Raw genomic sequence first — 113,603 nt, 5'->3', positions numbered from 1 at the left:
CGCTCGTGATGGGCGAGATGCTCGCCGCGCTCACGGTGATGGGGGCGTTCCTCGTCACGCTGCGGCTCCGCGCGTCGCACCGGCCGCTCGTCGCGATCGGCGGCGGCGCGATCGTGCTCGGGCTCGGCGCGCTCGTACGGCCGCAGGCGCTCCTCTGCGCGCCGTTCCTCGCGCTCGCGATCGAGGACCGCTCGTGGCGATCGCGCGCCGTCGCCGCGGCGGTGGGGTCCGCGATGTCGCTCGCGCCGGTGCTCCCGTGGTCGGCGCGGAACTGCGCGGTGATGGACGGCTGCGCGCTCGTGAGCACCAACGCGGGATGGAACCTCGCGATCGGATCGTTCCCGCGCGCGACGGGGCGCTTCGAGACGCTGCGCTCGTCGGACGGATGCCGCGAGGTGACGGGGCAGGTGCAGCAGGACCGCTGCTGGCTCCACTACGGCATCGCGAACGTCACCGCGGCGCCGGGGCGATGGCTCGCGCTCGTGCCGGCGAAGCTGTCGTTCACGTTCGACCACGAGTCGTTCCAGGTCGAGTACCTCCGCGAGGCGCGGCCGAGCGCGTGGCCGGAGGAGCGCCGCGTGCGCTGGCGCCAGGTCACGAGCACGATGCATCGCCTGCTCGTCGTCGCGATGCCGCTCGCGTTCGTCGCGCTCGTGCGGAGGCGCGGGCTCGGCCTCTACGTGCAGGCTGGTCTCGCGCTCGCCGCCGTCGCCGCCGGCTGGCTCGGGATGTCGGCCGGGACGCCGATCGTGTGGCCGCTCGTCGTCGCCGGCTGCGCGCTGCCGCTCGTCCCCCTCCCCGGCCGCCCCCGCGCCGAGCCCGCGCTCCTCTTCTGTGTGGTGCTCGTCGCGTCGACCGCCCTGACGCACGCGGTGTTCTTCGGCGAAGACCGCTACCACGTCGTCACGAGCCCGGCGCTCTGCCTCCTCGCCGCCGCGATGTTGCGCCCCGCAAACACGCGCGGCGCGGACACCAGGGGTGTGCGCGCCGCGGGAGAAAGCTCAAGCTAGAAAGTGCGGCGGTTCTACCCCGGGCCGTCGGCGGCGGGCAAGAAAACTCATCCGCGCCCTCGCATGCTATGGATCACCTCCTTCGGAGGGCTCCATGCGCCTGCGTCTCCTCGCTCCTTGCGCCGCCGTCGCCGTGTCCATGCTCGCGTACACGCCGCCCGCCGAAGCCTGCGGCGGCTGCTTCCCTCCGCAGGGCGAGCAAGCGTCGATCGTCACCGACCATCGCATGGTGATGACGGTCTCCGCGCAGCAGTCGACCCTCTACGACCAGATCCGCTATCAGGGCTCGCCGAGCGAGTTCGCGTGGATCCTCCCCATCACGCAGGGCGGCGCGGCCGTGGTCGGCATCAGCGCGGACTCGCTCTTCAACGGGCTCGACACGCTCACGTCGCTCGTCATCCAGGAGCCGCCGCGAAACTGCCCGCGGCCCCCCGCCGAGTGCACGCGCGACCTGGACAGCGCGGGCTCGGGCTCGAGCAGCGGGGGCCTCTCCGGCGGCAGCCTCGACGGCGGCGTCTCCGTCATCAAGGAGGAGGTCGTCGGTCCCTACCAGACCGTGCAGCTCCAGCCGACGACGGAGAACGACACCGCCGCGGTGCTCGATTGGCTCGCCGCGAACAAGTACGTCGTCCCCGACGACATCAAGCCGATCATTGCACAGTACACGAAAGAGCATTTCAACTTCCTCGCGCTGCGGCTCCGGCCCGGCGAGGGCGTGCAGTCGATGCGCCCGGTCCGCGTCACGACGCCGGGCTCGAACGTCGCGCTCCCGCTCCGCATGGTCGCGGCGGGCACCGGCGCGAACGTCGGCATCACGCTCTGGGTCGTGAGCAACGGCCGCTTCCAGACGACCAACTTCGAGTCCTTCGTCATCCGCGACGAGGAGATCACCTGGGACTGGACCACCGGCACGAGCAACTACCGCGACCTCCGCGCAGAGAGGACGACGGCAGGTGAAGGCAAGGTCTGGGAGGTCGAGAGCTCGATCGCGACGTTCCGCGCCCAGATCGCGAGCGCGGCGCGCTCCGCGGCGATCGGCGGCGGCGCGTTCGGCGCCGGCGGCGACTACCTCGAGGTCAAGGACGAGCAGACCGGCGCGATCGAGAAGACGGCGGCCCAGGTCGAGGACGAGGACTACGACGTGCTCGAGGCCGGCCTCACGGGAGGGACGCTCCACGTCACGCGCCTCCGCGCCGACCTCACCCGCGCCGCGCTCGCGAACGACCTCACCGTCGGCGCGTCGTCCGATCAGACCGAGGTGCCGCGCACGCGCCAGCCGAAGCTCGAGAACGGTCAGCCGCTCTGCCCCGTCTTCCGCGGCTGCGACGCGACCGGCGAGCAGCTCCCGCGCGACGAGGCGATCGCGAAGTCGAGCGGCAACGAGACCGACGGTACGTTCACCTGCCGCGCGGCGACGTCGCGCGTGAACGCGAGCGTGAGCGTCGCGCTCGGCTTCCTCGCCGTCGTGATGGGCCGCGCCGTGCGGAGGCGCCGCCGCTCGTAGTCGCATGCGTCTCTGGTCTTCGCTCGCGTCCTTCCTTCTCCTCTCCACGACGCTCGCCGCCGCGCCCGGCTGTCCGGGCGAGGAGCAGTGCAGGGACTACACGCCTCCCGCGTCGTTCGATCCGAACGTCCCCGTCAGCCTGAAGAACGACGTGAAGCCGATCTTCGCGAACAGCTGCGCGTTCAGCACGTGCCACGGATCGACGGCGGGCGATCCGAACGGCGTGTTCCTCGGCGGTGAGAACGCGTCGACGATCCGCGCCGGGCTCGTCGACGTGGCCTCGGGCCAGCTCCCGTCGATGCCGTTCGTGAAGCCGGGCGACCCGCGGAGCAGCTACCTGATGCGGAAGATGGATGGGAGCCATTGCGTCCTCGACGCACAGTGCAAGGATGGAACGTGCGGAGACTCGATGCCGCGCGGAGAAGAGCCGCTCGACGTCGCCGCGCGGGACACCGTTCGACGCTGGATCGCGCAAGGCGCGAAGGACGACTGAAAGGGAGGGTTCATGAAACACGTCGTGCTCGTCGCAGGTCTCGCCGCCGCCATCCTGCTCGCCGGCGAGCGCCCCGCGGAGGCGTGCGGCGGCTGCTTCGCTCCGCCGGAGACGCCCACGGTGGTGACGGATCACCGCATGGTGTTCGCCGTGTCGCGCGACCAGTCCACGCTCTACGATCAGATCCGCTACCAGGGCGCGCCGGAGAGCTTCGCGTGGGTGCTGCCGTTCGCGGGCCAGATCGAGGTCGGCGTCTCGTCGGACGCGCTGTTCGCGACGCTCGACAGCAACACGCAGACCGTCATCCTGCCGCCGCCGACGAACTGCCCGCCGCGCCCTTCGGGCTGCTCGCGAGCCGCGCGCGCATCCGCGTCTCCGGACCAGGCCGGGAACGGCGGCGTCGAGGTGTTGAAGCGCGAGGTCGTGGGTCCCTACGACACCGTGCAGCTGAAGGCGACGGATCCGAACGCGCTCATCGACTGGCTCGCGCAGAACAGGTACGCGCTGCCGGACGACGTGAAGCCCGTCGTCGCGGCGTACCAGGGCGAGCACTTCAACTTCCTCGCGCTCAAGCTCGTGCCCGGGAAGGGCGTCCAGGACATGCGTCCGGTGCGCGTGACGACGAAGGGCGCGAACGTCGCGCTGCCGCTCCGCATGGTCGCGGCCGGCGCCGGCGCGAACGTCGGCATCACGCTCTGGGTCGTCGCCGAGGGCCGCTACGAGCCGCAGAACTTCGGCTCGTTCGTCATCGAGGCGAACGAGCTCGTGTGGAGCTGGGCGGAGAGCAAGAGCAACTACACCGACCTCCGCGCGAAGAAGACGGCGGACGGCGGGGGCCGGGTCTGGGAGGTCGAGAGCTCCACCCAGCTGCCGCGCACGCTCATCGACGACCAGATGCGGTACGAGCGGAGCTACCTCCCCGTCAGCGACGCCGGCGCGCTCGATCCGGAGGCGCAGGAGGCGGAGGCGCGGAGCGCCGATCTCGAGGTCCTCTTCGCCGGCATCGTGCCCGGCGCCGAGCGCGTGACGCGCATGCGCGCGGACCTCTCCCGCGCCGCGCTCGATCACGACCTCCTCCTCCGCGCGACGGCCGATCAGTCGCCGCTCACGCGCCAGCGCCAGGTCACCGCCGAGATCGGGGAGCCGCAGTGCCCGATCTTCGACGGGTGCGACGGGGCGGGGACCGCGCCGCGCTCGGAGGCGATCCGGCGCGCGAACGGCGACGACGGCGGCTGCACGACGACGACGGGGCGCGCCTCGCCGGCGTGGCTCGCGGTCGCGCTCGGCTTCCTCGGCGTGTCGCTCCGCCGTCGCCGTCGCCGAAACTAGAGTATGGTCGCGCCGGCATGATCGGCCGCCTGACCGGCAAGGTGATCGAGGAGGACGACGGCACGACCGTCATCGACGTGAACGGCGTCGGCTACGAGCTCGTGACGCCGCTCGGCACGATCGGGCGCGCGGCGGCCGACGCGGACGGGCGCGTGACGCTCTTCGTCCACACCCACGTGCGCGAGGACGTCTTCTCGCTCTTCGGGTTCGCCTCGGAGGGCGACCGCGTCGCGTTCCGCACCCTCATCGGCGTGAGCAGCGTCGGGCCGAAGACGGCGATCTCGGTCCTCTCCGCGCTCCCCGCGCACGAGCTCGGACAGGCGATCGCGCAGAAGCAGCTCGGCAAGCTCACCTCCATCAGCGGCATCGGGAAGAAGACGGCGGAGCGCCTCCTCCTCGAGCTGAAGGACAAGCTCTCGATCCTCCACGCCGCGCCGCCGGCGAAGGCCGGAGCGAAGGGCCAGGCCGCCGCAGCGGCGCCGCCGGCGTCGAGCCACGGCGACGTCCTCGCGCGGGCGCTCGTGAACATGGGCTACAAGCAGAGCGAGGCCGATCGCGCGGTGGAGCAGCTCGCGCCGCGGATCGCGGAGGGCGCCGCGCTCACCGACCTCGTGAAGGAGGCTCTCGCGCTCCTGTCGAAGTAGCGGCGGAGGACGAGGCCGGCTAAGACGCATCGAGCGACGAGAATGGCGACCAAGAAGAAGACCGGGAAGACCTCGAAGAAGGACAAGCGCGGCGGGACGAAGCGGCAAGAGCGTCGCTTCGTCTCGCAGTCGTCGACGAGCCCCGCGCTCGTGAAGGGCCTCGGCGCGATCGCGGCGCTCGCGCTCGGCGCCGGCCTCTATGCCTACTTCTACGGTCAGAGCTTCAACGACGACGCGACGAAGGCGATCCCGTCGTACGTCATCGCGGCCGGCGCCGTGCTGATGGGCGCGACGATCTGGCTCGGCACGAGCGCGGAGAACCCCGTCCGCGTCGGCGCGCCCGGCATCTCGGTCGAGAAGGGCGATCTCCGCCGCATGCCGTGGTGGGGGATCGACAAGATCACGTTCGAGGCCGGCTCGCTCTCGCTCGTCGTCGCGGGTCGCGACGAGTCCAACGTCGACTGGACCTTCAAGGTCTCGGTGAAGGCGCACCCCGAGGCGGTGGGCTGGATCATCCGCGAGGCGCAGGATCGGGTCCCGCGTCGCGTCGACGTCCCGGAGGAGACGCTCGAGAAGCTCCCCTCCGCGCCGGAGCACGCGGGGCAGAAGCTCGATCTCGAGCCGCTCCAGGTCGTCGGCAAGCGCTGCGCGCAGACGGGCAAGACGATCAGCTACGAGCCCGACGCGCGCGTGTGCCCGCGCTGCGAGCGCGTCTACGCGAAGCGCCACGTCCCGAAGAAGTGCAAGTGCGGCAACTCGCTGGTCCACCTCCAGCCGACCGACGTCCAGGAGGAAGAAGACGACGACGACGACGACGAGGACCGGACGTCGTCGAAGAAGCTGGAAGCAGCGGAAGAGGCGGAGAGCTGACATGCCGAAGGAGCTGGTAGCGCGCGGCATGGGCGCGAGCCCGGGCACGGCGACGGGGCAGATCGTCTTCCACTCGCAAGACGCGGTCGCGCTCGCGAGCGAGGGCAAGCCGGTCATCTTCGTGCGCATCGAGACGACGCCGGAGGACGTCCCCGGCATGAAGGCCGCCGCCGGCATCCTGACCACGCGCGGCGGCATCACCGGAGACGCCGCCATCGTCGCGCGGAGCCTCGGCAAGCCCTGCATCGCGAGCTGCTCCCAGCTCCGCGTCGACTACACGAGCGGCGGCAGCCTCACGATCCTCCGCGACTCGATGGGCGGCTCCGAAGACCTCGTCCTCGCGAAGGGCTCCCTCGTCACCATCGACGGCGCCAAGGGCGAAATCTGGACGGAGTGACGCGTCACGCGGCCGATCACGCCGTCTCCACGCGATTCCGGCCGCGGTGCTTTGCGGCGTACATGGCCTTGTCGGCGCGGCCGAGGAGGTCGTCGAGCTGCCAGTCGCCGCTCTCGGCGCTCGCGAGGCCGACCGAGGCGGTCGCGCGGTGCTCGGTGCCGTTCGGGAGGACGTACTTCGCGTCCGCGATCGCGCGGCGGACGCGCTCCGCCGCGACGCGCGCGCCCGCCTCCGCCGTCTGCGAGAGCGCGAGGACGAACTCCTCGCCGCCCCACCGCGCGACGAAGTCGCTCTTGCGCGCGATCGCGGAGAGCACGCGCGCGACGCCCTGGAGCACCGCGTCGCCGGCGTCGTGGCCGAGCGTGTCGTTCACCTTCTTGAAGTGGTCGACGTCGAGCAAGAGCATGCTCATCGGGAAGAGCTGCGTCGCGCTCGCCTCGCGCGCCTTCTCGATCCGCTCCACGAACGCGCGGCGGTTGAGGAGCCCGGTGAGCGTGTCGGTCGACGCGAGGCGGTTCGCCTCCGCGACGAGGGCGGCCATGCGGAGCGGGCCGCCGAGGTCGTTCGCGAGGAGCGCGACGAAGCGGCGATCGTCGTGCGAAGCGCCGCGCCGCGAGGGCGACATCGCGATCTTGCCGATCTGCTGCGCGCCGAAGCGCACCGGCAGGAGGATCGGCGGCGTCGACCACTCCGCCTCGACCGGACGCTTGTCGGCGATCACGAACGCGTCCCCCTCCGCCGGCTTGCGCCGTTCGGTCGGGAGCTGCACGTCGAGCGCGTCGCGCGCCTCGCGCTCCGCGACGTCGCGGAGGTCCGGGTGGGTGTGGATCATCAGGCGCGTCGGGTACTTCACCTGGATCGGCGCGGTGCGATCGGTCGCGAGCGCGAGCCAGCGGTACCCCGACACGTCGGACGCGAGCGCGGCGAGCCCCTCGAAGAGCGCCTCGAGCTCCTCTGCCTTCTGCGCGAGCGCGCGGACCTCGCCCGCGATCGTCGACTCGAAGAGCGACTGATCGAGGAGCTGCGAGAGGCGCTCCTGCACGTTGCCGCGCGTGACGAGCGGCGGCGCGACCGCGGGCGGCGGCCGCGTCTTCGGCGACGACGTGAGATCGGAGAGGACGTCGATGAGCCGATCGATCTCCGTCTTCGTGACGTACGCGGCCGCCCCGGCGTGACGCGCCCAGAAGCGTGAGCGGCGATCGTCCGACGCGGTGAGGAGCACGACCGGCACGTGCTGCGTCGCGGGCTCCGCGCGGAGGAGGCGGCAGAGGAGCAGACCCGAGATGCCGGGCATCCAGAGATCGGTGATGACCGCGTCCGGCGGCCGCTCGAGCGCGAGCTCCGCCGCCTCGGAGGCCTGCCCGACGTCGACGACCTCGTGGCCCTTGTCGCGCAGGCGTACCCCGAGGAGGGCTCGCGCGCTCGCGCTGTCGTCGACCAAGAGGACTCGCGCCACGGGGTTAGGCTATGGTCGCGCGGCCGCTGGAAGAAAGAAAGTAATGTCATGAGCACGATCAGCCTCACGGTCACCGTCCTCGGGACGGGCACGATGGGACAAGGAATCGCCCAGGTCACCGCCCAGAGCGGCCACACCACACGGGTATTCGACGCCGCGGAGGGCCGCGCGAAAGCGGCGGTCGGCGCGATCGCGGCGCAATTCGAGAAGCTCGTCGGGAAGGGCAAGATCACGAACGACGTGCGGGCTGGCGCCCTCAACCGCCTCTCCGCCGCCACGACCGCGGCCGACGCTTGCGCCGGCGCGGACGTCGTGATCGAGGCGATCCCGGAGGACATGGCGCTGAAGATCGCGGTCCTCTCGGAGGTGCTCCCGCACGCGGACAAGAACGCGCTCGTCGCGTCGAACACGTCCTCGCTCAGCATCACCGAGCTCGGCGCGAAGCTCGCGGTCGCCCCGCGCACGATCGGCCTCCACTTCTTCAACCCGCCGCCGGTGATGGAGCTCGTCGAGGTCGTGCGCGGCCTCGCGACGAGCGAGGACACGCTCGCGCGCTCGCTCGGCTTCGTGAAGAGCCTCGGCAAGACGCCGATCGTCGTCCGCGACGTGCCCGGGTTCGCGACCTCGCGCCTCGGCGTCATCCTCGGCTGCGAGGCGATGCGGATGCTCGAGGCCGGCGTCGCGAGCGCGGCCGACATCGATCGCGGAATGGAGCTCGGCTACCGCCACCCGATGGGCCCGCTCAAGCTCACCGACCTCGTCGGCCTCGACGTGCGCCTCGCGATCCTCGATCACCTCACGAAGGAGATCGGCGAGCAGTTCCGTCCTCCGCCGCTCCTACGCACGATGGTCCGCGCCGGCAAGCTCGGGAAGAAGACCGGCGAAGGCTTCTACAAGTGGGTCGACGGCCAGGCGGTGATCCCGTGATGCGCCCCGTCTACCTCGTCGCCGGCCTCCGCACCCCGATCGGCAAGCACCGCGGCGCGCTCGCGAGCGTCCGCGCGGACGACCTCGCCGCGCACGTGATCGTCTCGCTCCTCGAGCACCGCGACGTCGAGGTGCTGAAGCGCGTCGACCACGTCGTCTTCGGCGCGACGAACCAGGCCGGCGAGGACAACCGCAACGTCGCGCGCATGGCGGCGCTCCTCGCCGGCCTCCCCTACGCCGTGCCCGCGGTGACGGTGAACCGCCTCTGCGGGAGCGGCCTCGAAGCCGTCGCCGACGCCGCGCGCCGCGTCGCGACCGGCGACGCCGAGTGCGTGATCGCGGGCGGGGTGGAGAGCATGACGCGCGCGCCCTTCGTCTTCGGCAAGAGCGACGAGGCGTTCCCGCGCACGCCGCCGCGGGTCTTCGACACCTCGCTCGGCTGGCGCTTCGAGAACCCGAAGATGGCGGAGCGCTTCCGCCTCGACTCGATGGGCGAGACGGCGGAGAACGTCGCCGACAAATGGAAGATCGGGCGCGAGGAGCAGGACGCGTTCGCGCTCGCCTCGCACGAAAAAGCGATCGCGGCGCAGAAGGCCGGCGCGTTCGAGGCGGAGATCGCGCCCGTGAAGATCCCGCAGAGGAAGGGCGATCCCGTCGTCGTCGCGACCGACGAGTCGCCGCGCGCGGACGCGTCCGCGGCCGCGCTCGCGAAGCTCCAGCCGGTCTTCAAGAAGGGCGGGAGCGTCACGGCGGGGAACAGCTCGCCGCTGAACGATGGCGCGTCCGGCGTGCTCGTGATGAGCGAAGAGGCGATGAAGGCCTCGGGCCAGGAGCCGCTCGCGCGCGTCGTCGCGTCCGCGACCGCGGGCGTGGAGCCGGGCTTCATGGGCGAGGGGCCGATCCCGGCCGGCAAGAAGGCGCTCGCGCGCGCGGGATGGAGCGCGGGCGAGCTCGATCTCGTGGAGCTCAACGAGGCCTTCGCCGCGCAGGCGATCGCGTGCGTGCGCGGCCTCGAGCTCGATCCGGCGAAGGTCAACGTCCGCGGCGGCGCGATCGCGCTCGGCCACCCGATCGGCTCGAGCGGCTGCCGCATCCTCGTCACGCTCCTCCACGCGATGAAGGCAGGGGGCGCGAAGCGCGGGATGGCCGCGCTCTGCATCGGCGTCGGACAGGGCATCGCGATGTGCGTCGAGCGCGTGTGAGCGCGAAGAACGCGCCGCCGCCGGGTCCGCCGTGGGACCTGCCGCTCGCGGAGGCGCCGCTCGCGTTCGTCGACCTCGAGATGACGGGGCTCGACCCGAAGCGCGATCGCGTGCTCGAGGTCTGCATCGAGCGCGTCGTCGGGGAGGCGGTCGTGGACCGAATGCACGAGATCGTCCGCCCCGACGGCGGGGAGTCCGGCAACGTCCACATCCACGGCATCGCGGCGGAGGAGATCGCGCGCGCGCCCACGTGGCGCGAGCTCGCGGACCGCGTCGCCGCGCTGCTCGGCGGCGCCGTCCTCGTCGCCCACGGCGCCTGGTGGGACGTCGCGTTCCTCCGCGCCGAGATGGAGCGCGCCGCGCATCGGTTCACGATCGAGCACTACCTCGACACGCTGAACCTCTCCCGCCGCGCGTTCGGGCTCGACAAACACTCGCTCGACGCGCTGCGCGCCCACTTCGGGATCGACGCCGGCCGCGCGCACCGCGCCGACGCCGACGTCCGCGCGCTGCGGGAGGTCTTCGCCCGGTGCTGCGCCGCGCTCGACCCGTCGACGCCGCGGGACCTGTGGCAGGTGCGCATCGCGGAGAAGCAGGTCCGCGAGCACGTCCTTGCACAATGCAAAGAAGCCCTCGACGCGAAGCGGGAGTGTACGGTGGTCTACCGCGCCCGGGCCCGCCCCGCCGAGCCGCTCCGCATGATGATCACGGCGATCGACCTGGGGCTCGACCCCCCACGGGTGATCGGCTATCAGCTCCCCGGTCGTGGCCGGCGCGAGCTCCGCGCCGACCGCATCCTGCGGATCGAGTGAGAGATTCCCATGCGACGCTTCCTCTTGAGCCTGGTCCCTTCCGTCCTCTTCGTGTGCGCCGCCTGCGGTGACGGTCCGGACGCCGCGTCCCCCGGTCGCTCGCAGCTCGCCGACAAGTGGCTCACCCGCGCGAAGCTGAGCTTCAAGGCGGGCGACCTCGAGGACGCGACGCAGGCGATCGACGGCGCGCTGAAGGCCGCGCCGAAGGACCGCGAGACGCGCCTCACCGCCGCGCGCATCGCGCTCTCGAAGCTCGAGTTCGAAGAGGCGATCAAGCAGAGCGAGGGCCTCGAGGGCGCCGACGCGAAGGGCGTGCGCGGCCGCGCCTTCTGGTACGCGGGCGACATCGAGCGCGCCGCCGACGAGCTCGACGACATGCTGCGCGACCCGCTCGTGAAGGACCCGTGGGCGCGCGACGTCGCGAAGCTCGCGCGCCGCGGTCACGGCCGGCACCCCTTCGCGCTCGAGGGCGGGGTCGTCTCCGCGATCGAGATGCCGCAAGGCGGTCCCGCGCTCGTGGTCCCGTGCGAGCTCGAGGGCGAGCGCATCCTCGCGCTCGTCGCGACGAACTTCGGCGAGGTCATGATCGACTCGTCGAGCCGCAAGGAGCCCGCCTGGGTCAACCTCCGCTTCGGCGAGAACTTCGAGGTGAAGGACGTCCCCGCCCTCACCTACGACCTCTCCGCGATCTCGCGCCAGCTCGGCGGGACGATCAAGGCGCTCCTCGGCGTGAACCTCCTCCGCCGCATGCACACGACGATCGATCGCCACGGCTCGCAGTTCGTCGTGCGCAAGAACGAGCCGCCGGCGCCGCCGACCGCGGTCCGCATGCCCGTCGTCTACGCGAAGGGCGGCGCGATGATGCTGCGCGCGCAGGTGTCGAACAAGCCGGAGGGGCAGACGCTCCTCTTCGTCGACTCGTCGGCGTTCTATCCGATGGCGCTCGACGAGGCGACGCTCAAGCGCTCGGGCGCCGACATCTCGACGTGGCACTCGGAGCCGGGCGCGCCGCCGTCGTGGAAGATGGGCCCGCTCCCGTTCTTCAAGCTGGGCGAGCTCGACCTCTCGCAGTTCCCGGGCGTGACGGGCCCGTCGACGAGCGACTACAAGGCGAGCTTCGACGTCGACTTCGGCGGCATCGCGGGCGCGGGTCTCCTCTCCATCTTCCGGATGACCTTCGCCGACGAGGGCAAGTGGCTCTGGATGGAGCTCGATCCCACGGTGATGGGCGGCGCGCCGGAGCCGCCGCCCCCGCCGGCCGGCGCGGTCCCGCCGCAGCCGCCGCCCGACAACGCCGCCCCGCCGACGAGGATCGAGACGCCGCGGCTCGCGCCGCCGACCGCCACGCCGCCGAGCCCGGAGCCGGCGCCGGCTCCAGCCCCGGCGCCGAAGCCTCCGCCGAACGCGTCGAAGCCGCCGCCGAACGAGAGCAAGGGCGCCGCGAAGTGAGCGCGCGCATCGCCGTCTACGCGGGCAGCTTCGATCCCGCGACGCTGGGTCACCTCGATCTCATCGAGCGCGCGGCGACGCTCTTCGAGAACGTCATCGTCGCGATCGGCGTCCACCCGACGAAGCACCCGCTCTTCACGCACGCCGAGCGCGTCGATCTCCTGAAGCAGATCACGTCGCACCTCCCGAACGTGGCGATCGACAGCTTCGACGGCCTCCTCATCCAGTACTGCGCGAAGAAGGGCGCCGGCGTCATCGTCCGCGGCCTCCGCGTCACGACCGACTTCGAATACGAGCTCCAGATCGCGCACGCGAACGCGGACCTCGAGCCGAGGATCGACACGGTGTTCCTCCCCACGCGGACGCGCCACGGCTTCGTGAGCGCCTCGCTCGTGCGCGAGATCGCGAGCCACGGCGGCGACGTGAGCCGCTACGCGCCGGCCGTCGTCTGCGACGCGCTCGCGCGCAAATACAGTCGTCCGTGATAGGTTCGCTCCCCATGGAGCAGAACATCGTCGCGCGCCTCGACGAGACCCTCGCCGCCGTTCGCGCGCGCACCAACGTCGCCCCGAAGGTCGGCGTGGTGCTGGGGAGCGGCCTCGGCAGCTTCGCCGACTCGCTGACGGAGCTCGAGAAGATCCCGTACGCGGAGATCCCGAACATCCCGCCGCCGAAGGTCATCGGCCACGCCGGCAACCTCTGCTTCGGCCGCGTCGACGACGTCCCGGTCGTCTGCATGCAGGGCCGCGTGCACCTCTACGAGGGCCACCCGGTCTGGCAGGTCGTGCACGGGGTGCGCGTGATGGCCCGCCTCGGCGTGAAGTGCGTGCTGATCACCAACGCCGCGGGCGGCATCGCCGACGGCTGGGCGCCGGGCGACCTCATGGTCATCACCGACCACATCAACATGATGTACCCGCATCCGCTCCTCGGCCCGAACGAGGAGTCGCTCGGCACGCGCTTCCCCGACATGACGAACGCGTACGACAAGGACCTGCGCGCGAAGCTCGCGGCCGTCGCGGCGAAGGAGAACATCCAGCTCCGCGAGGGCGTCTACGCGGGCGGCATCGGCCCCGCCTACGAGACACCTGCAGAAATTCGCATGTTTCGCGTCCTCGGCGCGCAGGCGGTGGGGATGAGCACGGTGCCGGAGGTGATCGCGCTCCGCCACATGCGCGTGCCGTGCGCGGCGCTCTCCTGCATCACGAACCTCGCCGCGGGCATCTCGCCGGTGGAGCTGAACCACGCCGAGGTCGAGGAGACGGCGAAGGCGCGACGCGAGGACCTGAAGCGCCTCCTCCGCGGCTGGATCCTCGCGAGCGCCGCATGAAGAAGAAGCAGCCTTCGAAGAAGGACGCGGCGATCCTCGACGAGCTGGTGCAGCGCGCGAAGAAGGTCCGCAAGAACGCGCACGCGCCGTACTCGAAATACAAGGTCGGCGCCGCGCTGCGGACGAAGAGCGGCAAGGTCTTCGAGGGCTGCAACGTCGAGAACGCCTCCTTCGGCGCGACGATCTGCGCCGAGCGCGGCGCGGTCATGCAGATGATCGCCGCGGGCGAGTCGAAGCCGGTCGCGCTCGCGGTCGTCACGCAGGGCAAGCAGCCCGCCGCTCCGTGCGGCATCTGCCGCCAGGTCCTCGCCGAGTTCACGAAGGACCTCCCGATCGCCCTCGTCGGCCTCGGCGCGAAGGACGGCGAGGTCGGCAAGGTGGTCCACCTCGCGGAGCTCTTGCCGCTGCAGTTCAAGCTCGGGTAACGCCCTCGGTCACGGCTCGGATCCGGCACAGCAGGTCCGGGAGGCTCGACGCGGCGGCGTGGCTCTGCGTGCGCTCCATCGCGACGCCGCCGGGCGTGAGCGTCACCGTCGTCACGACGGAGACCGGAGCCGCGACCACGAGGTCTCGCGGCTCGGCGCTCTTCGGCGCGACGGAGCGCAGCGCGCACGCCGTCGTGTCGAGCGTGTAGTCGGCGGCGCCGGCCTCGGGCTCGCCGACGTCGGCGCTCGACCAGGTCCCGTCGGCGTTGCGCCAGAACGAGAGGCTGCGCGGTCGCTCGGTCTCGTTCCACCCATCCGCGACGGCCTCGCAGTACGGCGTGTCGCCGCGATGCACGGCGGCGGGGAAGTCGAACGTGCCGGCGAACCGCGCCTCGTCGCACGTGTCCGCGGGCGTCGAGGGCGCGAGGGTGGAGGTCGGCTCTTCCGACGGCGAGGTGTTGCAAGCGATGAGGAGAAGGAAAGCGGCTGCGCGTTTCATGAGGGCGCGCCACATCAATGCCCGTGCCTCCGCGCTCGCGCCGCCTCTCGCGCGACGCCTCGCGCGCGGCAGCACGCATGTCGGCGATACCTGGTGGGCCGGGAGCGCCGGCGGCGGTCCGCCACCCGGCCTGATCCCTCAGGAGGGATCGCGCCGCGTCGTGGATGCTACGATGCTCGAACGCGTGCTCGATGCGCCATCTCGACTTCAGCTCGTGGCAGACGTTGCTCTCGACGCTCTTCGGGCTGGCGCTCTTCGCGCTGGTCGGGGTGGGGATCCGCCTCGTCCTTCTGCAGACGGTGCAGCAACGTCGCGAGCGCGAGAACCGGCAGATCAACGAGCGACTCCGCACGCTCATCGCCGCGTACAAGACGCTGGGCGGCTCCTTCACCGGGAACCTCAGCGTCGATCCGACGCACCTCAAGGACCTGCGCGTGCAGGGCGGAGCCCCTGACGTCGACGACGAGAGGAAGAGCAGCGATCGCTCCCGCCGCATTCGCGACGCGGTGGAGGGCGCGCTCTCCGACGTCATCCTGCTCGGCACCGAAGAGCAGGTCCGCCTCGCGACGCACGCCGCGCGCGAGCTCGTCTCCGGCCGCCCGGTGCACACCGCCGAGCTCGTCGTCTCTCTCCGCGACTTCATCCGCGGCGTGCTCGATCTCGCCCCCGTCGCGCCGGACCTCGCGATCCCCCCGCAAGGCCCCACCCGCCCCGGCTCGGGCGCAAACGCCCGCGGCGACCGCAAAGACGAAGCCCGCGGCGGCGGCAAAGGAGGCGGCGGCGGCGCCATGGGAGCCGGCGGCGGCATGGGCGGCAGCATCGGCCTCGTGACCGACGACCCCCTCGCCCACGACGAGGACCACCACAGCTGACGGGCGGCGACGGCGAACGGGGGCGACGGCTCGAAGACGAGATCGGCGAGATCGTCGCGAGCGCGAGCGCGTCGGAGCGCGAGGCGGTCAGTGCGACGACGGCAACAACCTGAGCGGCGACGGCTGCTCGGCGAGCTGCCTCGACGAGAACGGTCCCGAAGTAGCAGCGGCGCGAGCGCTCGAGCTCGACCACGGACGGGCTCGAGCTGCGACGGTTCGTCACCGTGCGACATTAAGCGTCGAAATAGGTGCTCGTTCGTGGCATGTTCGGGGTGTGATGACTCATCGACACTCTGCAAATCGGCTCCACCCCGAGTGGTTGGACCGCGTTCGTTTGCCCTCGGGCGCAAGAGCTCTCGAGCAAGACGAGGAGTGGTGCGAGCTCGAGGAAGAAGGCTCGTGGCACCGCCTGCGGTTCCACAACTACGCCGCGATCTTCCGCAAGCCGGGCCTCTACGAGCACGTCTTCTACGGCCTGCTCAAATGTTGCTCTCCCGAGCGCGTCGCCTCGATGCTCGAGACGACCGTCCTCGAGCAAAGCGGCACGCCGTCCGAGCACCGCGTGCTCGATCTCGGCGCCGGCAACGGGATGCTGGGAGAGGTGCTGCGCGCGCGCGGCTTCAAGCACATCCTCGGCGTCGACCTCCTGCCGGAGGCAAAGACGGCGGCGGAGCGCGATCGGCCGAACGTCTACGACGACTACCTCGTCGCGGATCTCGTGGAGTTCGACGCAGCGACGCGCGCCGCCATCGCCAAGTTCGCGCCGACGTGCATCACGTGCGTGGCCGCGCTCGGCTTCGGCGACATCCCGCCCCGCGCGTACTTCAACGCCGTGTCGATGATCCCCGCCGGCGGCTTCGTCGCCTTCAACATCCGCGCGGACTTCCTCGACACCCGGTACGCGTACGGCTTCTCGGAGCTCGTCCGGCGGATGACGGCGCGGAACGTCATGCGCATCGAGTCGATGCAGCGCTACCAGCATCGCTTGTCCGTTCGCGGCGAGCCGCTCTGGTACACCGCGATCATCGCGACCAAGCTCGACGAGATCACGCCGGACATGCTCGTGGAGCCTTGATCCGGTTCGAAGCGATCGCCAAGTCGTACGGCGACGCCGCGATCCTTCGCGACTTCGACCTCGTCGTTCGCGAGGGCGAGCTGCTCGTCATGCTCGGCGAGAGCGGAAGCGGAAAGACGACCGCGCTCAAGATGGTCAACCGCCTCGTCGAGCCTTCGGCGGGGCGCGTGCTCGTCGCGGGCGAGCCGGTCGCGTCGCGCCCGCTCGCGGCGCTCCGGCGATCGATTGGCTACGTGTTCCAGCGGTTCGGGCTCTTCCCGCACATGACGATCGCCGAGAACGTCGGCGTCGCGCCGCGCCTCTCGGGCTGGCAAGCGGACGCGATCGAACGGCGCGTCGACGAGCTCCTGGAGCTCGTCGCGCTCGCGCCGGCGGATCATCGCGCGCGGTACCCGCACATGCTCTCCGGCGGACAGCAGCAGCGCGTGGGCCTCGCGCGCGCTCTCGCGCTCGAGCCGCACATCATGCTGCTCGACGAGCCGTTCGGGGCGCTCGATCCGCTGAGCCGCGACGCGCTCCAGGTCGAGTACCGGCGGCTCCACGATCGACTCCGCCTCACGACCGTCATGGTCACGCACGACATGAGCGAGGCGCTCTCGATGGCCGATCGAGTCGCCGTCCTCTCGAAGGGCCGCATCGTCCGGCTCGGGACGCCGGCGGAGCTCATCGCGTCGCCGGAGCACCCCGTCGTCGAGGCGCTCCTCGCGACCCCGATGCGGCAGCTCTCGCGCCTCGAGTCGCTGCGCGCGACGGACACGAGCGCGACGGACACGAGCGCGGCGGGCTCGAGCGCGCGATGACGTCGCCGCTCCGGGAGGCGATCGCCGAGCTCCCAGCCCTCCTCGCCGCGCACGTCACGGTGGCGGGGCTCGCGCTCGGCGCCGGCACGCTCGCGGGGCTCGCGCTCGCGATCGGCGTCCGCAAGTCGCCGCGCTGGCGCGCCGCCGTGCTCGGCCTCGCGAGCGTGGTGCAGACCATCCCGAGCCTCGCGCTGCTCGCGCTGATGGTGCCGCTCCTCGGGACGTTCGGCTTCTGGCCCGCGCTGTCGGCGTTGATCCTCTACAGCCTGCTGCCGGTGCTCCGGAACACGGTCGCGGGGCTCGACGGCGTGCCGGCCGAGGTCCTCGAGGCGGCCGACGCGGTGGGCATGTCCTCGCGCGAGCGCCTCCGCCTCGTGGAGCTCCCGATCGCGCTGCCGGTGATCCTCGCCGGCGTCCGGACCGGCACGGCGTGGGTCATCGGCACCGCGACGCTCACGACGCCGGTCGGACAGCCCAGCCTCGGGAACCTGATCTTCGCGGGCCTCCAGACGCGCAACTGGGGAGCGGTCCTCGCCGGGTGCCTCGCCGCGGCGGCGCTCGCGCTCGTGCTCGACGCGCTCCTCGCCTCGCTCGAGACGGCCGCGCGCGCGCGATCGAGGCCCCGCGCGGCGGCGACCTTCGCCGCGCTCCTCGCCGTGTTCGTCGTCGGCGTGCTCGGCGCCCGCAGCAGCGCGAGCGCGCCGATCGCGACGTCCGGCGCGGTGGCTCCGGGCACATCACGAGCGGCGCCCCGCGTGAAGCGACCGGTCGTGGTGGGCGCGAAGACGTTCACGGAGCAGTACATCCTGGCAGAGCTGATCGCAGAGAGGCTGCGCGCGCGTGGGATCGAGGTGGAGCAGAAAGCGAGCCTGGGATCGTCGGTCGTGTTCGACGCGCTCACGGCCGATCGGATCGGCGTCTACGTCGACTACTCGGGCACGCTCTGGGCGAACGTGCTCGGACGCACCGACGTGGCGCCGCGCTGGCGCGTGAACGCCGCGATCGCGGAGTGGCTGTCGTCGAAGCACGGCGCGCGCATGCTGGGCCCGCTCGGCTTCGAGAACGCGTACGCGATCGCGATGCGCCGCGAGCGTGCGAGCGCGCTCGGCGTCCGGACGATCGCCGATCTGAGGCCGCACGCGCCGGGCCTCGCGCTGGGCGGCGACTACGAGTTCTTCCAGCGCCCGGAGTGGCGGCGCGTCCGCGACGCGTACGGCCTCGCGTTCCCGCGCCTCGTCAACTTCGACGCGAGCTTCCTCTACGACGCGATCGCGAAGGGCGACGTCGACGCGATCGCCGCGTTCTCCAGCGACGGACGCATCGCGCTCTACGACCTCGTCGTCCTCGAGGACACCGTCCCCGCGCTCCCTCCCTACGACGCGGTGCTGCTCCTGTCCCCCGCGCTCGCGGACGACGCGGAGGTCGTCGCCGCGCTCTCGCCGCTCGTGTCGGCCATTCGCGTCGAGGCGATGCGCGAGGCGACGCTCATGGTCGATCGCGATCGCGACAAACGCACCGTCCGCGAAGCCGCCGAGTGGCTCTCCCAGACCGCCGGCGCCCCGAAGCCGTAGCCTGGCCCGGGCCATGGCCTGGCCCCCGGATGCGTTTCCGAAGCTGAAATCGGCGCTCCGGACGCGACGCGTCGTCGATCCAGCGACGACGCAGACTTACGGCCCCGGCATTACGACTGCGTCTCAAGTGGCTGGATCCCTGTCGACTCACGGGGCAAAAGCGCCGAGAATTTCAGGGTCTGCCTCACGAGGAGCGCGTGTGCAGAAGCGTTTGAAGTTGCCGATTCGGAAACGCGGAGTACGCCGTCAGCTCGGTCCCAAGCCCGTCATGTTGCATCGTCTGTTCCTCCTCCTCTCCCTGATCGCCGCCGTCGGCGTCGGCGCGTGCGCGCCCGAAGGTGAGATCGCGGACGACGCCGACGATCCCGTCATCGTCGCGGACGAGCAAGACGTCGTCGGCGCCGGGCGCCGCGTGTGCACGTGGAACGTCCGGCGGCTCGGCAACAACTTCAACAACGAGCCGAAGAACATCGACGCCACCGCGAAGGTGATCCGCGAGAACTGCGACCTCGTCGCGCTCACCGAGGTCATGGTCACGATCGCGGCGGCGGGCAGCGACCACCGCGGCTTCGACGAGCTCCTCGCGAAGCTCGGCAGCCGCTACTGGGCCGGCAGCATCTCCGCCCATCCGGTCCCCAATCCGCCGACGTCGAGCTCCGAGTTCTACGCGTTCATCTGGCGCAAATCGGCGGTGTCCGAGTGCGAGGGATGGACCGGCGTGCAGACGCTGAGCGATCCGGAGGACGTGTTCATCCGCGAGCCGGCGTGGGGCTGCTTCAAGCTCCGGGCGCACGCGCACGAGCTCGTCCTCGGCGCGTACCACGCCCTCTTCGGCTCGCTCCCCGAGCGAAAGCGCGAGGTCGGTTTCCTCGACGACGACCTCGATCGCGACGGCACCGCCGACGAGCTCTTCGAGGCGATGAAGGCGTCGCGGCCGGGCGACCCCGACGTCCTCCTCCTCGGCGACTTCAACCTGAAGCCGAACGAGCTCGCCGAGGTGCTGCCGCGCTACGTCGACCTCACGACGAACACCGGCTCGACGATCAACCAGTCGAACGAGATCACGAACAACCAGTACGACCACGCGCTCGTGCCGCCCGGCGCGCGCCTCCTCGCCGCGACGAAGCCCGCGGAGACGCTCGACGTCCGCGGCGTCGTCGCCGGGAACAAGTTCTACACGAGCGTCAGCGATCACCTCCCGATCCGCGTGATCCTGAAGTAAATCCGCCGCGTCTTGCGACAGCGGGAGGGCGCCCACACGTGGATCGTGGGTGGCTCGAAGTGCGAGATCCTCGGGGAAAACGCGATCTCGGCGTTCGCTCGATTCGCGCAATCGTACGCAGTGTAACTATTGGAAGTTGCAGGGAGTTCGATCTCCCGTCACTCCATAGGAACATGCCCCGCCTCACCTTTCTCTTCATCCTCGCCAGCCTGCTCTTCGTCGCGTGCGCGGCCGAAGGCGACGACGTGGACGACGACCTCGAGTCCGAGGACATCGGTGAGGCGACCTCCGACGTCATCGCCGGGGGCGGGCGCCGGGTGTGCGGCTGGAACGTCCGCCGCCTCGGCAACAACTTCGAGAACCAGCCGAAGGACATCGACGCGGTCGCGACCGTGATCCGTGACAACTGCGACATCGTCGCGCTCACCGAGGTCATGGTCACGATCAGCCAGAGCGGCACCAACACCGGCGGCTTCGACGCGCTGATGGCCAAGCTCGGGACCCGGTACTGGGGTGGCACGATCACGAGCCAGCCGGTGCCGAACCCGCCGACCTCGAACTCGGAGTACTACGCCTTCATCTACCGCAAGTCCGCGGCCGCGCCCTGCAACGGGTTCGCGACCCCGCGCTACATGAAGGACCCGCAGGACGTCTTCATCCGCGAGCCGGCCTACGCGTGCTTCAAGGTGAACGCGAGCTCGAAGGAGCTCGTCCTCGGCGCTTACCACGCCCTCTTCGGCTCGCCGATCGAGCGCCGGCGCGAGGTCAGCTTCCTCGACGACGACCTCGATCGGAACGGCAAGCCCGACGACCTCTTCGCCGCGATGAAGGCGTCGCGCTCCGGGTCGCCCGACGTCCTCCTCCTCGGCGACTTCAACCTCACCCCGAGCGAGCTCAAGGACGCGCTCCCGCGCTACGTCGACCTCACCGTCGGCACCGGCTCGACGATCAACTCGAAGAACGAGATCACGTCGAACCTCTACGACCACGCGGTCGTCCCCGCCGACTCGCGCCTCCTCAAGGCCGGCACGAAGCCGGCGCGGACGCTCGACGTCCGCCGCGTCGCGAAGAAGAACACGACGTTCTATACGTCGGTGAGCGACCATCTCCCCATCCGCATCATCATCGAGTAACTCGCCCTTCACCATCGCACACGCGACTTGGGGGCGAACGCCCCGAGGCAAAGGGGCCGCTACGCCCCTTGCAGCATGCACGTGATCGTGCGGAGGCAGCGGAACCGCGAGCATTCGTGGGAATGAAAGCGATGGCTCGACTCGTGCTGATGAGTCGCTCGCCATGCGATACCTGACCCGCGTTGCCGCCATCGCTCTCGTCGTCGGCGCCGTCCCCGCTAGCCCGACGCTCACAGCAGGCTGTAGCTCCGACGGGACCGCGGACGCCGGAGCCGGCGTCTCCGCGATCGTCTTCGTCAAGCGCCAGCACACCACCGTCGGACCGAACGGGCCGCAGGTCGACGTCGCCGGCGGCAACGGGCAGGTGCTCGACTACGACCGCTACGTCCCCGGCGGTCAGCTCGTCGTCCTCTCGCCCCCGCGCCCCGACGGCACGCTGAAGGTCATCACCTCGGACTTCCCGCAGGCCGACTTCAACGGCGTCGACGTGTCGTTCGACGCGAAGCAGGTCGTCTTCTCGATGAAGCGCGACCCCGACGATCACTACCACATCTACACCGCGCAGCTCGCGGACGCGAACGGCCGCTTCGAGATCCATCAGCGCACCGGCGGCGCGCACGACGACATCAACCCGATCTACCTCGCGGGCGGGCGCATCGCGTTCGTCACGAACGAGATGTACACCGCGATGGGCACGCGCGCGGACGAGTACAACCACGGCCGCCGCGTCACGCAGCTCGCGACGATCTCCGCCGACGGCGGCGACGCCGATCGCCGCCTCGCCTCGCAGAACCTCTCCCACACCGTCTCGCCGTGGACGCGCTTCGACGGCAAGATCGGCTACTCGCGCTGGGAGCACCTCGGCGGCGTGAACGACGTGAAGCTCTTCGCGTCGAACCCGGACGGCACGCAGATGGTCGGCCTCGCGGGCCAGCACGCGAAGCCCTCCAACTCGCTCTTCAACGTCCGCGAGGTCGAGCCGAACGTGATGGTCGGCATCGCGACGACGCGCGAGCGCACCATCCACGCCGGCGCGCTCGTGAAGATCGACGCGCGGAACCGCGCCGACTCCGTCTGCATGGACGTGAAGGTCCTCGACAAGGGCGCGCGCCCCTGCGTCGACGAGGAGAACGTCCAGTACACGATCCTCACGCCCGACGTTCCGACCTCGATGGCGCCGTCGCCCGCGGGCCGCTACCGCGAGCCGTCGCCGCTCCCGGACGGACGCATCCTCGTCTCGTGGGCGGAGGGCGCGGTGAACGACCTCGCCGAGCAGTCGGTCACGCCGCCGGACTTCGGCATCTACGTCTTCGACGAGCGGTCGCCGACGAGGAACAAGCTCATTTACAACGACCGCACGACCTGGGACCTCAACGCGGTCGCGGTGTACGTGCGGACCGAGCCGCCGCTCATCCGCGACCTCATCGGGCCGAACGTCGATCCGACGACGCCGGTGCGCATCGGCTCCGTCGACGTGAAGCAGACGAGCCTCACCAACGAGACGGTGGCGGGCGCCCAGTTCGGCGAAGGCGTGCCGCTGAGCGAGGCGCTCAAGGCCGCGACGAAGGTGCGCATCATCGAGGGCTTCTCGAGCGAAGGCGCGAAGGGCGTCACGATGTTCGGGCTCACGATGGACGAAGGCGCCGCGATCCTCGGCGAGGCCGACGTGAACCCCGACGGCAGCTGGCTCGCGGAGATCCCGCCGTACATCCCGGTCCACCTCCAGCCGATCGACAAGTTCGGGATGTCGATCCGAAACCAGCGCCTGTGGATCCAGGGCATGCCGGGCGAGGACCGCCGCTGCATCGGCTGCCACGAGCAGCGCTCCGGCGTCGGCCTCCCCACCGTCGGCGCGAACCCGACCGTCGCCGAGCAGCGCCAGGCGCAGCGCTTCGTCTTCGACGTCAAGGACCGCACCGAGATCTCGTGGGCGCTCCTGCCGAACGATCGCTACCCGGCGCTGCCGAACGCGCCGAAGGAGACGATCCAGGGCATCCTCGACGCGAAGTGCGTCCAGTGCCACGACGGCGGCGCGCAGGATCCCTTCGCCGGTCGCGAGTACGTCATGACGACGACGCTGCCGAACGATCCGACCCCGCGCGTGGAGCGCATCCCCTACCTCGATCTCTCGAGCGCGGAGATCACCGTCGTCTACGACCGCATGCCGGGCACGTACACGCGCTCGTACGTCTCGCTCTTCTATCCCTCCACGATGGAGATGGGGATGGGCAACACCACCCGCACCGGCGACGTCCCGCCGATGTGGGCGATCCCCAACAACGCGCGCGAGTCCGCGCTCATCAAGAAGCTGAACGTCAAGGCCGCGGACGGCAGCTTCGCGTACGGCAACCCCACGCTGCACCCGGAGGACAAGGGCATCACGCTGACCGACGACGAAAGGCTCGCGATCATCCGCGCGATCGACGTCGGCGGGCAGTACTACACGCGCCAAAACACGGGGTTCACCCCCTTCGACGCGGACCCGGTCGGACCGGGGCGGAAGTACTGAGGAGGCCGGCGATGCGTATCCAGAAGAACGCCAAGGTCACCGTCCACCCCGTCAGCGCCGCCGGCGTCCTCGCCGTCATCGCGCTCGCCTGCTGCTCGCTCGTCCGCAACCCGAACGCGGTCGCCGCAGACGGGCAGGAGATCGGCGGCACGAAGGCCATCTACGGCAACATCCCGCCCGATCAGATCGAGAGCCTCTCCACCGCCGACCGCATCAAGTCGGTCACCGCGCGCGCCGACTCCAACATGGCGATCTGGGAGGCGCTCGAGCACGGCGAGAAGGTCGAGTGCACCGACTGCATCCCGTCCGTCGCGGAGCTCCTCTACAACTCGAACCCGCGCACGCGCGAGATCGCGGCCTGGTGGCTCCGCCGCCGCATCTTCGGCGTGTTCGGACCGGGCCAGGTCTACGAGACCACGCTGAAGACGCTGGGCGATCAATCGAAGGACGCCATCACGCGCGCGTACGCGGCGGAGGCGCTCGGCGAGTTCCTCGCGCAGCCGGGCATCGAGGCCTGCGCGAACGCGGTGAAGAGCGATCCCGACGGCCTCGTCCGCGCGTCGGCGGCGGCCGCGCTCGGACGCCTCAACGACTCCGGCGGCGGCGCGCTCGCGCAGGCGCTCGGCGACGCGGATCCGCGCGTGAAGCTCGCCGCGATCCGCTCGGCGGGGAAGATCAACTCGTTCCCGGAGGCGGCGGCGATGGCGCGGCTCGCGAACGATCCCGACGGCAAGGTCCGCCGCAACGCCGCCGAGATGCTCGGCACGCTGCGGGTGAAGGACGGCTTCGACGCGCTCGCGACGATGGCGCGCGACGCCGACCCCGACGTCCGCAACGCCGCCGCGCACTCGCTCGGCGCGCTCCACGATCCGCGCGCGCGCGACGTCCTCGACGACCTATCCCGAAACGATCCGAACAACCTCGTCCGCGACCAAGCCACGATCGCTCTTCGCCGACTCTGATACCGTGCTCCCGTGACTCGCTGGAGATTGCCCGTGGCAGCGGCGTTGCTCGCCGCCGCCGTCGCTGCGTGCACGACGAAAGAGCCGCAACCGTCGACGTATTTCGATCGCTCGATCAGCCCGATCCTCACGACGTCGTGCGTTCGCACGAACACGGGCGCGGGCTGCCACGTCGCCGACGCGAAGGGCAACGCGTTCGGCAACCTCGACGTCTCGAGCTACGAGAACGTCGCCAAGCGGCGTGACCTCCTCGTCGACTACGGCGCGTACGGACAGCCCGCGTTCCTCCTCAAGAACGTCGATCCCTTCGAGGTCGAGGTCCGCACCTACGACGGCATCCCGGCGAAGATCACGACCGACATCAAGCACGCCGGCGGCTCGATCCTCGATCCGACCGCGACCGGGTACCAGACGCTGCGCCGCTGGATCCAGAACGGGGCGACGGAGAACAACACCGGCGTGCCGCCGTCCAGCATCAAGCGCCAGCCGTGCACGAACGTCGTCCCCGCGCGCGGCGACTTCGATCTCTCGCAGGACCCCGCCGAGCCGGACTTCGCCGTCTTCCGCGACCTCGTGAACCCGATCATCGCCGGCACGAACGTCGCGAGCGCGACGACGTGCGCGGCGGGGAACTGCCACGGCACCTCGTCGAACGCCCTCTACTTCACGTGCGGGACGACGCCGGAGGGCCTCCGCTGGAACTACTTCGCGGCGCAGGAGTACCTCGCGCAGAGCGCGGAGGAGAGCGAGCTCCTCCGCCGGCCGCTCGCGCCGGAGCAGGGCGGCGCGTACCACGAGGGCGGGCCGATCTTCGGCTCGCCGAGCGATCCCAACTACCAGGCGCTCGCGCAGTGGGCGGGCGCGCACGGTCCACCGCGCGGCGCGCCGACCGATCCGCCGTTCGTGTTCTTCGCGCACAAGGTGCAGCCGATCCTCGTGAAGAAGGGCTGCATGATGGTGCAGTGCCACTCCGCGTCGATGTTCCACGACTTCCGTCTCCACGGCGGCTCGGGCGGCAGCTTCTCGCTCTCCGCGACGCGGCAGAACTACGAGCTGTCCCTCGTGCAGATGGCGGTCGAGAGCGAGGACCCCGCCGCGAGCCGCATGGTGCGGAAGAACCTCTATCGCCCCGAGGTCTGCGGCGTGGCGGGCTGCGGAGAGCCGCAGGGCATCACCCACCGCGGCGGCCCGCTCCTCGAGGACTTCGGCGACGAGCGCGCGAGCCCGAAGCTCTGCGACGACGCGAACCACGACTACGACAACGGCGACATCGACCAGATCCCCGCCTACTGCGTGATGCTCGAGTGGCTCCGGCGCGAGCGCGCGGCGCGGAACCTCGCGCCGCTCAGCGCGATCGTCTACGTGCGCCGCCCGCTCGGGAGCGTGAAGCGCGCGCAGGACTTCGACGTCTACGCGCCGGGGGCCGACCTCCGCCGGATCGGGGCGCGGCTCGAGAACGGCGCGCTCGTCGCGGACGGCGCGGACACGTCGCTCACCGCGGGCTGCGGCCTCGACCCCGCCACCGCCGACATCCGCCGGCCGCAGGTCTCCTGGGACGCGACCCGCATCGCGTTCGCGGCGCGCGCCTCCGCCGCGGAGCCGCTCGCGGTCTACGAGATGAACGCCGACGGCTCGGGCTGCGCGAAGCACAGCGGGATCAACACGACGCCGCCGACGGCGAACGGGCTCCTCGTCCACAACTTCGATCCGACCTACGCGCCGCCCGACGGAGGCTTCACGCGGATCGTGTTCGCGTCGACGCGCGGCAACGTGCTCGTCGCGGGCGCAGCGCCGTACGACTACGAGGGCCCGCAGCGCACGCCGGCCGATCCGACGAAGCCGAACGCGAACCTCTACGTGCTCGAGCCCGATCCCGCCGCGCCCGCGCAGGCGCACGTGAAGCAGCTCACGTTCCTGCTCGACCTCGAGCGCCAGCCGTCCTTCATGGCCGACGGCCGCTTGATCTTCACCGCCGAGAAGCGGGCGCCGAATTTCTACCAGCTCGCGCTCCGCCGCATCAACCTGGACACCGGCGACTACCACCCGCTCTTCGCGCAGCGCGGCTCGATCGGCTTCCCCGAGGCGACGCAGGTGGTGGAGCTCGCGGACCGCGACTTCGCGACCATCTTCTCGCCGCAGAACGGGTCCGCCGCGGGGCGCCTCGGCGTCTTCAACCGCTCGATCGGGATCGACTTCACGAGCGCGAACCCAGCCGACTACCCGATCGATCCGTCCGCGATCGATCCCGCCGCGCCGACGTCGCCGAGCCCCAACTTCTTCCTCCGCTCGCTGCGGTTCCCCGATCCGGACGTCAACGCGCGCTACGCATCGCCCGCGCCGCTCCCGAGCACCTCGCTCCTCGTGAGCTACGGCGCCGGCGACGACCTCGACGTGTACGTGATGGCGACGACGACGGGCGTGAAGACGAAGCTGTTCGGCGAGCCCGGCAGCGCCGAGGTCGACGCGGTCGCGGTCTACCCGCGCATGCCGCGGCCGACCTTCGAGTCGTCGCTCGACGAGCCGAACGGCAGCACCGAGATCCAGCCCGGCTTCGCGTACGCGGACGTGCACGTCCTCGACTTCCCGCTCCTCGCCTCGCTCCTCTTCCAGAACACCCCGACCGGCCGCCTCGTCGATCGGGACGTCACGTCGTTCACCGTCTACGAGGACCTCCCTCCCCCGCTCGAGGTCGACGCGATCGAGAAAGCGGGGGCGTTCGCGTTCACGGACGCCTTCGGCACCGCGTACGCCCGCCGCCGCGAGCTCGGCTCGGTCCCGGTCTACGGCGACGGATCGGCGCGCTTCCGCGTGCCGGGCGGGCTCCCGCTCGTGCTCGGGCTCCCCGAGACGAAGCTCTCCCGCGAGCGGAACCTCCCCCGGACGCAGCGCGAGGCGATCGTGTTTTCTCCCGGCGAGGTCGTCCGGCAGGGCTTCCGCGCCGGCCTGTTCGACGCGATCTGCGCGCAGTGTCACGGCTCCGTCAGCGGACGGCCGATCGACACCGGGCTCCTCCCCGACTTCGTGACGCAGGCCTCGAGCACGGTCGCGCGCGAGTCCGATCCGACCAACCTCGACAAGGCCCCCGGCGCGCGCGGACCAGAATCGCCCGCGCCGGCGAATTGAGGTTCGCGACCCCGAACCGCCAAAATCGTAGCGGTTCCCTGGGCACGATCCCCTTCCATACACGCTTTCGACCGGTTGCGCATTACCCCTAGGGGTAAAGACGTGCGCCTTTGGGCCGTGAGATGAGTTGAGCGTATGGGCACGGACCGCGACGGCGACTCGCTCGCCTTCCTCGTCGTCGAAGACGTCGTCGTGGTGAGGGACGCGCTCGTCCGTGCGCTCGCGAGCCACGGCCACGTCGAGGCGGTCGGCAACCTCGCGACCGCGCGCACGGCGCTCGCCACGCGGCGCTTCGACTCACTCATCGTCGACGTCGGCCTCCCGGACGGCTCGGGTCTCGACCTGATCCCGCTCGCGCGCCAGAAGTGGCCGGCGATCTGGGTGCTCGTGCTCACGGGCCTCTCCGACCACGCCGTCGTCTCGAAGGCGCACGAGCTCGGCGTTCGCTACCTCCTCAAGCCGTTCGAGACGGAGCAGCTCCGGGTGCACGTCGAGGAGACGCGCGCCCGCCGCCACGCCGGCGACCGCCGCATCGCGGTCACGCTCGACCGGTGGACGCGGGCCCACAACCTCACGAGCAGCGAGGTCGAGCTCCTCATGCTCGGGGTCCGCGGCGTCCCGCGGGAGGACATCCCGGTCCTCCGCGGGGTCAAGGCCGACACGATCCGGAAGCAGATCCAGGTCCTCATCCAGAAGACCGGCGACGAGAGCTTCGAGGAGGTGTTGAACAGCTTCCTGCGCGAGGCGCTTTCCGAACCGACGTGACCTGCTAAGAGCACGGCGTGCGCCGGCTCGTCGTGGTCCTGATCGTCCTCCTGCTCGGCGGCTGCAAGATCGCCGGCGCGATCGCGAACATGCTCGGCGACGTGGTGGGTCAGACCGACGACGTCGCGTGCGATCGCCGCACGGGCAAGGAGCCGGCCCCGTTCTGCCAGGAGGTCATCGACACCGTCGCGGTGAGCCAGGTGAAGGACGACTGCATCGAGAAGTTCGCCGCGAACGGCACCGAGGGCCGCTGCCCGCGCGACCGGATCATCGCGGGATGCAAGCTCCACAAGGACAACGACGACGGCTCCGAGGTCTTCGACTGGTACTACGACGTCTCCGACGCCGGCCCCGACGCCGGCTTCAGGGACGAGCCCAAGACGAAGGACGACGTGAAGGCGCTGTGCGAGGACCGAGAGCGCTACAACGAGGGAGCGACGTACCTAGACGGCCCCTGACGCCGCGAGCCAGCCCTCACGTCGGAGCAGCTCGAACACCTGCGCCGAGAAGCTGTCGGCGTCAGCGACCAGCCCCCGCGCCTCGTCGAGTCGCGCGCGATCTCGGCCGCGATCGCGCGCTCGCGGGCGTGGAGATGTGCCATGTGTGCACGGCTCACGACGTAGGGCGAGAGCACGACGTCGTGGTCGTCGATGACGTCCCCGGCGATGCCGTAGACCTCGTGCTTCTCGCGCCAGTCGAGCCCGTCGATGACGACGCAGACGTCGATGTCGGAGTCGGCGTGGGCGTCGCCGCGCGCGCGGGAGCCGAAGAGCGTGATCGACACGACGCGCGCGCCGAACGCCGCTCGCACGCGCGCGCAGAACGCGTCGAGCGCGGCCTTCTGCTCCTCGTTCAGGTCCACGTCCCCATCGTAGCGCTACCAGACGACGAGGTCGTCGCGATGCACGAGGACGGTCTCGGTCTTCTTTCCCGCGACGAGGACGGCGTCGGTCGCGGAGACGCCCGCGAGGCCGCGGCCGATCTCGGCGCCGTCGGGGGCGAGGACGCGGACGGAGTCGCCGGCGCGGAAGTCGCCGCGGACGCCGGCGACGCCGACGGCGAGGATGCTCGTGCCCTTGTCGCGCACGGCGCGGGCGGCGCCGTCGTCGAGCCAGACGTCGCCGCGCGCGCGGAGCGTGAACGCGATCCAGTGCTTCTTCGCCGGCAGGCGGCGCGTCGCGGCGACGAAGAGCGTGCCCTCGTCCTCCCCCGCGAGGATGCGCTCGAGCACGTCGCGCTTCCCCGCGTCCGCGATGACGACGTGCGCGCCCGCGAGCGTCGCGCGCCGCGCGGCTTCGATCTTGCTCGCCATCCCCCCCGTCCCGGCGCTGCTCTTCTTCGCGCGCACGAGCGGCAGCGCCTCCGCCGCGACGTCGTGCACGACACGCACGCGCTCGCCGTGCGCGTCGAGGAGACCGGGCACGTCGGAGAGGAGGACGAGCACGTCGGCGGCGACGAGCGGCGTCACCATCGCGGAGAGCTCGTCGTTGTCGCCGAACTTGATCTCCTCGATCGCGACCGCGTCGTTCTCGTTCAAGATCGGGACGCAGCGCGCGTCGAGCAGCGCGGAGAGCGCGGCCCGCGCGTTGTTCGCGCGCGCGCGATCGGCGAGGTCGGCGTGGGTGAGGAGCACCTGCGCCGCCGCGAGCCCCTCCCTCGCGAAGGCCTCCTCGTAGGCGCGCATGAGCAGGCTCTGCCCCGCCGACGCAGCCGCCTGCAGCTTCGCCATCTCCTTCGGGCGCCCGCGGTAGCCGAGCTTCTTCGCGCCGAGCGCGATCGCGCCGCTCGACACGAGGACGACGCTCTTCTTCTCGTCCATGAGCCCGCGGATCGCGCGCGCGAGGCGGGCGTGCGCGTCCTCGTCGCGCGCGAGCGTGCTCGAGCCGATCTTGACGACGATCCGCTTCGCCTTGCGGATCGCCGCGCGCTCAGCGGCGGACATGGTGCGGCAGCACCTCGTCGAACGCGGCGTCGAGGCGGCGGAGGAGCCAGCCCGGCGCGCTCGCGATCGAGATGAGGACGCCGTCGATGACCTGGGTCGTGCCGTCGCGGAGGTCCTCCGGCGCGAACGCGGGGCGGTCCTTGCCCTGGCCGTCGGTCGTGAGCGCGAGGACGAGCGCGGCGTCGATCGCCTCCCGCAGCGCGCGGGCCTCCTCGAACTCGATCCGCACCGCGCGCTCGCGACGCGCGCCGTCGAGGTAGCGCTGGAGGAGGTGCCCGAGGACGAAGGTCTGGAGCGCGCCGCGGACGGGGCTGATCGCGCCGAACGGACCGATCCGCGCGAGCACCTGCGCCGCCGCGAACTTGATCCCCTGATCGAGGTACCGCCGCGCGCCCTCCTGCTTCTCCCCTTCGACGAGCACCTTGCGCGCCTCGGGCGTGATCGAGAGACCGTGGCGCGCGGTGAGGTCGTGGACCAGCGCGCCGCGGATCCGGCGGCCGATCGCGTCGGGGACCCACGGCAGCGGGACGATCCCCGTCGCGGCGCCGAGGACCGTGTACGTGCCGAGCCGCCCGCCGCCGAGCTGCGGCCGCCCCAGCTGTTCGCTCGAACGCGAGAAGACCTCCGCGTCGTCTTTGTTCATCGCGCGCGATGCTACAGGAAAGCGCGCGCGATCGGACGAGAGACGGGCATGAGCTCGAGGATCGCGACGTCGGCCGCGGCGCAGATCGCGGCGAGCTCGCTCGTCGTCGTCCCCGCCGCGAGATCGAGCAGCACGTGCGCGCCCTGCTCCTCGAGCGACGACCCGCGCGCCGCGAGCGCTTCGCGGACGGGCTCGAGCGCGCCGTCGAGCCGCGCGATCCAGCGAAGCGCTTGGTGCTCCGTCTTGCCTGGAGCCGGCGTGCTCGCGAGCTCCGCGGGTGGGCCTTGCCCGTCGACGCGCGTCGCCGAGAGCACGAGCGCGTCCTCGGCCGCGCGCGCGAACGGCGACGTGAGCGCGATGCGCGGCGCGAAGACGAGCCACGCGCGATCGGCCAGCGCCTCGAGCAGCACCGCGCCGTACGACGCGGCGACCTCCTCCGGCAGCCCGCCGAGCGGGTCTTCGAGCGCGACGATCTCCGTGCTCGCCGCGAGCGCGGCGGCGACGACGGTCGCGCGCCGCGCGTGGGGGACGAGCATGGAGAGCCGCGTCTTCGCCATCGGCTCGAGCTTGAGCCGCGCGATCGCGCCGGCGGCGACGCTCTTCGCCTCCGCCGGCGGCGCGCCGGAGAGCCGCGCGCTCCACTCGACGTATTCGTGCACCGTCCAGCGCGGCGGCAGCGGCGGATCGAGCGCGGCGCCGGCGATGAGCCCGTAGCCCACCGCCTCGTCCGCCGCGACGCCGCGCACCGTGAGCGCGCCGCGGACGACGGGACGGAGCCCCACCGCGGCGAGGAACAGCGCGCGCGGCGCTCCGAGGACGAGGACGTGCTCGCCTTTGGTCCGGAACGAGAGCCCCTCGCACCCGGGGACGCCGTCCTCGTCGACGCGCACGTCGCTCGCGAGCAGCACCGGGTCGAGGATGCGGCGATCGTTCACGGAACCCGGACGATAGACCCGGGGCGCGCTTCTTGGCCAGGGCACGGAGCGGGCCTATGGTCGAAGGATGGTTCGGAGGATCCTCGTCGTCGCCGCGCTTGGCGTGTCGCTCTTTGCGTGCAAGGAGGAGCGGGTGTTGCCGCCGCCGGCGGGAGATCCTGGGACGGACCAGCCGCTCCCGCCCAGCGGAAGCGGCGTCGGGCAAGGCGACGGCTCCTCGGGCGGCAGCGGCGACGACGACGACGCGGGCACGTGCACGGACCTCGAGCTCACGGGCGTCCTCGTCGACGAGAACGCCGTCGCCGACGATCCGCTCCCCGGCAACGGCGGCACGATCGCGGACGGCATCTACAACCTCGAGGGCGCGCAGGTCCTCGTCGGCGGCTCCGGCCTGCCGGGCCCGACCGGCACGACGTACCGCGGGACGATCCGCGTCAGCGCCGGCGGGACCACCTTCGAGCGCGTGCTCCAGATCGGCGCGCAGTCGGGGACGCCGCAGGAGACGCGCGCACGCGGCAGCCTCGCGACCATCGCGCCGAACACGACCATCACGCTCACCTGCCCGACCACGACCGCGGAGCAATACTCGTTCTCCGCGACCGGCCCGACGCTGATCCTCACCGACCTCGCCGCCAAGCGCCGCTGGAGCTACGTGCTAGGGCTCTGATGCGGGACCTCACGAGGGGCCCCAGAAGCGGCCGCGCAAGCGGTCGCGCAGCGACCCGAGCGCGCAGCGCGAGGGCCGTGTCTGGGGTGGGGTGTCGGGGCGAAGCCCCGACGTTGAGAGCTGAGTTTTGATAAGGTGGGGGCTCGATGAGCCTCTTCTCCCTTCGCTCGATCTGCCTCGCTGTTTGTTTTACGTCCCTCGCCGTGGGCGCCGCTGGATGTGGTGACGGCTCGGAAGCCAAGACCGCGAAGGTGGCGGCGGGTCCGATGCCCGAAGGCGAGACGTGGACCGGCGTCTACTACCATCCGGTCTTCGGGTACCTCCACATGCGGGAAGAGGGCTCGAACGTCGTCGCGCGCTGGAAGCGCACCGACCACAGCTACTGGGGCGAGCTCTCCGGCACCATCACCGGCAACGTCCTCCACTACACGTGGAAGGAGCACAAGATCGGGATGGTCGGCGCGAGCGCGACGACGCACGGCAAGGGCTACTTCGTCTACAAGGTCAACAAGGAGAACATCGGCGAGCTCGACGGCGAGTTCGGGCTCAACGACAACGAGACCGGCTCGAGCTGGAAGAACGTGAAGCAGCTCCGCATGCCCCCCGACCTCAAGTCGATCGGCGGCGACGCAGAAGGCGTCACCCCGGGCCAGCTCAGCAACTGAGGTGCCGCCATGACGATGCCTCTCGAGCATCCGGATACGTTCGTTCGCCGCCACATCGGCCCCTCCTCCGAGGACCAGGCGAAGATGCTCAAAGCGATGGGCGTGACGTCGCTCGACGCCCTCGTCGGCGAGACGGTGCCGAAGTCGATCCGCCTCGCGCGCGCGCTCGACCTCGGGCCCGGCATGACGGAGGCGACGCTGCTCGAGCGCGCGCGCACGCTCGGTCAGAAGAACGAGGTCCGCCGCTCGTACATCGGCATGGGGTACCACGACTGCATCACGCCACCGGTCATCCTCCGGAACGTGCTGCAGAACCCCGGCTGGTACACGCAGTACACGCCGTACCAGGCCGAGATCGCGCAGGGCCGCCTCGAGGCGCTCCTCAACTTCCAGACGATGGTGATCGACCTCACCGGTCTCCCCGTCACGAACGCGTCGCTCCTCGACGAGGCGACCGCGGCGGCGGAGGCGATGCACCTCGCCCACGAGCAGAAGGGCGGCGACGGCAAGAAGGTCTTCTTCGTCTCGAACCGCTGCCACCCGCAGACGATCGACGTCGTCACCACGCGCGCGACCGCGCTCGGCATCGAGGTGCGCGTCGGCGATCACGCGAGCGCCGACCTCTCCGGCGTCTTCGGCGCGCTCGTGCAGTACCCCGACACCGAAGGCGCGATCGTCGATTACCGTCCCTTCGGCGAGAAGGTCCACGCCGCGGACGCGCTCTTCGTGATGGCGGCCGACATCCTCGCGCTCGCGGTGCTCACGCCGCCGGGCGAGCTCGGCGCCGACGTCGCGATCGGCACGACGCAGCGCTTCGGCGTGCCGCTCGGCTACGGCGGCCCGCACGCCGCGTACTTCGCGTGCAAGAACGAGTTCGTGCGCAAGCTCCCCGGCCGCATCATCGGCGTGAGCGAGGACGCGCGCGGCAAGCAGGCGTTCCGGATGGCGCTCCAGACGCGCGAGCAGCACATCCGCCGCGAGCGCGCGACGTCGAACATCTGCACCGCGCAGGCGCTGCTCGCCGTCGTCGCGAGCATGTACGCGGTCTACCACGGGCCGAAGGGCATCCGCGCGATCGCGGAGCGCGTCCACGCCCTCGCCGCGACGCTGCGCGAGGCGGTCGGCAAGCTCGACGCGAAGATCGTGCACGACGCCTTCTTCGACACGATCCGCGTCGACGGCACCGAGGCCGCGGTCGCGGCGTGGCTCAAAACGGCGGACGAGAAGAAGCTGAACCTGCGCCGGCTCTCGCCGACGAGCGTGTGCGTCGCGCTCGACGAGACGACGTCGCTCCGCGACATCGGCGAGCTCACCGACGTGTTCTCGCAAGGCAAGGTCGCGGAGGAGTTCGAGACCGTCGCGGAGATGTTCCACCGCGCGATCCCGAAGGCGCTCGAGCGCAAGAGCGAGTACCTCACCCACCCGATCTTCCACGCGCACCACTCCGAGACCGAGATGCTCCGCTACATGCGGAAGCTCGAGAGCCGCGACCTCTCCCTCACCCACTCGATGATCCCGCTCGGCTCGTGCACGATGAAGCTGAACGCGACCGCGGAGATGATGCCGATCACCGATCGCTGGTGGAACGGCCTCCACCCGTTCGCGCCAGTGGCGCAGGCGCAGGGCTACGCCCAGATCTTCAAGGAGATGGAAGGCGCGCTCGCCGAGATCACCGGCCTCCCGGCGGTGTCGCTCCAGCCGAACGCCGGCGCGCAGGGCGAGTACTCCGGCCTCCTCGTCATCAAGAAGCACCACCAGAAGAAGGGGCAGGGCCACCGCGACGTGTGCCTCATCCCCGCCTCCGCGCACGGCACGAACCCCGCCTCCGCGGTGATGGCCGGCTTCCAGGTCGTCGTCGTGAAGACCGACGCGAACGGCAACATCGACGTCGCCGACCTCGAGGCGCGCGCGAAGGAGCACGCCGCGAACCTCGCCGCGATCCAGGTCACCTACCCGTCGACGCACGGCGTGTTCGAGGAGGAGATCAAGAAGATCTGCTCCATCGTCCACGAGCACGGCGGCCAGGTGTACATGGACGGCGCGAACATGAACGCGCAGGTCGGCCTCTGCCGCCCGGGCGACATCGGCGCGGACGTCGTGCACCTCAACCTGCACAAGACGTTCTGCATCCCGCACGGCGGCGGCGGCCCGGGCATGGGCCCGATCGCGGTCGCGAAGCACCTCGCGAGCTACCTCCCGGCGAAGCCCGTCATCGAGCCGCCGGGCCCCGACGCGGTCGGGCCGATCGCGGCCGCGCCGTGGTCGTCGGCGAGCATCCTCCTCATCTCGTGGGCGTACATCCAGATGATGGGCGGCTGGGGCCTCACCCAGGCGACGCGCGTAGCGATCCTCAACGCGAACTACGTCGCGCATCGCCTCGGGCCGCACTTCCCGATCGTGTACGTCGGCACGAAGGGGCGCGTCGCGCACGAGTGCATCCTCGACGTGCGGCCGTTCAAGCGCACGGCGGGGATCGAGGTCGACGACGTCGCGAAGCGGCTCGCCGACTACGGCTTCCACGCGCCGACGATGAGCTTCCCGATCCCGGGCACGCTCATGGTCGAGCCCACCGAGAGCGAGTCGCTCGAGGAGCTCGATCGCTTCTGCGACGCGATGATCGCGATCCGCGAGGAGATCCGCGAGATCGAGGACGGCAAGGCCTCGCGCGACGACAACCCGCTCAAGCACGCGCCGCACACGATCGAGGCGTGCGTCGCCGACGAGTGGAGCCACCCGTACTCGCGCGAGAAGGCCGCCTACCCCGCCCCGTGGACGCGCGACCGCAAGTTCTGGCCCGCGGTCTCGCGCCTGAACAACGCGCTCGGCGACCGCAAGCTGATCTGCTCCTGCCCGCCGATCGAGGACTACGCCGCGGAGTAGCTACACCGGATCGATGTCCACGTCGCAATTCAGCGAGTCGCCGAGCTCCTCGAGCTCGTGACGGAGCTTCTTCACGCTCACGCTCTTCGGGACGAGCATCACGATCTCCATCGTGAACACCGGCGTCCCCATGAACGGCGCGGACTCGAGGCGCGTCTCGAGCTCCTCCACGTTGATGTGGTGCTCGCGGAGGTACGACGTGACGCGATGGACGATGCCGGGTTGGTCCATCGAGTAGGTCTTGAGCCGGAACGGGACGCCCTCCTTGGGCCCGGCCGCGTCGCCGCCCTCTTTCGGCGCCGGATCGTGGAAGTCGACCGTGAGGCCGCTCTTCGGGCCGGCCTCGGCGAGGCGCTTCTTCACGTCGGCGAGGACCTCGGCGGTCCCCTGGACGAGCGCCAACATCGCGAACTGACCGCGAAGATTGACCATCCGCGTGTCGGCCAGGTTCGCGCCGGCGGCGTGGACCTGCCCCGTGAACTCGGAGGCGAGGCCGGGACGATCGGGACCGACGGCCGTAACGACTAGCTCGAGTGACATTTCGCCATGGTACACTCGGCGCGATTCCGGAGGTGGGGCGCATGACCGATCGATCCGACCGCCGCTTCGTGCGGCGCCTTCCTTATGCCGCGACCCTGGCGCTCGCGCCCGTCGCGGCGCTCGCGTACATCGGGTGCGGCGACGATGACGCCCCGAGCGGCGCACGCGTGAACCTGGACCCGGGTGGCACCTGGGGCGCGGAGGTGACCGTCACCGTCGTCGGCCGCGGCCGCGTCCACAGCGGGACGCGCGGCATCGACTGCCCGACCGGCGCCTGCTTCGCGAAGTACGTCTTCCCCGACAACGCGGCGGACGGCGCGACGGGCGGCATCCAGCTCAACGCCACGCCGACCGCGGGCGTGAAGTTCCTCGGTTGGTCGTTCGAGCCCACGAACCTCGGCGCGCGCGGGCGCGGACCGGAGGGCTGCAACCCGGTCACGCGGCTGGCGACGGTGCCGGCGGTGAGCACGAGCGATCCCCAGATCACGCTCCCGTTCGGCGAGACCGACGGCACGTCACCGCCCGGGCAGGAGGCCAACTGCGGGGCGTTCCGGCGCGTGCCGCTCGCGTACAAGGTGACGGCGACGTTCGAAGCGGAGCTCCCGACCTTCGACGCGGGGTTCGACGCGGGCGCGGACGAGGTCTTCTACGAGGCGCCGGACCTGACCGCGACGAACGCGCGCGGCCTCGGCATCACGTCGAACAACGGCCTCTACTGGGCGTACAGCCTCGGCGCGAGCAGCGTCATCGCGTACGGCGCGAGCCCCAACAGCGCGATCGGCCCGGCGACGGCGCTGAAGGTCGCGACCGTCACGACGCTGGGGAGCTTCCGCGTGCATCCTCGCGGCGTCGTCTACACGGACGGCAACAACGTCTACGCGATCCGCGCGACGACCCCGACGCAGCCCGTCCTCGTCGGCGACCTCGGCACGATCGGCCAGTGCCGCGGCTTCGCGATCGACACGTCGAGCAACGTCTACTGCCGCACGGCGACGAGCATCGTGCGCTGGCTCTCCGTCGGCACGGTCTACGCGGCGCCCACCGTCCTTTACGGCTCGAACCTCCCGGGCGGCAACGAGATCATGGTCGAGAGCGCGCTCGGCCCGATCTGGATCGACACCGGGGCGGGCGCGTCGAGCACGGGGATCGCGTCGCTCCCGCTCACCGACCCGGACGGCGGCGCCGCCAGCCCGACGCCGATCATCACCGGCCGCACGTCGATGACGAACGTGCGATCGAGCTCCCTCGGCTTCGCGTGGAGCGAGCTCGGCGACGGCGTCTTCACGACGACGAGCAAGACCGCGGGCGCGACCGTCACCGAGTCGACGGTGACCACCGGCACGCTCTCTTCTCTCGCGCAGGACCAGAACAGCAGCACCTCGTGGATCGCCGCCGGCCTGAACGGCATCTTCCTCGTGTCCCTCGGCACGGGCACGACCTTCCGCAGCGGCAACCAGTTCAACGGCGCCGCGTCGACCTCGAGCTACGTGTTCTGGACCACCACGACGGACGCAGCGATCCATCGGGCCAGTCGTTTCTAGTCTTTCTTGTTCGAGAGGGCTCTGCCCTCTCGAGCTCTCCCGCCGGGGCCCTTTCTTGTTCGAGAGGGCTCTGCCCTCTCGAGCTCTCCCGCCGGGGCCCTCCGCGCGCGGGGCGCGCTCCGGCGCCCCGGACCCCGAGAGGGGGCGCGCCCGTCCGGCGGCTTAGCGCTGGGGGCCGGGCGGGCGGCTTAGCGCTGGGGGTTGCCTACGGTGGCGCCGGGGGTGTCTTTTTCGCGGCAGTAGACGTGCTCGTTGAGGCCGCGGCCGGGTAGGGCGCCCGACGACGTCGTGCCGCCGCCGGTGCTCGTGAGGCCGAAGAAGAACGCGCAGTCCTTGTCCGAGCTGCAGCCGGTGTGGACGCACTGGTTGCCGATGCACGAGAAGAAATTGTAGCCCCGCGGGTTGCCGCACTCGAGGTCGGTCTGGCACGGGATCGTGCACTTGGCGTCGGTCCCGCACTTCGCCTCGACGTTGCGGGTCGAGTAGATGCACTCGCGATCGTTCTGGCAGCCGCCGGCGATGCACTTCCCCGCGACGCAGCGCTCGAACCCGGGGCAGTCGCCGTCGGTCTGGCAGGGCGGCTCGCAGACCGAGTTCACGCACGCGTACTTGTCGTTGATCGCCTTGCACTCGGTGTCGCTCGTGCACTGGCCGCACTTGCCGCCGACGCACTTGGGGCGCGACGGGTTCGTGCGCTGGCAGAAGTCGTCGTCGGTGCACTTCGTCACGCAGCGATCGTTCTCGCACGCGCGCGTGGTCTCGTCGCACTGGCAGGTCTCGATGAACTGCGTGCAGCTGCTGGACTCCGGGAATCCCGCGTCGATCGCGGAGTCGCAGGAGCGCTTGAACGCCTCGCACGTCGGCGAGAGCTGCGCGCAGCAATCGGCCGCCGTCGCGCACTCGGTGATGACGCACTCCTTGCCGGTGGGCGCCACGTTGAAGACGCCGACGACGCAGATGCCGCCGAGCGAGAGGCTGCCGCCGCCGCCGCTCGTCGTCGTCGCGTTGGGCACGCAGGCCAGGCCCGGCGCGCAGTCGCGCGTCGACTCGCAGGCCTCCCCCTTGCTCGCGACGCGCGACGAGATGTCGTCGTCGTCGTCGTCGCCGCAGCCGTTGACGACCGCCACGAGCAGGCCCGTGACCGCGAATGCCGATACCAGCCAAGATGCTTTGATCTTCATGCTCCCCTCACCGCGGGCCGAGCGTACCATCGTCCGCGATGCCCGTCTCGGCTGCACATGCGAAAGACCCGGTCGTCGCCGGGCCGCTCGGGGGGCTGGCTCTTTCGGCCGTCCGCGCGGCGACGCCGATGATGATCGTCCGGGCAGTCCGCTGGTATCGCGACCTTGCGCGCCTGGGCCTGAACCTCCCGTTCTTCCTCGTCCACGATTTCGGGCTCCTCTACGCCGCCCCGAAGGAGCAGCTCGAGATCGGGGCGCGGCCGGGGCTCGACGCGGTGACGAGCCGGGTCCCCCGCGCCGCGGAGCTCCTCTCCACCTACCGCGGCGTCCTCGGCGAGATCGCCCAGAGCGAGGCGAGCGCCCGCGCGCGCACGATGCGGCTGTCCGACGACCTCGTCGTCGTCGTGCTCGCGCGCGTCCTCGGCTCGCTCGTCCAGCGCGCGAACGTGAAGGCGCCCTACCCCGCGTCGCTCCCCCTCGACCCGGAGCTCGTGCGCGACCTCGACGGCCAGCTCGCCGCCCTCTTCGCCGCGGTGCCGCGCAACTTCGAGCTCGCGATGCTCGACGCGCTCGCGCGCTCGCGGCTCCACATCCTCACCCTCGCCGACGCGCTCGACCTCGACACGCTCCGCCTCCTCGGCATGCTCGGCCCGGAGTCGACCGCCGCCGGCGCGCTCGCGCACGTCGACCTGCTCGCCGCGATCTCGAGCCCGGCCGCGAACGACATCGTGAACTTCTCGCTCGAGCTCTTGCCGAGCGTGCTCGAGACGCACCGCTCGCAGGCCACCGGCACGCACGCGATCCACGGCTACGCCGGCATCGGCAACAAGGGCTCCCTCGACTCGCTCGTCCTCACCGAGCTCGCCTGGGACGAGCACGAGTTCGCGCGCCGGATGATCGAGAACGAAATATTGTACTATACACGCGAGCAGGCGCCGGACGAGGCGCGGCGCCTGCACTACCTCCTCATCGACGCGTCGGCGTCGATGCGCGGCGACCGCCAGGTCTTCGCGCGCGGCCTCTCGATCGCGCTCGGGAAGAAGCTGCAGCTCGCGGGCGAGGAGGTGTGGCTCCGCTTCTTCGATTCTCGCCTCTACGACGTGCAGCGCTCGCGCCCGGGGCAGCTCCCCGCCGCCTACCTCCTCGGCTTCAAGGGCGAGCGCGGTCGCAACCCGGCGCGCGTGTTCGCGCAGCTCGCGACCGAGCTCGCGCTCCTCCGCGCGCGCGACCAGCGCGACCCGGTCGTGCACCTCATCACGCACGCGGCCCTCCACGTCCCGCGCCAGCTGGTGCAGGAGGTCCGCCGCCAGGCCCACCTCTTCGGCGTGTTCATCCTGCCGAGCGGCGGCGAGCTCGATCTCGAGTACCTCGATCTCCTCGAAGGCCACGCCGTCGTCGACCACGCCACGCTGTCGGAGAAGAACGCCCGCGCCGCCGCGGCGACGAAGATCGTCGACGCGGCCGCGGAGCTGAACGAGCGCGTCCCGCCGTCGCTGCAATCACGCAACCTCCGCCCCACCAACGACGACGTCCCGCCGTCGTTGCGGCCGGGCCGTTCGGTTCCGCCCCCGAGCATCCCGCGAACGTAGAGGCGTAAGGACGGCGACCGTGGCGCGTTGTTACGGGCGCATGACGGTTCGACGGTCGCTCTTCGGGTCCTTCTTCCTCCTCCTCACGCTCGCGCAGAATGCCTGCGGAGCCGACGCTCGGCCGCCGCCGGCCGCGCCCTCGCAGGTCGCCGCCGCGGCTCCAAGCCCGGCGACCCCGGCCCCGGCCGGGGCCCCGATCGCCGCGGCCGCCCCGACGCCCGCGGCGGCCGCGGCCGCCAAGGCCAAGGGGCCGCCGAAGGACCGCGCGCCTTCGATCATCTTCACCGGGGACATGAAGATGCTCGCGGACGAGGACGCGATCGCGAAGACGATCGACCGCATCATCGACCTCGCCGAAGCCGCGGGCGGGCACGTCGCGGCGCGCAAGGACACGAGCGTGCAGATCAAGGTGCCGTCCGCGTCGTTCCGCCAGACGATGAAGGACGTCGACGCGATCGGCGGCGTGACGAGCCAGTCGATCGGCGCCGAGGACGTCTCCGAGGAGCTCCACGACCTCGACGTCCGCCTCGCGAACCTCCGCGCCACCCGCGCGCGGCTGCAGGAGCTGCTCGGCCGCGCCGGCGGGATCCCCGACGTCCTCACCGTCGAGAAGGAGCTCGAGCGCGTCGCGAAGGAGATCGACGTGACCCAAGGCCGGCTCGAGTTCCTGCGCACCCGCACGTCGCTGTCGCTCATCACCGTGACCCTCACCGCCAAGCCGAAGCCGGCCGTCGCCGTCGTCGCGCCGCCGCCGCCCAAGGCGAAGGCGCGTGTCCTCGACGTGCCCGTGCCGTGGGTCGGCGACGTCGGCATCGATCCCCTCCTCACGCTGAAGAAGTGAAGACCAGTAAAATGCATTCTACACTCAAAATCGCCGCCGCCTTCGCCTTCACCCTCCTCGCCGCCTGCCACGGCGGACGCCTCGAGACGCCGAACGGCTTCGCCACCCTCGGCTCGAACGACGCGTACAGCTACCGCGCGACCGACGCGAAGGGCGTCGTCCTCGCGGTGCGCACCGAGTCGAACGACGTGAAGGGCAACGTCGACTTCTGGGCCGACCTCGTCGACGTGCGCCTCCGCGAGAAGGGCTACGCCTTCGAGTCGTCCGAGCCCGCCCACACCAAGGCCGGCCTCGGCGGCCGCCAGCTCCGCTACCTCGTCGAGCGCGACGGCCGCACCCAGCGCTACTGGGTCACCGTCTTCGCGACGAAGAAGAAGGTCGTCCTCGTCGAAGCCGGCGGCGACAAGGAGGCCTTCGACGGCGCGACCGCGATGGTGACGAGCGCGATCGAGACGCTGGAGCTCTGACCCAGCTACGGTCCCGCGATCTTGAGCTTGGCCTGCATCGGCCACTCGAGATCGAGCTCGTCGCCTTGCTCGTTCCACCACGGGCGCGAGCGCATGCGCGCCTGGCGCCACAGGTTCTCCCAGGCCTGCTCGGAGCCGTCGAAGAGCACGTCGGCCTGCGCGAGCACGATGCGCTCGCCGCTGAAGGTGACGCGGAGCGACTTGAGATCGACCGGGGTCGTGCGGACGACGACGCGGCCCGACGTCTCGACGTTGATGTCGCCCGAGGCCACGAGGCGGAGGCGCTCGCCGCTGATCGGCGTGATGACGAGGTCGCGGTCGCGGCCGCTCCCCTCGATGCGGACCTCACGGATCGGTGAGCCGGTCGCCGGCAACGCGCGCCACATCGCCCTCCGATTAGAGCATGTCTTTCAGCGGCGAGAAGGGGGCGGCGGCCCCGGGACGACACGGTTTCGCCCGAAGCCCTTCGCCTCGTAGAGGCACTCGTCGGCGCGCGCGATCCAGTCGGCCGGGGTGCGGTCGCTCGCCGGCTCGACCTGAGCCACGCCGATGCTGAGCGTGAGCGCGCCTCCCGTCTTCGGGGAGGGGATCGCGAGCCGCTCGATCGCGACGCGCATGCGCTCCATCGCGCGCACCGCGTCGCCGACCGACTGCTCGACGAGCAGGACCACGAACTCCTCGCCCCCGTAACGGTAGAGCGTGTCGGACGCGCGGAGGTTGTTGCGCATCGCTTCGGTGACGCGCCGGAGCGCCTCGTCGCCCGCGACGTGGCCGAGCGTGTCGTTGAACGACTTGAAGTAGTCGAGATCGCAGAGCGCGAGCGAGCAGGGGTGGCCGTAGCGCTGCGCGCGCGAGAGCATCGTCTCGACGTCCTCGTCGAAGCGGAGCCGGTTGCCCGCGCCGGTGAGCGCGTCCGTGCGCGACGCGGCGAAGAGGCGCGTCGTGTCGTCGAGGAGCGCGGCCGTGCGCGTCTCGAGGCGGCGATGCAGGTCGACGACGCGCGCGGCGGAGAGGAGCCGCGCCTCGAGCTCGTCGTGGCTCACCGGCTTGCGCTGGTAGTCGTCGGCGCCCGCGGCCATCCCGGCGAGGAGGTGCTCGCGCGAGTCGAACGCGGTCATGATGATGAAGTACGTGTACGGCTCGTCGTCGCCCTGGTTGCGGAGGCACGCGCAGAGCTCCGCCCCCGTCATCCCCGGCATCTCCCAGTCGCTGATGACGACGTCGGCCGGCTTCTCGGCGAGGAGCTCGAGCGCGCGCCCGCCGTCGTGCGCGGTCCGGCAGCGATGACCGAAGCGCACGACCACGTTGCGGAGGACGCTGCACGTCTCGGGATCGTCGTCGACGACGAGGACCTCGAGCCTCGTCGCGACGTTCCGGATCCCCGACTCGTGCTTGGGCTTGGGCGGCGCCGACGAGGGCGAGTTGATCGACGTGAACCGCGGAGCCTGCACAGCCACCCCGATCTCGCACGGCTCGTGCCGCCGGAAGTGCGCGAGATCCGGACCTTGGCTTGTAGAGAACGACCCCGACCGCGGCATCGGCGCCACGCTCGCGCTAGCATCCTCCTCGCGAAGCGGGGGTGATAGCCTCGAGGCGTGCGGCGTCTGGTCTTCGCAGCGGCGGTGCTCTCGGCGTGCACCGGCCTCAAGAGCGCGGTCGAGACCACGCCGCCGCCCGTCCCCGACGGCGGCGCCACGTCCGACGACGACGACGACGACGACACGATCGACGGCGACGCCGGCGACGTCACGCCGCCGGACGCGGGCGAGCCGCCGGCCGACTTCGAGTGCGACAAGGACGAGTGGACCAAGCCGACGAAGACGCGGAGCGAGTGCAACCCGCGCGAGGTGCGCCTCGTCGAGGAGACGTCGACGATCCTGACGACCGGCATCGCGATCGCGGTGACGCCGGCGGGGCGCGTCGGCATCTCGTACAACACGGAGGAGTCGCAGGAGCAGGGCCGGTTCCACCTCGCGCACTTCACCCCGAAGACGAGCGGCTTCACGAAGCCGGAGGTGATCGAGCGCCCGGCGCTGCCTTACTTCCACGACGGCATGCGCTCGCGCCTCGCCGCGACTGCGCCCGACACGCTCCACGTCCTCACCTACGACGTCGACGACGTCGACCTGGTCGGCAAGCTCCGCTCCACGACGCTGGTGGACGGAAAGAAGCCGCTCACGGAGCCGGAGGTCGTGGGCGACTCGATCTCGGGCGACAGCCGCATCTCCTTCGCGGTCGCGCCCGACGGCACCGCGTACGCGATGGCGCGCGTCGCGATCGACGCGACGAAGGCGAAGCTCACCGCCGCGAAGCGCGAGCCCGGCGGCGCGTGGACACCGCTCGCCGACGTCCCCGAGATGGGCCTCGGCCTCCTCCCGCGCGAAGCCCCCGGCATCGGCGCGAGCGCGCTCCACGTCGATCCGGCGGGGAAGCTCCACCTCCTCTTCCACTACAACGACGGGATCCAGGTCTCGACCCCGCGCTACCACACGTACGCGGCGACGAAGTGGACCTTCCGCAAGACGGTCGACAACCCCGCGACCGACGGCGTCACCGGCTACGACCCGCACCTCGCGACGTTCGGCAACCGCCGCTACGCGCTCTATTTCTATCGCAAGGCGATCCAGGACCCGCCGCAGAAGGCGGACCTCCGTCTCGCGACGTGGACGGGCGAGGACCGCGCGCAGATCGAGATCGTCGATCAGGGCATCGCCGCGCCGGAGCAGGACCACCCGCGCTACGCGGCCGCGATGGCGATCGACAAGTACGGCCTCGTCCACCTCGCCATCGTCCGCCCCACCGCCGCGAACCGCGCCTACCTCGAGTACCGCCGCCAGCAACGCATCCCCGGCGGCGGCACGAAGTGGCTGAGCGACGTCGTCGCCCCGGAGGTCCTCGGCGAGTCCGCCGACGCCCACGTCGCCCTCACCGTCGACGACGACGCACGCCCCCACATCGCCTACCGCTCCGGCGCCGACAGCCGCGTCTATTACGCCACGCGCTTCGATCGTTAGACGCGTGAGCCAACGCACGAACTCCTTCGAGCGCCGTGGCTTCCACTCGGCGGCCTTCGGTTTTTCAGGGTGCCGCTTTCTTGCTCGTGTTGGGCGCCCCTCGGTACCGTGCACCGCATGGCGGCGACCCTGGACGACCTGTTGAAGGTGATGACGGCGATGCGGGGCGAGATGACGGCAATGCGGGGCGAGATGACGGCAATGCGGGGCGAGATGGCAACGCGGGGCGAGATCGGCAAGTTCCGCGCGGAGATGCAGGGCCAGATCGCGAAGGTGAGGGAGGAGGTCGACGCCCGCTTCGACGCGCTCGAAGAAAAGGGCGAGCTGATTCGCGGCATCCTCGAGCGCACCCGGCGCGATGTGATGGGCGGGCTTCGAGACGACGTCGACGCGATCCACAAGGGGCTCATGAAGACGAAGCCTCACGAGGTACCGAAGGATCTCCCTTCGCAGGTCCGCGCCAAGGGCGACCGCCCGAGCAAGCCAGCGAAGAAGCGCAAGAGGCAGTAGCGGCGTTCGGCCTTCGCCACGTCGAGCGGAATCACATTTCCCGCCGAGGCGTGAGCGAGCGAACGTCACCCTTCAGACTCGACGTGCCGTTCGAGTCGAGCCTCGTGCGCTCGAGGTTTAGGCCGTCACCGGCCGCCGTTGGAGCAGCCAGAGCCTCGCGCCGGCGAAGGCGAAGTCCACGTCGTGCTCGCCGACGAACACGTCATCGAGACGCCGCACTCGTCCGCTTGCCATTGCCCACTATCGTGGCCCATGTTCGTCTACGCGCCGATCGTGGAAGCTCGTGGGGTTCGTTCCATCAGCTCCTTGTACCCCACGATCCCCGCGCGGATGATCTTCGCGGCCTCGAAGGGGCCCATCAGCTCGTCGACCTCGACCTTCTTGTTCTCGAGCGTCTTGTAGTCGACGAAGAAGCGCTTCAGCTCGTGGAGGGTGTGCTGCGGCACCTCGCGGATGTGCGTGTAAGGTGCAAACGCCGGGTCGTCGAGGTGGACGGCGATGACCTTGTCGTCGAGGCCCTTCTCGTCGCGCATCTGCATCACGCCGATCGCGCGGGCGCGCATGATGCTCATCGGCGCGACCGGCTCCTGACACAGGACGAGCACGTCGAGCGGGTCGCCGTCGTCGCAGTAGGTCCGCGGGATGAAGCCGTAGTTCGCCGGGTAGTGGACCGCGCTGAAGAGGATGCGGTCGACCCGGAGGAGGCCCGTCTCCTTGTCGAGCTCGTACTTCACCTTGGACCCCTTCGGGATCTCGATGAAGGCGACGAAGCTCTCGTCGATCGGCTCCTCGCACGGGATGTCATGCCACGGATGCGTCATCGGCTCGAAACCGTATCAGGCCGGCGCGAGGTCGAGTAAACAGGAGGTCGGTGGTCTCTCGGATCTTCGCCGGTGGGTTCGCTGTCCTCGTCGTCGCCGCGTGCGGTGGGCCTGCCCCGCCGCCGAAGCCGGCGCCGCCGCCGCCCGCGCCGAGCGATCCCGCCCTCGTCGCGAAGGCCTCCGCCGCGTGCGCGCGCGCCTCGGCCTGCACGCGCGAGACGCGCTTCAAGGACCCCGGCGCCTGCGTCGAGTGGTGGATCGCGTCGGACAACGAGGTCCTCCGCAAGTGCCTCGACGCCGCGACCGGCTGCGATGCGGTGACGACGTGCCTCCACGGCGGCGGCGACGCGCGCGCGGCCGCGTTCTGCGCGCAGCGCCCGGGCGTGGTCTCGGGCTGCGACGGCGATCGGCTCGTCAGCTGCGGCGAAGACGAAGGCCACGAGGCGAGCGTCCTCGACTGCGCGGCGATGGGCGCGACGTGCAAGGAGGTGAAGTCCGCCGGCGGCCTCGTCCTCCGCGCCTGCTCCGCCCCCTCGAAGTGCCCCGCCGGCGCGCCGGACATCCGCTGCGACGGTCCCTCCGCCGTCGTCTCCTGCCGCGACGGCGGCTACGAGCGGATCACGTGCAAGCCGGGCACCGCGTGCGAGGAGCGGCGCGACGAGGTCGGCGACCCCACCGCGAGCTGCGAGCTGCCGGGGCGGCGGCGCTGCACCGGCGTGCGTCACTGCGAGGACGATCGGCTCGTCGAGTGCGAGCGCGGCAAGGCGAAGGTGACGGACTGCGTCGGCCAGGGCCTCCGCTGCGCCGGCACCGGCCCGCGCGCGGGCTGCTACGTCCCGAGCAACGTCGAGTGCGACAAGGAGATGCTCCCGAAGTGCGAGGGCGACGCGATCGTGTTCTGCGCGGTGGGCCGCCTCGAGCGCATCGCGTGCAAGAGCCTCGGGCTCGGCCCCTGCGATCCGGCGGCGAAAGGGCCCTTCGCCGCGTGCTCCCCGGCGCCGCCGCCGGCGAAGTAGTATCCTGGGCCGGACGTTGCGCCCGCCTCACATCTCGCGCTGGGACCTCGACAAGACGTACCTCCGGACGGAGTTCGCGACGATGCGCGACCTCGTGCGGACCGCGTTCGAGCGCGCCGACGAGAAGCGCACCAACCCCGGCGCCGCGACGCTCCTGCGCGAGCTCGCCCACTGCGACGTCTCGATCCACATCCTCTCCGGCTCCCCCGAGCAGATGCGGAAGAAGCTCGAGGAGAAGCTCAAGCTCGACGGCATCAAGTGGGACTCCTTCACGCTGAAGCCGAACCTCCAGAACATGCTGCGCCTCCGCTTCCGCGCGCTCCGCGACCAGCTCGGCTACAAGCTGCCGGCGCTGCTCTCGGCCCGCACGGTGGAAGGCGAGAAGCTCGCCGGCGTGAAGGAGTCGCTCTTCGGCGACGACGCCGAGGCCGACGCGTTCGTCTACTCGCTCTACGGCGACATCATGGCGGGTCGCGCCGGCGAGGAGCTCGTCCAGCAGGTCTGCGAGCGCGGCCGCGTCTACGAGGACGTGATCGAGGACGTGATCCGCTGCGTCCGCCTCGTGAAGCCGGAGCCGGTGGTGGAGCGCATCTTCATCCACCTCGAGCAGCAGAGCGCGCCGCGCGACTTCCACGTCCTCGGCACGCGCGTGGTCCCGTTCTACAATTACTTGCAGACCGCATACGTCTTGCACGAGGACGGCCGCCTCCCGCCCGAGAGCCTCCTCCGCGTCGCCGGTGAGATGGTCACGATGCACCGCTTCGACGGCGACGCCCTCGCGCGCAGCTACGCCGACGTCGCGAAGCGCGGTCACCTCGCCGGCACGAAGCTCGACGCGATCGCCGCCGCGCTCCCGGCCTACGTGAAGGAGGCCCCCGCGCCCGCGGCGCAAGAGGTCGCGCGGATGGTGGAGGAGCTGCCGGAGCACGCCGACCTCGCGCGATCGCGCCACCGCCCCGTCGCGGAGGAGCCGATGCCCGACTACCTCGAGCTCGTCGGGCGCCACAACCCACGCCACAAGAAGAAGGCCGCGCGCAAGTCGACGTAGGTTCGCGCTACAATCGCCGAGCATGGGCATCCACTCCGCGACGGCATGTGGGCTCGCCCTCGGCGCCGCCCTCGCGGGTTGCTCGCTCATCGTCTCGGTCGACGACCTCACGTCGCCCGCGGCCACGATCGACGACGCAGGCTCCACGCCCATCGTCGACGCCGCGCCCGACACGGACGCCGACGCCGAGGTGACGGACGCGGCCGACGCTGGCGCGGTCTGCCCGGAGGAGCCGCCCGATCCGTCGCTCGTCCTCTACCTGCCGTTCGACGACGTCCCCTCCGCGCTCCCGCCGGTCGACTGCTCGGCGAAGGCGCGCGCGGCGACGACGGCGCGCGGCGATCCCGCCGCGATCTGGACGGAAGGAAAACGCGGCGGCGGCGCCGACCTCGCGAGCACCTGCTTCCGCTTCGGCGACGCGGCCGACCTCCGCTTCGACGGCGCTCCGTTCACGATCGCGGCGTGGGTCTTCGTGCGCTCGTACGCGCTCGACTCGGACGGTCGCCAGCTCGCGGGCGTGACCGCGTCCGGCCACGGCTGGCGCTTCGGCAGCGACGATCCGGCCCGCTTCGAGCTCGATCTGCGCGCGCCGGGACCGGAGAAGAGAGAGATCGCGATCCCGCTGGAGCTGGCGACCTGGACCCACGTCGCGGCGGTCTACGATCCCGCGAACGGCGAGGCGATCACGTACCGCGACGGCGTCCTCGCGCAGCGCGAGACGAACACGATCACGACGTTCACGAGCGACGGATCGACGCTGCTCCTCGGCTGCGAGGCGGGTGACGACGGCCCCACGTTCGACGGCGTCGTCGACGAGCTTCGGATCTACGCGCGGCCCCTGCCGGCGACCGAGATCGCCGCGCTCGCGCGTTAGACCCAGGCGTTGTTGAGGATCTCGCCGACGCCGCCGGCGCCGGGGACGATGTAGTGGTGCTCGTCGAGCCCCTTCTCCTGATCCCAGTGCGTGCCCGGGACGGTGGAGAGGACCTTGGAGGGAGAGAGCCCGCGATCGAGGCGGAGCGCGTAGATGACGGTGTCCGGGTGCTCGGCGAGGACGTTCTTGATGTACTCCGGCGTCACGATGAGGTGCATCGTGATGACGAGCTTCGGCGTGCCTTCGAGCTTCGTCTTGTAGTGCGTGATGGCGCTGTTGATCGACGAGCCGGTCGCGCCCATCGGATCGGGCATCAAGAGGATGCGCCCCTCGACGTCGCGGCCGATCTTCGCGTCGTGCCACGTCGCGCCGATGACCTTCCCCTCGGCGTCGGTCGCGCGTGACATGAAGAGGTGGTCCTGGCGCACGCCCGCGGGATCGATGACCTCGTTCAGGAGATCGTAGACGACCTGCGAGGGCATCGTGCCCGCGCGCGCGATGCCGACCGTCACGCAGTTGGTCGAGGCGTCGAGCGCGACGCCGCGGTACACCGCCTCCGGCGACTTGATGACCATGCGGGTCGGGACCGCGATGCGCTCGCGCGGGAACTCGGCCGCGAGGACCACCTGCGCGAGGCGCTGGTAGAGCGCGCGCACGAGCTGGCCCACCTCCGGCTGCACCGTCTCGCGGGCGCAGAGGCGCGCGAGCTGCGTCCAGCACACCGGATCGTCGAGGAGATGGACGTTCGGTCCGTACTTGTGCTCGATCTCGGGCGCGCGGTAACGGCTCTGCGCGTACGCGGACTCGACCCCCATCGAGCCGCTCAGGTCCAGTGACCCGCGCGCAAGGCGGCGGCGTCGATGACCTTCACCTTCGGCCCGAGCGATTCGCGGAAGCTGTCCTCGTCCTCGTCGTCCATGATCGCGTCGCCGAAGCCCTGCGCGATCTCCATCGCGGTGGAGAGGATGCGAAGGAACTGGGCGAACGTCGACGCCGCGAGCTTCGGGTTCCAGCGCGGCTCCCCCCGCATCGCGGTGTAGACCGGGCAGTCTCCCTCCGGATCGAGCTTCGACACGTCGAGGAAGTAGGGATCGCCGAGGAGCGAGCTCTCGCCGACGACCACCCACGAGGCCTTCCAGTCCGCGGGGACGCTGCCCCCATCTTGGGAGGTCTTCGGGAGGTCCTGCGCCTTCTCGACCTCGGTGGACGAGAACAGCCGGACCCTCTCGACCGGCGTGACCGTCTCGACTTTGACCGGATCGGCCCCGAGAAGGAACGCACGGTAGCGCTGCGGCACACGCAGCTTCTTCTTCAGGTCTTCGACGAGCGCTTTATCGGCCTTCCCCCACGAAGCTTCGATTTTGCGCTTCTGAAAGACGGTCTTGAGACCCTCGACCGCATCCGCCAGATCACTATCCACAGCAAGCTCCGCTCAGAGAAGGGCACGCACATTACCACCGGCACAATGGTATAGGAAGGCCGCTTTATGCCTTCGCCTCCGGCCGCTCCCGCCGTTCTCGCCGCCCTCGGCCTCCGCGTCTGGACGAGCGCCCACGATTCGGAGCTTCGCGCAGCCCTTGCGCGCCTCGCGGGGCGGGGCGAAACCGATTCGGCCAAGGTCGAGCCCGCCGTGCGCGAGGTCCTCGAGGCCGTGAAAAAAGAAGGGGACGCGGCCGTCCTTCGCTACGTGGAGCGCTTCGAGCGCCGTCGCCCCGCGGCGCTTCACCGCTCTGAAATCGGCGGAAGGGACGCGCTCGACCGCCTCCCGAAGGAGGCCCGGGCTGCGCTCGAGCTTGCCGCGGACCGGATCGCCGTGTTTCACCGCAAGGAACGCGACGCGATGTTCGGGGGCTCCGGGTTCCGTGTCGAGGAGGGAGGCCGCCACCTCGGGCTCCGCGTCCGCCCGCTCGCGCGCGTGGGCGTCTACGCCCCCGGCGGAAAGGCGAGGTACCCGTCGAGCGTCCTCATGAGCGCGATCCCGGCGAAGGTCGCGGGCGTCCCCGAGATCGTCCTCGCGACCCCGCTCGCGGGGGACGCGAGCGACGACGCGATCCTCGCGGCCGCGCACCTCGCCGGCGTGAGCGCCGTCGTCGACGCCGGCGGCGCGCAGGCGATCGCCGCCCTCGCGTGGGGCACGGAGTCGATCCCGCGCGTCGACAAGATCGTCGGCCCCGGCAACGCGTACGTCGCGTGCGCCAAGCGCATGGTCTACGGCGCGGTGTCGATCGACTCGATCGCGGGGCCGAGCGAGATCCTCGTCGTCGCAGATGAAGACGCGAACGCGGCCCACGTCGCGGCGGACCTCCTCTCGCAGGCCGAGCACGACGAAGACGCGTACGCGCTGCTCGTGACGACGTCGCGCGACCTCGTCACGCAGGTGGGGGCCGCGCTCGAGGCGCAGCTCGCCGATCTCCCGCGCGCCGCGATCGCGGCCGAGTCGCTGCGCCGTCACGGTGAGGCCTTCGTCGTCGCGTCGCGCGACGAGCTCGCCGCGGTCGCGAACACGATCGCGCCGGAGCACCTGAGCCTCCAGGTCCGCGAGCCCGACGCGCTGCTCGACGCGATCCATCACGCCGGCGCGGCCTTCGTCGGCGGGTCGACGCCGGAGGCAGTCGGCGACTACGTCGCGGGCCCGTCCCACGTGTTGCCCACCGGCGGCGCGGTGCGCTTCGGCTCGCCGCTCGGCGTGCACGACTTCGTCGCGCGGACCTCGATCATCCGCTACACGCCCGAAGCGCTCGCGAAGGACGCCGCCGCGATCGTCGACTTCGCCCGCCTCGAAGGCCTCGAGGCACACGCCCGCGCGGTCTTGGTCCGATCGTTCCGACCGTGAATCCCCTCCGCTGGGCCAAGGCCGAAGTGCTGCACATCGCGTGGAAGCGCGGCCGCTACACGCCGCCCGATCGCAAGGTGTTCGAGGACGAGATCCTCCGCGCGATCGCGGCCGACGACGGGAACCAGCGCATCCTCTCCGTCGGCGTGGCGTGGTACACGAAGCTGTATTCTACACCCTTCACGGGGAAGACCTTCATCACCCTCGACGTCGACGAGTCGCGCGCCGAGTACGCGACGACGGCGCACGTGGTCGGCGATCTCCGCGACCTCGAGCGCCACTTCGCGGAGCCGTTCGACGTCATCCTCATGAACGGCGTGATCGGCTACGGCCTCGACACCGCCGACGACGTGGACCGCGCGCTCCGCTCCTCCGCCGCGCGCCTCCGCCCGGGCGGGCTGCTCGTCCTCGGCGTCAACGAGGAGAAGCCCACCCATGTGGATCCCGCGGCGGTGCCGGCGCACGCGCTGTTCGCGCCGGCCGCGTTCGGCCCCTGGAGCGAGGGCCGCGTGACGATCGCGATCCCCTTCCGCGAGCGCACGCACACGTTCATGTTCTGGCGCCGCCGCTGAGCCGCGACGCGCTACGACGCGCTACGACGCGCGCTTCGTCGCCATCCGCCGGAGCGCGAACCGGACGGCGGGCGGGACGAGGCGCATCGCGGTCGCGGCGCCGCGCACGTACGCGCTCGTCTCGATCACGGCGCTCCGCCGATCGACCGCGCGCAGGGTGAGGTTCGCGACGGACTCGGCGCTCTGGGCATCGGGATCGGGCTGGTCGTAGCCCACCTCTCCCGGCGCGCGCGTCGCGTTGGCGCGGAACGGCGTCTTCACCGGCCCGGGCCGCACGACGACGACCTGGATCCCCGTCGCCGCGAGCTCGGAGCGCATCGACATCGAGATCGCCTCGAGCGCGAACTTGGAGGCGGCGTACGCCGCGTAGCGCGGTGGCGCGACGACGCCCGCGATGCTCGACATCATCACGATCACGCCGCGCGACCGCTCGAGGTGCGGCGCCGCGATCTGCGTGAGCCGCAGCGGCGCGACGACGTTGAGCTCGAAGAGCTTCCGCATCTCCTCGACGTCGACCTTCAGCGCCGGCGCATAGAACCCGCGCCCCGCGTTGTTGACGAGCACGTCGAGCGCCCCCGTCTCCGCGACCGCGCGCTCGACGAGCTCCTCCCGATGCGCCTCCTCCGTCACGTCCCCCGCGACCACGATCGCGCGCCCTCCCGCCGCCACGCACGCCCGCGCGACGCCGTCGAGCGCGTCCCGCCCACGCGCCGAGAGGACGACGGCGGCCCCACGCTTCGCCCACGCGAGCGCGAGCGCCTCCCCGATCCCCATCGAAGCCCCCGTGATCACGACCGTCGCCATCGTCCCAGGTTACCCGGGAAGCCGCCGCGGCGTGCTCGTTGGCACGCGTGCTGCAATTCGCGCTCGCGAGCGTCGCGAACCGTGCAGAATTGCGGGTGCGCCGCCGCTCGACCCCTGACGGCGGCGTCATGCCGGCCTGCTGAGCCCACTCCGGAGATCGATCGTGCGTTTCACCACTCTCGCGCTGGGGACCTTCTTCGCCGGCGCCCTCGCCGTCACCGACGTGCGCGACGCCGTCGCGTGCGGTGGCTGCTTCCACCCCGCGACGCCGATCGTCTCCGGGACCGAGACGACGAGCGTCGTCACCGACCATCGCATGGTGTTCAAGGTCTCGACGAACGAGACGATCCTCTGGGACCAGGTCCGCTACACCGGCGCGCCGGAGGAGTTCGCGTGGGTGCTGCCGGTGCGGGAGGGCGCGCGCATCGAGCTCTCGCGCGACGAGTTCATCGGAGCGCTCGAGGCCGCGACGCGCACGACCGTCCGCGGGCCGGTCCGCACCTGCCGCACCGCGAACGGCGGCACGCGGACCGTCGGCGGCGACGACTCCGGCGGCGGTTGCGGCGGCAGCGACGACTCGGCGACGCTCGACTCGGCGCGGGCGGGCGGCGACGACGGGGATACGGTCGACGCTGGCGCGGCGGAGGAGAGCGACGGCGTCGAGATCGTCGCCGAGGCCGTCATCGGCCCCTACCAGTCCGTCACGCTCCGCTCGAAGAACGGCGAGGGCATCAGCGAGTGGCTCACGAAGAACGGCTTCGCGATCCCCGACAACGTGAAGCCCACCGTCGACGCGTACACGCGCGAAGGCTTCGACTTCATCGCGTTGCGCCTGCGGCCCGGCCAGGGCGTCCAGGCGATGCGCCCCGTCCGCGTCGTCACGCCCGGCAGCGACGCGACGCTTCCGCTCCGCATGGTCGCCGCCGGCGTCGGCGCGCGCGTCGGCCTCACGCTCTGGATCATCGCCGAGGGCCGCTACCAGGCGCAGAGCTTCCCCAACGCCGTCGTCGACCGCAGCAAGCTCGTATGGAACGGCAAGACGGGCCGCTCGAACCTCACCGATCTCCAGCGGACCGCGCTCGCGACGAACGACGGCCGCACGTGGCTCACCGAGACGAGCGACCGCCAGAGCTTCGAGCGGAACGTCATCGTCCTCGGCGACGACACGAGCTCGGTCCACACGCTCTACACGCAGCAGTGCATCACGCGTCCGCCGCGCGTGCGTCCATGCGACGAGGACAAGCTCCCCGGCCCCGGCGCACAAGACGCCGACGGCGGCGCGGGCGGCGCGAGCGACGCGGGCGCGTGCACCGAGCTCGTCTCCGGCTGCGACGGGTGGGACGACCTCGAGGTCGCGCGCCGCGGCCTGCACGAAGGAGACATCTGGCTCACGCGCATGCGCGCCGACCTCCCCGTCGCCGCGCTCTCGACCGACCTTCGTCTCGAAGCGGGCGGGCAGACGCCCATCTCCGCCCGGCACCAGGCGAACGTGTTCTCCGACCCGAACGACGAGCCATGCCCCGACGGCGTGCTCCGCTCCAACAACACCGCCCCGCCCCCGAACATCCCGCCCGACGACGACAGCGCGTGCACCTGCCGCACGACGCGCCCCCTCCACAAGCAAGCAGGCACGTGGCTCCTCATCGCCGCGACCACGTTCGCCGCCGCCCGCATCGCGCGTCAGCGAAAGCGGTAGGTCACGTGCGTGCGCGCCGCGCCGTGAAACGCGATCGCGCGCTCCTCGATCCGTGAGCCGCCGCGCGCCTCGCTCGTTGGCTCGTGTCGAACGTCGAGGCGAGCGCCGGGGTCCTCCTCGTCGCGAGTAACCTTCACTATTCGGGGCGGAGATACGAGCCCTTCAGCAGCTTCAGGATGCTGTGGACCGTGTCGAGGTCCGTCGCGAGGCTCTTGTTGAGGACGGTCTCGAGGTGGCCGTAGTTGTGCGCGAGCTGGAGGATGTCGAGCTCCTCCGGCTTGAGGTCGCGCAGCGGCGGGATGACGGGCTGCGAGAGGACGAGCCGCGTGTTGAGGTCGGGCAGCTCGTTCCGGATCTCGTTGAACTCGTCGAGCTGGCGGAGGCCCTCCATGAGGACCTCCTGCACGCTCAGGTTGATCTCGTTCGGGAACTCGCGCTCGTCCGGCGGATCGAGATCGAAGAGGCCCTTTTGCCACGTGAGCATCCGGAAGATGCTCTTCATCGGCGGGACGTCGTCGAGGTCGTTGATCGACGCGTAGTAGATGACGCCCTTGCGGAGGAAGATCTTGCCGACGTCGTCGCTCTCGGTGCGGATGACGAGGACGCCGTTCTTCTTCGACGTCGCGAAGAGCTGGAGGAGGTCGGGGAGCGGGACCTCCTCGATCGACCCGCTCATCGTGCGGGCCTGCGTCGTGCGCCGCGCGGCGGCGACGTTCTCGAGGTCGCGCTTCGCGGTCTCGCCGTCGCGCTGGCCCTCGCCGGCGATGACCTTGAGGATCGACGTGCCGATGAGGACGCGGTCGCCCTCCTTCAGGCGGGCGCGCTTGATCTTCTCGCCGTTGACGAAGGTGCCGTTCGTGGACCCGAGGTCCTCGATCCAGATCTGGTCCTGCTGCATGGTGATGCGCGCGTGCTTGCGGCTCACCATGTCCTCGACGAGGACCATGTCGAGATCGCTCGAGCGGCCGACGATGATCGGCTTGTCGTTGACGATCGGGAACTCGCCGCCCTGGTACTTGCCGCTGATGAAGCGCAGCACGTACGACCGGCCGCCTGAGGTCGGACGTCCGCCGCCCCCACCACCCGGTGGGATCGACGGCAAAGCGGATGCCTTGGCGGCGGGATCTTGCATCACGAGCGGACCGAAACGAGTGACGAGCGACGATGCACCGTCTGACGCCACGACAAACGTGGGAGCTTTCCCACACTTCGACGATCAGCAGAGTATCGAGCCCACCCAAACGTGGTCAAGTGACGGTAGAGGAAAGGTGGTCGAGCGCATAGAGGCTTGTGTTTTAAGCGCTCTCGGAGCCGCCGCTGAACGCCCGTACGGGCCCCCCCGGCCGGAATCGACGCCTGGCGTTGAACGGAGTCGAGCCGCGCGGTGACAGAAGGACCGAACGCGAGCGAGGCTCCGGCGGCGCGCTCCTCCCTATCGATCCGCGAAATGACCCTCCTCCGCATCGGACGGGCGCTGGCGCTCTCCATCGTCTTCCTCCTCCTACTCGCTCGCGAGGTGTCGGCCCAGGACTCCGAGGCCGCCTACACGCTCGAGGTCGACTCCGACGCCCCCGCCGTCTCGTTCGGCGAGCTCGCGCCCCGGCTCTCCGCCGACCTCGGTCAACCCGTCCTCCCCTCCACCCCGGGGCGCGCCGCGAAGGTCTCCGTCACCGTGCGCTTCCGCGCCGCGACGCGCGAGCTCGTGGTCCGCGCCGATCACGGCGGCGGGCGCGTCCTCGAGCGGACGGTGCAACCGAAAGAAGGCGAGGAAGCGACGACCGCGATGCTGCTCGCGGAGAACCTCGCCCGCGACGAAGCGCGCGAGCTCCTCGACGGCTTCGCGGCGCGCCAACCGCCCGCCGCGCCACCGGCCACCGCGCCTCCGGCCGCCGCGCCGCCACCCGCCGCGCCGCCGGCCGCCGCGCGCCCCGACCCCGAGGTCTACGTGAGCGCGGGCCTCGCGTATCCGATCGCGACGAACGCGGGGAAGCCGAACGCGAAGACGTACTTCGACCTCTCGCTCCTCTACGGCCGCGCCGGCACCGTGCACGGCCTCCAGCTCTCGAGCTTCGGCGCGTGGGCGTCGCGGGAGCTCGAGGGGATCCAGCTCACCGCGTTCGGCGGCTACGCGCGGCGCGTCGAGGGCGCGCAGATCGCGGGCGCCGCGAACGTCGCGCGCGAGGTCGACGGAGCGCAGATCGCGGGCGCGTTCGACTACGCGCACGATCTCCGCGGCGCGCAGATCGCGGGCGGCCTCGCCTACGCCGACGCCGCGACTGGCCTCCAGCTCGCGTCGGTGAACGTCGCGCGCGAGATCGGCGGGCTGCAGCTCGGCGTCGTCAACGTCGCGCGGAAGGTGAAGGGGCTCCAGCTCGGCGTCGTGAACGTCGCCGAGGAGGTGGAGGGCACGTCGCTCGGCCTCGTCAGCATCTCGAAGAACAGCGTGCACCCCGTCGCGTACGTCGGGAACCTCGCGTTCTGGAACTTCGGCGTCAAGTTCCAGGTCGGCTACGTCTACACGCTGTTCGCGTTCACGCACGGCACGCTCGAGACGAAGTACCGCAACTTCGCGACGACGGGCGCGATCGGCGGGCACGTCCCGCTCGACGCGCTGATCCCGCGCCTCGACCTCGAGCCGGAGGTCAACTTGGTCCACGTCATTCCGGAGAAGGCGAACGACAACAACCTCTGGCTCGGCGGCCGCCTCATGGTCGGCTACTCCTTCGCGCGCCACCTCCGCGTCTTCCTCGGCGGCGGCGCGCGCTTCGCGCTGATCGTGAACGAGGGCAGCAAGTCCGTGCGCCCCGAGGCGGTCGGCGGCGTGCAGTTCTAGCGAAGCACCTTGAAGGCGTGGGTCCAGCTGTTCTCGCGGAAGCCGGGGATGCACCAGAGCATGCAGAGCGGCTCAATCGCGCGCGCGGCGGTGACGCCGCCGCAGTCCATCGCCTCCCAGCCGAAGGCCTCGAGGATCCCCTTCGTCTCCGCCTTCGCGCCGTCGTCGTCGCCGCAGATGAACATCGTCGGCTTCGTCCCGCCGTAGTCGGGGTTCACCATCCGCGCGTTGCCGACGGAGGAGAAGCACTTCACGAGGTGCGCCTTCGGGTTCTTCTTCTGGAGCCGCTCCATCAGCGACTCATCCATCTTCGTGAAGTAAGGGAGGACGCCGTTCACCGGCGCGCCCGCGATCGGGTTCGTCGTGTCGAGCACGGTCTTCCCGGCGAGGTTGTCGGCGCCGGCGAGCTCCAGCGCCGACTCCGCCGCGTCGCCCTTCACCGCGAGCACGACGACGTCGCCCCACTTCGCCGCGTCCGCGAACGTGCCGGTCTGCGCCTTGTCGCCGGCCTTCGCCTTCCACTCCGCGAGCTTCGCCGGCTCGCGCGACGCGCGCATCACCTCGTAGCCGTGCTTGAGGAAGCCTCCGGCCAGCGTCTCACCCACCATCCCCGAGCCCAGAACCGCGACCTTTTTCATGCGCGCGATGCTACACCGCGACCATGGAATTCTCGCCGCGTCCGATCGCCGCTGTCGCCGAAGAGCTGGGCCTCACCGCCGCCGACTACGTCCCGTACGGCCGCGGCAAAGCGAAGCTCGAGCTCGGCATCCTCGAGCGCGCGCCTCGCGGCAAGGGCCGCCTCGTCCTCGTCACGGCGATCAACCCGACGCCCGCGGGCGAAGGAAAGACGACGACGTCGATCGCGCTCGCGATGGGCCTCCGCCGCATGGGCAGGAACGCGGTCCTCGCGCTGCGCGAGCCCTCGCTCGGCCCCGTCTTCGGCGTGAAGGGCGGCGGCACCGGCGGCGGCAGGGCGTCGCTCACGCCCGCCGACGACATCAACCTCCACTTCACCGGCGACATCCACGCGATCACGACCGCGCACAACTTGCTCTCGGCGCTCGTCGACAACGCGGTGTACTTCGGCGATCAAGTCCCGGACAAAGGCGAGATCGACCCGCGCCAGATCACGTGGGGCCGCGCGCTCGACATGAACGATCGCTTCCTCCGGAAGTGCGTCATCGGCCTCGGCGGCAAGGCGAGCGGAACGCCGCGCGAGGAGCGCTTCGACATCACGGCCGCGAGCGAGGTGATGGCGATCCTCGCGCTCGCCTCGTCGCACGCGGACCTCGAGGCGCGGCTCGGACGCATCGTGATCGGGCAGACCTACGACGGCAAGCCCGTGCGCGCCTCCGACATCGACGCCGCCGCCGCGATGACGGCGGTGCTCCGCGACGCGCTGCAGCCGAACCTCGTCCAGACCGAGGAGGGCGGGCCCGCGATCGTGCACTGCGGTCCGTTCGGGAACATCGCGCACGGCTGCAACAGCGTGCTCGCGACGCGCCTCGCGATGAGCCTCGGCGACTACGCGATCAGCGAGGGCGGCTTCGGCTTCGATCTCGGCGGCGAGAAGTTCCTCGACATCAAGTGCCGTCAGGCGGGCATCTGGCCGCGCGCGCTCGTGCTCGTCGCGACCCTGCGCGCGCTCAAGATGCACGGCGGCGCGCCGGTGAAGCAGTGCAGCGAGCCGAACATGGACCTGCTGAAGAAGGGGATCGAGCACCTCGAGAAGCACCTCGAGACGTCGCACGCGTTCGGCCTCAAGCCGATCGTCGCGATCAACGTCTTCCCGAACGACACCGCGGAGGAGATCCAGGCGGTCGAGAAGGCGGTCGAGTCGCTCGGCGCGCGGCTCGCGCGCTCGGAGGGCTTCGCGAAGGGCGGCGAAGGCTCGCTCGAGCTCGCGCGCGTGGTCGCGGAGGTCGTCGACGCCACCGACTCCGCGCCGCCGCAGCCGAAGTACGTCTACGAGCTCTGCGATCCGCCGAAGACGAAGATCGAGAAGATCGCGAAGACGGTGTACGGCGCGAAGGGCGTGACGTTCGCGCCCGCGGCCGAGAAGAGCCTCGCGAAGTGGACGGAGATCGCGGGCAGCGAGCTCCCCGTCTGCATGGCGAAGACGCAGCTCTCGCTCACCGACGATCCCACCGTCCCGGGGCGTCCGCGCGACTTCACGATCGGCGTCCGCGACGTGCGCCTCTCCGCCGGCGCGGGCTTCCTCGTCGCGCTCACCGGCGAGATGATGACGATGCCCGGCCTCCCGAAGGTCCCCGCCTCGCGCACGATCAAGCTGCTCCCGAACGGCAAGATCAAGGGCCTGATGCAGAACGACTGAGATGCAGGCTCACCCCGCTCGGGAAGACTCCACCTGTCCGAGGCAGAGGTCGCGACGGCGCTCTATTGGCAGCGCGTCTCGATTTCGGAGCGCGTGGCCGCCGTAGAGACCCTTCGCCGGAGGACCGTGGGGATCTATGGAAAGTCTCCCGCCATGCTGCGGGGACCGAGGCTGATACGTCCCCGCCTGTATCGGGGTGTATCAGCGTTACAGCTCGCGGATTTGCGGTGTTTCTGGGTCCACATCGTTGGCCCCGACCTTGCGATGTCCCTCTCCGTCGCCGGAGGACGGACGACATCACCGAAGGACGGGACTCTCGATCATGTCGACTCGCATGGCCATCACGCTCGCTGTCACCTCGCTCTGTCTCGCCGTCGGCTGCGCCACGGGCGAGGACGACCTCGAGGCAGAGGAGACGCAGGAGGAGGCGGCGCAGATGCCGGAGATCCAGACCGGCGTCGACGAGAAGGCGACGGGCTATCAGTGCGCCTGCGCGGCGGGCGAAGAGATGCAAGCAGGTCTCTGCTACCCGAAGTGCCGCTCGGGGTACGTCGGCGAGGGTCCAATCTGCTGGGAGACCTGCGCCTCGGGCTTCACCGACACCGGCTTCTTCTGCCACCGCAACTCGCACGTCACGAGCACGAACACGAGCAAGTGCCCCTGGTACAACAAGTGCGGCCTCGGCTCGAGCTGCTCGACCTGCCCGTCCGGCTACAAGAACGACGGCTGCACCTGCCGCCGTGACGCGTACATCTACGCCCAGCCGTCGTACGGCCGCGGCGTCGGCAAGGTCCCGAGCTGCAACAGCTACTGATGAGCGGAGCAGCAGCGATGGTCGAGCCGGCTTCCAGCAAACGACAGCGCGCGTGCGTCGCCGTCTCCGAGCGAGACGTGCTCGACGACATCATCCGGTCGATGCACGCGTCGCCCGACGACGCGTACTGGCCGCGCCGGCTCTTCGACCTCGTGCGCGACCCCGTCACGGCGATGCGCGTCCGCCATCACCTCGTCCTCGCGGTGCAGCGGTTCGCGGCGCACGACCCGGCGTTCTTCCTCCACGAGCGCTACCTCTCGGAGCAGCTCGCGGTGTGGTCGTGGCCGCGCGAGGTCCTCGACGCGCTCTCGGAGCGCCTCGTGCTCGACGACCTCTCGCTCACGCACTTCGTCCTCGGCCGTCTCTGGCTCGAGGCGCGGCGTCCGCCCGAGGCGATGGTCGAGTTCTACACCCACGCCGCGCGCCACCTCGACGAGGTCGCGCCGGAGCATCGCGTCGGCGCGTGGCACGAGTCGATGTGCGAGGCGCTGAGCGTCGCGGATCCGGAGGAGCTGGGCCAACGCGCGAAGGCGATCCTCGGCACGGTGCCGGAGCAGAGCCGCGAGCGCGCGGTCCTCGCGATCCTCCGCGGCGCCGCGCGCATCGCCGACTGGGACCTCTACGACGCGCACCGCGCAGCCTACGGCGGCATCGTCCCGAGCAGCGAGATCGCGCGCCTCGACGGCCTCCGCGCCGAGGACCTGCTCGTCGGCATGACGCCGGTCCCGCACTACCCGCCGCCGACGCCGGTCGCGACGCAGCCGTCTCCTTCGTCGATCACGGAAGCGAAGACCATCCGCCCGCCGTCGCGCATCTGACCCGCGTCCGACTCGCTCGCGTCTCAGCGCGGGCGGAGCGCGGCGGCCAGCGCGGCACGACGCTTCGCGCGCGCTTCGTCGCCGATGAGGGAAGCGCGCGCTCGACGGCGGCGGTGAGCCGCTCGATGAGGCTCGTTGAACGATCTCCCGCGGTGCGGTGACAGAGGGGCAGATCACGGATGCGCGCACGCTTCTGCCGCATCCAGGGAGATGCCCCATTGCACACGACCCTCGAGAAGATCGGGGGAGCCGCGGTCGTTTGCACCGTGCTCCTCCGCGCGTCAGCTGCGTCCGCGGAGGACCCGCCACGAGACGCGGACGACGACGACGAGGTGCTCACCGCGACGGCGACGGTGGAGGCGCCGGCGCGGGCTCCGGTGACGCGGACCGTCCAGCGAGAAGAGATGGCGAGCGTCGCCGGGACGCGCGGGGACGCGCTCCGCGCGGTGGAGCTCCTGCCCGGCGTCTCGCGGCCGCCGGTCGGCAGCGACCAGCCGGTCATCCGCGGCGCCAACCCGTTCGACACGCAGGTGTTCCTCGAGGGCGCGCCGGTGCCGATCCTCTTTCACCTCGCCGGCCTCTCGAGCTTCGTGCACTCGCGCGTGCTCGAGTCGATCGATCTCCAGCCGTCCAACTTCTCGCCGCGGTACGGGCGCAAGGTCGGCGGCATCATCGAGGTGCGCCTCCGCGACCCGCGGATGGACGGCCTCCACGGCGTCGCCGAGGTGAGCTTCCTCGACACGTCGATCATGGCGGAGACGCCGATCGGGAAGAACGCCGGCGTGCTCGCGGCGGTGCGGCGAAGCAACCTCGACGCGGTCCTCCGCTCGGCGCAGAGCCTCGGCGACCTCGGCATCACCGCCGCGCCGGTGTACTGGGACTACCAGTCGGTCGCGAGCTTCGCGCTCGGCGAGGACGATCGCCTCCGGCTGCTCGCCTACGGCTCGCGCGACAGCTTCGGGCTCGTCCTCGCGGATCCGAACGAGGCCGACCCCGCCGTGCGCGGCGCGTTCGGGGCGACGAGCGAGTTCCACCGCGTCCAGGTCGAGCACCGGCATCGATGGAAGGGCGGCTCGTCGCTCGAGAGCTCGCTCACGTACGGACGGCAGAACGAGAGCGGGAGCTTCGGCGACGTCGGGCGCTACGTCTTCGCGATCGACACGCTGCAGGCGCGCACGGAGGCGACCGCGATCGTGGCGCCGGAGCTCCGGATCGTCGCCGGCGTCGACGCGCTCGCGAACCGCTTCGACGGGAGCTACGCCGGCATCCCGCCGCCCGGCGGCGAAGGCGACGCGCCGACGCCGCTCTCGCTCCAGCGACGCATCTCGCTCCAGACCGAGACCTGGGTGCCGCTCCCCGGCGCGTACGTCGAGGCCGGTATCCGGCCGACGCCGGCGCTGCTGCTCGCCCCCGGCATCCGTGCAGATTACAACCACCAGATCGGCGCGGCCGCGGTCGATCCGCGGTTCTCGATGCGCTACGAGGCGACGTCGTCGACCGCGCTCAAGGCCGGCGTCGGCCGCTTCTCGCAGTCGCCGGACGAGCGGATGGCGGTCGTGCCGGTCGGGAACCCGAACCTGCGCATGACGCACGCGCTCCACGCGAGCAGCGGCGTCGAGCATCGGATCGGCGACGCGTTCGTCGGCTCGGTCGAGGGCTTCGGGAAATGGATCACCGGCGTCGTCGCGGCGACGCCCGAGGGGCGGCCGCCGTTCTACGCCAACGCGCAGGACGGTCGCGTCTTCGGCGCGGAGCTGATGTTGCGGAAGAAGCCGCGCGAGGGCGACCGCTTCTTCGGCTTCCTCTCCTACACCCTGATGCGGAGCGAGCGCCGCGACGCCGGCACGAACGCGCCGTGGCGCCTCTTCGATCGCGATCAACCGCACATCGTGAGCGCGACGGCGGTGGTGCGGCTCGGACGCGGCTGGGAGGTCGGCTCGAGCCTCCGCTTCACGAGCGGCACGCCCTACACGCCGATCGTCGGCGCGACGTACGAGGCCACGACCGACGTGTACTCGCCGCGCATCGGTCGCCCGCTCAGCGCGCGCAACCCGCCATTTTTCCGCCTCGACGCCCGCGTCCAGAAGACGTGGGACTTCCGGCGCTGGAAGCTCGCGGCGTACCTCGACGTGCAGAACGCGACCAACCAGGCGAACGCCGAGGGCTTCAGCTACAGCTACGACTACCGGCGGCGCGAGGCGAACAACGGGATCCCGATCCTCCCCATCCTCGGCGTGCGAGGTGAGCTGTGAAGCGCGCGCTCTCGGCGCTGCTCCTCGGCGGTCTCGTCGCGTGCGGGAACGACTTCATCGAGGGCTGGCGCGTCGATCGGCCGCGCGTCCTCGGCGCGCGCGTCGAGGGAGCGGAGGTGTCGTGGCTCGTCGCGCGGACGACGCGGGTGGAGTGGGCCTGGGCGGTGTGCGCGGACACGAAGCTCGATGCCCCGCGCTGCGATACGCCCGTGCTCGGCGCGGGCAACGGCGCGACCGCGGGCGACGTCGTCACGATGGACCTCGGCGCCGCCGCGGCGCCGGAGCGCCTGCTCCTCGCGGCGTTCTGCGCGGAAGGGATCGCGACGCTCTCGCCGGCGGACTTCACCGCGTCGTGCGCGGGAGGCGGCGCGCCGCTCCTCGCCTCGGTGAAGATCGGCGCGCCCCAGCCGCAGCCCGCGCCGCCGGTGCTGCTCCTCGACGGCGAGGCGCCCGGAGGCTGCGTCGCGCCGGGCTCGCCGCACGCGCTCGGCTTCACGTTCCGGGCGGAGGATCGCGATCCGGGCGAGACGCTGCTCGCGTCGACGACGGTGACGGACGGCGAGCTCGATCGGCAGTACACGGCGCTCGAGCCGCACGAGGCGGCGCCGCGCGACGTGACGATCGCGTGGACCGCGCCCGCGGCCGCGGGGACGGCGACGGCGTACCTCGTGCTGCGCGACGGTCGCGGCGGCGCGGCGTTCACGCGCATCACGGTGTGCGTTCGGTGATTCGAGAGGTTCGAAAGGAGAGAGTCGATGTCGATCGAGAACAAGGTGCGCGCGCTCGCCGGTGCGGGCGCGGGCTGGATCATGTGGGTGCTGCTCGCGCTCTCGGTGATGGTCGTCGCGATCGCGATCGAGCGCGCGATCGTGCTCCTGTCGCGCAACGACGACGTGAGGGCGCTGCGGAAGGACCTCGCGAGCGCGCTCGGGCGGGGTGACCTCGACGCGGCGCGCGGGCTCGTCCACGCGTCGCGGTCGATCGAGGCGCGCGTCCTCGCGGCCGGTCTCGGCGCGCTCGGCCGCGGGCGCAGCGCGGTGGGCGAGCGGCTCGCGAGCGAGGCGCAGCTGATGCGCCTCTCGCTCGAGCGGCGGCTCGCGATCCTCGGCACGGTCGGCTCGAACGCGCCGTTCGTCGGCTTGCTCGGGACCGTGATCGGCATCATCCGCGCCTTCCACGCGCTCGACGCGAGCGGCGGTCAGGTGTCGACCGCGCTGATGGCCGAGATCGGCGAGGCGCTCGCCGCGACCGCGATGGGCCTCTTCGTCGCGCTCCCCGCGGTCGCGCTCTTCAACGCGTTCCAGCGGACGATCGCGACACGCATCGCGCGCGCGGAGGCGCTCGGCCGCGAGCTCATGTCGTTCGTGAAGGAAGGTGAAGGATGAAGTCCGGCGGCGGAGGCGCTTCTGGGGCCGACGGGCTCCTCACCGAGATCAACGTGACGCCGCTCGTCGACGTCGTGCTCGTGCTCCTCATCCTGATGATGGTCACCGCGACGACGCTCGCGTCGAAGACGATCCCGGTCGACCTGCCGAAGGCCTCGACCGGCTCGAGCGCGAAGGACGCGAAGGAGCCGTTCACCCTCGCGATCGACGCCGACGGCGCGATGTTCGTGAAGGAGGAGCGCGTCGACGACGCCGCGGTGCGCGCGCGGGCGCGTGGGGCGGAGGGCGCGGTGCTCGCCGCGGACGGGCGCGCACGCCACGAGACGGTGGTGCACGCGCTCGAGCTCCTGCGCGCGGAGCGGGTGGCGAAGATCGCGATCGTCGTCCGAGACGCGCGATGATCGCGAGCGACTGGGAGCGCGCGCCGATCTTCCCGGCGATCGTCGGCTTGAGCATCGTGGGTCACGTCACGCTCGTGACGTACATGCCCGACGCCGCCTCGACGCCGGCGATCGCGACGGTGGCGTCGAGCGAGATCGTGCTCGAGGCGCCGCCGCCTCCTCCGCCGCCACCTCCTCCGCCGCCGCCTCCTCCTCCGCCTCTCCCGTCCGCGCCCGAGCCCGCGCCCGAGGCGCCGAAGCCGGTGGTCGCGAAGGCGGCAGCGCCGAAGCCGACGGTGCTCGAGGAGTCGACGAGCGCGAGCGACGTGGCGATCGACGCGGAGGTCGGGACGACGGCGACGATGCCCGCGGCTCCGGAGCCTGTCGCGGTGGCCGCGCCTGCTCCGGCGCCTCCTCCTCCTCCTCCGGTGCCGGTAGCGCCGGCGGGTCCGGTCATCGTGCCGTCGAAGTCGCTCGGGAAGCTCCCGCGTGCGCCGGCGCTCGACGCGGAGCTCGAGCGGAACTACCCCGTCGACGCGAAGCGCGCGGGGGTCGCCGGCACCGCGACGTTGCGCGTGCAGGTGCTCGCCGATGGGCGTCTCGGCCGCGTCGATCGTCTCGCGGAGAGCTACGTGGGGTTCGGCCCCGCGTGCGAGCGGACCGTGCGCTCCGCGCGCTGGGACCCGCCGCTCGACCGCGACGGCCGGGCGGTGGCGACGGAGATCAAGTACGTCTGCAAGTTCGAGGTACGTCGCTAACCCATGGAGAACACACATGGTTCTCGATTCGACGAGGAGCGCTGAACGAACGGGCGTGTTTCGGTTACTCACCCATGCCGTATGGAAGGCGTGGCCGAGCGCGTGGAGCAGGAGGAGATCGCGGACGTCGACGACGCCCAGCCTTCCCTCGTCGCCCGCGTTCGGGCCGGCGAGGCGAGCGCCCTCACGACGGTGTACCGCCAGCATCACGTCGCGGTGCGAGCGTTCGCGCGGCGGCTCGTCGGCGACATCGAGTCGGCGGAGGATCTCGTGCAGGACGTGTTCGTCGCGCTCCCGAGCGCGATCGGTCGCTTCCGCGGCGACGCCTCGCTCCGCACGTTCCTCGTCTCGATCGCGGTCAACCGCGCGAAGAACCACGTGCGCTCCGCGATGCGCCGTCGCGCAGCGCTCGCGCGCCTCGGCCGCGAGCCGGAGCCGTCGTCGCCGGACTTGCAGCGCGACGCGGAGCGCCGCGAGCTCGCGGGCCGGCTGATGCTGGCGCTCGACGAGCTCCCGCTCGATCAGCGCGTCGCGATCGTCCTCGCGGAGATCGAGGAGCGGACGAGCGGCGAGATCGCGCTCATCGTCGGCGCGCCGGAGGCGACGGTGCGCACGCGCGTCTTCCACGCGAAGCGAAAGCTCCGCGAGATCCTCGGCGGAGAGAAGGGAGGCGCGGAATGAGCGACGACGTCGATCTCGCGAGCGCCTTCCGCGCGGTGAAGGAGCAATACGGTGGCCAGAGCCCGGACGCCGACCTCACGCTCCAGCGCGCGCTCTTCGCGTCGCGCGTGAAGGTCCGCCGCCGCAAGCTCACGCAGTGGGTGCTCGTCCCCATCGCCGCCGCGCTCATCGCGTCCACCGCCTGGGCCGGCGTCACGGGCCGCCTCGCCCCGATGGTGGCGTCCCTCACCGACGCGCTCCACGCCTCGAGCTCTCCGCCACCTACCCCCGCGCCTCGAGCACCGACGCCCCCACGCACGACGACCGATCACGACGGCCAGCCCGAGGCGCTCGATCCAGCCTCGCCGCCAACACTCGACCCCGACGGCACGAGCACGAACGGCGACACGAGCAGCACGACGACCGCACACGCAAACGGCAGCCCCGCGACCGACGCGAGCGCGAACGGCGCCACCTCCGCACCAAACGGCGCAAACGCGAGCACGAACAGCACAACCGCGAACGACCTCGAACGCGAAGCACACGCGGTCGGCGCAAACGTCAACCCGACCGCCGCGCCGAACAGCGGCACCGCAAACGGCGCGGCGCCGAACAGCGCGAGCGGCACCTCCGCGCCGTCGAGCGGCGCGAGCGCGAACGGCAGCGGCACCTCCGCGCCGTCGAGCGGCGCGAGCGCGGCGCCGTCGGCGCACGAGGCCAAGCTGTTCGCCGAAGCGAACCGCATCCACTTCGTCGAGCGCGACGCGCAGCGCGCCCTCGCCGCGTGGGACCGCTACCTCGCCGCCGCCCCCAACGGCGCGCTCGCGCCGGAGGCTCGCTACAACCGCGCGCTCGCGCTCGTCCGCCTCGGCCGCGTCGTAGAAGCGAAGACCGAGCTCGAACACTTCGCCGCCGGCACCTACCGCCGCGCCGAGGCACGCGCCCTCCTCGACGCCATCGCCCGCGACGCCGGCGCGACGCCGTAACGTCAGCGTCGGGGCAGCGCGCGGGGGGTCGTCTTGTCGTCGAAGAGGAGGCCCGGGGGGAAGAGGGACAGGGGCAGCATCTTGTTCTTGGCGAGAGCGCGGACGCGCGCCACCGTCGCGGCGGGCGGGTCGCGGGGCAGCGTTGCGATGAGGCGGGTGACGAGGGGGGCCGCGAGGCTCGTGCCGTAGGTGAGGCGTAGGATGCCGTTGGCGTCGGGGACGAGGATGCGTGAGCCGGGGGCGTACACGTCGACGCACGGGCCATGGTTCGTGAAGAAGCTCAGCGTCAGGTCGTCGACGTCGTAGCTGCCGACCACGATCGTCTTCGAGCCCGCGCCGAAACCGCCCGTTCGGTCCTCGTGGCAGTAGTCGACGTCCGCGAGCGACGTGACGTACGCGCCGTCGTTGCCGGCCGCCTTCACCACCGTGACCGCGATCCCCGCGAACGCTCCCTGCGCGTCGAGCGCCGCCTCGCGTTCGCGAACGACCCGGCCCTCCGCCTCGAAGTACTCGCGCCACCGCAGGTTGGGACACGCGACCTCGAGCTCGGGGCGTGAGCTCCCGAAGCTCTCGTTCGAGACGTCGATGCGCTCGCGGCGCATCAGCTCGACGTACTCCCGCTCCTCCGGCGAGAGCGGCGCACCGACGCGCTCCGCCCGCGCCACCGGATCGGTGGCCTTGCGGATCTCCTCGTCGATCTCCGACGCGCTCGGACACTCGATCGCCTCCGTCTCGCGGCGGAGCGGCACCTGGAGGAAGAGCAGGTCGACGCCCGCGAGGCCGTACATCGCGGCGCTCGCGACGGCGGTGCCGTGATCGCCCTCCGGCCCCACCCCGAAGATCGGATACTCCATCGTCGCGACGAGACCGTCCGGCGCACGCTTCTGCGCGAGCGCCGCGTTCCACGCCGCCGGATCCGGCGGCGTGCGACGCGTCGTCTTGCGTCGCCGCAGCTTCACCCCGGGGACCACCGCGCAGCTCTCGCCCGCGTCGTCGCACTCGAAGCGGTAACAACCCGCGATCGACGGCGCGAGCTCCGGCAGCGTGGGATCGAGCTGCGTGTCGACGATCAACATGCGCGGCCGCCCCGACGGCGGACGCGACGGACACTCGTACGTCACCTCCTCCTCGACCAGGGGCGACAGGCCCGTCGACTCGCAGCCGAGCAGCGAGAGCGCAAGAGCGAGCGCGAGACGCTTCATTCGATCACCCACCGCGCGCCGAGCGCGAGGCGCGCGTGGACGCCCTGATCGCCGATGCCGCGCGGCGCGCCGTCGGGATCGCTCGTCGTGCGCACGAACGCGTAGGTCCCGATCGACGCCTGCGTGAAGACGCCGAGCCGGTGCCGCTCGCTCACGCGGAAGTCCACCCCCACGCCCGGACGCAGGTGGTCGAAGCCGATGAGCATGACCTCCGGCGCGTCGGTCACCGCTCCGGCCGCGACGATCTCGACGCCGACGCCCTCGCGCGCCCAGAGCTCCCAGCCGCGCCGGATCACGAGCGGGACCTCGACGTCGAGCGAGAGCGTGCCGCCGAGGAGCAGGCACGTCGCGTCGTAGACGAAGCAGACCCGACGCATCGCGGGCCCGGCCTGACCGATCTCGAGCCCCGCGTCGATCGCGAGGCGCGCGCGCGGCGCGAGGTGAAGGCGCGCGCCGATCGTCGTGTGCGACGCGTTCCCGAGCAGCTCGCGCACGCCGTCGCCGGTCGCGCCGGTCGCGCGTCCCACCGGCACCGAGAGCGCGCTCCCCACCACGACCGCGCCCGGCTTCTCCGCCCGCGCGACACCACACGCGAAGCTGCACGCGACCACGACCGCGACCACGCGCCCCGCGACCGCGTGCTTCATTCGCCTGCTGCTCTCGCCGGGACCGACGAGAGCGAGCCCGGGGGCGGCGTCGCGAGGACGTCGTTCGACGCGGGCAACGTGATCGTGAACTTCGTGCCGGAACCTTGCTGGCTCTGCACCTGGATGCTGCCGCCGGCGTTCTGGACGATCGACTGACTGATCGCGAGGCCGAGGCCGGTCCCCTTCTCCTTCGTCGTGAAGAACGGCACGAAGAGGTTCTTGATGACCTTCGCGCTGATGCCGGGCCCCGTGTCCGCGACCGCGATGTCGACGACCTCGACCTGCTCCTCGAGCATCAAGCGACCGCTCGCCGTCGTCGGCGGAGCGTGCACCCACGACGCGACGCGCGACGCCTTGCGCGTGCTCGTCGTGATCGTGACCTTCCCCTTCCCGTTCATCGCCTGCCCCGCGTTCTGCACGAGGTTGATGAGGACCTGCCGCAGCTTCTCCGGGTCGATGCTCGCGCGCGGGAGCGTGTCCGCGAGGTCGAGGCGGATGTCGACGTCGTCGGTCTTCTGGCTCGAGAGGATCTGCACGCTGCGTCGCACCGCGGCGTTGATGTCGAGCGGGACCGGGTTGCCCGCGTGCGGGCGCGCGTAGTCGAGGAAGCTCCCGACGACGCGGTTCAGGCGGTCGGTCTCCTCGAGGATGATGCCGAGGAACTCCGCCGTCGTCGGGTCCTGGTCCTTCGCGCCCTGCGCCACCTCCTCGAGCAGCTGCGCCGCGCCCTTGATCGCGCCGAGCGGGTTCTTGACCTCGTGCGCGAGGCCCGCCGCCATCGAGCCGAGCGCGGCGAGGCGGTCGCGCTCCTTCATCCGGTCGTAGATGCGGCTGTTCGCGATCGCGACGCCCATCTGCGCCGCGATCGTCTCGAGGAGCGCGATCTCCTCCGGCGTGAAGGCGTCCTTCACCCGGTCGTCCGCGACGCAGAGCAGCCCCACCAGCTCCTCGCCGTCGCCGCGGATCGCGAGGATGACGGAGCTCTTCAGCGGCCCGAGCGCGTCGACCGCGGTGAGCACCGGCGCGAGCAGCTCGCGCGCGTGCGGCGCGGCGTCGGCCTCGCGCGCGAGCTCCTCGAGCGACATCGAGAGCTGCAGGCGATCGGTGAGCGGACGCATCGCGAGCGACTCGAGCCGCGTCGCCGGCGCGGGGCCGATCGAGCCGACGAGGTCGAAGCCGTTGCCGTCCGGATCGCGGAGGTAGACCGCGCACGTCGTCACGCGCCGCGACTGCTCGAGGCCGGAGATGACGACCTCGACCATCTCCGCGCTCTCGAGCGTGTGCGCGAGGCGGCGGCGCAGCTCGCCGACGCTCGACTCGAGGTCGTAGCGCTCGCGGAAGAAGAACTTGTTCACGCGCGTCTCGAACTCGTGCTCGAGCGGCTCGAAGAGCACGAGGAACACGATCGCGGCGAGGACGGCGTTCAGGTACATCGCGCCGAAGCGGCCGATGTACGTGATGAACACGTAGAAGATGCCGGCGAGCGCGAACGCGAGCGCGGTCGAGACGAGGAGCCGCCCCGAGAGCTCGTAGAGGTCGGCGAGGCGCGGCCGCGTGAGCGACTCCGCGAGCACGAACAAGAAGACGACCGCGAGCACGGCGCCGATCGGGGGCAGGTTCACGCCGAGGAACGCGACGAAGTCGGCGAGCGTGAACGTCATCGCGAGCGCGCCGACGGAGGCGAGGAAGCGGATCCGATCGCGCACCGCGCGCGAGGGGCTCTTCTCGCCGCGGCGCCACAGCGAGACGAGCGCGACCGCGAGGACGCCGACGACGTAGAAATAGAGGCTCCCGAGCGCGAGCGCCTTCAGCGCCGCCCCGGCGCGCTCGAACGGCGAGAGCGCGACCGCGAGCATCGGGATGCCGAGCGCGGCGGAGATGCGCGGCAGCCGCGCGCCGATCCCCGACGTGTGCTCGAGCGGCGTGATGGAGTGGAACAGGTGCACCGCGAACTGCGGGAGGAGCACGGTCAGGATCGTGGTCGCGCGATCGAACAGCGAGCGCGCGGGGTCCTCGAGCAACCCCGCGAGCGACTGGCTCACGTACCAGAACGCGACGCAGGTCGAGAACGCCGCGAACAGCCAGTGCGCGCTCCGCCGCCCGCGCAAGAGCATCGACAGCGCGATCGCGAACGCGATCACGCCGCAGAAGAGCGTGGTCCTGGCGCGGAGGTCCTCCACCACAGCCGGTAGTCTACCGAGGACCCGCCGGCCGGGCCCAACGCTGCGTCAGTTCCCCGAGCTGCCCTTCGTGCTCGTGCCGGTGCCGGCGCCGCCGCCCGACGACGTGGACTTCCACGGGTCGGGGAGCGGGCCTGCCTTGGTCCACGGATCCGGGAGCGGGCCGCAGGACGCGCAGCCGCCGCCGATCTCGGCGCTGTGCGTGAGCGCGCCCGAGGTGCCCGTGATGGCGGCTTGCTCTTGCGCCGCCATCGCCGCCGCGCGCTCGGCCTCCGTCAGCTCGGTCGCCTGCTCGGCTGCCTCCTCTTCGGATTGAGCGTCGTCTTCACTGCATGCCGTCGCGGTGAGCGCGAGCGCGAGCGACGAAACGGCGAGGAGCTTGGTGCTGATGCGCTTCATGAATTTCCCTCGGAGGAAGCAGCTGCGAGACCGTACTGCTTCACGAGCTGAGAAAGGCGTGGACGCTTCATCCCCAGAAGCGCCGCTGCACGGGTGATGTTTCCCTTGGTCTCCGCCAGCGCGCGCGCGATGCAATCGCGCTCGATCTGACGCTTGATGTCCGAAAGCGAGACGGCGCCCTGGCGCACCTGCGCGTAGGCGACCGCGGTCGCGTTGGCTTCGTCCTCCGGGAGGAGGCCGTCGCCCTCTTCTTCTTCGCTGTCGTTCACCGCGACGCGCTCCGAGAACGGAGCGGCGACGCTCGAAGGCGGCGGAGCCATCCCGATCGCGCGGAGCGACACCGGCGCCTGCGACGCCGGACCCGAGGAGCCCCACGGCCCCGCCTGCGCGACGGAGCGGAGGTCTTCGACGTTCTCGATGAGGTCGGTCGCGGTGATCACGTCGCCGTCGGCGAAGAGCGACACCGCGCGGAGCACGTTCTCGAGCTCGCGGATGTTGCCCGGCCAACGATGCCGCGCGAGCAAGTCGACCGCGTCGCTCGAGAGTGACTTCTTCGCGTCGCCGCGCTCGTCGGCGATGCGGGCGAGGAGGTGGTCCGCGATCTTGGGGAGGTCGGCGATGCGGGCGCGCAGCGCGGGCACCTCGAGCGTGATGCCGCGGAGGCGGTAGTAGAGGTCCTCGCGGAACTCGCCGCGCTCGACCATCGCGCGGAGGTCGCGGTGCGTCGCGCAGACGACGCGCACGTTCGCGCGGATCGGCGCCGTGCCGCCGACGCGCTCGAAGGTCTTCTCCTGGAGGACGCGGAGGAGCGCGACCTGCGTGCGCGGAGAGATGTCGCCGATCTCGTCGAGGAAGAGCGTGCCGCCCTCCGCCATCTCGAAGCGGCCGCGACGGCGCGCGGAGGCGCCGGTGAACGCGCCCTTCTCGTGGCCGAAGAGCTCGGAGAGGAGGAGCGTCTCCACCAGCGCCGCGCAGTTGACGCTGACGAGCGGGCCCGTCGCGCGGTCCGAAGCGCGATGGAGCGCCTCCGCGACGAGCTCCTTGCCGGTGCCGCTCTCGCCGCGGATGAGCACGGTGCTGTTCGACTTCGCGACCTTCTTGATCGCGATCGTGAGCGCCTTCATCTGCGCGTCGTCGCCGACGAGCTCGCGCTTCTCGGCGGCGGACTCGAGCCGCGACGGCGTGCCGGGGCCCCACGTCTTCGTGGGGACGGAACGTTCCGTGCGGGGCGCCTCGTCGAAGGAGGGCTCGAGCTCGGAGGAGGTGGCGTTCACGAGCGCGGTCTGGAGGCGCGCGAGCGCGACCATCTCCGGCTTCGCGAGGTACGCCGCGCGGATGTCGGCGGGGAGGCCGTTCGCGACCTGATCGCGCACCGCGATCGCGCGCGACGCGTGCGCCTGCGCGGCGGAGAGATCGCCCGCGTCGCGATGGAGCATCGCGAGGAGGGTGTGGATCTCGGTGAGGAGGTCCTCGTCGCCCGAGACGCGCGCGGCCTGGAGCGCCTGGCTCGCGCTGTCGATCGCGGGCTGGCCGAGCGCGCGGCGGTGGTACGCGCGGACGATCGCGGTCTCGGTCCTCGCGCGGCCGCTCTTCGCGATCGTCTCCGCGTGCGAGAGCGCCTGCGCCGCGCGGGCGAGGTCGCCGTCTTCGAGCGCGACGCGCGCCGACACGGTGTACGCGGCCTCGAGGCAGTCGTGATCGCCCGACGCCTGCGCGTCGACGAGGGCGCCTTCGATCTCGCGCCGCGCGAGCTCGGTGTTGCGCTTCGCGAGCGCGACCTGCGCGCCGACCCACTTGAAGAGCGCGGCGCAGCGCGGAGGCGCGTGGCCCGAGAGGAGCTTCTTGCCGAACGAGATCGCGTGGTCGGCGTGATCGACGAGGCCGAGGCGGAGGCGGAGATCGGCGAGGTTCGCGATCGTGAGCGCGGTCGCGAGGCGGCCGCGGAGCGCCTGCGGGAAGCGGACGGTGTGCTCCCAGTACTGGAGCGCCGCGCCGTAGTCGTGCTGGCGGTAAGCGACGAGGCCGAGGTTCGAGAGCGCGTACGCGCGCGCGCGCTCTTCGTGGAGGCGCGTGCCGTCGGCGAGCACGCGCTCGAGGATCGCGCGCGCTTCGTCGAGGCGACCCTTCGAGAGGAGGGCGATGCCGCGGTTCAAGCGCGCGCGGAGCTCGGCGGTGGTCTCGCCGCTCGCCGACGCGGTGAGCGCGTCCTCCGCGAAGTGCTCGTCCGCGAGCTCCCACGAGCCGCGCGCGAGGAGGATCTTGCCGAGCGTGCCGCGCGCGCCGAGGCGCGTGGCCGCCGTCTTCGCGAGATCGACCGCGCGATCCGCGTGCGACGCCGCAAGCTCGAGCTCGCCGCCGAGGTACGCGAGCTCGGCGCGCTCGCCCGCGACGCGAGCGAGGAGCTCTCCGTCGCTCTCCGCGTTCGTCTCCGCCTTCGTGAGGCAGACGCGCGCGGCGACGAGATCGCCGAGCTGCATGAGCGCGCGGGCCATGAGGAGCGAGATGTGCGGATCGTTCGGCGCGATCGTCGCCGCGCTCTCGCACCAGCGCTGCGCGTCCGCCGCCTCGCCGAGGACGAGCGCGCGGTTCGCGGCCTTGAGGCGGAGGTCGAGTCCGGCCGCGCCGTCGATCTTGCCGACCGCGTCGAACCAGCGCGCCGACACCTCGCCGTTCACCTGCGGATCCGCGCCGTGACGGAGCGCGCGGCCGATCGCGGCGTTCGCCTCGGCGTAGGCGCCGGCGGCGAGGTAGAGATCGGCGGCGTGCGCGCGCGCCCACGGATCGGCGGCGGAGCCGGCCGCTTCTTCTTCGAGGCAGGCCGCGACCGCGAGGCGCGACGCGTTCGTCGCGTCGTTCGCGAGCGCGCCGAGCTCGCACCACGGCGAGGCCGAGACGAGGCCGCCGGCGATCGTCACGAAGTCGGCGGCGACGAGCTCGTCGATCGCGGCGCGCGCGTCGCCCAAGACGCGGTCGGAAGACCGACCGCCATCGTCCTCCGCGAGGCGCACGAGCGACTCGACCGGGAGGGAACGGCCCGCGAGCGCGATGCTGGCGAGGACGCGGAGCGCGATCGCGCCGAGGTCGTCGAAGCTCTTGTTCGGCTCGGCCGGCGCGTGGCGCGCGCGAGACCACCACGCCTCGAGCGAGCGCAGGTCGTTCGAGCCGACCGCCTGCTGCGCTTCTTCCGCGACGGCGGAGAGCCAGCGGAGCTTGTCGCTCACCGCGAGCTCCGCGCCGACCTCGAAGGCGGCGCCGTCCCAACACGGGAGGTCTTCGCTCGACGTGATGAACACGACCGGGACGCGCGCGACCTTCGCGAGGAGCGCGGCGACGGAGCGATCCCAGGTGCCGTCGGCCGGGAGCGGCGCGACGATCGCGGCGCGCATCGTCAGCGCGGCGTTGGCGAGCGTCTCAGCGCAGAGCGCGGGGTCACACGGCAGCGTGCTCACGCCGAGGTGGAGCGCGACGTCACGGAAGAGCGGCGCTCCCGCGCGGACCGCGGCGCCGATCGGGAGCCACCCGCTCGCGCGGAGGCGACGCGAGGCGTGCGCGGCGATCGGGCCGTGCGCATCGGCCGGCGCGCGCACGAAGATCACGCCGGGCTGCGCACCGACGAGACGCTCGTCGAGCTCGACGAACGCCCGCACCGGAGCCACGGCCGAAGCCGCGCCGAGCGCAGAGAGAGGAGGGAGAGGAGCTGCGAGTGCCAAAGCCGATGAAACCTACTCGAGAAACGCCGACCTTCAAGGCAGCCCCCGGATCCAGCCGAGCGCCTCGAAACCAGTATTATGGTCTCGAAATAACTCAGGGATTCGGGTTTCTACCGAGAACGGTACGGCAGGGCTCTCGCGTGGGACGCTCGTGCTATGCAAGTCACGAGCCTGCCCAAAGCCTACCCAACCATCGGAAATCGCTACTATTGTGCCTGTCCGTCAGCCTGCGCACGGGCGCGCGGCGTCAGGATCGCGATCGGCGACGATGTAGGTCTCTTTCGGGTCGCAACCCAGATTTCGGGACATGTCGTCGCATTCCAGCGCGGAGGACGTCGCCGACCGCGTCGATCTGCTCCTTCGTCGCGTCGCCGATGCGCGCCGCGATCGGGAGCTGCGCGAGGCCGCTCGCGAGGTAGATCGGCAGCGCGTCGGGCAGCTTCTCGGAGAGCACGCCGACCTGCTTCTCGATCCCCGCCGCGTCGCCGCGACGGACCGGACCGGTGAGCGCGTCGGGGAAGCCGAGCGACTCCACGTTCTCCGCAACGCTGCGGAGGAGCGGGCCGAGCATCTTCGGCGCGTCCGCGCGCGGGACGCCGCTCACCGCGAGGAGCTCGAGGCCGATCGCGGCGAGCGCGGCGGCGCCGTTCGCGACGAGCCCCGCCGCCGCGTGGTAGCCGACCGTGTCGAGCTTCGCGAACGTGCGCGGCGTCATCCCGAGCTTCTTCGCGAGCGCGCGCGCGCGCTTCTCCGCGACCGCGTCACCCTTCACGTGGCAATGGCCGCGCGCCAGCGTGGGGAACTTCGTCGTCGAGGCGAACGAGATCATCGGGTGCATCTGCGCGACGCCGGCGCACGAGGCGCGGAGCGGCGCGAGGATCTCGGCGTCGAGCGAGCCCGCGTTGTGGACGACGACCGCGCTCCGCGCGACGACGCCCGACGCGGCGAGGTCCGCCGCGAAGGTGTGGAGCTGCCGCTCGCGCAGCGCGAGGACGACGATCGACGCGTCGATCGGCCGCGACGGAACGCCCTGCCGCGCCGCGCGGAGCGTCACCGGCGTGCCCGACTTCTTGAGCGCCGCCGCGAGCGCGCGCCCGACCTTCCCGGCTCCGAGGATGAAGACCTTCAAAGTGATCTCCGACTTTCGACGTAGAGCTTACGTTCGCGTGCGTACTCGATGACCGCCTTCGGCACGAGCGGCTCGATCGGCGCGACGTCGCCGTCGGCGAGCCGCGCGCGGACCTCGGTGCTCGAGATCGCCGGCAGCACCGGCGGCGGCGCGCCCTCGAAGCTCACGCCGGCGCGCCCGAGCACGATCGGCGGGGCGAGCTCCTTGATCCGATCGAAGCCGTACCACTTGGCCGACTCGAGCACGATGTCCGCGCCCATCACGAAGCGGAGGTCGACGCCGGGATGCCTCGCGACGAGGTGCTCGATCGTGCGGAGCGTCCTGCTCTCGCCGCCGAGCTCCTCCTCCACGCGCGAGACCTCCACCCGCGGGAGCCAGCCCATCGCGAGCTCGCACATGCGAACGCGGTCTTCGTACGGCGCGAGCGACTTCGCGAAGGGGTGCTGGAACGTCGGCACGACGAGGATCTTGTCGACCTCGTAGCGCGCGTGCACGACCGCGAGCGCGAGCACGTGCGCGAGGTGCGGCGGGTTGAAGCTCCCGCCGAAGACGGCGTACGTCGTCATGCGTCCTTCACCCGCATCTTCGCGCGCACGGTCGCGAGCACCTCGCGCTGCGCGGGTTTGCCGCTCGCGTCGAAGATCGTGACGACGACGTCATCCTTCTCGTCGTCGAGCACGGCGAGCCCTCCGTTCGTCGCGCCGACCGGCCCCGGCGTGACGAACCAGCGCGCCCCGATCTTCTTCACGAGCGGCGCGTCCGACTTGCCGTAGACGAGGATGTTCGCGGCGTGGATGTCGTCCTCGTCGAGCTGCGCCTTGTCGTAGATCAGGACCGCGACGCGATCCGACACCATCTCGATCGTGCGCGTGAGCTTCTCCGGCAGCGCCTCGAGCGACTTGAGCCGGAGGCGCGCGCGCTCCGTCGCGACGAAGCGATCGATCTGCGCGGGGTGCCCCGCGAGCGCGACGTCGGCCGCGCGCCGCCACGCGCCCTCGTCGGTCGGGTCTTCGCCGACGAGCTTCCGCGCCCAGGCCGCGACCGCGCGATCGAGCGCGCCGTCGTTGCCGAGGTAGATCGCGCGATGCACACGGGCGCCGTTGAGCAGGAACTCGGCCGCACGGCCGAGCGCGCCCACGTCTCCACCGGCTGGACCCAAAAGACCGAGCCGCATCGCGAGGACAGTGTCCCGACCCCGCGATCGAAAGTAAAGTGCCGGCTTCGATGCCGCGGACGCGATCGCTCGTTCACCCCGTGACGATCACGCTCGACGGCGAGAAGGTGCAGGCCGAGGCCGGCGAGCCGGTCGCCGCCGCGCTCGTCGCCGCGGGGAAAACGACGATCGCGCGGAGCCCCAAGTTCCATCGCCCGCGCGGGCCCTCCTGCATGCGCGGCGCGTGCGACGGCTGCCTCGCGCGAGTCGACGAGACCCCCAACGTGATGACGTGCCTCGTCCCCGCCCGCGACGGGATGACGATCGTCACCCAGAACCGCCTCGGCCCCCGCGACGTGGACCTCCTCCGGATGACGGACTGGTTCTTCCCCGACGGGATGAACCACCACGAGCTCTTCGCCGGCATCCCCGGCATCCAGACGATCATGCAGGGGTTCGCGCGCCGCGTCGCCGGCCTCGGGAAGCTCCCCGCCGCGGCGGAGGCGCCGCGCACGTCGGCGCGCCGGAGCGCGGACTGCGTGGTCGTCGGCGCGGGGCCGGCCGGCATGGCGGCCGCGGTGGAGCTCGCGAAGGCGGGGCGCGCGGTGGAGGTGCTCGACGACAAGCTCGCGCCCGGGGGCGGGATCACCGCGCTCGGCCCGAAGGACGCCGCGCGCTTCGACGCGATCAAGAGGCCGTTCGACGCGGCGGTCGCGGAGGAGAAGATCCGCCTCCGCCTCCAGACCACCGCGGGCGCGGTCTACGGCAAGGACCTCCTCGTCGCGAGCGAGGCCGACGGCGCGGAGGTCCTCGAAGCGCGCGCGGTGGTGCTCGCGTGCGGCGCGCACGACGGCGTGCTCGCGTTCGAGGGCAACGACCTCCCGGGCGTGATGAGCGCGCGCGCGGCCGGCTGGCTCCTCTCGCACGGCGTCGTCCCCGGCGCGCGCATCGCCGTCGTCGTCGCGAAGGGCGGCGGTCCCTTCGGCGAGGCGTACGCGCGCGCGGTCGGGAAGGCGGCGGCGGTGCAGGTCGTTCGCGGCGAGCCGATCGCGATCCGCGGGACGAGCAAGGTGAAGGGCGTCCGCGTCCGCAGCGCCTCCGGCGACGGCGAAGTCGACGCCGACGCGGTGTTGATCGACGCCGCGCGCTCGCCCGCGTTCGAGCTCTGCGAGCAGGCCGGCGCGACGGTGGCGCACGAGCCGCGCGGCTTCGTCGTGCGCGCGGGCGACGACGGCCGCATCGCGGACGGCTACTGGGTCGCGGGCGAGGTCTCCGGCACCGCGTTCGATCCGAAGGCGATCGAGGCGGAGGCTCGGCGCGTCGCCGCGTCGATCACGGCTTCGCCGCCTCGCTGATCTGCGCCGGCGTCCGCGCGACGGTGAAGACGCGGAGCGAGTCGATGAGTCCGAGGAACGGCTCGCCGTCGGGCGAGTTCCCGCCGATCGCGGCGCCGAGCGTGGGGGCGGAGCCGATCGCGCCGGGGCCGGATCCGATCTCGGTGCCGTTCAGGTAGACGCGCAGCGTCCCGTTGTCGACGACGCACGCGACGTGCGCCCAGACCTCGGGCGCGACGACGGTGTTGCCGGTGACCGCGCCGCCGCCGGACTTGCACAGCACGTTCGCGGCGGCGTCGATCGTGAGCGAGAAGCGCCCGTCGACGTCGAGGACGACGGAGTCGGCGCCGGTGTTCTGCCGCCTGATCCACGCCTCGATCGTCGCGTTCGTAGAGAGCTCGAAGACCGGGTTCGGATCGAAGCGAAGCGCGCTCGTCGCGGTGAAGGACGCGGCCTGGTTCTCCTTCCCGGGAGCGAACGTGATGTTCGTCGAGGTGGTGGGCTTGATCGCGTTCGGCGAGACGTCGTCCGTCGTCCCTTCGAACGTGAAGCAGAACGCGAGGTCGCCGGTGAGGCACGCCTTCGAGGGCTCCGGCTGCGCGGGCCCGGTGTCGGCGGCGTCCGGCGCGCCCGCGTCGAAGAGAGGTGTGGTCTGGTCGTCGTCGTCGTCCGCCGCGATGGGCGGATTGCGACGGATGCCGGAGTCGTTCGTCGGCTCCGCGCGGCAGGCCGCAAACGCGAGCGCGACGAGACCAAGAGCGAGCCAGCGACGCACGGCTCGAGCGTAGCACGCCTCAGCGGTAGATCGGCCCCTGCGGGCTGGACGCGTCGAGGACGCGGACCTTTCCACGCGACATGGAGGCGTCGACGGCGTCGAGCGAGGTCGCGTACCACTCGGTAAAGCCACAAGACGCGCATGTCCACGCCTCGAAGCCCCCACGCGTCTCGCGATCCTCGTCAGACAACTCGAACGAGAACGCCGGGAGTCGAAAGACCCGGTTACGCGATCGGTGGTCCGGCAAGTGGAAGTCGGGCTGGACGAGGAACTTGCGAGCGGCGCACTTCGGGCAAGTGTGAGTGTGTTTCATGGCGCTCACATATCCCGCACACATCGTCCGTCCAAGCGACGGTTTCATGGAGCTCAGTCTTCGACGAGAGACCCGAACAGCGCGACGCCGACGCAGGTGCCGACGAAGACGAAGAGCGCCATCAGCGCGACGAAGCCGCGGTAGTCCTCGAAGGACTGGGTCTCGAACGCGTTGCGCGTGCCCGCGACGCCGCAGACGAGCGCGGGCGAGAGGAGCGGGAAGAGGACGATCGCGAGGACGAGGTCGCGCGCGCGCGTGCGGACCGTCATGACGCCGAAGAGCGTGCCGACGAGGGAGAGCGCGGCGGCGCCGAGGACGAGGAGCGCCGCGAACGCCGCGACGTGCGTCGACGTCGGATCCAGGACCGCGTTCGGGTCGCGCATCGCGTCGTCGGGCGGCGAGAAGTCGATCGCGAAGAGGAACATCGTCAACGCGACGAGCGGCAGCGCGAGGACGAGGATCGTCCCGAAGGTCGCGAGCGACTTGCCGAGGAAGATCGACGCGCGCGGGATCGGCGACACGAGCAACGCGGTGAGCGCCGACTCGTCGCGCTCACGCTGCCAGATGCGGCTGAAGGAGAGGACCGCGGCGAAGAAGATCGCGATCCAGATCGTCCCCGCCGCGGTGGCGCGATTGAGCTTCGGCATCACGAAGTAGGCGAGGCTCGCGAGCACTCCGACCATGATCGCGAACACCCCCGCCGTCGCGACGACCTCGCGCGTCCGCATCTCGATCCGGACGTCCTTCTTGCAGACCTCCCACGCCGCGCCGACCACACCGAGCCGCTTCATCCGCGCGCGACGTTAGAGCAAACACCGCACGCGCGCACGCACCGACGCCCGAGGGCGAGTCAGTGAACGATGAGCGCGGCGTTGCCTTCGGTGGCGAGGGTGCGGAGCTTGTCGGCGGCGAGCTTGCGCTGCTCGGGCGTGAGGATCGGGAGGATCTTCTCCGCCGTCTTCAGCATGTGGTCGCCGAAGGCGCCGGGCGGCGGGCCCGGCGGCGCGCCCGGGAGCTCGAGCTTGTCCTCGCGGAACGCCTCGATCGGGTTGCCGCGCGGACCGTGCTTGCCGCCGCCGTGCTTGCCGCCGCCGTGCGGGCCGCGGCGCGGGCCGCCGCGGTGGTGCTCGCGCGCCTCCTTCATGCCCTCCTTGAAGGACTCCTTCAGCGCGTCCTTGATCTTCGTCTTCTGCTCGTCGGTGAGGTTCAAGTCCGACGCGAGCTTGTGGAGCGGGCCGAAGCCGCGCTCTCCGCCGCCGCGGACGTGGAGCTCGCCGCGCTTGCCCTTCACCTGGCGCTCGAGCGCGTCGGCGAAGTCGTTGCGCTGCTGCTTGTCGAGGATGTCGTGGAGCTTCACGAGCGCGGCGCGGTCCTCCGTCCGTGCCTTCGCGCCGTCGCTCGTCACTTTGTCGATCTTCGGCTGGAGCGCGCCGCGATCGATCGCGCCGCTCTCGACCTGATCCGCGAACGCGACCAGCAGCTCCTTCTTGCCCTCGGCCATCGGCTGATGCCGCGCCTCCGCGTCCGCGGCGAGCTTCTCGATCTCCGCGCGCTGCTCGGGGCGCAGCGCGACCTCGCCGAGCGCGTCGCCGACGAGCTTCACCGCGCCGTGCGTGTTCTGGGCGACCGGCGCCTTCGTGGCGGCGCTCGCCTGCGTCTGCGGCGTTTCCACGGTGCCGCCGCAGGCGACGGCGAAGCTCGAGACGGCGATGACGGAAGCGAGGGCGAGAGAATGCAGCTTCATGGTGGAAACTATGACGTGACGAGACGCCCCTTTGCTCCACCCCGCCGGGTAAAGATGCGTAAACCGCGCCAACATGGCGAAATCGCATCAGAACCCGGAGTCACCGAGGAGGACCTCGGTGAGGCCCCGACGGATTGGCCGTAGGCTCGGCGTGGCATGCCGTTCGATCCGCGCGAGGCGTTCATCGGGGAGGCGGTCCGCCTCGACTCACCGCTCGGCGCGCTCGATCTCGGGATCGTCGACGCCGACGCGCCGGGGATCGCGGAGGGCGTGTCGCGCCTGCTCATGCGATCGATCCAGGACGCGCGCGCGGAGAGGGGCGGCCACCTCCCGAGCTGGCTCGTGCGCGACATCGAGCGAAACTACATCTCGCCGGAGAAGGTCCGCACGCTCTGGGCGAAGACGGGGCATCGCTTCGCGCTCGTCCTCGATCGCGCGATCGTCGGTACGATCCACGTCGCGAAGAGCGACCGCGTCATCCTCACCGTCGATCGCCACGTCATCAACGTCGACGAGTCCGAGCACCCCGGCTTCAAGCCGCCGCGCCATCACCACGTCGTGAACGTCAGCGTCCGCCACGAGCTCCGCCGCGCGCGCCTCGGCCGGCGGATGGTCGAGGCGATCGTCTCGCGCTTCCGCCACCTCTTCGCCGGAGAAGGCCTCTGGGTCCGCGCCGATCCGCCGTGGCATCCAGGCCTCGCCGGCCTCGGCTTCGTGCACGATCCGAAGCTGGACGTCTTCCTGCCGCCGAGCGCCGAGCGCACCGCCGACCTCCCGCACGACGTCTTCAACCGCCGCTACGCGTGCGACTGCGCGCCCAAGCGCCCCGAGCTCGCGACGCACAAGCTGCAATACGTCTCGATGACGCGACCCTTCGCGCGCGCCGCGAGCGCGACGACGACCCCGCGAGACGTGCCCGCGCTCGAGGCGCCGGCGGCGGAAGACGGCCGCGACTACGGCGGGGTCTTCCGTCTCATGCCCCGCGCGGTGGCGCGGCCGTCGTCGATCGACGAGCTCGCGGCGATCCTCGCGTGGGCCACGCGCGAGGAGCGGCGCGTCACCGTCCGCGGCCGGGGCATGAGCCACGCCGGTCAGTCGCTCGGCGACGACGTCGTCGTCTCGACCGAGGACCTCACCCGCATCGAGCCGCAGGACTCCGGCGTGAGCGTGGAAGGCGGCTGCACGTGGCGCGCGCTGGCCGACGTGAGCGCGCGGCTTCCGGTCGTAGTACCGACGATCGCCGACGCGTCGATCGGCGGGACGCTCTCGAGCCTCGGGATCGGGATCGGATCGCCGCAGGCAGGCCTGGCGATCGATCACGTGACGTCGCTCCTCGTCGTGACCGGCGACGGCCGCAAGGTCTGGTGCGATCGCGACCAGGCCGGTTGGCTCTTCGACGCGGCCCTCGGAGGCTACGGGCAGTTCGGCGTGATCGCGCGCGCGGTGCTCCGGCAGACGCCGCGCGCGGTGACCTTCGAGCCGGGCCGCCCCACGCCGCACGACGACCTCGCGAGCGTGCTCGCCGCGTTCGACGCGCGACCCGTGGCGGCGTCGGCGCGCGTGACGGCGACCGGCTTCGTCCTCCGCCGGAGCGGCGACGGCGACGTCGCGCTGCCGGCCCACGTCCGCGCGCTCCCGCGCGAGACGAACGGCGGCCTCGTCGTCCAGGTCATCGTGCCGCGCGCCGCGCTCGTCCCGCTCGTCGCGCACGTCCGCGCGAGCGTGGACCTCGACGACGACTCGGTCTTCATCCATCCCTTCCTCGAGCACGCCGATCGACCGGGCCTCTTCATCCCGCGCGTCGCGCCGGGCGAGCTCGTCTTCGCGCTCACCCTCACGCACGGAGCGTCGAAGCACCTGCGCGATGCGCTCGTCGCGGAGGCCCGTCGCCTCGGCGGCGCGCCGACGCTCCAGGGCGGCGCGCCCGATCTCCGCGCGCACCTCGGCGCCGACTACGAGAAGGCGCTCGTCGCGAAGCGGCTCGCCGATCCCGCGAACGTCCTCACGTCTCCGTACGTAAGCTGGGGAGCATGAGCTTCGACCTCGTGGTGTTCCGCGCGACGAAGGCGATCGACGACGCGGCCGCGCCTCCCCCGCTCGAGGCCTCGGAGCGCCCCGCCGCGTTCTACGCCGCGCTCACGGAGCAGTTCCCCGAGCTCGACGACGACGAGGACGAGAGCCCGTTCGCCGCCGCGATCGAGCACACCGACCGGCACGTCGTCATGAACGTGTCGTTCTCGCGCGCCGGCGAGGTCGCGCACGCCGTCGCCGTCCTCGCGAAGAAGCACGACCTCGACGTCTACGATCCGCAGGCGAAGACGCTGCGCCGCGCGAAGGACCCGCTCCCGAAGGCGCCACCGAAGAAGCCGAAGCCCAAGGATGCCGTCGCGCTCTTCACCGAGGAGCTCGCGCCGAAGCTCGCCGCCCACGGCTTCGCGCCGGTGGGACCGAACCGCTGGGGGCGCATGTCGAAGGGCGGCGTCCACCAGGAGGTCGGGCTCAACCTCGCCACGCGCGCCGTTCGCGTCGACGTCGGCTTCGCGCACACCGACGCGCTCGCCGCCGTCAGGCGCGCGCTCGGTGAGCCGAAGCTCCCGGTCCCGATGATGGGCCTCGAGTACCTCCACTTCCGCGGCTGGATCCCGGGCGAGCCGTGGTCGGAGGCTACGAGCACCGGCGCCGCGTTCGCGGACGAGACCGAGCGCTACGCGCTTCCGTTCTTCGACTCCGTCGCCACGCTGGAGACCGCCGCGTACTTCTTCTCCGCGACGAAGCCGCCGAGCGAGGCGCGCAAGAGCTCCTCGTCACCGCCACCCTCGCGCTCGCGAGCCCAGAGAAGAAGGAGGACGCGTTCATGACCGCGGAGCGCTACGCGAGCGACTGGGATCGACGTCGCGTCTTCGGAGGCGGCCCGGCGCTCGACGCCGCGCTGAAGAAGCTCGCGACCGAGGTGTGAAGGCCGTAGGCTGGCGAGCGCATGATCCGCCGCTCCTCGTTCTTCGTCTTCTTCGCCGTCGTCGCGGCGTGCGCCGGCTCCGACGCCGAGGACGCGGGCGACGGAAGCGTGCAGTGTACACCCGAGCTCGGGACGTCGCCGAGCGGCTGCCCGGAGTCGAGCGCGGCGGAGGCGGCGTTCGCGAACGTCAAGTCCACCTGCGGCGTCGTCGACGCGGAGCTCGACGCCACGGACCCCGCCAGCCCGACCCTCACCGACGCGGGCAAGGCGAAGATCTGCACGACCTGCGACTGCCGCAAGGCGGTGTACGCGTACCGGACGCAATACGCCAACTGCACCAGCGAAGACCAGGCCAACGCCGCCCTCGCGAAGAACCTCTACGAGGTCGCGTCGACCTGTCCGTGACCCGTCACTTCGGGCACGGCGGCGGGTCGGGACACGAGCCGGCCGCGGGACGCGGGAACGTCTGCCAGCAGCGCGACACGCCGACGAACGTGTTCGTCGCGAGGAAGTCGACCGCCTCGCCCGTCCATCCGCGGACGAAGCTCGGAGTCGAGGACCGCAGCCAGCTCACGAGCGCGCTCGCCCGACGCGCCGGGATGGAATGATCGCGGCGTGCATCGTCGCGCGCGACGCGGCCGCGCTCTTGCCCGAGTGCATCGCGAGCGTGCGAGAGAGCGCAGGCGAGGTGTTGCTCGTCGACGACGGCTCGACCGACGACACCGTCGCGGTGGCGCGGAGCGAGGGCGCGCGCATCGTCGCGAGCGACGCGAAGAGCCACGAGCTCGCACGGAACGCGTACCTCGAGGCCGCGACGGCGGAGTGGATCCTCGTCATCGACGCCGACGAGCGCCTCACGACCGACGTGCGGCCGCTCGTGGAGCGCGCCGGCAGCGAAGTGGGAGGCTTCGCGCTCGAGCGCTACGACTGGATCGGCGGCGGCCGCTGGGCGTCGACGCGCCTCGTGCGCCTCTTCCGCCGCGCGCCCGACGTCCGCTACTTCGCGAGCACCGCCCACGCCGCGGTCGCGCCCGCGATCGCGCGCGCCGGCGGCCGCGTCGCGCTCGCCGCGCACGGCGCCCTCCACCACCTCGACGCGCTGCTCGATCGCGACCACGCCGCGAAGCGCGCGGACATGCGCCGCCGCCTCGAGGCGCAGCGGGGGCTCCCGGGCGCGCCGCCGATCCTCCGCTGCTTCTACGCGCTGGAGCTCTTCGCGCTCGAAGACGACCGCGCCGCCGACGCCGAGCTCGCCGCCGCGCTCGCGAGCGATCCGCGCATCGAGCCGATCGCGAGCCTCTTCCGCGCGCAGCACCACCGCGCCCGCGCCCGCTTCGACGAGGCCGAGCGGCTCGCGCGCCGCGCGCTCGGTCTCGCGAGCGACGTGTTCCGCGGCCGCGACTCCGCGTGGGCCGTGCTCGCCGACGTCGAGGACCGGCAGGGCCGCGTCGAGGACGCGATCGCGACGACGCGCGCGGCGATCGCGGAGTCCCCCGCCGTCGCGAGCCATCATTTGAACCTGTTCGCGCTCACCGGCGACGAGCGCGCGCGCGACGAGGCGCTGCGGCTGAACCCGTGGATCGACTCGCCGCGCGTCCTCGCCCCCGGCGCGCGGCCGAGCATCTTCGTGCAGCAGGACGCGCTGCTGGAGCGCTACCGCCCCCGTCCGGCGTGAATCAGAGCCCGTGCTCTTTGATGTACGCGTTCGTGGCGGCGGTGCTGTCGTCGTACGACTTCTTGAGGTCGCCCATGATCCGCTCTTCGATCATGCCGCCGATGAGCATGACCTTCACCTCGACGCGGATCGTGCACATGCGGCGGATCTTCTTGTCGCCGATCTTCTCGGCCCACAGCTCGCCGCTCACCTTCGTCTTGTCCGGCAGCATGCTCGGCTGGACCTTGAACGAGTAGCGCTTCGCCTTCTTGTCGAAGGTGCCCTCCTCGACGTAGGAGAGCTTGCCGTCGCCCATCGCCTTCTTGAGCGGGCCCGGGAGATCCCCCGTCGCGGGATCGACCTTCACGCGACGCGTGACCTTCGCGTCGTCTTCCTTCTGCTCGAGGAGCGTCCAGGCCGGGAACTTGAGCGCTCCCTCGTAGAGCTTCTTGTTGAAGTCTTCGCTGAGGACGATCTTCGACCAGAACGTGTCCTCGTCCGTGTCGATCTCGTGACGGAGGGTGATCTCGGGCATGGCGGTCCTACTTCTTCTTCTTCTTCTTCGCCGCCGCGGCCTTCTTCTTCGCCGGAGCCGCGGCCGCCGCCTTCTTCGGCGCCGCGACCGGCTTCGCCACCTTCTTCTTCGGGGGCGCCGCCGCCGCCTTCGCGCGCTTCGAGGCCGACTGGTACATGTCCCAGAGACGCGGGACCGGGAACTTGCCGAGGCGCGCCTTGAAGCCCTCGTCCTTCGTGCGCTTCTCGACCTCGGCGATCGCCTCGATGAGCTTCGCGCGGGTGCCGAACTTCTCCTTCACCGTCGTGAACGTGGCGTGGAGGCGGAGGAGCTTCGCGTTCGAGACGTGGGCGAGGCCCTTGTTCTCGTTGAGGCGGCCGACCCAGAGGTCGTCGCTCTTGGTGAAGGTCTCGAGCTCGGCGACGAGCTTCGCCTTGTCGCCGAACTTGTCCTTCAGCGTAGCGAGGGGGGACTTCATGACGGTTCTCCTTGAAAGGTGCACGAGATCACTCGTGCGGCTGAATGGATGCCGCAGATAGCGTGTTCACGTGACCGTCGCAAGGCGGCTGATAGCCTCGGCACGCACATGTTCGGCTCCGCCACCAAGGACGCGGTGTACTTCGACGCCTTCTGCGAGCTGGCCCAGAAGAGCGAGGAGGCCGCCGAGATCCTCGTGAAGATGTTCGCGCGGATGGATCCCGCCCACGCGCCGGAGCGGTCGCCGTACTCGCAGGACGAGCGGGCCAAGGTCGACGACGAGACGCGGGCGCTCTCGAAGAAGGTGAAGGAGCTCGAGACGCAGGGCGACACGATCGAGCGCGCGACGATCCGGCGCCTCCGCGAGAACTGGATCACGCCGCTCGATCGCAACGACATCCACTCCCTCATCGTCGAGCTCGACAACGTCCTCGACTACATCGAGGCGGTCGCGGACCGCATCGTGCTCTTCGACGTCCGGGTCGCGCCGCGCGAGGCGAAGGAGCTCGCGGACGTGCTCGTCCAGACCTGCAAGAAGGTCAGCGCCGCGCTCGGCTTCCTCAAGAACCCGAAGAAGGCGCAGGAGATGCTCAGCCTCTGCGAGGACGTCTTCCGCCTCGAGAGTGAGGCGGACAAGGTCTACCGCCGCGCGCTCGCGACGCTCTTCGCGGAGGGGAGCGAGCCGCTCATGGTCATGAAGTGGCGCGAGATCTTCGACAGCCTCGAGAGCGCGGTCGATCGCTGCCAGGACGTCGCCACCCTCATCCAGGGGATCGCCCTCGAGTACGCATGATCGCCGGCCTCGTCGTCATCATCGCGCTCGCGCTCACGTTCGACTTCATCAACGGGTTCCACGACGCGGCGAACAGCATCGCGACCGTGGTCTCGACCCGCGTCCTCACGCCGGGCCAGGCGGTGGTGTGGGCCGCGTTCTTCAACTTCATCGCGTTCCTCGTCTTCAGCACGCACATCGCGGGCAACATCGCGCGCGGCGTCGATCCCGCCGTCGTGTCGATCGGGCTCGTCGGCGCGGGCCTCGTCGGCGCCGTGATCTGGGGCCTCCTCACCTGGTGGTGGGGGTTGCCGACGTCGTCGTCGCACGCGCTCCTCGGCGGCCTCGCCGGCGCCGCGATCATGAAGGGCGGCTTCGGCGTCCTCGACTACACCTTCTTCGCGAAGACCCTCGTCTTCATCGTCATCGCGCCGGTCCTCGGGCTCCTCCTCGGCCTCGGGTACATGCGGCTCGTGATGCTGCTGTTCGGGCGCAAGTCGCCGGGCTCGGTCGATCGCCTCTTCCGCCGCGCGCAGCTCGTCTCCGCCGCGCTCTACTCGCTCGGCCACGGCGGCAACGACGCGCAGAAGACGATGGGCATCATCGTCGCCGCGCTCATCGCGTCGGGTCACCTCGGCGCGGCGCCGACGGGCGCGGAGCAGCACGTGCCGTTCTGGGTCGTCCTCGTCTGCCACGCGGCGATGGGCGCGGGCACGCTCTCGGGCGGCTGGCGCATCGTGAAGACGATGGGCATGGGCATCACGAAGCTCGCGCCGGTCGGCGGCTTCTCGGCGGAGACGGCCGGCGCGAGCACGCTCTTCATGGCGACGGTGCTCGGCATCCCGGTCTCGACCACCCACACGATCACGGGCGCGATCGTCGGCGTCGGCACGGTGCAGCGGTTCTCCGCGATCCGCTGGCGCGTCGCGGGGCGCATCGTCTGGGCGTGGATCTTCACCGTGCCCGCGGCGGCGGCGGTCTCCGCGCTCGCGCTCCTCGTCCTCCGCGCGATCGGCGTCCCGGTGTAAGCTCGGCGCCGCCGGCCCGTTGGGGACGGCTGGAGGCACCCATGCGCACGATCGCGTTCGCGCTCAGCGCGAGCATCATCCTCGCTCACCTCGCCGGCTGCGGCGGCGCCGACAGGGCGGCCGAAGCGCCGACGAGCCCCAGCGGCGGCCGGGGCTGGGCCGGCGCGCCCAACAACGCCACGAGCGAATCGACCGTCGCGTCGACGCGCGACCGCGAGGTCGACGCGGCGGAGGAGGCGTACGCGAAGACGGACACCAACGCGCCGCCGCCTCCCCCGGGGACGCCCGCGCCTCAGCCGCCGAGCGGCGCCGCGCAGCCGGCGAAGGCGAGGACCGAGGCGCCGAAGGACGCGAAGGACGCGACGCGCGCGTACGTCATCTACACCGCGCGCTTCGTGATGGCGGTCTACCAGGTCGACCAGGGGATCTCCGCCGTCGAGCGCATCGCGAAGGACAGCGGCGGCTACCTCTCGATGAAGAAGGACCGCGAGATCACGATCCGCGTGCCGCGGCAGCGCTTCGAGCAGGCCGTCGCCGCGGTCGACACGATCGGCGACGTCCTCCATCGCGACATCGCGGCCCAGGACGTGACCGACGAGCACGTGGACCTCGAGATCCGGATCAAGAACGCGCGCGCGATGCAGCAGCAGCTCACCGCCCTCCTCACGCGGGCGAACGTGAAGGAGGCGCTCGAGATCGAGAAGGAGCTGCATCGCATCACCGAGGAGCTCGAGCGCCTCGAAGGACGCCTCAAGCTCTTGAACGACAAAATAGCGTTTTCCACCATCACCGTGGCCTTCGAGCCGCGCGGCAACACGATGACGACGCAACGGCCGCGCCTCCCCTTCGGTTGGTTGAGCGGGCTCAACCTCCCGACGCTCCTCCAGCTCAGCGAGGACAAGTGATGAAGAAGGTCTTCTTCCTCCTCACGCTCCTCGCGCTCACGGCGTGTGGGCGGCCGTTCAAGGTCAGCACCGCGCCGGGCTTCGTGCCGCTCGACGAGCAGCACGCGTACGGCTACGAGTACCGCGCGACCACGCCGGAGGGCGTCGTCGTCGCCGTGCGTGTCATCGACGACGAAGAGCGCGGCGACCTCGATTTCTGGGCGCAGGCGCTCACGCTGCAGCTGCGCGACGTGAACGGGTACGCGCTCCTCGCGACGAAGGACGTGTCGTCGCGCGACGGCACGAAGGGCAAGCGCCTCGAGCTCGGGCACGACGAGGACGGCAAGCCGTACATCTACTGGGTCAGCGTCTTCCCCGCGCAGGGGCGGCTCTTCGTCGTCGAGGCCGGCGGCGCGCGCGACGCGTTCGAGCGCTCGAGGCAGAGCGTCGAGTGGATGCTCGCGAGCGTGAAGGTGAAATGCGACACGTTCGTGAGCCCCGTCCTCGCGTCGCGCACGTGCAACCGCTGGTGATCGTCAGCGCACGCGCAGGTACCAGTACGTGAGGCCAACCCCGAGCGTCAGCAGCAAGAGGAGGCCGCTCACGGCGATCCCGGCGATCGCGTGACCGCGACCGGGCGTCCCCGGATGGCGGTTCGCCTGCTTCAGCCCCATCACCCCGAGCACGAGCGCGGCGAGCGCGAGCGGCAAGCCCACCGGCCCGCAGAGCGCGTAACACGGGACCGCGACGACCCCGACGACGAGCGCGCTCGTCGCCATCGCATTGCGCGCCGGCGCCGGCGCGACCGGCATCCAGCCGAACGAGCTCGCGGGGGCGCCGAGCGGGCTCGCCCCCGGTGCGCCAAACGGGCTCGTCCCCGGTGCGCCGAGCGGGCTCGCCCCCGGCGCGCCGAACGGGCTCGCGCTCGGTGCTCCGGGCGCTCCAGGCATGGCGCCGGGGTCGCCGAAGCCGCCGGCGGGGGGCGCGGGTCGATCGGGATCGTGCGTCGTCATGGCTCGCGGGGTGCTACGAAAGTCGAGCATGAACGCGGTCGCCCGGCCAGTGACGGCTTCGCGCCGCGTGCTCGCCGTGCTCGCCGTCGCGGCGGTGTGGGTCGTCGTCGCGTTGCCGATCGTCATCCCCGGCTTCCAGTGCCCGACCGCGCGGCTCACGCATCACCCGTGCCCCGGCTGCGGGATGACGCGCGCGGTCGTCTTCCTCCTCCGCGGCGACGTCGGCGCTTCGCTCGCGATGCATCCGCTCGCGCTCCCCACCCTCCTGACGCAAGGCGCGTTCGCCGCGGTGACGCTCGCGCTCGCGTGGCGTCGCGGCGCGCCGTGGGCCGCGCTCGAGGAGCGCGCCGGCCGCGTCGCGCTCTACCTCTTCATGGCCGTGATGATGCTCGTCTTCCTCCTCTGGATCGCGCGGGGCCTGGGCGCGCTCGGCGGACCCGTCCCGGTGTGAGGGCTTTCGTGCTACTCGTGGCAGGCTGCGATGAAGCCTCGGCTGCGCTTTGCACCTTCTCCCACGGGTTATCTCCACATCGGCGGCGTGCGCACGGCGCTGTTCAACTGGCTCTGGGCGCGCAAGACCGGCGGCGCGTTCGTGCTCCGGATCGAGGACACCGATCAGGCGCGCTCCACCGACGAGAGCAAGCAGATCATCTTCGACTCGATGAAGTGGCTCGGCCTCGACTGGGACGAGGGCCCCGGCGCCGGCGGCGCGCACGGCCCGTACACGCAGATGGAGCGCCTCGCGCTCTACAAGGAGCACGCGGAGAAGCTCATCGCGAGCGGGCACGCGTTCCGGTGCTGGTGCACGAAGGAGGAGCTCGCGGAGCAGCGCGAGGCGCTCAAGAAGAAGGACCCGAAGGCGCAGTTCAAGTACCCGGGCACCTGCCGCACCCGCACCGAGAGCCTCGACGAGACCCACGTCGTCCGCTTCAAGGCGCCGACGGAGGGCTCCGTCACCTACGTCGACAAGGTCTTCGGCGAGGTCGTGACCCCGAACGTCGAGAACCAGGACTTCGTCCTCATGCGCGCGGACGGGATCCCGCTCTACAACTTCGGCGCCGTCGTCGACGACGTGACTATGGGCATCACCCTCGTCGCGCGCGGGCGCGACCACATGATCAACACCCCGCCGCAGATCCTGATCTACGAGGCGCTCGGCGCGAAGGTCCCCGAGTTCGCGCACCTGCCGATGATGCTCGCCGCGAACGGCGAGAAGCTCTCGAAGCGCCACGGCGCGGTGAGCGTCACCGAGTACCGCGACAAGGGCTACTCGCCGAACGCGGTCCTCAACTACCTCGCGCGCTTCGGCTGGTCGCACGGCGATCAGGAGGTCTTCTCGAAGGAGGAGCTCGTCGCCGCGTTCTCGTGGGAGAGCTGCGGCCGCGGCGACGGGAAGTTCGACGACAAGAAGTTCCTCGCGATCGACCACGAGCACCTCAAGACGGAGCGGCTCACCCCGAACGACGAGTACGCCGACCGCGTCCTCCCGTTCCTCGCCGCGAACGGCCTCACGCCGGAGAAGGCCGCCGTGGTACGTGCACTCTACACCATCCGCGATCGCGCCAAGACGTTCGTCGAGGCCGCCGACATGCTCGACTTCTACTTCCGCGCGGAGCCGAACCTCGACGACAAGGCGAAGGCGAAGTTCCTCGTCAAGGACGCGGCGCCGAAGCTCCGCGGCCTCCACGCCGCCCTCGCGAGCGGCGAGGACTGGAGCGAAGCCGCGCTCGAGGAGCGCACGAACGCGTTCCTCGCGAAGGACGGCCTCCAGATCAAGGACGTCGCCCAGCCTGCGCGCGTCGCGCTCACCGGCCGCACCGCGAGCCCCGGCCTCTTCCAGGTGATGCACGTCCTCGGACGCACCTCGACCCTGAGCCGGCTCGAGCGCGGCGCCGCGCTCTCGGACGCCTAGTGCTCGGGCCTGTCCTCGCGTTCCCGGCGAAGGACGCGACCGGCTTCCAGGCGTTCGTCGAGGCGTGGAAGCCGATCCTCCCGCTGCCGATCCTCGTCGTCGTCTGCGCGGCGGTGTGGCTCTTCTTCCGCAGCGGGTGGCGCGAGCTCGACGAGGAGGCGCTCCTCCATCGCGCGAAGCTCCACGCGCGAGGCAAGATGGACCTCCGTCCGTTCGTCGCCCTCGCGCTCGTCGCGCTCGTCCTCACGATGCAGGACTACTACGGCGGGCGCACCTACTTCGAGGTGACGTTCGCGCCGAAGCTGCGCGCGCTCTACGCCGAGCACCCTGACCTCGCGTTCACGAAATACGAGGAGCTCTACGCGTTCGGCTGGTGGGCGGCGACGCGCATCGGCGGCTACGCGTTCCCGTTCGTCGTCTGGAAGCTGGTCTTCCGGAGAGACTCGCTCCTCGACTTCGGGTTCCGCACGAAGGGCTTCTTCGATCACGTCTGGATCTACGGCCTCTTCCTCGCGGTGGTGCTGCCGGCGATGGTCGTCGTCGCGAAGCAGCCCGACTTCGGGACCTACTACCCGTTCTACAAGCAGTCGTCGCGGAGCTGGTTCGACTTCCTCGTCTGGGAGGCGATGTACTTCGGCCAGTTCTTCGCGCTCGAGATGTTCTTCCGCGGCTTCTTCCTCGGCGCGCTCCGCCGGAGCTTCGGGTCGGGCGCGATCTTCACGATGTGCGTGCCGTACTGCATGATCCACTTCGGCAAGCCGTACCTCGAGGCGTGCGGCGCGATCGTGGCGGGCATGGCGCTCGGCTCGCTCTCGATGAAGACGAAGAGCATCTACCAGGGCTTCATGGTCCACATCACCGTCGCGGTGCTGATGGACTGGCTCGCGCTCCGCCACCGCAAGGCGACGCCGCTCTACTTGTTCCCGAAGATCGCGGAGCCGCTGCCGACGACGAAGGACGTGGAGCTGGAGGAGGCGGCCCGCGAAGCGCTCGCGGTCTCGGTCGAGCGCGCCTTTGCCGTCGTCTTCGTCGCGCTCGCGGTCTTCCTCGTCGTCATGTTCGTCCGCGCCCGCCGCCGCCACGGCGAGCGGCTCTGGCTCCTCCCCGAGCCGAAGGGCTGATACGATGGCGCGGTGCGCTGGCGGGGGTCTCTATCTTTCGTGCTCGCGATCGCCGTCGCGGCGTGCGGTACGTTCCTCTCGATCGACGCGGCGCCGGTCGTAACCGACCAGGACGCCTCACCGGACGGCGCGCGCGCCGGCGACGACGCCACCGGCGCGACCGGATCGGTCGAGGAGTCGTGCCTCCGCGACTTCGCTCCGGTCGAGGGCGACCTCTTCGTCACGCCGAACGGCGACGGCGACGAGTGCCGGCAGGAGAAGCCGTGCTCGCTCTCGCACGCGCTCTTGCGGCTCACGAAACCCGAGGAAGCTCCGCCCACGCGCCCCACCCTTCACCTCGCGTCCGGCGAATACGAGGCCGATCTCGTGCTCTCGACCGACGTGCGTTTGACCGGCGGCTGGGAGGCGCTCGCGTCCGGGACCTGGACGCGCACGTGCAAGAACGACGTGAAGATCCGAACGGCGAAGGAGTCCGCCGCGGCGGTGACAGTCACCAACGCGGACGTCGAGCTCGCGTTCCTCTCGCTCGCGACGCGGACGGCGACGCCGGGCGAGACGCTCTACGGCGTCTTCGCGACCGGCGGCAGACTCGCGCTGCGTCACGTCGCGATCGAGGTCGGCGACGGCGGCGACGGGGCCGAGCCCCGCGTGACGGGCGCCCAGCTATGCTCGGCGGTCCTGTCCGGCAGCGCGGACGGCGTGCGTGGCGAGCTCGCGAGCTACGTCGCCACCGGCGTGCTCCCGATGACGGCAGGCAACGGCGAGCGAGGACAACAGGGGCCGCGCGGCAGCGACGGCCCCCCACCGGAGCCCCAGCTCTTCGCCTGCACCAGTACGGTCGAAGGGCACTGCAAGTGGCTGCCCTGCAACATCCCCAAGGGCGGGACCGGGGGCGCCGGCGGCGAAGGTGGCGCGGGTGGAGCCGGAGGCCGAGGTGGAGGCTCGTCGATCGGGCTCTACGCGGTCGGCACGAGCGTCACGTTGGAGGGCGGCTCGTTGACGATCGGCAAGGGCGGCAAAGGAAGCGACGGCGCGGCGGGCGAGTGCGGGGCCGGCGGTCAGCGCGGTATGCCCGGCGCGCCCCAACCGAGGGGGCACTGCCGGCCTGGCGGAGACGTCTCCGACGAGACCAAGTGCGCGATGGCCACGCCGCTGAACGACTGCGGCAACGACGGGAACAGCGACGACTCCATGGTGGACGGCGGACCCCCCGGCGGGGACGGTCAGCCGGGCGGACGCGGCGGCCGTGGCGGCGGAGGGGCGGGCGGCGACTCGATCGCGTTCGTCTCGCTCGACGCGACGATCGAGGGAGCGCTCACCGTCTCGGTGACGCTGGGCGCCGGCGGCGCGGCCGGCCTGCCGAACGGCCAGACCGGCCGCGCCGAGCGCGAGCTGCCGAAGTGATCGGGAATGACGGGCGCGCTTGGTTAGTTGCGAAAGGACGGCGCACTTGGGACAATTCGAACGATGAGGTCTGCGTCGCTCCGCCTGCTCCGCGTTCTGATCGGTGCGTCGGTCGGGCTCCTGCCGCTCACGGCGGCGGCGGACATCTTCAAGACGGTCGGGCCTGACGGGACGATCTCGTTCACGAACCGTCCGAGCGCGGGCGCGCAGCTCTACATGAAGGGCGACGCGAAGCCCACCCGCGGCGGCGCGCCCGCGTTCGCGCCGCAAGACCGCGACCTCTCGCGCTACAGCCGCTACGACGAGCACATCCGCGGCGCCGCGATCCTCTACCAGCTCCCCGAGCAGCTCATTCGCGCGGTGATCAAGGTCGAGAGCGACTACGACCCGCGCGCGGTGAGCTCCGCGGGCGCGCGCGGCCTCATGCAGCTCATGCCCCAGACGGCGGAGCGGCTCGGCGTGAAGGACATCAACGATCCGCGCGAGAACATCTACGGCGGCGTGCGCTACCTCCGCGTCCTCGCGAACATGTTCAACGGCAACCTCGACTTCACGATCGCCGCGTACAACGCGGGCGAGAACGCCGTCATCTCGCACGGCGGGATCCCGCCCTACGCGCAGACGCGCGACTACGTCGTGAAGGTCACCAAGTTCTACCGCCGCTACCGCACGATCCCGGACGTCGTCGACGCGAGCCTCGCGCCGCCCGAGCCCACTCATTGACGATGGGGCTCTGCCCCATACCCCGCCCCAACCCATCGACCGGCGCCCGCGGGCGCCGCTCTTCGGGCATTGGGGCCCCGGTCCTCTACGCGCTGGTCGTCGTCGCTGGGTGCGCGAGCAGTCCCGCTCGAGGTGCGGGGCACGCGGGGACGGACATGCTCGCGAGCCATCCGCGGTGCCGCGGCCCCGCCCCGCCGCTGCGCGGGGACGCCGAGATCGGGCTCGTCGGGCTCGACGAAGAGGTGCGCGCCGCGATCGACGAGCGGAGCCGCAAGGGCGAGGTGATCGCGCTCCACCTCGAGCATCGCGCGTGCAACATGGAGGTGCACGTCCTCGCGTGCACGCGGCCCGTGCCCTGGCTCTCCGATCGCCCCCGCCCCGAGACCTTGCCCGCGCCGCTGCAGGTGATCCCGACCGAGGACCTGCTCGGCACCGACGTGCGCATCGCCGGCGCGGGGAACCTCTACGTCCGCGCCCATCACGACGCTCGCGACGCGCTCGCGATCGAGCGGCGCGTCGACGCGTCACGGCGCCCGTCGTGGCTCGAGGACCTCCGGCGCTCGCGCGCGCCCGCGCGCTGGGGCGAGGTGGTGGAGAGCGTCCCGCCACCGCTCGGCGCCGCGGACCTCCGCGGTCCGGACTGCGCGAAGGCGACGCACTACGCGACCCGCATCGACGACGGCGCCTACGCCGTGCGCTGGGGCGACACGCTCGACGGTCCGTGGTCGAAGGACACGATCGACGCGTCGAAGGCGCCGCCGATCGCGATCGAGGCGCGCGCGCTCCGCGGCCCGCCGGGATCGCTCCCGTCGTCGTTCCCGCCGGTGCCGCCGCCCGCGCCGGCGAAGTGTCCGCTGCCGGCGGCGGGGCAGATGACGGAGCAGGCCGCGCAAGGCAAGCGCCTGTTCGACGCCGAGAAGTACATGGACGCGATCCACGCCCTGTACCGCGTCGCGAAGGGCGACACCGGCGACGACGAAGGGAACCGCCAGATCGCGGAGTACTACGTCGCCCTCGCGTTCGCGGCGCACGGCCACCTCGATCAGGCGACGGAGCACATGAAGCCGATCGCGACGTCGCCGTGCCACCTGAAGCGAGGCGAGGCCGCCTTCTGGCTCGCCGTTCGAGATCGCCGCGCGACGTTCTGATACCTTCGGGCGCGTGAAGCTGCGGGCGCTCTTTTCGGTCCTGACGCTCGCCGGCGCCGCGCACGCGCAGCCGCCGCTGCTCGAGGTGCAGGCGGTCGCGGAGACGGGCTCGATGCCGAAGGGCGTCGCCCTCTCGCCCGACGGCAAGCGCGCCTACGTCACGAACTTCGGCCACGCCGACAGCCGGAACATCGACGTGTTCGACGCGGAGACGCTCACCTATCAGGCGTCGATCGATCTGCCCGGCACCGTCGTCGAGAGCGTCCTCTCGCCCGACGGCAAGACGATCTACGCGTCGAACTTCCTCCGCAACAGCGTCCAGTTCGTCGACCTCGAGACGAGGCGCGTGACGCGCGAGATCACGGTCGGCCTCCACCCGAAGGTCCTCGTCCCCTCCGCCGACGGCGCGTACCTCTTCGCCGCGAACTGGTCGGGCCAGTCGGTCTCGCAGATCGAGATCGCGACCGGCAAGGTCGTGCGCACGCTCTCGACGACGGGCCTGAACCCGCGCGGCACGGCGGTGACGCGCGACGGCACGCTCTACGCCGCGAACTTCAACAGCGCGTCGATCGACGTGTTCACCGGCCCGGAGCTCAAGGAGCGCCACACGCTCGCGGCGTGCGCGATCCCGCGCCACCTGTCGCTCTCCCCCGACGACAAGACGCTGTTCATCAGCTGCTACCACGACTCGATGCTGCACGCGGTCGACACCTCGACGGAGAAGGTGGTGCACACCCTCCACGTCGGCAGCTCGCCGAAGTCGGTCGAGGTCGCGAAGGGCGGACGCTGGGTGTGGTCGGCGGACTATGGCCCGGAGACGAACTCGGTCTCCGTCGTCGACACGCGAGACTGGACCGCGCGCGTGTACCGCGTCCCGGGGATGGACCGCGGCAGCGGCATCACCCTCTTCCCCGACGGCAAGCGCGCGCTCGTCACGGGCTGGTGGGACTCGCACGTCTACCTCGTCGGCTTCGAGGGAACCGGCGGCGATCCCCAAAGCGCCCTCGCCAAGATCGACACCTGGATCCGTCGCCCCCACCACCCCTGGGACGCCAACTGGTCCGACACGAAATAGAGTCCTTGACACTCTTTCTTGGGGACCCACCTTTCCAACATGACGCTACCGACCCTCGGCATCGACGCGTACCAGCTGACGACGCTCCTCACGCACGCGGACGAGGGGCGCCTCGATCACGAGGTGACGATGGCGTTCTTCTTCCGGCGGATGCCGAAGGAGCGGCGGTTCGTCCTCTTCACCGGGCTCCGCCGCATCCTCGAGCACGCGGAGCAGATGGCGATCGACGAGGACGAGCTGTCGGCGCTCGAGTCCCACTCCGCGATCGGTCCCGCGCTCTCGAAGCGCGGCGCCGTCGTCGAGCGGCTCCGCGCGCTCGAGGGGTTCGTCGGCTCGATCGACGCGATGCCGGAGGGCACCCTCGCCTTCGCGGGGAAGGCGTCGCGCACCGACGGCACGCCGCTCGAAGTCGCGGGCGCGCCGCTCACGATCTACACGCCGCTCCTGCAGGTCCGCACCGACATGCTGCGCGCGAAGCTGATCGAGACGCCGTGGCTCGGGTACATCAACCACATGTCGATGGTCGCGTCGAAGGCGGCGCGCGTCGTGCTCGCCGCGCGCGACAAGAGCGTCATGGAGTTCGGGCAGCGGCGGACGCACCCCGACGCCGCGCTCGACGCGTCGTGGGCGGCGTGGGTCGCGGGCGTCCACTCCACCTCCAACATCGCCGCGTACGCGCGCTGGGGCATCACGAGCACCGGCACGATGGACCACTTCGCGATCCAGGCGGCGGAGCGGCCCGAGCTCTCCCGCGCCGAGAGCGAGCGCGGCTTCTTCGAGGCGTACCAGCGCACGTTCGAGGGCGTCCCGACCACGATGCTGATCGACACCTACGACACCGAGCGCGGCATCCGCCACGCGGTCGAGGCGACGAACAAGCAGCTCGGCGCGATCCGCATCGACTCCAACGTGTCGGTCGAATCGGTGCTGCGCGCGCGGAAGCTCCTCGCCGACCTCGGCGCGCCGCAGGCGAAGATCTACGTCTCCGACGGCCTCGACGAGGGGCGCGTCGAGGAGCTGCGCGACCTCGTCGACGGCTTCGGCATCGGCGAGAACATCGTCTGCTCCCCCGACTCCGCGACCGGCGTCGGCGCGGTCGCGAAGCTCGTCGTCAACGGCTACGGCGCGGTGACGATGAAGGTCGCGAAGGGATCGGGCAAGGCCACGCTGCCGGGCGAGCTCCAGGTGTGGCGCTACCACGATCACGATCTCGTCGCGCTGCAGAAGGAGCCGAGCCCGGGGGGTGGGGCGCGCGCGCTGCTCACGCCGTTCTGGCGCGGCGGGGCGCCGGTGAAGAAGGACGACGTGCGCGCGGACCTCGCCGCCGCGCGCGCGCGGGCCAAGGAAGAGATGGAGTCGCTCTCGCCGGAGATGCGCGCGGTGGCGAAGGGAGAGGCGAAGCGCAAGCTCGTCGCGTCGGACGGGCTCGTGCGCGAAATCGAGCGCCTGGTCGCGGAGAGCTAGACAACCCAACAGGAGATAGGCTCGGACCATGAGACTCGTCCGCATCGCGGTCGTGAACGTCAACACCACCGTCGGCGCCGTTCGCTCGAACGTCGACCGCGCGATCGCGTCGGCGAAGGAGGCCGCCGCCGACGGCGCGACGCTGATCGCGCTCCCGGAGCAGCTCATCGCCGGCTACTCGCCGGAGGACCTCGTCCAGTGGCGCGCGTTCGTCGACGCGCAGTGGCGCGAGCTCGAGCGCTTCGCGAAGGAGACGAGCGCGCTCCCCTCGCTCATCGCGATCGGCCTCACCGTCGCGCGCGGCTCGCACCTCTACAACTGTGCCGCGCTCGTGCATCGCGGCAAGATCCTCGGCGTCGTGCCGAAGGAGAAGCTGCCGACGTACAACGTCTTCTACGAGGCGCGCGTCTACGCGCGAGGGCTGCCGGGCCTGCAGGACGAGGTCCACGGCGTCCCCTTCGGCGACCTGATCTTCGATTGCGACTTCGGCGTCGTCGCGCTCGAGGTCTGCGAGGACTGCTGGTCGCCGGACGGCCCGATGCGCCGTCGCTCCTACGCCGGCGCGGAGGTGATCGTGAACCTCTCCGCCTCGCCCTTCCGCCTCGGCGTCATCTCCACGCGGCGCGAGATGCTCGCGACGCGCGCGGGCGACAACCAGTGCACCGTCGTCTACGCGAACATCGTCGGCGCGAACGACGGGCTCGTCTTCGACGGCGGCGGCTTCGTCGCGCAGAACGGGCGCATCGTCCTCGAGCGCGAGCGCTACCGCGAGGGCTTCAGCGCGGTGAACGTCGACCTCGATCGCACCCGCCGCCTGCGCAACGAGAACACGACCTGGCGCGCGGATCAGGAGACGTTCGCCGCGACGGAGCCGAACATCCGCCGCGTCCGCGTGACGGAGCCGACGACGCCGCGCGACGCGCTCGTCTACCCGTTCCCGGTCGACAAGAGCTTCTTCCTCCCCGGCGCCCCGCCGCGCACGACCCCGCGCGAGGACTTCTGCGAGGACCTCCTCGACGCGCTCGCGCTCGGCGTCGGCGACTACTTCGAGAAGACGGGGGCGTTCAAGACGATCGGCGTCGCGCTCTCGGGCGGGCGCGACTCCGTCCTCGTGCTCTACATCGCGCGCCGCTGGATCAAGCAGCGCTGGGGCCACCTCGGCGCGGAGGCGGAGAAGGCGAAGGCGAAGGAGGTCCTCCGCGCGTTCTTCATGCCGTCGCGCTACTCGTCGAAGGAGACCCACGCCGCCGCGGAGGCCACGGCGAAGGACTTCGACACGCCGTTCGCGGTCGTCTCGATCGACGACGCGTTCGAGCGCGAGCTCGAGGCGGTGACGAAGATGCTGCAGCCGGGCGAGAAGCTCGGCGCGATGGCGCGCCAGAACGCGCAGGCGCGCGTCCGTGCGCAGCGGATGTGGACGTGGACCAACTCCGCGGCGGGCCTCTTCCTCCAGACGAGCAACATGAGCGAGAAGGCGGTCGGCTACACGACGATCGGCGGCGACATGGAGGGCGCGCTCAGCGTCATCGCGAACGTGCCGAAGACGGTCGTGAACTACCTCCTCGACTACCTGCTCGAGAAGCACGGCTACACCGGGGTCGAGCTGACGCTGAAGAAGCCGGCGTCGGCGGAGCTGGCGGACGATCAAGAGGACGAGAAGGACCTGATGCCGTTCCCGGTCCTCGACGCGTGCTTCGCGCTCTACGCCGGCGAGAAGATGGCGCCCGACGAGGTCAAGCAGGTCCTCCTCGCGATGTTCCCGGAGCACGAGCCGGCGAAGGTGGAGACCTGGGCCACGCGCTTCGCGCGCCTGTTCACGATCTCGATCTACAAGTGGGTGCAGACGCCGCTCTGCCTCCACGTCGGCAACCTGGACCTCGATCGCGAGCGCGCGCTCCAGCTCCCGGTCGTCCAGCGAACGGAGTGGGCATAGGGAGTGAAGTAATCGCCGTCACGCGCCGGAGACACAGCGGCACGCGGACGATCCGTCGCAACGGCGCGGAAACACCGGGCCCGCCGCTGGCACGGGCGCTGCTCGAGAGAGGCGACGCAGCGCGAGCGAGTCGCGCGCACAAGGAGCCTCTCGATGAACCGCGCCCTCCTCTTCCTCGTCCCTGCCTTCGTCTTTGCTTGCACGAACAGCGATCCCGGCGCTGAGGTCGCCGCCTCGAACGACAGCGCCGACCTCGTCGAGAGCGCGAGCTTCGACGAGATCGAGTCGGCGTTCGGGTTCACGAAGGACCCGAACCGCACGCGGCCCGAGGCCGTCCTCACGCGCGGCACCTGCTACAAGGCGATGGCCGCCGGCACGCGCGAGTGGAACCTGCGCCGCTACACGCGCGGCGCCGCGTTCTTCTACGTCGGCCCGGGCGACGAGCCCGGACCGATCGCGTGCGTCGACGTCGACATCGACGTCGGCGCGCAGTTCCCGAAGGTCGTCGGCGTCGCGGGCCTCGGCCTCGACGTCGCGCTGCGCTTCGAGCTCGGGAAGCTGCACTGGTTCGGGCCGCCGCAGATCCCGCGCGACGGCATGGAATACGCGGGCTTCGAGCGCGGCGGCATGCTCGTGAAGCCCTCCGATCTCGGCGCGACGCCGAGGCCGAACGTCGCCGCCTTCGACGGACACATCCGCGGGACGCTCACCGAGCTCTGGCCGCCCGGCTACCGCGGGACCCACGCGGCCTCGTCCGCCCCGAAGATCGAGACGAGGCTCCCCGGCGTCGCGATGCTCGCCTACCGCTACGCGAACGAGGCGCGCGCGATGATCGACGTCGATCCGATCGGGCACTTCGTGTCGCTCGCGGACGAGTCCGTCCCCGCGGACGACACCTGGCGCTGGGTCGCGCGCTTCGAGACGGCGCGCATCGACTACGCGTTCCACCCGTCGGCGCCGGGCGCGGCGGAGGGCGCGGAGAGCCTCAGCCTCTTCAGCGCGAAGGGCGAGGCGCTCGCCGGCTGCGAGCGCCCCGTCGACGCCGCCGCGCACGACTGGGAATGCTGGAACGTCCACGGCGCCGCGCACGCCTGGGAGAAGGCCCCGAACTGAGCGCTCGACGGCGCGGCGGAGCGGCGGCGCTGAACGGCCCGCGGCGCGCGGGTCAGCCCAGCGTCGCGGACCACATGCTCGGCGCGTCGAGGGCGTACGGATGGTACGCCGCGCACGGCAGGAGCGCGGTCGCGGCCTCGTAGCGCTCGATCCACGCGAGCACCTCGGGGTGGCGGAGCGGCATCTTCGCGAGCTCCGCCCTCGTCTTCCACGCGGCGCCCCGCGTGTGGCGATCGGGCCGGCTCTTCGGCGGGACGTTCAGCGCGGGGTAGCCGACGAACACGAAGCGGAACCGCCGCGGGTCGTGCTCGATCGCGAGGAGGCCGCGGAGCCCGATCGCGATTCCAGCCTCCTCTGCCGTCTCGCGCACCGCCGCCGCGATGAGGTTCTCGCCGGGCTCCACCTTCCCGGCCGGCAGGTACCACGTGCCGTCGAGCTCCTCGACGACGAGATAACGCCCTTCGTTCGGCACCACTACGAGCACGATGCTTCCCATGCGATGAACGATGGCATCGCGTGAAGGAGCAATCCACGCATCGTTTGCTCCGAAATGGTGCACGCTATGCATCATGCTGTATCCGGGCGATCTCCTCCTTCACCTCGAGTCGTTCACGACGCTGCTCGTCGAGGTCCGGCGCGGCCGCCCCGGCGCCTTCGAGGCGAGCGCGCGCGTCCTCGGCGTCGATCGCAGCGTGCTCCGCCGGCGCATCCGCACGCTCGACGACTGGATCGGGGCGCCGCTCCTCGAAGGCCGCGGCGCCGCGCTCCGCCCCAGCGCCGCGGGGCAGCGCCTCGCCGAGCGCGCCGAGCGCCTCGTCGCAGGGGCGAAGGAGCTCCGCGCCGACGTCGTCGCCGCCCGCGAGCGCGTCGTCGTCGGATGCACCGGCACGATCACGACCGAGCTCCTTCCCCGTGTCCTCGTCGATCTCGAGCGGCGCACCCGCCCGGTGCAGCTCGTCGTGCGGCGCGCGGGCGGCGCGCTGTGCGAGTCGCTCGTGCGCGGGCGCGAGGTCGACCTCGGCGTCGTGCGCGCCGACGAGCCGCCGCAGGGCCTCGCCCATCGACACGTCGCCGACGATCGACTGTGGTTCGTCGTCCCGAAGACGCACGCGCTCGCGAAGGCGTCGCGCGTCACGCTCGCGCAGATGGCGAGCACCCCGCTCGTCCTCTACGGCGAGTCGTCGCGCACGCGGCGCCGCGTGATGGATCGGCTCGCGCCCCACGACGCCGCGATCCGCGTCGAGGTCGAGGGCCGCGCCGCCGCGCTCGAGTACGTGCGCGCGGGGATCGGCGCGACGTTCCTCTCCCTCCTCCCGGGCCACCGCGTCGACGCGCGCGGCGTCCGCGCCTTCGACGTGACGAGCCACTTCGGGCGCTCGCGGTTCTGGGTGATCGGGCGGAAGGAGCGCTGGAGCGAGCCCACCCTCCGCGCCGTCGTCGAGCGGCTCAGCGCGCGACGAGATCGTCGAACCAGCCCACCTCCGCGGGGGGACTCTGGAACAGGTTCTTCTTCCACTCCTCGTCGGTGAGGCGCTTGTACTGCTCCGTCACCGTCTCGTGGTAGCTCGACACGAGGCCGACGTAGGCGCGCGGGCCCGAGCAGCTCTCGACCGCGACGACCATCGCGCGCGGCATCGTGGTGCCGACGTGGAGCACCTTGCCGACGACGTTGCCGGATTCGTCCGTCGGCTGCGTGTGCACGTCCACGATCGTGGGATCGAGCTCGGCAGCCTTCCGGTGCTCGAAGAAGAGCTTCGCGTACCAGCCGTCCCATGCCTCGAGCGTGCCGCAGCCCATCGAGAACGTCATTTGGTTGATGAAGGCGAGCTGCTCGGTCGTGTGCGGCGTGCCCGCGCGCTGGTTCCTCGCCATCGCCTCGAGCACGGTCGCGGCCTCGCGGAGGCGCTCGAAGTACGCCTTCACCTCGGGGATGTCGAACGAGGCGGTGACGGCGTCACCCTTCGCCGCGAACGACGCGAGGCGGGTGAAGAGCTCGGGGTATGGCTCCACGTACGCGTCCGGGAACTCGCACGCGTTCCCCGCCGTGTACGACTGCTTCACGTAGAGGAGCGTGTCGTGACGGAGCTCCGCCCACGACGCGAGCTGCGTCGAGAGGATGCGCCGGCCCCACGGCTCGGTGCCGGTGACGCGCGGCATGCCCGCGGCGCTCGGATCCGCGACGGTCTCCTTCGTCGGCGAGAGGGTGCGGACCATGCCGAGCCACTCGTTGTAGAGGTTCGCCTCCCAGTAGTCCGACGGATGCGCGTCGACGAGGACGCGCATCGACGCGAGGTCCGGCGCGTACTGGTATTTCCCGAGCTCGTCGCCGAGGAGCTGCCCGGCCTGGTCGTTCCCGAGCGCGGCGAACGCGACGTCGAGCGGGTTCGGCAGCATCCGCTGCGGCACGTTGGGCCGGTTCACGCGGTCGTAGACGACGTTCGAGAACACATGGCTGTCGACGACGTAGCGCTGACCCAAGAGCAGGAACGTGCTCGAGAGCGGCATCGTCCCGCTCCGGAGGCCGTTGATCATGATGTGGCTCGAGATCCGCTGCGCGCCGTAGCCGCCGTTCGACACCGCCTGCGCGATCGCGCCGTCTTCGAGCTTCGAGAGCTCGGCGCCGCTCGCGCTCTTCAAGTCGGCGAGGAGCGCGTCGAGCTGCGGGAGCGTCATGTTGTCGGGCTCGCCGACGAACGCGCCCACCGTCCGATCGATGAGCTTCCAGTCCTCGATCGCGCTCGCGTCCATGACCGCGCGGAGCGCGTACGCGCCTTCGAGCTGGCGGCGGTTGAAGACCTGCGTGTGATCTGGCTGCGTCTCGAGGATGCGGAAGTCGACGCGACCCAGCCACATCGTCGCGCGGAAGTAGCGGCCGAGCTCGGGGCTCTCCGTGTAGTGCCCGCGCGGCTCGAACTGCGAGAAGTCCTCGGTGCGCGTCTTCCCGAAGAGCACGACGTCGTCCTGCCCCGCCGCCGCGAGCGCCTTCTTCACGAGCTCGTTCGCCTTCGCGTTCGATCCGCTCGCCTGCCCGTCGAGGAGACCGCGCGCGACCGCGAGGTAGAGGTCCACGTCGGCGCGGACGTCGGCGGGGTACGCGTTCGCCGCGCCCGCCGCGAGCGCTCGCTGCATGTTCGACACGAGGCGCGTGAGGGCGGGCAAGAGCGCGCGCGCTTCGATCCGCTTCAAGATCGCGTCGTACGACTGGTGGACCGCGTAGAGGATCGAGTCGGCGGACACGTAGACCGGCAGGTCGTCGGAGTAGATGCTCTGGTAGCCGTAGATGAAGCTCGGGAATTTCTTGCGACCGGCGACGACGAACCCATTCTTCGCGAGCGCGTCCTCCTCGCCCGGCTGGAGCGCGAAGCTCGAGGCCTTCACGCGATCGAGGCCGCCGGCCTTCAGCGGCTCGTAGCCGAGCGAGGTCTGGTACGGCAGCGCGTACCTCGCGGCGAACCCGGCCGCGTCGAGGTCCTTCACCTCATCGAGCTTCGCCTGCAGCTCCGCGAGCCCCTGCCGCCGCGCCTGCGGCACCTCGGTCGTCACCGAAGTGCCGGGCGCATCCTTCTTCACCGCCGCCGTCCCGCCGCAAGCAACAACGAGCGCCAAGAGCGCAATCTGGCGTGCCTTCATCACCCGCGCGCGAAGCACCCCCCGCGCCAACAAAATCCCCCACAAATTCAACACCCCCCCATGTGCCACCCTGCGCCGCCCCGACACCCAGATCAGACCGCTCGACACGGGGCCCCAGAAGCGGCCGCGCAAGCGGTTGCGAAGCAACCCGAGCGGAGCCCCCGACGTTGACCACCTGAGGCCTTGACGCATCAAGTCAAAATATGGGTGGGGGTGCCTTGACCAGTGGGTGGGGCCGCGTCATACACACGCCAACACACGCGCAGATGTACGCAAGGGGCGTACATGCTTGTCGGGGGTTCCTCACTATGAAGCTCACCGCTCTTCTTCTTGGTCTTCTCGCTGTTCCCGTTGCTGTCGGTTGCTCCGCGCCGACGTCCGAAGACGCCGCCGCCGGCGAGGAGGCGCTCGTCGCGCCCGCGCCGATCGCCGCCGGCAAATTCGATCTCTACCGCCAGCCTCACTACGCGCCCGAGTCGGGCTGCGTGCGCACGACGAAGCTCGAGCTGAAGGACATGACCGCGCACCTCGAAGAGGCGTTCAGCGGCTTCTGCCCGCTCGAGATCGCGGTCGTCCCCGACGCCCGCGAGTACCGCCTCCGCCGCGAGGGCACCTCCTGCGGCTCGCAGATCTACGCCGGCGAAATCGTCGAAGGCGCCGAGATCCGCGAGATCAAGATCGTCGACCACCGCACGCGCCTCTGCCGCGACGTCGTCCCGGCGAAGATCGTCGTCACCGAGACGCACGCGAGCGAGCTCGGCGTCATCGAGATCACGCAGTACAGCAACGACCGCGTCGCGCCGGCCGAGACCGTGGTCGAAGGCAAGCTCGCGAGCGTGATGGCGATCGGCGGCGAGACGACGGGCTACGCGGTCATGACCGACAGCGGCATGGTCGAGCTCGTCCTCGACGCGGGCGAGAAGAACCAGTTCGTCGACGGCAAGAAGGCGCGCGTGAAGGGTCGCAAGACGACGCTCACCGGCATCGAGACCGGCGTGCGCACCGCGCTCGACGTGAGCTCGATGCTCGTCTGCCCGAACGAGGGCTGGATCAACTGCATGCCTGGCCCCGGCGTCCGCCTCAGCAACCTCTGCGCGGCCGAGAACCGCTCGTGGGTGCAGGCGAACTGCGAAGGCGTCGACTACGCCGACTGAGCCTTGACGGTTCATGATAGTAGATGCAACTCTACTATCATGAACAAGGCGCCTCCCGACTCCGGCACCGTCTCGAACGGCGTCGCCACCACGCGGTGGCTCGCGGAGAACCTCGACGCGGGGTGGCTCCGCGTCGTCGACGTCCGCCACCGCGCGGTGGGGCCGCTCCGCTTCATCCCGGGCTCGACGAAGCTCGACGCGACGCGGGTGCTCCACGCCGACGGATCGTCCGTCTCCGGCGCGGAGCTCGCGATGGCGATGAGCGAGATCGGCGTCGGCGACGAGCACACCATCGTCCTCGTCGACGAGGGAAATGTCGCGGTCGCGCACGACGTCGCGCGGGTGCTGCGTCGCTACGGCCACGGCGCGACGCTGGTGCTCTCGGGCGGGTTCCCGCGCTGGCTCCTCGAGAAGCGTCCGCTCGCCGCCGCGACGACGCGGCACCGCTTCGCGAGCTTCACCGCTCGCATGAGCGAAGCAGCGCCTACCCCCCGGTCGTCAAATCGCCGCGCTTCGTGAAGCTCGCGAGGAGCGCGACGGGAGCCCAGAGCGGGAAGAGCAGCGGTAGACAGCGCGTCATCATAGCGAAGGCTGGAACGCCGGTCGCGCGGCGGCCGTCGCGCCGGATGACGACGACGGAGTGACCTCCCTTCTCGTCGGGCTCCCACGGCTCGACCGCGAAGCGCGCGAACCAGTCGAGCGCGGGGACGATCGTGCCGGCGAGGCGACCCCAGAAGCGTGAGGGATCGAAGCGGAGCGTGCGCGCGCGGTGGTCCGGCGTGACGAACACGCCGTAGAGCGCGAGCGCGAGGACGCTGAAGGCCTCGACCTTCGACGTCGCCTGGATCGTCACGTGGAACCAGAGGCCCCACCACAGCGCGACGACGCGCGTCGGCCCGAGCCACAGCGCGACGCAGATCACGAGCTCCGTCATGATCGCGAGCTTCGCCGTCGCGCTCGCGATGTCGGGGCGCGCGAGGACGTCGACGAGCTTCGCCGGCACGCCCGCCTTCACCGCGAGGTGCGCGTGGCGCGCGATCCGATCGCCGAGCACGAGGCCGTCGCGCCAGTCGGGATCGAGGAGCTTCGAGCCTCCCGACGCGAGGTAGATGATCGAGACCTGCACCTGCGCGAGCCGCACCGCCCAGAACGGACCGCGGCGCGGGACGAGCACGTCGCCCATCGTCACGCGCCACGAGCGATCGCACGGCGTGAACGCGAGGAGGAACGCGTAACAGAACAGGGAATAACGGTTGTGGTGGAACTGGTTGCGATCCGCGAGGAGACACCACAGGCCGAGGAGCGCGCTCGCGCCGAGCGCCGGCCGCGCCCAGATGCCGATCGCCACCATCATCGCGAGACACAGACGCGCCGCGAGCACGACCGCGTACAGGCGCGGCGACGGGACGAGCGCGTCCGGGATGATCGGGAGGTGGAAGACGTCGCCGAAGTACCCGATCTTCGCGAGCTCCTCCGCCGCGACGAGCGCGTGCCACCCGAGCAGCGCGCCGACCGCGACGCGGACGGGACCGAGGACGTACCCGTCGCTGATCTCGTCTCGGAAGCGCGCGAGGAGGCCGAGCACGTCAGTGCACCTCGTCGTGCGTGGTCGCGATGCGCTCGCGGCTCGTCAGGTGATGGACCACCGCCTCGCGTCCGTTCCGTCGCATCGTCACGTCGAGGAGGAAGCGCGTCGTCTCCGCGTCGTCGGGCACGTGCGCGGCGACGTCGTCGAGCGCCGCTTGCAGTCGCACGAGCTGCGCCGTCGCGCCGTACGAGGCGGGCATCTCGCGATCGAAGACCCACCCGCGCGGCACGCGATCGAACCAGGAGAAGCGATGCACGCGGCCGTCGATCGACTTCGCGCCCCAGACGCCGTCGGCGACGTGGACACGTTTGCCGTCGACCTCGCGGTAGAGGACGAGCGTCATGACCGAGGACTCGCTGAACATGCGGAAGCCGAACGCGCCGTCGGGGCGCCGGCCCGCGGTGACGATGAGCGTCAGCTGGACGCCGATCCACGCGATCGCGAACAGCACCCTCCAGTTGTGGGTCGGACCGCGCCCGAGCGAGAGCGACGGCCGAGCGCTCGCGTCCTCCGGCTGTCGCTCGTCGCCCTCCACGACGCCACGCTAACCCGACGCCGGACGCCGGCCCCATTGTTTTGTTTCTCTCGCATCCGTGTGGAAAGATGAGGGTTCTCCGCTCCTCGATCGCGCCATGACCCGCCTCGCCCTCCTCCTCGCCCTCGCGTCCGCGCCGATGCTCGCGTGCGGCGAGCCGGCGAAGGCGAAGACGACGGCGCCGCTCGACGATCTTCGCGGGAGCGCGCCGCCCGCGACGACGAGCGCGCGACCGCTCGCCGAGACGCCGGTCGAGATCGTCGAGCGGAGGTCCTCGCCGATCGTGGGCGCGCTCGAGCGGCCGGCGGTGTTGCGTCGCTTCTTCGAGGCCCTCGCGCGGCTCGAGGCCGGACGCGGCGACGACGACGTGCGCGTCACGCAGTTCGGCGACTCCCACACCGCGGCGGACATCCAGACCGGCGCGGTGCGGCGCGCGCTGCAGGCTCGCTTCGGCGACGGCGGCCGCGGCTTCGTCGCGATCGGCCGGCCGTGGAAGCAGTGGTTCCAGGACGGCGTGAAGGTCGGGATGTCGACGGAGTGGGCGCCGGAGAAGACGAAGCTCTCCGGCGGCAAGCACACCGGCGACGGGCTCTACGGGCTCTCCGGCATCGGGCTCTTCACGCGCCAGCACGGCGCGCGCGCGTGGGCGGACATCACGGCGAAGACGTCGCGCGCGGAGATCGACTACCTCGAGCAACCGAACGGTGGCGCGTTCGACGTGTTCGTCGACGGCGTCCGCGTCGTTCGGATCGCGACGCGCGGAGAGCGCGCGCAGTCGGCGTTCCGCGCGTTCGACATCGCGGAGACGTCGACGCATCAGCTCGAGGTCCGCGCGGTCGGCGACGGCGACGTGCGCGTCTTCGGGATGACGCTCGATCGAACGGCGCAGCACGGCGTCGTCCTCGACGCGCTCGGCATCAACGGCGCGCGCGTGACGACGGCGCTCTCGTGGAACGAGCAGCACTGGGCCGAGCAGCTCAAGCACCGCGCGCCGAACCTCGTCGTGCTCGCGTACGGCACGAACGAGTCGGTCGACGTCGACTTCCCGCAGGCGACGTTCGAGCGCCAGCTCGTCGATCAGCTCGGCCGCATCGCGCGCGCGGTCCCGAGCGCGTCGTGTCTCCTCCTCGGCCCACCCGACCGCGCGATCAAGTCGGGCGACGAGTGGGTGACGGCGCCGAAGATCCTCGAGATCATCGAGGCGGAGCGCCGCGTCGCGGCCGCAGCCGGCTGCGCGTTCTACGACCAGCTCGCGGCGATGGGCGGGAGCGGCTCCATCGCGCAGTGGTCCCTCGACGACCCCCCGCGCGCACAGAGGGATCGCGTGCATCTTACACGCGACGGCTACGCCCAGGTCGGCGCCTCCTTCGCATCCGACCTCATGCGCGCCTACGCGACGTGGCGCCGCGAAACCGGCCTCCCGCCGACGACGACGCGCGAGACGCCGGTCATCACCGCGAGCCTCCCGCCGACGCCCGACCCGTACGATCCCTGATTCCTACGAGCCCTCCTCGCCGGAGGGCGTCGCGGGAGGCGGCGCGCTCCTTCTCCTGCGCGCCTGACCTCGTCCGGAGGAATCGATCATGCGCGGGCGCGGCGCGGCGGGCGCCTTCCTAGCCTCTCCTTCTCCTCGCCCGGAGGAGTTGCTCATGCGCGCCCGGCGAGTCGACTCACGAGGAACGGGGGCCGCCCTTGTCGTCGTCGTTGTCGCCGTCGGGCGAAGGGGGTGGGGAGAGGGAGGGGCTGGGGGGTGGGGGCGGATACGAGAGGTTCGGGCCGAGGATGGCGTCGAGGGCGACGTCGATTTCGTCGTCGATACCGGAGAGGTCGAGGAGCTGGTTGTCGGGGCGGCCTTGGCGCACGGCGGCAGCGCGGTCTTCCTCTTCCTTCTTCTCCTGCGCGCGGCGCGCAGCGATGGCCTCTTGCTCGCGGCGCTCGCGCTCACGCTCGACCCTTCGTCGTTCGCGAATCTCGCGGTCGCGCGCGTCCTGCTCGCGCTTCCGCGCGGCGAGCACCTCTTCGCGCATCCGCTCCGCCGCCTCCGCCTCGACACGCTCGAGCTCCAACCGCGCAGCGCTCTCCTCTTCCTCCGTCAGCAGCCCCGCCTGCGACTCCGCCCCGACCGCGCCCAGCGCAACGGGCTCGACAACCGGGACCGACGCGGCAGGAGCGGCCAGCGCGGCAGGCGCGGCGGGCGCAGCGGCCGTGGCCGACATGACGGGCGCAGCGGGCATGGCGGG

110 protein-coding genes and 1 pseudogene (1 of these 111 running past the window's edge) are annotated in these 113,603 nt (G+C 71.1%); 74 read left to right on the top strand and 37 right to left on the bottom strand.

Translation table 11 applies throughout. The annotated features are described in order from the left end of the window. The 7 genes from KF837_23800 to KF837_23770 all read left to right on the top strand — a co-directional run. A protein-coding gene (locus KF837_23800) for a glycosyltransferase family 39 protein (protein ID MBX3230367.1) crosses the window boundary here: on the top strand, positions 1-1,010 show its 3' portion. It extends 412 nt beyond the left edge of the window; only the last 1,010 of its 1,422 coding nucleotides appear in the window; the start codon falls outside the window, past its left edge; its stop codon occupies positions 1,008-1,010. A 94-nt stretch (positions 1,011-1,104) separates the two neighbouring features. Continuing rightward, positions 1,105-2,514, top strand: a complete 1,410-nt coding sequence (locus tag KF837_23795) for a DUF2330 domain-containing protein (protein MBX3230366.1) — start codon at positions 1,105-1,107, stop codon at positions 2,512-2,514. Positions 2,515-2,518: 4 nt separating this feature from the next. Beyond that, positions 2,519-3,007: a hypothetical protein gene (locus KF837_23790; protein MBX3230365.1), complete on the top strand. Its 489-nt coding sequence runs from the start codon at positions 2,519-2,521 to the stop codon at positions 3,005-3,007. A gap of 12 nt (positions 3,008-3,019) precedes the next feature. Further along, the gene (locus KF837_23785) at positions 3,020-4,336 is read left to right on the top strand and encodes a DUF2330 domain-containing protein (protein ID MBX3230364.1); all 1,317 of its coding nucleotides are present in this window, start codon (positions 3,020-3,022) and stop codon (positions 4,334-4,336) included. Positions 4,337-4,353: 17 nt separating this feature from the next. Then, on the top strand, positions 4,354-4,980 hold the full coding sequence (gene ruvA / locus KF837_23780; GenBank protein ID MBX3230363.1) for a Holliday junction branch migration protein RuvA: 627 nt from the start codon (positions 4,354-4,356) through the stop codon (positions 4,978-4,980). Positions 4,981-5,022: 42 nt separating this feature from the next. Beyond that, on the top strand, positions 5,023-5,850 hold the full coding sequence (locus KF837_23775) for a hypothetical protein (GenBank protein ID MBX3230362.1): 828 nt from the start codon (positions 5,023-5,025) through the stop codon (positions 5,848-5,850). Between the two features lies 1 nt (position 5,851). Next, on the top strand, positions 5,852-6,247 hold the full coding sequence (locus KF837_23770; protein MBX3230361.1) for a hypothetical protein: 396 nt from the start codon (positions 5,852-5,854) through the stop codon (positions 6,245-6,247). 16 nt (positions 6,248-6,263) lie between these two features. On the opposite strand, the gene KF837_23765 is transcribed toward KF837_23770, so the two are convergent. Further along, positions 6,264-7,703: a diguanylate cyclase gene (locus KF837_23765; protein MBX3230360.1), complete on the bottom strand. Its 1,440-nt coding sequence runs from the start codon at positions 7,701-7,703 to the stop codon at positions 6,264-6,266. 48 nt (positions 7,704-7,751) lie between these two features. On the opposite strand from KF837_23765, the gene KF837_23760 reads away from it, so the two are divergent. The 7 genes from KF837_23760 to cdd are packed head-to-tail and all read left to right on the top strand — an operon-like array spanning position 7,752 to position 13,848. After that, the gene (locus tag KF837_23760) at positions 7,752-8,630 is read left to right on the top strand and encodes a 3-hydroxyacyl-CoA dehydrogenase family protein (protein MBX3230359.1); all 879 of its coding nucleotides are present in this window, start codon (positions 7,752-7,754) and stop codon (positions 8,628-8,630) included. Beyond that, positions 8,630-9,832 (top strand): acetyl-CoA C-acyltransferase, encoded by a 1,203-nt coding sequence (locus tag KF837_23755; protein MBX3230358.1) that lies wholly within the window; start codon positions 8,630-8,632, stop codon positions 9,830-9,832. Before KF837_23760 ends, KF837_23755 begins: the two co-directional genes overlap by 1 nt. Then, positions 9,829-10,644, top strand: coding sequence for a 3'-5' exonuclease (locus KF837_23750; GenBank protein MBX3230357.1), 816 nt, complete (start codon positions 9,829-9,831; stop codon positions 10,642-10,644). Before KF837_23755 ends, KF837_23750 begins: the two co-directional genes overlap by 4 nt. Positions 10,645-10,653: 9 nt before the next feature. Beyond that, positions 10,654-12,093 (top strand): hypothetical protein, encoded by a 1,440-nt coding sequence (locus KF837_23745; GenBank protein MBX3230356.1) that lies wholly within the window; start codon positions 10,654-10,656, stop codon positions 12,091-12,093. Continuing rightward, positions 12,090-12,578, top strand: a complete 489-nt coding sequence (gene coaD, locus KF837_23740; GenBank protein ID MBX3230355.1) for a pantetheine-phosphate adenylyltransferase — start codon at positions 12,090-12,092, stop codon at positions 12,576-12,578. Before KF837_23745 ends, coaD begins: the two co-directional genes overlap by 4 nt. A gap of 14 nt (positions 12,579-12,592) precedes the next feature. Further along, positions 12,593-13,423, top strand: a complete 831-nt coding sequence (locus KF837_23735; protein ID MBX3230354.1) for a purine-nucleoside phosphorylase — start codon at positions 12,593-12,595, stop codon at positions 13,421-13,423. Beyond that, positions 13,420-13,848: a cytidine deaminase gene (cdd, locus tag KF837_23730; GenBank protein MBX3230353.1), complete on the top strand. Its 429-nt coding sequence runs from the start codon at positions 13,420-13,422 to the stop codon at positions 13,846-13,848. Before KF837_23735 ends, cdd begins: the two co-directional genes overlap by 4 nt. Here cdd and KF837_23725 read toward each other — a convergent pair. Then, positions 13,835-14,347, bottom strand: a complete 513-nt coding sequence (locus tag KF837_23725; protein MBX3230352.1) for a hypothetical protein — start codon at positions 14,345-14,347, stop codon at positions 13,835-13,837. The genes cdd and KF837_23725 overlap by 14 nt on opposite strands. A 191-nt stretch (positions 14,348-14,538) precedes the next feature. Here KF837_23725 and KF837_23720 point away from each other — a divergent pair, with 191 nt between their 5' ends. The 11 genes and pseudogenes from KF837_23720 to KF837_23670 all read left to right on the top strand — a co-directional run bounded on the left by KF837_23720 (position 14,539) and on the right by KF837_23670 (position 28,837). Further along, complete coding sequence (locus tag KF837_23720; GenBank protein ID MBX3230351.1) at positions 14,539-15,219, top strand: hypothetical protein; 681 nt, start codon at positions 14,539-14,541, stop codon at positions 15,217-15,219. A gap of 85 nt (positions 15,220-15,304) precedes the next feature. Next, a pseudogene (locus KF837_23715) lies at positions 15,305-16,294 on the top strand (hypothetical protein). Next, positions 16,291-17,094, top strand: coding sequence for an ABC transporter ATP-binding protein (locus KF837_23710; protein MBX3230350.1), 804 nt, complete (start codon positions 16,291-16,293; stop codon positions 17,092-17,094). The pseudogene KF837_23715 and the gene KF837_23710 overlap by 4 nt, the downstream one beginning before the upstream one ends. Then, the gene (locus KF837_23705; protein MBX3230349.1) at positions 17,091-18,665 is read left to right on the top strand and encodes an ABC transporter permease/substrate-binding protein; all 1,575 of its coding nucleotides are present in this window, start codon (positions 17,091-17,093) and stop codon (positions 18,663-18,665) included. The genes KF837_23710 and KF837_23705 overlap by 4 nt, the downstream gene beginning before the upstream one ends. Positions 18,666-18,933: 268 nt before the next feature. Continuing rightward, complete coding sequence (locus KF837_23700; GenBank protein MBX3230348.1) at positions 18,934-19,887, top strand: endonuclease/exonuclease/phosphatase family protein; 954 nt, start codon at positions 18,934-18,936, stop codon at positions 19,885-19,887. Between the two features lie 173 nt (positions 19,888-20,060). Continuing rightward, the gene (locus KF837_23695) at positions 20,061-21,020 is read left to right on the top strand and encodes a hypothetical protein (GenBank protein ID MBX3230347.1); all 960 of its coding nucleotides are present in this window, start codon (positions 20,061-20,063) and stop codon (positions 21,018-21,020) included. Between the two features lie 163 nt (positions 21,021-21,183). Next, positions 21,184-23,529 carry a hypothetical protein gene (locus KF837_23690; GenBank protein MBX3230346.1) on the top strand — a complete coding sequence of 782 codons (2,346 nt, stop codon included), beginning with the start codon at positions 21,184-21,186 and terminating at the stop codon, positions 23,527-23,529. 11 nt (positions 23,530-23,540) lie between these two features. Then, positions 23,541-24,491, top strand: coding sequence for a HEAT repeat domain-containing protein (locus KF837_23685; GenBank protein ID MBX3230345.1), 951 nt, complete (start codon positions 23,541-23,543; stop codon positions 24,489-24,491). 33 nt (positions 24,492-24,524) lie between these two features. Further along, complete coding sequence (locus KF837_23680; protein ID MBX3230344.1) at positions 24,525-27,614, top strand: hypothetical protein; 3,090 nt, start codon at positions 24,525-24,527, stop codon at positions 27,612-27,614. Between the two features lie 135 nt (positions 27,615-27,749). Then, a complete protein-coding gene (locus KF837_23675) occupies positions 27,750-28,379 on the top strand; it encodes a response regulator (protein ID MBX3230343.1) in 630 nt (209 codons plus the stop codon). A gap of 17 nt (positions 28,380-28,396) precedes the next feature. Then, positions 28,397-28,837, top strand: a complete 441-nt coding sequence (locus tag KF837_23670) for a hypothetical protein (GenBank protein ID MBX3230342.1) — start codon at positions 28,397-28,399, stop codon at positions 28,835-28,837. Here KF837_23670 and KF837_23665 read toward each other — a convergent pair. From KF837_23665 to KF837_23650, 4 genes are read right to left on the bottom strand one after another with little or no spacing between them, the layout of a single operon-like run. Continuing rightward, positions 28,801-29,241 carry a nucleotidyltransferase domain-containing protein gene (locus tag KF837_23665; protein ID MBX3230341.1) on the bottom strand — a complete coding sequence of 147 codons (441 nt, stop codon included), beginning with the start codon at positions 29,239-29,241 and terminating at the stop codon, positions 28,801-28,803. The two genes, KF837_23670 and KF837_23665, sit on opposite strands and share 37 nt — an antisense overlap. Positions 29,242-29,256: 15 nt before the next feature. Further along, positions 29,257-30,321 (bottom strand): glutamate 5-kinase, encoded by a 1,065-nt coding sequence (gene proB, locus KF837_23660; protein MBX3230340.1) that lies wholly within the window; start codon positions 30,319-30,321, stop codon positions 29,257-29,259. After that, entirely contained in the window at positions 30,308-30,964 is a 657-nt protein-coding gene (locus KF837_23655; protein ID MBX3230339.1) for a hypothetical protein, read from the bottom strand. The genes proB and KF837_23655 overlap by 14 nt, the downstream gene beginning before the upstream one ends. Before the next feature lie 11 nt (positions 30,965-30,975). Further along, positions 30,976-31,899, bottom strand: a complete 924-nt coding sequence (locus KF837_23650; protein MBX3230338.1) for a hypothetical protein — start codon at positions 31,897-31,899, stop codon at positions 30,976-30,978. A gap of 67 nt (positions 31,900-31,966) precedes the next feature. Between KF837_23650 and KF837_23645 the strand changes: the two genes are divergently transcribed. From KF837_23645 to gcvP, 3 genes are all read left to right on the top strand, one after another. After that, positions 31,967-32,566, top strand: coding sequence for a hypothetical protein (locus KF837_23645; protein ID MBX3230337.1), 600 nt, complete (start codon positions 31,967-31,969; stop codon positions 32,564-32,566). 146 nt (positions 32,567-32,712) lie between these two features. Further along, positions 32,713-33,231 carry a hypothetical protein gene (locus KF837_23640; protein MBX3230336.1) on the top strand — a complete coding sequence of 173 codons (519 nt, stop codon included), beginning with the start codon at positions 32,713-32,715 and terminating at the stop codon, positions 33,229-33,231. A 9-nt stretch (positions 33,232-33,240) separates the two neighbouring features. Further along, positions 33,241-36,111, top strand: a complete 2,871-nt coding sequence (gene gcvP / locus KF837_23635; protein ID MBX3230335.1) for an aminomethyl-transferring glycine dehydrogenase — start codon at positions 33,241-33,243, stop codon at positions 36,109-36,111. On the opposite strand, the gene KF837_23630 is transcribed toward gcvP, so the two are convergent. Beyond that, entirely contained in the window at positions 36,112-36,651 is a 540-nt protein-coding gene (locus tag KF837_23630) for a hypothetical protein (GenBank protein ID MBX3230334.1), read from the bottom strand. A 41-nt stretch (positions 36,652-36,692) separates the two neighbouring features. Between KF837_23630 and KF837_23625 the strand changes: the two genes are divergently transcribed. After that, positions 36,693-38,192 carry a hypothetical protein gene (locus tag KF837_23625; protein MBX3230333.1) on the top strand — a complete coding sequence of 500 codons (1,500 nt, stop codon included), beginning with the start codon at positions 36,693-36,695 and terminating at the stop codon, positions 38,190-38,192. Between the two features lie 188 nt (positions 38,193-38,380). Here the strand turns inward: KF837_23625 and KF837_23620 are convergent, their stop codons facing one another. Then, positions 38,381-39,373 carry a hypothetical protein gene (locus tag KF837_23620; GenBank protein MBX3230332.1) on the bottom strand — a complete coding sequence of 331 codons (993 nt, stop codon included), beginning with the start codon at positions 39,371-39,373 and terminating at the stop codon, positions 38,381-38,383. 128 nt (positions 39,374-39,501) lie between these two features. On the opposite strand from KF837_23620, the gene KF837_23615 reads away from it, so the two are divergent. From KF837_23615 to KF837_23605, 3 genes are read left to right on the top strand one after another with little or no spacing between them, the layout of a single operon-like run. Continuing rightward, complete coding sequence (locus KF837_23615) at positions 39,502-40,962, top strand: hypothetical protein (GenBank protein ID MBX3230331.1); 1,461 nt, start codon at positions 39,502-39,504, stop codon at positions 40,960-40,962. Between the two features lie 40 nt (positions 40,963-41,002). Then, positions 41,003-41,803, top strand: coding sequence for a DUF4349 domain-containing protein (locus tag KF837_23610; protein MBX3230330.1), 801 nt, complete (start codon positions 41,003-41,005; stop codon positions 41,801-41,803). Next, positions 41,800-42,270, top strand: coding sequence for a hypothetical protein (locus KF837_23605; GenBank protein MBX3230329.1), 471 nt, complete (start codon positions 41,800-41,802; stop codon positions 42,268-42,270). The genes KF837_23610 and KF837_23605 overlap by 4 nt, the downstream gene beginning before the upstream one ends. Positions 42,271-42,275: 5 nt before the next feature. Here KF837_23605 and KF837_23600 read toward each other — a convergent pair whose 3' ends face one another. Next, positions 42,276-42,656: a hypothetical protein gene (locus tag KF837_23600; GenBank protein ID MBX3230328.1), complete on the bottom strand. Its 381-nt coding sequence runs from the start codon at positions 42,654-42,656 to the stop codon at positions 42,276-42,278. Positions 42,657-42,680: 24 nt separating this feature from the next. Further along, entirely contained in the window at positions 42,681-43,721 is a 1,041-nt protein-coding gene (locus KF837_23595; GenBank protein MBX3230327.1) for a diguanylate cyclase, read from the bottom strand. Between the two features lie 144 nt (positions 43,722-43,865). Between KF837_23595 and KF837_23590 the strand changes: the two genes are divergently transcribed. Both KF837_23590 and KF837_23585 read left to right on the top strand, forming a co-directional pair. Further along, on the top strand, positions 43,866-45,284 hold the full coding sequence (locus KF837_23590) for a hypothetical protein (protein ID MBX3230326.1): 1,419 nt from the start codon (positions 43,866-43,868) through the stop codon (positions 45,282-45,284). Between the two features lie 108 nt (positions 45,285-45,392). Continuing rightward, positions 45,393-45,794, top strand: coding sequence for a hypothetical protein (locus KF837_23585; GenBank protein ID MBX3230325.1), 402 nt, complete (start codon positions 45,393-45,395; stop codon positions 45,792-45,794). Between the two features lie 260 nt (positions 45,795-46,054). On the opposite strand, the gene KF837_23580 is transcribed toward KF837_23585, so the two are convergent. Further along, positions 46,055-46,615 carry an inorganic diphosphatase gene (locus KF837_23580; protein MBX3230324.1) on the bottom strand — a complete coding sequence of 187 codons (561 nt, stop codon included), beginning with the start codon at positions 46,613-46,615 and terminating at the stop codon, positions 46,055-46,057. Positions 46,616-46,665: 50 nt separating this feature from the next. Here KF837_23580 and KF837_23575 point away from each other — a divergent pair, with 50 nt between their 5' ends. From KF837_23575 to KF837_23565, 3 genes are read left to right on the top strand one after another with little or no spacing between them, the layout of a single operon-like run. Then, positions 46,666-47,631 carry a hypothetical protein gene (locus KF837_23575; protein ID MBX3230323.1) on the top strand — a complete coding sequence of 322 codons (966 nt, stop codon included), beginning with the start codon at positions 46,666-46,668 and terminating at the stop codon, positions 47,629-47,631. A gap of 16 nt (positions 47,632-47,647) precedes the next feature. After that, entirely contained in the window at positions 47,648-48,679 is a 1,032-nt protein-coding gene (locus KF837_23570; GenBank protein ID MBX3230322.1) for a hypothetical protein, read from the top strand. Positions 48,680-48,701: 22 nt separating this feature from the next. Beyond that, on the top strand, positions 48,702-49,553 hold the full coding sequence (locus KF837_23565) for a LamG domain-containing protein (protein ID MBX3230321.1): 852 nt from the start codon (positions 48,702-48,704) through the stop codon (positions 49,551-49,553). Here the strand turns inward: KF837_23565 and KF837_23560 are convergent. Together KF837_23560 and KF837_23555 are read right to left on the bottom strand one after the other, a co-directional pair. Next, positions 49,550-50,368: a uracil phosphoribosyltransferase gene (locus KF837_23560; protein ID MBX3230320.1), complete on the bottom strand. Its 819-nt coding sequence runs from the start codon at positions 50,366-50,368 to the stop codon at positions 49,550-49,552. The genes KF837_23565 and KF837_23560 overlap by 4 nt on opposite strands. An 8-nt stretch (positions 50,369-50,376) precedes the next feature. Continuing rightward, the gene (locus KF837_23555) at positions 50,377-50,913 is read right to left on the bottom strand and encodes an SMI1/KNR4 family protein (GenBank protein ID MBX3230319.1); all 537 of its coding nucleotides are present in this window, start codon (positions 50,911-50,913) and stop codon (positions 50,377-50,379) included. Positions 50,914-51,039: 126 nt separating this feature from the next. Between KF837_23555 and hisD the strand changes: the two genes are divergently transcribed. Then, positions 51,040-52,386 carry a histidinol dehydrogenase gene (gene hisD, locus KF837_23550; GenBank protein ID MBX3230318.1) on the top strand — a complete coding sequence of 449 codons (1,347 nt, stop codon included), beginning with the start codon at positions 51,040-51,042 and terminating at the stop codon, positions 52,384-52,386. Continuing rightward, positions 52,383-52,958 carry a class I SAM-dependent methyltransferase gene (locus tag KF837_23545; protein ID MBX3230317.1) on the top strand — a complete coding sequence of 192 codons (576 nt, stop codon included), beginning with the start codon at positions 52,383-52,385 and terminating at the stop codon, positions 52,956-52,958. Before hisD ends, KF837_23545 begins: the two co-directional genes overlap by 4 nt. Positions 52,959-52,979: 21 nt before the next feature. On the opposite strand, the gene KF837_23540 is transcribed toward KF837_23545, so the two are convergent. Beyond that, positions 52,980-53,762: an SDR family NAD(P)-dependent oxidoreductase gene (locus KF837_23540; GenBank protein ID MBX3230316.1), complete on the bottom strand. Its 783-nt coding sequence runs from the start codon at positions 53,760-53,762 to the stop codon at positions 52,980-52,982. A gap of 163 nt (positions 53,763-53,925) precedes the next feature. On the opposite strand from KF837_23540, the gene KF837_23535 reads away from it, so the two are divergent. Then, positions 53,926-55,458: a DUF2330 domain-containing protein gene (locus tag KF837_23535; GenBank protein MBX3230315.1), complete on the top strand. Its 1,533-nt coding sequence runs from the start codon at positions 53,926-53,928 to the stop codon at positions 55,456-55,458. Here KF837_23535 and KF837_23530 read toward each other — a convergent pair. After that, entirely contained in the window at positions 55,443-55,595 is a 153-nt protein-coding gene (locus KF837_23530; GenBank protein MBX3230314.1) for a hypothetical protein, read from the bottom strand. The genes KF837_23535 and KF837_23530 overlap by 16 nt on opposite strands. Beyond that, positions 55,595-56,590: a DUF4388 domain-containing protein gene (locus KF837_23525; GenBank protein ID MBX3230313.1), complete on the bottom strand. Its 996-nt coding sequence runs from the start codon at positions 56,588-56,590 to the stop codon at positions 55,595-55,597. The genes KF837_23530 and KF837_23525 overlap by 1 nt, the downstream gene beginning before the upstream one ends. Positions 56,591-56,905: 315 nt before the next feature. Between KF837_23525 and KF837_23520 the strand changes: the two genes are divergently transcribed. Next, entirely contained in the window at positions 56,906-58,291 is a 1,386-nt protein-coding gene (locus tag KF837_23520; GenBank protein ID MBX3230312.1) for a hypothetical protein, read from the top strand. Here KF837_23520 and KF837_23515 read toward each other — a convergent pair. Then, on the bottom strand, positions 58,288-58,929 hold the full coding sequence (locus KF837_23515) for an NAD(P)-binding domain-containing protein (GenBank protein ID MBX3230311.1): 642 nt from the start codon (positions 58,927-58,929) through the stop codon (positions 58,288-58,290). The two genes, KF837_23520 and KF837_23515, sit on opposite strands and share 4 nt — an antisense overlap. Before the next feature lie 23 nt (positions 58,930-58,952). Between KF837_23515 and KF837_23510 the strand changes: the two genes are divergently transcribed. The 10 genes from KF837_23510 to KF837_23465 all read left to right on the top strand — a co-directional run bounded on the left by KF837_23510 (position 58,953) and on the right by KF837_23465 (position 68,679). After that, entirely contained in the window at positions 58,953-60,626 is a 1,674-nt protein-coding gene (locus KF837_23510) for a formate--tetrahydrofolate ligase (protein MBX3230310.1), read from the top strand. A 334-nt stretch (positions 60,627-60,960) separates the two neighbouring features. Then, on the top strand, positions 60,961-61,440 hold the full coding sequence (locus KF837_23505; protein MBX3230309.1) for a hypothetical protein: 480 nt from the start codon (positions 60,961-60,963) through the stop codon (positions 61,438-61,440). Continuing rightward, on the top strand, positions 61,440-62,258 hold the full coding sequence (locus KF837_23500; GenBank protein ID MBX3230308.1) for a hypothetical protein: 819 nt from the start codon (positions 61,440-61,442) through the stop codon (positions 62,256-62,258). The genes KF837_23505 and KF837_23500 overlap by 1 nt, the downstream gene beginning before the upstream one ends. 218 nt (positions 62,259-62,476) lie before the next feature. Continuing rightward, on the top strand, positions 62,477-64,510 hold the full coding sequence (locus KF837_23495; GenBank protein ID MBX3230307.1) for a TonB-dependent receptor: 2,034 nt from the start codon (positions 62,477-62,479) through the stop codon (positions 64,508-64,510). Next, positions 64,507-65,238: a hypothetical protein gene (locus KF837_23490; protein ID MBX3230306.1), complete on the top strand. Its 732-nt coding sequence runs from the start codon at positions 64,507-64,509 to the stop codon at positions 65,236-65,238. The genes KF837_23495 and KF837_23490 overlap by 4 nt, the downstream gene beginning before the upstream one ends. Positions 65,239-65,265: 27 nt before the next feature. Beyond that, entirely contained in the window at positions 65,266-65,895 is a 630-nt protein-coding gene (locus tag KF837_23485) for a MotA/TolQ/ExbB proton channel family protein (protein MBX3230305.1), read from the top strand. Continuing rightward, entirely contained in the window at positions 65,892-66,296 is a 405-nt protein-coding gene (locus KF837_23480) for a biopolymer transporter ExbD (GenBank protein MBX3230304.1), read from the top strand. The genes KF837_23485 and KF837_23480 overlap by 4 nt, the downstream gene beginning before the upstream one ends. Further along, on the top strand, positions 66,293-67,033 hold the full coding sequence (locus KF837_23475) for an energy transducer TonB (GenBank protein ID MBX3230303.1): 741 nt from the start codon (positions 66,293-66,295) through the stop codon (positions 67,031-67,033). Before KF837_23480 ends, KF837_23475 begins: the two co-directional genes overlap by 4 nt. An 81-nt stretch (positions 67,034-67,114) precedes the next feature. After that, the gene (locus KF837_23470; protein ID MBX3230302.1) at positions 67,115-67,714 is read left to right on the top strand and encodes an RNA polymerase sigma factor; all 600 of its coding nucleotides are present in this window, start codon (positions 67,115-67,117) and stop codon (positions 67,712-67,714) included. Next, positions 67,711-68,679, top strand: coding sequence for a hypothetical protein (locus KF837_23465; protein MBX3230301.1), 969 nt, complete (start codon positions 67,711-67,713; stop codon positions 68,677-68,679). Before KF837_23470 ends, KF837_23465 begins: the two co-directional genes overlap by 4 nt. Positions 68,680-68,681: 2 nt before the next feature. Here the strand turns inward: KF837_23465 and KF837_23460 are convergent, their stop codons facing one another. From KF837_23460 to KF837_23425, 8 genes are all read right to left on the bottom strand, one after another. Then, positions 68,682-69,881 (bottom strand): S8 family serine peptidase, encoded by a 1,200-nt coding sequence (locus tag KF837_23460; GenBank protein MBX3230300.1) that lies wholly within the window; start codon positions 69,879-69,881, stop codon positions 68,682-68,684. Continuing rightward, the gene (locus KF837_23455; protein MBX3230299.1) at positions 69,878-70,528 is read right to left on the bottom strand and encodes a hypothetical protein; all 651 of its coding nucleotides are present in this window, start codon (positions 70,526-70,528) and stop codon (positions 69,878-69,880) included. Before KF837_23455 ends, KF837_23460 begins: the two co-directional genes overlap by 4 nt. Further along, entirely contained in the window at positions 70,525-72,642 is a 2,118-nt protein-coding gene (locus KF837_23450) for a GAF domain-containing protein (GenBank protein MBX3230298.1), read from the bottom strand. The genes KF837_23455 and KF837_23450 overlap by 4 nt, the downstream gene beginning before the upstream one ends. A gap of 114 nt (positions 72,643-72,756) precedes the next feature. Next, on the bottom strand, positions 72,757-73,107 hold the full coding sequence (locus KF837_23445) for a hypothetical protein (protein ID MBX3230297.1): 351 nt from the start codon (positions 73,105-73,107) through the stop codon (positions 72,757-72,759). Then, the gene (locus KF837_23440; protein ID MBX3230296.1) at positions 73,104-76,763 is read right to left on the bottom strand and encodes a sigma 54-interacting transcriptional regulator; all 3,660 of its coding nucleotides are present in this window, start codon (positions 76,761-76,763) and stop codon (positions 73,104-73,106) included. Before KF837_23440 ends, KF837_23445 begins: the two co-directional genes overlap by 4 nt. 301 nt (positions 76,764-77,064) lie before the next feature. Further along, complete coding sequence (locus tag KF837_23435; GenBank protein ID MBX3230295.1) at positions 77,065-77,952, bottom strand: DUF2520 domain-containing protein; 888 nt, start codon at positions 77,950-77,952, stop codon at positions 77,065-77,067. Next, complete coding sequence (gene nadD, locus KF837_23430) at positions 77,943-78,512, bottom strand: nicotinate (nicotinamide) nucleotide adenylyltransferase (protein ID MBX3230294.1); 570 nt, start codon at positions 78,510-78,512, stop codon at positions 77,943-77,945. Before nadD ends, KF837_23435 begins: the two co-directional genes overlap by 10 nt. Continuing rightward, on the bottom strand, positions 78,509-79,120 hold the full coding sequence (locus KF837_23425) for a hypothetical protein (protein ID MBX3230293.1): 612 nt from the start codon (positions 79,118-79,120) through the stop codon (positions 78,509-78,511). The genes nadD and KF837_23425 overlap by 4 nt, the downstream gene beginning before the upstream one ends. Before the next feature lie 50 nt (positions 79,121-79,170). Between KF837_23425 and KF837_23420 the strand changes: the two genes are divergently transcribed. Then, a complete protein-coding gene (locus KF837_23420) occupies positions 79,171-80,454 on the top strand; it encodes a (2Fe-2S)-binding protein (GenBank protein ID MBX3230292.1) in 1,284 nt (427 codons plus the stop codon). Here the strand turns inward: KF837_23420 and KF837_23415 are convergent. The 3 genes from KF837_23415 to KF837_23405 all read right to left on the bottom strand — a co-directional run bounded on the left by KF837_23415 (position 80,432) and on the right by KF837_23405 (position 83,265). Continuing rightward, positions 80,432-81,208, bottom strand: coding sequence for a LamG domain-containing protein (locus tag KF837_23415; protein MBX3230291.1), 777 nt, complete (start codon positions 81,206-81,208; stop codon positions 80,432-80,434). The genes KF837_23420 and KF837_23415 overlap by 23 nt on opposite strands. A gap of 366 nt (positions 81,209-81,574) precedes the next feature. After that, complete coding sequence (locus tag KF837_23410) at positions 81,575-82,312, bottom strand: heme exporter protein CcmB (GenBank protein MBX3230290.1); 738 nt, start codon at positions 82,310-82,312, stop codon at positions 81,575-81,577. Between the two features lie 59 nt (positions 82,313-82,371). Beyond that, complete coding sequence (locus tag KF837_23405) at positions 82,372-83,265, bottom strand: Spy/CpxP family protein refolding chaperone (protein MBX3230289.1); 894 nt, start codon at positions 83,263-83,265, stop codon at positions 82,372-82,374. Between the two features lie 156 nt (positions 83,266-83,421). Between KF837_23405 and KF837_23400 the strand changes: the two genes are divergently transcribed. The 3 genes from KF837_23400 to KF837_23390 all read left to right on the top strand — a co-directional run bounded on the left by KF837_23400 (position 83,422) and on the right by KF837_23390 (position 86,626). Continuing rightward, positions 83,422-85,299, top strand: a complete 1,878-nt coding sequence (locus KF837_23400) for an FAD-binding oxidoreductase (protein ID MBX3230288.1) — start codon at positions 83,422-83,424, stop codon at positions 85,297-85,299. Beyond that, complete coding sequence (locus KF837_23395; GenBank protein MBX3230287.1) at positions 85,296-86,123, top strand: hypothetical protein; 828 nt, start codon at positions 85,296-85,298, stop codon at positions 86,121-86,123. Before KF837_23400 ends, KF837_23395 begins: the two co-directional genes overlap by 4 nt. A gap of 119 nt (positions 86,124-86,242) precedes the next feature. Then, positions 86,243-86,626, top strand: coding sequence for a hypothetical protein (locus KF837_23390; GenBank protein MBX3230286.1), 384 nt, complete (start codon positions 86,243-86,245; stop codon positions 86,624-86,626). 4 nt (positions 86,627-86,630) lie between these two features. Here the strand turns inward: KF837_23390 and KF837_23385 are convergent, their stop codons facing one another. After that, complete coding sequence (locus tag KF837_23385) at positions 86,631-86,795, bottom strand: hypothetical protein (GenBank protein ID MBX3230285.1); 165 nt, start codon at positions 86,793-86,795, stop codon at positions 86,631-86,633. Between the two features lie 30 nt (positions 86,796-86,825). Between KF837_23385 and KF837_23380 the strand changes: the two genes are divergently transcribed. After that, positions 86,826-87,896: a glycosyltransferase gene (locus tag KF837_23380; protein ID MBX3230284.1), complete on the top strand. Its 1,071-nt coding sequence runs from the start codon at positions 86,826-86,828 to the stop codon at positions 87,894-87,896. Between the two features lies 1 nt (position 87,897). Here the strand turns inward: KF837_23380 and KF837_23375 are convergent, their stop codons facing one another. Together KF837_23375 and KF837_23370 are read right to left on the bottom strand one after the other, a co-directional pair. Further along, positions 87,898-88,410 (bottom strand): DUF2505 family protein, encoded by a 513-nt coding sequence (locus KF837_23375; GenBank protein MBX3230283.1) that lies wholly within the window; start codon positions 88,408-88,410, stop codon positions 87,898-87,900. Between the two features lie 7 nt (positions 88,411-88,417). Next, positions 88,418-88,867: a hypothetical protein gene (locus tag KF837_23370; GenBank protein ID MBX3230282.1), complete on the bottom strand. Its 450-nt coding sequence runs from the start codon at positions 88,865-88,867 to the stop codon at positions 88,418-88,420. A 108-nt stretch (positions 88,868-88,975) separates the two neighbouring features. On the opposite strand from KF837_23370, the gene KF837_23365 reads away from it, so the two are divergent. Genes KF837_23365 through KF837_23350 form a run of 4 tightly spaced genes read left to right on the top strand, consistent with a single transcriptional unit; the run spans position 88,976 to position 92,083 of the window. After that, positions 88,976-89,659 (top strand): DUF47 family protein, encoded by a 684-nt coding sequence (locus KF837_23365; GenBank protein MBX3230281.1) that lies wholly within the window; start codon positions 88,976-88,978, stop codon positions 89,657-89,659. Next, positions 89,656-90,666 carry an inorganic phosphate transporter gene (locus tag KF837_23360; protein MBX3230280.1) on the top strand — a complete coding sequence of 337 codons (1,011 nt, stop codon included), beginning with the start codon at positions 89,656-89,658 and terminating at the stop codon, positions 90,664-90,666. Before KF837_23365 ends, KF837_23360 begins: the two co-directional genes overlap by 4 nt. Before the next feature lie 41 nt (positions 90,667-90,707). Next, positions 90,708-91,571, top strand: coding sequence for a DUF4349 domain-containing protein (locus KF837_23355; protein MBX3230279.1), 864 nt, complete (start codon positions 90,708-90,710; stop codon positions 91,569-91,571). After that, on the top strand, positions 91,571-92,083 hold the full coding sequence (locus tag KF837_23350) for a serine/threonine protein kinase (GenBank protein ID MBX3230278.1): 513 nt from the start codon (positions 91,571-91,573) through the stop codon (positions 92,081-92,083). Before KF837_23355 ends, KF837_23350 begins: the two co-directional genes overlap by 1 nt. 3 nt (positions 92,084-92,086) lie before the next feature. Here the strand turns inward: KF837_23350 and KF837_23345 are convergent, their stop codons facing one another. Continuing rightward, a complete protein-coding gene (locus KF837_23345) occupies positions 92,087-92,563 on the bottom strand; it encodes a DUF4190 domain-containing protein (protein ID MBX3230277.1) in 477 nt (158 codons plus the stop codon). Between the two features lie 28 nt (positions 92,564-92,591). Here KF837_23345 and KF837_23340 point away from each other — a divergent pair, with 28 nt between their 5' ends. The 10 genes from KF837_23340 to KF837_23295 all read left to right on the top strand — a co-directional run bounded on the left by KF837_23340 (position 92,592) and on the right by KF837_23295 (position 104,456). Continuing rightward, positions 92,592-93,014, top strand: coding sequence for a DUF2752 domain-containing protein (locus tag KF837_23340; GenBank protein ID MBX3230276.1), 423 nt, complete (start codon positions 92,592-92,594; stop codon positions 93,012-93,014). A 30-nt stretch (positions 93,015-93,044) separates the two neighbouring features. Next, a complete protein-coding gene (locus KF837_23335) occupies positions 93,045-94,475 on the top strand; it encodes a glutamate--tRNA ligase (protein MBX3230275.1) in 1,431 nt (476 codons plus the stop codon). A 197-nt stretch (positions 94,476-94,672) separates the two neighbouring features. Beyond that, on the top strand, positions 94,673-95,596 hold the full coding sequence (locus KF837_23330) for a CPBP family intramembrane metalloprotease (GenBank protein ID MBX3230274.1): 924 nt from the start codon (positions 94,673-94,675) through the stop codon (positions 95,594-95,596). 12 nt (positions 95,597-95,608) lie between these two features. After that, a complete protein-coding gene (locus KF837_23325; GenBank protein MBX3230273.1) occupies positions 95,609-97,000 on the top strand; it encodes a hypothetical protein in 1,392 nt (463 codons plus the stop codon). Positions 97,001-97,063: 63 nt separating this feature from the next. Further along, complete coding sequence (locus KF837_23320) at positions 97,064-97,723, top strand: lytic transglycosylase domain-containing protein (GenBank protein MBX3230272.1); 660 nt, start codon at positions 97,064-97,066, stop codon at positions 97,721-97,723. Positions 97,724-97,878: 155 nt separating this feature from the next. Next, positions 97,879-98,871: a hypothetical protein gene (locus tag KF837_23315; protein MBX3230271.1), complete on the top strand. Its 993-nt coding sequence runs from the start codon at positions 97,879-97,881 to the stop codon at positions 98,869-98,871. Between the two features lie 13 nt (positions 98,872-98,884). Further along, positions 98,885-99,946 (top strand): YncE family protein, encoded by a 1,062-nt coding sequence (locus tag KF837_23310; GenBank protein ID MBX3230270.1) that lies wholly within the window; start codon positions 98,885-98,887, stop codon positions 99,944-99,946. A 39-nt stretch (positions 99,947-99,985) separates the two neighbouring features. Beyond that, on the top strand, positions 99,986-101,410 hold the full coding sequence (locus KF837_23305; GenBank protein MBX3230269.1) for a hypothetical protein: 1,425 nt from the start codon (positions 99,986-99,988) through the stop codon (positions 101,408-101,410). A 28-nt stretch (positions 101,411-101,438) separates the two neighbouring features. Further along, positions 101,439-103,343, top strand: a complete 1,905-nt coding sequence (gene nadE / locus KF837_23300) for an NAD(+) synthase (GenBank protein MBX3230268.1) — start codon at positions 101,439-101,441, stop codon at positions 103,341-103,343. Between the two features lie 153 nt (positions 103,344-103,496). After that, positions 103,497-104,456, top strand: coding sequence for a hypothetical protein (locus tag KF837_23295; protein ID MBX3230267.1), 960 nt, complete (start codon positions 103,497-103,499; stop codon positions 104,454-104,456). A 52-nt stretch (positions 104,457-104,508) separates the two neighbouring features. Here the strand turns inward: KF837_23295 and KF837_23290 are convergent, their stop codons facing one another. Continuing rightward, positions 104,509-104,952: an NUDIX domain-containing protein gene (locus KF837_23290; GenBank protein ID MBX3230266.1), complete on the bottom strand. Its 444-nt coding sequence runs from the start codon at positions 104,950-104,952 to the stop codon at positions 104,509-104,511. 73 nt (positions 104,953-105,025) lie between these two features. On the opposite strand from KF837_23290, the gene KF837_23285 reads away from it, so the two are divergent. Further along, entirely contained in the window at positions 105,026-105,985 is a 960-nt protein-coding gene (locus tag KF837_23285) for a hypothetical protein (GenBank protein MBX3230265.1), read from the top strand. On the opposite strand, the gene KF837_23280 is transcribed toward KF837_23285, so the two are convergent. Next, the gene (locus KF837_23280; protein ID MBX3230264.1) at positions 105,903-108,086 is read right to left on the bottom strand and encodes a DUF3160 domain-containing protein; all 2,184 of its coding nucleotides are present in this window, start codon (positions 108,084-108,086) and stop codon (positions 105,903-105,905) included. The two genes, KF837_23285 and KF837_23280, sit on opposite strands and share 83 nt — an antisense overlap. 308 nt (positions 108,087-108,394) lie before the next feature. On the opposite strand from KF837_23280, the gene KF837_23275 reads away from it, so the two are divergent. Further along, the gene (locus KF837_23275) at positions 108,395-109,240 is read left to right on the top strand and encodes a hypothetical protein (GenBank protein MBX3230263.1); all 846 of its coding nucleotides are present in this window, start codon (positions 108,395-108,397) and stop codon (positions 109,238-109,240) included. Between the two features lie 39 nt (positions 109,241-109,279). After that, positions 109,280-109,759, top strand: a complete 480-nt coding sequence (locus KF837_23270) for a hypothetical protein (protein MBX3230262.1) — start codon at positions 109,280-109,282, stop codon at positions 109,757-109,759. Here the strand turns inward: KF837_23270 and KF837_23265 are convergent. Next, on the bottom strand, positions 109,725-110,825 hold the full coding sequence (locus KF837_23265) for an HTTM domain-containing protein (GenBank protein MBX3230261.1): 1,101 nt from the start codon (positions 110,823-110,825) through the stop codon (positions 109,725-109,727). The genes KF837_23270 and KF837_23265 overlap by 35 nt on opposite strands. A gap of 1 nt (position 110,826) precedes the next feature. Next, positions 110,827-111,363, bottom strand: a complete 537-nt coding sequence (locus KF837_23260; protein MBX3230260.1) for a hypothetical protein — start codon at positions 111,361-111,363, stop codon at positions 110,827-110,829. A 97-nt stretch (positions 111,364-111,460) separates the two neighbouring features. Between KF837_23260 and KF837_23255 the strand changes: the two genes are divergently transcribed. Continuing rightward, on the top strand, positions 111,461-112,858 hold the full coding sequence (locus KF837_23255) for a hypothetical protein (GenBank protein ID MBX3230259.1): 1,398 nt from the start codon (positions 111,461-111,463) through the stop codon (positions 112,856-112,858). A 175-nt stretch (positions 112,859-113,033) separates the two neighbouring features. On the opposite strand, the gene KF837_23250 is transcribed toward KF837_23255, so the two are convergent. After that, positions 113,034-113,603 (bottom strand): hypothetical protein (locus tag KF837_23250; protein ID MBX3230258.1); only part of this gene is annotated, 570 nt, incomplete at its 5' end.

It is taken from the genome of Labilithrix sp. (assembly GCA_019637155.1).
In the GTDB taxonomy this organism is placed as follows: domain Bacteria; phylum Myxococcota_A; class Polyangia; order Polyangiales; family Polyangiaceae; genus Labilithrix.
This window is presented reverse-complemented; position numbering and strand designations above follow the sequence as displayed.

Coding starts and splice junctions, on each gene's coding strand:
- KF837_23510 (MBX3230310.1), top strand. CDS start 58,953: ATGGAATTCTCGCCGCGTCCGATCGCCGCTGTCGCCGAAGAGCTGGGC.
- KF837_23330 (MBX3230274.1), top strand. CDS start 94,673: ATGGACCTCCGTCCGTTCGTCGCCCTCGCGCTCGTCGCGCTCGTCCTC.
- KF837_23400 (MBX3230288.1), top strand. CDS start 83,422: ATGCCGTTCGATCCGCGCGAGGCGTTCATCGGGGAGGCGGTCCGCCTC.
- KF837_23690 (MBX3230346.1), top strand. CDS start 21,184: ATGCGATACCTGACCCGCGTTGCCGCCATCGCTCTCGTCGTCGGCGCC.
- KF837_23785 (MBX3230364.1), top strand. CDS start 3,020: ATGAAACACGTCGTGCTCGTCGCAGGTCTCGCCGCCGCCATCCTGCTC.
- KF837_23290 (MBX3230266.1), bottom strand. CDS start 104,952: ATGGGAAGCATCGTGCTCGTAGTGGTGCCGAACGAAGGGCGTTATCTC.
- KF837_23625 (MBX3230333.1), top strand. CDS start 36,693: ATGACCGATCGATCCGACCGCCGCTTCGTGCGGCGCCTTCCTTATGCC.
- proB (MBX3230340.1), bottom strand. CDS start 30,321: ATGTCCGCCGCTGAGCGCGCGGCGATCCGCAAGGCGAAGCGGATCGTC.
- hisD (MBX3230318.1), top strand. CDS start 51,040: ATGCCTTCGCCTCCGGCCGCTCCCGCCGTTCTCGCCGCCCTCGGCCTC.
- KF837_23360 (MBX3230280.1), top strand. CDS start 89,656: ATGATCGCCGGCCTCGTCGTCATCATCGCGCTCGCGCTCACGTTCGAC.
- KF837_23450 (MBX3230298.1), bottom strand. CDS start 72,642: ATGCTCTTGCGCGGGCGGCGGAGCGCGCACTGGCTGTTCGCGGCGTTC.
- KF837_23410 (MBX3230290.1), bottom strand. CDS start 82,312: ATGAAGCGGCTCGGTGTGGTCGGCGCGGCGTGGGAGGTCTGCAAGAAG.
- KF837_23255 (MBX3230259.1), top strand. CDS start 111,461: ATGACCCGCCTCGCCCTCCTCCTCGCCCTCGCGTCCGCGCCGATGCTC.
- KF837_23615 (MBX3230331.1), top strand. CDS start 39,502: ATGATGATCGTCCGGGCAGTCCGCTGGTATCGCGACCTTGCGCGCCTG.
- KF837_23445 (MBX3230297.1), bottom strand. CDS start 73,107: ATGAAGCGCATCAGCACCAAGCTCCTCGCCGTTTCGTCGCTCGCGCTC.
- KF837_23340 (MBX3230276.1), top strand. CDS start 92,592: ATGAACGCGGTCGCCCGGCCAGTGACGGCTTCGCGCCGCGTGCTCGCC.
- KF837_23505 (MBX3230309.1), top strand. CDS start 60,961: ATGGCCATCACGCTCGCTGTCACCTCGCTCTGTCTCGCCGTCGGCTGC.
- KF837_23770 (MBX3230361.1), top strand. CDS start 5,852: ATGCCGAAGGAGCTGGTAGCGCGCGGCATGGGCGCGAGCCCGGGCACG.
- KF837_23500 (MBX3230308.1), top strand. CDS start 61,440: ATGAGCGGAGCAGCAGCGATGGTCGAGCCGGCTTCCAGCAAACGACAG.
- gcvP (MBX3230335.1), top strand. CDS start 33,241: ATGACGATGCCTCTCGAGCATCCGGATACGTTCGTTCGCCGCCACATC.
- KF837_23775 (MBX3230362.1), top strand. CDS start 5,023: ATGGCGACCAAGAAGAAGACCGGGAAGACCTCGAAGAAGGACAAGCGC.
- KF837_23395 (MBX3230287.1), top strand. CDS start 85,296: ATGAGCTTCGACCTCGTGGTGTTCCGCGCGACGAAGGCGATCGACGAC.
- KF837_23485 (MBX3230305.1), top strand. CDS start 65,266: ATGTCGATCGAGAACAAGGTGCGCGCGCTCGCCGGTGCGGGCGCGGGC.
- KF837_23520 (MBX3230312.1), top strand. CDS start 56,906: ATGACCCTCCTCCGCATCGGACGGGCGCTGGCGCTCTCCATCGTCTTC.
- KF837_23405 (MBX3230289.1), bottom strand. CDS start 83,265: ATGAAGCTGCATTCTCTCGCCCTCGCTTCCGTCATCGCCGTCTCGAGC.
- KF837_23580 (MBX3230324.1), bottom strand. CDS start 46,615: ATGACGCATCCGTGGCATGACATCCCGTGCGAGGAGCCGATCGACGAG.
- KF837_23345 (MBX3230277.1), bottom strand. CDS start 92,563: ATGACGACGCACGATCCCGATCGACCCGCGCCCCCCGCCGGCGGCTTC.
- KF837_23285 (MBX3230265.1), top strand. CDS start 105,026: ATGCTGTATCCGGGCGATCTCCTCCTTCACCTCGAGTCGTTCACGACG.
- KF837_23460 (MBX3230300.1), bottom strand. CDS start 69,881: ATGAAGCGTCTCGCGCTCGCTCTTGCGCTCTCGCTGCTCGGCTGCGAG.
- KF837_23305 (MBX3230269.1), top strand. CDS start 99,986: ATGACGCTACCGACCCTCGGCATCGACGCGTACCAGCTGACGACGCTC.
- KF837_23380 (MBX3230284.1), top strand. CDS start 86,826: ATGATCGCGGCGTGCATCGTCGCGCGCGACGCGGCCGCGCTCTTGCCC.
- KF837_23540 (MBX3230316.1), bottom strand. CDS start 53,762: ATGGCGACGGTCGTGATCACGGGGGCTTCGATGGGGATCGGGGAGGCG.
- KF837_23420 (MBX3230292.1), top strand. CDS start 79,171: ATGCCGCGGACGCGATCGCTCGTTCACCCCGTGACGATCACGCTCGAC.
- KF837_23700 (MBX3230348.1), top strand. CDS start 18,934: ATGTTGCATCGTCTGTTCCTCCTCCTCTCCCTGATCGCCGCCGTCGGC.
- KF837_23335 (MBX3230275.1), top strand. CDS start 93,045: ATGAAGCCTCGGCTGCGCTTTGCACCTTCTCCCACGGGTTATCTCCAC.
- KF837_23480 (MBX3230304.1), top strand. CDS start 65,892: ATGAAGTCCGGCGGCGGAGGCGCTTCTGGGGCCGACGGGCTCCTCACC.
- KF837_23465 (MBX3230301.1), top strand. CDS start 67,711: ATGAGCGACGACGTCGATCTCGCGAGCGCCTTCCGCGCGGTGAAGGAG.
- KF837_23280 (MBX3230264.1), bottom strand. CDS start 108,086: ATGAAGGCACGCCAGATTGCGCTCTTGGCGCTCGTTGTTGCTTGCGGC.
- KF837_23355 (MBX3230279.1), top strand. CDS start 90,708: ATGCGCACGATCGCGTTCGCGCTCAGCGCGAGCATCATCCTCGCTCAC.
- KF837_23720 (MBX3230351.1), top strand. CDS start 14,539: ATGCGCCATCTCGACTTCAGCTCGTGGCAGACGTTGCTCTCGACGCTC.
- KF837_23565 (MBX3230321.1), top strand. CDS start 48,702: ATGGGCATCCACTCCGCGACGGCATGTGGGCTCGCCCTCGGCGCCGCC.
- KF837_23600 (MBX3230328.1), bottom strand. CDS start 42,656: ATGTGGCGCGCGTTGCCGGCGACCGGCTCACCGATCCGTGAGGTCCGC.
- KF837_23640 (MBX3230336.1), top strand. CDS start 32,713: ATGAGCCTCTTCTCCCTTCGCTCGATCTGCCTCGCTGTTTGTTTTACG.
- KF837_23790 (MBX3230365.1), top strand. CDS start 2,519: ATGCGTCTCTGGTCTTCGCTCGCGTCCTTCCTTCTCCTCTCCACGACG.
- ruvA (MBX3230363.1), top strand. CDS start 4,354: ATGATCGGCCGCCTGACCGGCAAGGTGATCGAGGAGGACGACGGCACG.
- KF837_23370 (MBX3230282.1), bottom strand. CDS start 88,867: ATGAAGTCCCCCCTCGCTACGCTGAAGGACAAGTTCGGCGACAAGGCG.
- KF837_23515 (MBX3230311.1), bottom strand. CDS start 58,929: ATGAAAAAGGTCGCGGTTCTGGGCTCGGGGATGGTGGGTGAGACGCTG.
- KF837_23735 (MBX3230354.1), top strand. CDS start 12,593: ATGGAGCAGAACATCGTCGCGCGCCTCGACGAGACCCTCGCCGCCGTT.
- KF837_23425 (MBX3230293.1), bottom strand. CDS start 79,120: ATGCGGCTCGGTCTTTTGGGTCCAGCCGGTGGAGACGTGGGCGCGCTC.
- KF837_23745 (MBX3230356.1), top strand. CDS start 10,654: ATGCGACGCTTCCTCTTGAGCCTGGTCCCTTCCGTCCTCTTCGTGTGC.
- cdd (MBX3230353.1), top strand. CDS start 13,420: ATGAAGAAGAAGCAGCCTTCGAAGAAGGACGCGGCGATCCTCGACGAG.
- KF837_23685 (MBX3230345.1), top strand. CDS start 23,541: ATGCGTATCCAGAAGAACGCCAAGGTCACCGTCCACCCCGTCAGCGCC.
- KF837_23755 (MBX3230358.1), top strand. CDS start 8,630: ATGCGCCCCGTCTACCTCGTCGCCGGCCTCCGCACCCCGATCGGCAAG.
- nadD (MBX3230294.1), bottom strand. CDS start 78,512: ATGACGACGTACGCCGTCTTCGGCGGGAGCTTCAACCCGCCGCACCTC.
- KF837_23270 (MBX3230262.1), top strand. CDS start 109,280: ATGAACAAGGCGCCTCCCGACTCCGGCACCGTCTCGAACGGCGTCGCC.
- KF837_23295 (MBX3230267.1), top strand. CDS start 103,497: ATGAACCGCGCCCTCCTCTTCCTCGTCCCTGCCTTCGTCTTTGCTTGC.
- KF837_23470 (MBX3230302.1), top strand. CDS start 67,115: ATGGAAGGCGTGGCCGAGCGCGTGGAGCAGGAGGAGATCGCGGACGTC.
- KF837_23675 (MBX3230343.1), top strand. CDS start 27,750: ATGGGCACGGACCGCGACGGCGACTCGCTCGCCTTCCTCGTCGTCGAA.
- KF837_23390 (MBX3230286.1), top strand. CDS start 86,243: ATGATCCGCCGCTCCTCGTTCTTCGTCTTCTTCGCCGTCGTCGCGGCG.
- KF837_23315 (MBX3230271.1), top strand. CDS start 97,879: ATGCTCGCGAGCCATCCGCGGTGCCGCGGCCCCGCCCCGCCGCTGCGC.
- KF837_23560 (MBX3230320.1), bottom strand. CDS start 50,368: ATGGGGGTCGAGTCCGCGTACGCGCAGAGCCGTTACCGCGCGCCCGAG.
- KF837_23705 (MBX3230349.1), top strand. CDS start 17,091: ATGACGTCGCCGCTCCGGGAGGCGATCGCCGAGCTCCCAGCCCTCCTC.
- KF837_23275 (MBX3230263.1), top strand. CDS start 108,395: ATGAAGCTCACCGCTCTTCTTCTTGGTCTTCTCGCTGTTCCCGTTGCT.
- KF837_23655 (MBX3230339.1), bottom strand. CDS start 30,964: ATGAACAAAGACGACGCGGAGGTCTTCTCGCGTTCGAGCGAACAGCTG.
- KF837_23320 (MBX3230272.1), top strand. CDS start 97,064: ATGAGGTCTGCGTCGCTCCGCCTGCTCCGCGTTCTGATCGGTGCGTCG.
- KF837_23630 (MBX3230334.1), bottom strand. CDS start 36,651: ATGTCACTCGAGCTAGTCGTTACGGCCGTCGGTCCCGATCGTCCCGGC.
- KF837_23795 (MBX3230366.1), top strand. CDS start 1,105: ATGCGCCTGCGTCTCCTCGCTCCTTGCGCCGCCGTCGCCGTGTCCATG.
- KF837_23645 (MBX3230337.1), top strand. CDS start 31,967: ATGGTTCGGAGGATCCTCGTCGTCGCCGCGCTTGGCGTGTCGCTCTTT.
- KF837_23365 (MBX3230281.1), top strand. CDS start 88,976: ATGTTCGGCTCCGCCACCAAGGACGCGGTGTACTTCGACGCCTTCTGC.
- KF837_23475 (MBX3230303.1), top strand. CDS start 66,293: ATGATCGCGAGCGACTGGGAGCGCGCGCCGATCTTCCCGGCGATCGTC.
- KF837_23695 (MBX3230347.1), top strand. CDS start 20,061: ATGCCCCGCCTCACCTTTCTCTTCATCCTCGCCAGCCTGCTCTTCGTC.
- KF837_23760 (MBX3230359.1), top strand. CDS start 7,752: ATGAGCACGATCAGCCTCACGGTCACCGTCCTCGGGACGGGCACGATG.
- nadE (MBX3230268.1), top strand. CDS start 101,439: ATGAGACTCGTCCGCATCGCGGTCGTGAACGTCAACACCACCGTCGGC.
- KF837_23620 (MBX3230332.1), bottom strand. CDS start 39,373: ATGAAGATCAAAGCATCTTGGCTGGTATCGGCATTCGCGGTCACGGGC.
- KF837_23725 (MBX3230352.1), bottom strand. CDS start 14,347: ATGAAACGCGCAGCCGCTTTCCTTCTCCTCATCGCTTGCAACACCTCG.
- KF837_23610 (MBX3230330.1), top strand. CDS start 41,003: ATGACGGTTCGACGGTCGCTCTTCGGGTCCTTCTTCCTCCTCCTCACG.
- KF837_23375 (MBX3230283.1), bottom strand. CDS start 88,410: ATGCCCGAGATCACCCTCCGTCACGAGATCGACACGGACGAGGACACG.
- KF837_23455 (MBX3230299.1), bottom strand. CDS start 70,528: ATGAAGCACGCGGTCGCGGGGCGCGTGGTCGCGGTCGTGGTCGCGTGC.
- KF837_23525 (MBX3230313.1), bottom strand. CDS start 56,590: ATGCAAGATCCCGCCGCCAAGGCATCCGCTTTGCCGTCGATCCCACCG.
- KF837_23350 (MBX3230278.1), top strand. CDS start 91,571: ATGAAGAAGGTCTTCTTCCTCCTCACGCTCCTCGCGCTCACGGCGTGT.